This is a genomic window from Myceligenerans cantabricum, from assembly GCF_054777735.1.
In genome coordinates this window covers 1-114,297 of sequence record NZ_BAAHAJ010000001.1, presented here as the reverse complement: position 1 = coordinate 114,297, position 114,297 = coordinate 1, and the positions used below count along the sequence as shown (strand labels likewise).

The 114,297-nt window shown below is 71.3% G+C and carries 103 protein-coding genes, 3 tRNA genes and 1 pseudogene (1 of these 107 only partly in view); 43 read left to right on the top strand and 64 right to left on the bottom strand.

All coding sequences use genetic code 11. The features are described 5' to 3' along the window. The 4 genes from ACYU96_RS00535 to ACYU96_RS00520 all read left to right on the top strand — a co-directional run. A protein-coding gene (locus tag ACYU96_RS00535; protein ID WP_460748053.1) for a carbohydrate ABC transporter permease crosses the window boundary here: on the top strand, positions 1-86 show its 3' end. 838 nt of this gene lie to the left of the window's left edge; only the last 86 of its 924 coding nucleotides appear in the window; the start codon falls outside the window, past its left edge; it ends in the stop codon at positions 84-86. Positions 87-129: 43 nt separating this feature from the next. Beyond that, entirely contained in the window at positions 130-1,317 is a 1,188-nt protein-coding gene (locus ACYU96_RS00530; protein WP_460748051.1) for a glycoside hydrolase family 1 protein, read from the top strand. A gap of 82 nt (positions 1,318-1,399) precedes the next feature. Further along, positions 1,400-2,950 carry a glucoamylase family protein gene (locus ACYU96_RS00525; RefSeq protein ID WP_460748050.1) on the top strand — a complete coding sequence of 517 codons (1,551 nt, stop codon included), beginning with the start codon at positions 1,400-1,402 and terminating at the stop codon, positions 2,948-2,950. After that, the gene (locus ACYU96_RS00520) at positions 2,947-4,578 is read left to right on the top strand and encodes an alpha-amylase family glycosyl hydrolase (protein WP_460748048.1); all 1,632 of its coding nucleotides are present in this window, start codon (positions 2,947-2,949) and stop codon (positions 4,576-4,578) included. The genes ACYU96_RS00525 and ACYU96_RS00520 overlap by 4 nt, the downstream gene beginning before the upstream one ends. A 79-nt stretch (positions 4,579-4,657) precedes the next feature. Here the strand turns inward: ACYU96_RS00520 and ACYU96_RS00515 are convergent, their stop codons facing one another. The 4 genes from ACYU96_RS00515 to ACYU96_RS00500 all read right to left on the bottom strand — a co-directional run bounded on the left by ACYU96_RS00515 (position 4,658) and on the right by ACYU96_RS00500 (position 8,621). Continuing rightward, positions 4,658-5,365, bottom strand: a complete 708-nt coding sequence (locus ACYU96_RS00515) for a hypothetical protein (protein ID WP_460748045.1) — start codon at positions 5,363-5,365, stop codon at positions 4,658-4,660. A gap of 95 nt (positions 5,366-5,460) precedes the next feature. Continuing rightward, the gene (locus ACYU96_RS00510; RefSeq protein ID WP_460748043.1) at positions 5,461-6,939 is read right to left on the bottom strand and encodes a serine/threonine-protein kinase; all 1,479 of its coding nucleotides are present in this window, start codon (positions 6,937-6,939) and stop codon (positions 5,461-5,463) included. A 71-nt stretch (positions 6,940-7,010) separates the two neighbouring features. Further along, positions 7,011-7,850 carry a TrmH family RNA methyltransferase gene (locus ACYU96_RS00505; protein WP_460748041.1) on the bottom strand — a complete coding sequence of 280 codons (840 nt, stop codon included), beginning with the start codon at positions 7,848-7,850 and terminating at the stop codon, positions 7,011-7,013. Between the two features lie 102 nt (positions 7,851-7,952). Next, the gene (locus tag ACYU96_RS00500) at positions 7,953-8,621 is read right to left on the bottom strand and encodes a biliverdin-producing heme oxygenase (protein ID WP_460748040.1); all 669 of its coding nucleotides are present in this window, start codon (positions 8,619-8,621) and stop codon (positions 7,953-7,955) included. Positions 8,622-8,805: 184 nt separating this feature from the next. Between ACYU96_RS00500 and ACYU96_RS00495 the strand changes: the two genes are divergently transcribed. Continuing rightward, positions 8,806-9,756 (top strand): zinc-binding dehydrogenase, encoded by a 951-nt coding sequence (locus ACYU96_RS00495; protein ID WP_460748038.1) that lies wholly within the window; start codon positions 8,806-8,808, stop codon positions 9,754-9,756. Positions 9,757-9,975: 219 nt separating this feature from the next. Then, the gene (locus ACYU96_RS00490) at positions 9,976-10,554 is read left to right on the top strand and encodes a hypothetical protein (protein WP_460748036.1); all 579 of its coding nucleotides are present in this window, start codon (positions 9,976-9,978) and stop codon (positions 10,552-10,554) included. Positions 10,555-10,635: 81 nt separating this feature from the next. On the opposite strand, the gene ACYU96_RS00485 is transcribed toward ACYU96_RS00490, so the two are convergent. From ACYU96_RS00485 to ACYU96_RS00465, 5 genes are all read right to left on the bottom strand, one after another. Continuing rightward, entirely contained in the window at positions 10,636-11,301 is a 666-nt protein-coding gene (locus ACYU96_RS00485; RefSeq protein ID WP_460748034.1) for a lysophospholipid acyltransferase family protein, read from the bottom strand. Then, positions 11,298-12,260, bottom strand: coding sequence for a phosphatidate cytidylyltransferase (locus ACYU96_RS00480; RefSeq protein ID WP_460748033.1), 963 nt, complete (start codon positions 12,258-12,260; stop codon positions 11,298-11,300). Before ACYU96_RS00480 ends, ACYU96_RS00485 begins: the two co-directional genes overlap by 4 nt. Then, positions 12,257-12,907: a CDP-alcohol phosphatidyltransferase family protein gene (locus ACYU96_RS00475; protein ID WP_460748031.1), complete on the bottom strand. Its 651-nt coding sequence runs from the start codon at positions 12,905-12,907 to the stop codon at positions 12,257-12,259. Before ACYU96_RS00475 ends, ACYU96_RS00480 begins: the two co-directional genes overlap by 4 nt. A gap of 176 nt (positions 12,908-13,083) precedes the next feature. Further along, a complete protein-coding gene (locus ACYU96_RS00470; protein WP_460748029.1) occupies positions 13,084-13,782 on the bottom strand; it encodes a dienelactone hydrolase family protein in 699 nt (232 codons plus the stop codon). Between the two features lie 138 nt (positions 13,783-13,920). Continuing rightward, the gene (locus ACYU96_RS00465; protein ID WP_460748027.1) at positions 13,921-16,245 is read right to left on the bottom strand and encodes an arylsulfatase; all 2,325 of its coding nucleotides are present in this window, start codon (positions 16,243-16,245) and stop codon (positions 13,921-13,923) included. 537 nt (positions 16,246-16,782) lie between these two features. Between ACYU96_RS00465 and ACYU96_RS00460 the strand changes: the two are divergent. Further along, positions 16,783-17,124 (top strand): annotated as a pseudogene (locus tag ACYU96_RS00460) (DUF429 domain-containing protein); the annotation flags it as partial. A gap of 74 nt (positions 17,125-17,198) precedes the next feature. Beyond that, positions 17,199-17,315 carry a hypothetical protein gene (locus tag ACYU96_RS00455; protein ID WP_460748026.1) on the top strand — a complete coding sequence of 39 codons (117 nt, stop codon included), beginning with the start codon at positions 17,199-17,201 and terminating at the stop codon, positions 17,313-17,315. Between the two features lie 74 nt (positions 17,316-17,389). On the opposite strand, the gene ACYU96_RS00450 is transcribed toward ACYU96_RS00455, so the two are convergent. Continuing rightward, on the bottom strand, positions 17,390-18,148 hold the full coding sequence (locus tag ACYU96_RS00450; RefSeq protein WP_460748024.1) for a DinB family protein: 759 nt from the start codon (positions 18,146-18,148) through the stop codon (positions 17,390-17,392). Between the two features lie 287 nt (positions 18,149-18,435). Here ACYU96_RS00450 and ACYU96_RS00445 point away from each other — a divergent pair, with 287 nt between their 5' ends. From ACYU96_RS00445 to ACYU96_RS00415, 7 genes are all read left to right on the top strand, one after another. Next, positions 18,436-19,332 carry an HNH endonuclease gene (locus ACYU96_RS00445; RefSeq protein ID WP_460748022.1) on the top strand — a complete coding sequence of 299 codons (897 nt, stop codon included), beginning with the start codon at positions 18,436-18,438 and terminating at the stop codon, positions 19,330-19,332. A gap of 286 nt (positions 19,333-19,618) precedes the next feature. Continuing rightward, on the top strand, positions 19,619-21,232 hold the full coding sequence (dcm, locus tag ACYU96_RS00440; RefSeq protein WP_460748020.1) for a DNA (cytosine-5-)-methyltransferase: 1,614 nt from the start codon (positions 19,619-19,621) through the stop codon (positions 21,230-21,232). A gap of 130 nt (positions 21,233-21,362) precedes the next feature. Beyond that, positions 21,363-23,609: a DUF262 domain-containing protein gene (locus tag ACYU96_RS00435; protein WP_460748018.1), complete on the top strand. Its 2,247-nt coding sequence runs from the start codon at positions 21,363-21,365 to the stop codon at positions 23,607-23,609. Beyond that, the gene (locus tag ACYU96_RS00430; RefSeq protein ID WP_460748016.1) at positions 23,606-26,359 is read left to right on the top strand and encodes a Z1 domain-containing protein; all 2,754 of its coding nucleotides are present in this window, start codon (positions 23,606-23,608) and stop codon (positions 26,357-26,359) included. The genes ACYU96_RS00435 and ACYU96_RS00430 overlap by 4 nt, the downstream gene beginning before the upstream one ends. Next, positions 26,350-27,429 (top strand): PD-(D/E)XK motif protein, encoded by a 1,080-nt coding sequence (locus tag ACYU96_RS00425; protein WP_460748014.1) that lies wholly within the window; start codon positions 26,350-26,352, stop codon positions 27,427-27,429. Before ACYU96_RS00430 ends, ACYU96_RS00425 begins: the two co-directional genes overlap by 10 nt. 40 nt (positions 27,430-27,469) lie before the next feature. Beyond that, complete coding sequence (locus ACYU96_RS00420) at positions 27,470-27,946, top strand: very short patch repair endonuclease (RefSeq protein ID WP_460748427.1); 477 nt, start codon at positions 27,470-27,472, stop codon at positions 27,944-27,946. A 192-nt stretch (positions 27,947-28,138) separates the two neighbouring features. Next, positions 28,139-28,939, top strand: a complete 801-nt coding sequence (locus ACYU96_RS00415; protein ID WP_460748424.1) for a Wadjet anti-phage system protein JetD domain-containing protein — start codon at positions 28,139-28,141, stop codon at positions 28,937-28,939. Between the two features lie 118 nt (positions 28,940-29,057). Here the strand turns inward: ACYU96_RS00415 and ACYU96_RS00410 are convergent, their stop codons facing one another. The 9 genes from ACYU96_RS00410 to ACYU96_RS00370 all read right to left on the bottom strand — a co-directional run bounded on the left by ACYU96_RS00410 (position 29,058) and on the right by ACYU96_RS00370 (position 37,004). Further along, positions 29,058-29,627 carry a PIN domain-containing protein gene (locus ACYU96_RS00410; RefSeq protein ID WP_460748012.1) on the bottom strand — a complete coding sequence of 190 codons (570 nt, stop codon included), beginning with the start codon at positions 29,625-29,627 and terminating at the stop codon, positions 29,058-29,060. Positions 29,628-29,631: 4 nt separating this feature from the next. Then, complete coding sequence (locus ACYU96_RS00405) at positions 29,632-30,153, bottom strand: helix-turn-helix domain-containing protein (protein WP_460748010.1); 522 nt, start codon at positions 30,151-30,153, stop codon at positions 29,632-29,634. Positions 30,154-30,256: 103 nt separating this feature from the next. Then, positions 30,257-30,601: a luciferase domain-containing protein gene (locus tag ACYU96_RS00400; RefSeq protein ID WP_460748008.1), complete on the bottom strand. Its 345-nt coding sequence runs from the start codon at positions 30,599-30,601 to the stop codon at positions 30,257-30,259. Positions 30,602-31,131: 530 nt separating this feature from the next. After that, entirely contained in the window at positions 31,132-31,755 is a 624-nt protein-coding gene (locus tag ACYU96_RS00395) for a GNAT family N-acetyltransferase (protein WP_460748006.1), read from the bottom strand. A 41-nt stretch (positions 31,756-31,796) separates the two neighbouring features. Continuing rightward, positions 31,797-31,997, bottom strand: a complete 201-nt coding sequence (locus ACYU96_RS00390) for a lasso peptide biosynthesis B2 protein (protein WP_460748004.1) — start codon at positions 31,995-31,997, stop codon at positions 31,797-31,799. A 3-nt stretch (positions 31,998-32,000) separates the two neighbouring features. Next, positions 32,001-33,296: a serine--tRNA ligase gene (gene serS / locus ACYU96_RS00385; protein ID WP_460748003.1), complete on the bottom strand. Its 1,296-nt coding sequence runs from the start codon at positions 33,294-33,296 to the stop codon at positions 32,001-32,003. Between the two features lie 172 nt (positions 33,297-33,468). Beyond that, entirely contained in the window at positions 33,469-35,205 is a 1,737-nt protein-coding gene (gene argS, locus ACYU96_RS00380) for an arginine--tRNA ligase (RefSeq protein WP_460748001.1), read from the bottom strand. 780 nt (positions 35,206-35,985) lie between these two features. Then, positions 35,986-36,369, bottom strand: a complete 384-nt coding sequence (locus ACYU96_RS00375; protein WP_460748000.1) for a hypothetical protein — start codon at positions 36,367-36,369, stop codon at positions 35,986-35,988. After that, positions 36,366-37,004 carry a DUF4291 domain-containing protein gene (locus tag ACYU96_RS00370; protein WP_460747997.1) on the bottom strand — a complete coding sequence of 213 codons (639 nt, stop codon included), beginning with the start codon at positions 37,002-37,004 and terminating at the stop codon, positions 36,366-36,368. Before ACYU96_RS00370 ends, ACYU96_RS00375 begins: the two co-directional genes overlap by 4 nt. 86 nt (positions 37,005-37,090) lie before the next feature. Between ACYU96_RS00370 and ACYU96_RS00365 the strand changes: the two genes are divergently transcribed. After that, positions 37,091-37,342 (top strand): hypothetical protein, encoded by a 252-nt coding sequence (locus tag ACYU96_RS00365; RefSeq protein WP_460747996.1) that lies wholly within the window; start codon positions 37,091-37,093, stop codon positions 37,340-37,342. 63 nt (positions 37,343-37,405) lie between these two features. Here the strand turns inward: ACYU96_RS00365 and aspS are convergent, their stop codons facing one another. After that, positions 37,406-38,710: an aspartate--tRNA(Asn) ligase gene (aspS, locus tag ACYU96_RS00360; protein ID WP_460747994.1), complete on the bottom strand. Its 1,305-nt coding sequence runs from the start codon at positions 38,708-38,710 to the stop codon at positions 37,406-37,408. Between the two features lie 942 nt (positions 38,711-39,652). Here aspS and ACYU96_RS00355 point away from each other — a divergent pair. After that, positions 39,653-39,880: a helix-turn-helix domain-containing protein gene (locus tag ACYU96_RS00355; protein WP_460747992.1), complete on the top strand. Its 228-nt coding sequence runs from the start codon at positions 39,653-39,655 to the stop codon at positions 39,878-39,880. A gap of 137 nt (positions 39,881-40,017) precedes the next feature. On the opposite strand, the gene ACYU96_RS00350 is transcribed toward ACYU96_RS00355, so the two are convergent. From ACYU96_RS00350 to lpdA, 3 genes are all read right to left on the bottom strand, one after another. After that, positions 40,018-41,016 (bottom strand): hypothetical protein, encoded by a 999-nt coding sequence (locus ACYU96_RS00350; RefSeq protein ID WP_460747991.1) that lies wholly within the window; start codon positions 41,014-41,016, stop codon positions 40,018-40,020. Positions 41,017-41,237: 221 nt separating this feature from the next. Continuing rightward, positions 41,238-42,545, bottom strand: coding sequence for a tyrosine-type recombinase/integrase (locus tag ACYU96_RS00345; RefSeq protein ID WP_460747990.1), 1,308 nt, complete (start codon positions 42,543-42,545; stop codon positions 41,238-41,240). Between the two features lie 191 nt (positions 42,546-42,736). Further along, entirely contained in the window at positions 42,737-44,140 is a 1,404-nt protein-coding gene (lpdA, locus tag ACYU96_RS00340) for a dihydrolipoyl dehydrogenase (protein WP_460747988.1), read from the bottom strand. 212 nt (positions 44,141-44,352) lie between these two features. Between lpdA and ACYU96_RS00335 the strand changes: the two genes are divergently transcribed. Beyond that, positions 44,353-44,787, top strand: a complete 435-nt coding sequence (locus ACYU96_RS00335; RefSeq protein WP_460747987.1) for a VOC family protein — start codon at positions 44,353-44,355, stop codon at positions 44,785-44,787. Between the two features lie 39 nt (positions 44,788-44,826). Here ACYU96_RS00335 and ACYU96_RS00330 read toward each other — a convergent pair whose 3' ends face one another. Continuing rightward, entirely contained in the window at positions 44,827-45,759 is a 933-nt protein-coding gene (locus tag ACYU96_RS00330; RefSeq protein WP_460747986.1) for an AEC family transporter, read from the bottom strand. 58 nt (positions 45,760-45,817) lie between these two features. After that, positions 45,818-46,672, bottom strand: coding sequence for an LLM class flavin-dependent oxidoreductase (locus ACYU96_RS00325; protein ID WP_460747984.1), 855 nt, complete (start codon positions 46,670-46,672; stop codon positions 45,818-45,820). A 203-nt stretch (positions 46,673-46,875) separates the two neighbouring features. Here ACYU96_RS00325 and rnhA point away from each other — a divergent pair, with 203 nt between their 5' ends. Continuing rightward, the gene (gene rnhA, locus ACYU96_RS00320; RefSeq protein WP_460748421.1) at positions 46,876-47,295 is read left to right on the top strand and encodes a ribonuclease HI; all 420 of its coding nucleotides are present in this window, start codon (positions 46,876-46,878) and stop codon (positions 47,293-47,295) included. 160 nt (positions 47,296-47,455) lie between these two features. Here rnhA and leuD read toward each other — a convergent pair whose 3' ends face one another. Both leuD and leuC read right to left on the bottom strand, forming a co-directional pair. After that, positions 47,456-48,094 (bottom strand): 3-isopropylmalate dehydratase small subunit, encoded by a 639-nt coding sequence (gene leuD, locus ACYU96_RS00315; RefSeq protein ID WP_460747983.1) that lies wholly within the window; start codon positions 48,092-48,094, stop codon positions 47,456-47,458. Between the two features lie 31 nt (positions 48,095-48,125). Continuing rightward, positions 48,126-49,646, bottom strand: a complete 1,521-nt coding sequence (gene leuC, locus ACYU96_RS00310) for a 3-isopropylmalate dehydratase large subunit (RefSeq protein WP_460747982.1) — start codon at positions 49,644-49,646, stop codon at positions 48,126-48,128. 100 nt (positions 49,647-49,746) lie between these two features. Between leuC and ACYU96_RS00305 the strand changes: the two genes are divergently transcribed. The 3 genes from ACYU96_RS00305 (at position 49,747) to ACYU96_RS00295 (ending at position 51,422) form a co-directional block, all read left to right on the top strand. Then, the gene (locus ACYU96_RS00305; protein WP_460747980.1) at positions 49,747-50,466 is read left to right on the top strand and encodes an IclR family transcriptional regulator; all 720 of its coding nucleotides are present in this window, start codon (positions 49,747-49,749) and stop codon (positions 50,464-50,466) included. 122 nt (positions 50,467-50,588) lie between these two features. Next, complete coding sequence (locus ACYU96_RS00300) at positions 50,589-50,771, top strand: hypothetical protein (protein ID WP_460747979.1); 183 nt, start codon at positions 50,589-50,591, stop codon at positions 50,769-50,771. 9 nt (positions 50,772-50,780) lie between these two features. Continuing rightward, the gene (locus ACYU96_RS00295; RefSeq protein WP_460747977.1) at positions 50,781-51,422 is read left to right on the top strand and encodes a PH domain-containing protein; all 642 of its coding nucleotides are present in this window, start codon (positions 50,781-50,783) and stop codon (positions 51,420-51,422) included. An 89-nt stretch (positions 51,423-51,511) separates the two neighbouring features. On the opposite strand, the gene ACYU96_RS00290 is transcribed toward ACYU96_RS00295, so the two are convergent. The 9 genes from ACYU96_RS00290 to ACYU96_RS00250 form a co-directional block, all read right to left on the bottom strand. Next, positions 51,512-51,584 (bottom strand) — tRNA-Glu (locus ACYU96_RS00290). 38 nt (positions 51,585-51,622) lie between these two features. After that, positions 51,623-51,695 (bottom strand) — tRNA-Glu (locus ACYU96_RS00285). A 22-nt stretch (positions 51,696-51,717) separates the two neighbouring features. After that, positions 51,718-51,789 (bottom strand) — tRNA-Gln (locus ACYU96_RS00280). Positions 51,790-51,884: 95 nt separating this feature from the next. Then, entirely contained in the window at positions 51,885-52,697 is an 813-nt protein-coding gene (locus ACYU96_RS00275) for an HAD family hydrolase (RefSeq protein WP_460747976.1), read from the bottom strand. 31 nt (positions 52,698-52,728) lie between these two features. After that, the gene (locus tag ACYU96_RS00270) at positions 52,729-53,673 is read right to left on the bottom strand and encodes a lysostaphin resistance A-like protein (RefSeq protein ID WP_460747974.1); all 945 of its coding nucleotides are present in this window, start codon (positions 53,671-53,673) and stop codon (positions 52,729-52,731) included. Beyond that, positions 53,670-55,085, bottom strand: a complete 1,416-nt coding sequence (gltX, locus tag ACYU96_RS00265) for a glutamate--tRNA ligase (RefSeq protein WP_460747972.1) — start codon at positions 55,083-55,085, stop codon at positions 53,670-53,672. Before gltX ends, ACYU96_RS00270 begins: the two co-directional genes overlap by 4 nt. A 90-nt stretch (positions 55,086-55,175) precedes the next feature. Beyond that, positions 55,176-55,958 (bottom strand): fumarylacetoacetate hydrolase family protein, encoded by a 783-nt coding sequence (locus ACYU96_RS00260; protein ID WP_460747969.1) that lies wholly within the window; start codon positions 55,956-55,958, stop codon positions 55,176-55,178. Positions 55,959-55,967: 9 nt separating this feature from the next. Then, a complete protein-coding gene (locus ACYU96_RS00255) occupies positions 55,968-56,903 on the bottom strand; it encodes a 3-methyladenine DNA glycosylase (RefSeq protein ID WP_460747967.1) in 936 nt (311 codons plus the stop codon). A gap of 123 nt (positions 56,904-57,026) precedes the next feature. Next, entirely contained in the window at positions 57,027-57,779 is a 753-nt protein-coding gene (locus tag ACYU96_RS00250; protein WP_460747965.1) for a lytic polysaccharide monooxygenase, read from the bottom strand. 173 nt (positions 57,780-57,952) lie between these two features. Here ACYU96_RS00250 and ACYU96_RS00245 point away from each other — a divergent pair, with 173 nt between their 5' ends. Beyond that, a complete protein-coding gene (locus tag ACYU96_RS00245; RefSeq protein ID WP_460747964.1) occupies positions 57,953-58,813 on the top strand; it encodes a PhzF family phenazine biosynthesis protein in 861 nt (286 codons plus the stop codon). 9 nt (positions 58,814-58,822) lie between these two features. Here the strand turns inward: ACYU96_RS00245 and ACYU96_RS00240 are convergent, their stop codons facing one another. Then, positions 58,823-60,130 (bottom strand): heparan-alpha-glucosaminide N-acetyltransferase domain-containing protein, encoded by a 1,308-nt coding sequence (locus ACYU96_RS00240; RefSeq protein WP_460747961.1) that lies wholly within the window; start codon positions 60,128-60,130, stop codon positions 58,823-58,825. Between the two features lie 88 nt (positions 60,131-60,218). Between ACYU96_RS00240 and ACYU96_RS00235 the strand changes: the two genes are divergently transcribed. The 5 genes from ACYU96_RS00235 (at position 60,219) to ACYU96_RS00215 (ending at position 67,250) form a co-directional block, all read left to right on the top strand. Further along, positions 60,219-61,133, top strand: coding sequence for a methyltransferase domain-containing protein (locus tag ACYU96_RS00235; protein WP_460747959.1), 915 nt, complete (start codon positions 60,219-60,221; stop codon positions 61,131-61,133). 148 nt (positions 61,134-61,281) lie between these two features. Then, on the top strand, positions 61,282-62,046 hold the full coding sequence (locus ACYU96_RS00230; protein ID WP_460747957.1) for a lytic polysaccharide monooxygenase: 765 nt from the start codon (positions 61,282-61,284) through the stop codon (positions 62,044-62,046). Positions 62,047-62,253: 207 nt separating this feature from the next. Beyond that, entirely contained in the window at positions 62,254-63,057 is an 804-nt protein-coding gene (locus tag ACYU96_RS00225) for a phosphotransferase (protein ID WP_460748418.1), read from the top strand. Between the two features lie 98 nt (positions 63,058-63,155). Next, positions 63,156-65,819 carry a DEAD/DEAH box helicase gene (locus ACYU96_RS00220; protein WP_460747955.1) on the top strand — a complete coding sequence of 888 codons (2,664 nt, stop codon included), beginning with the start codon at positions 63,156-63,158 and terminating at the stop codon, positions 65,817-65,819. 144 nt (positions 65,820-65,963) lie between these two features. Next, complete coding sequence (locus ACYU96_RS00215; protein WP_460747953.1) at positions 65,964-67,250, top strand: SGNH/GDSL hydrolase family protein; 1,287 nt, start codon at positions 65,964-65,966, stop codon at positions 67,248-67,250. A 64-nt stretch (positions 67,251-67,314) separates the two neighbouring features. Here ACYU96_RS00215 and ACYU96_RS00210 read toward each other — a convergent pair whose 3' ends face one another. Continuing rightward, a complete protein-coding gene (locus ACYU96_RS00210; protein ID WP_460747951.1) occupies positions 67,315-67,731 on the bottom strand; it encodes a YccF domain-containing protein in 417 nt (138 codons plus the stop codon). A gap of 103 nt (positions 67,732-67,834) precedes the next feature. Here ACYU96_RS00210 and ACYU96_RS00205 point away from each other — a divergent pair, with 103 nt between their 5' ends. Continuing rightward, positions 67,835-68,572 carry a YggS family pyridoxal phosphate-dependent enzyme gene (locus ACYU96_RS00205; protein ID WP_460747949.1) on the top strand — a complete coding sequence of 246 codons (738 nt, stop codon included), beginning with the start codon at positions 67,835-67,837 and terminating at the stop codon, positions 68,570-68,572. Here ACYU96_RS00205 and ybaK read toward each other — a convergent pair. Then, positions 68,569-69,066 carry a Cys-tRNA(Pro) deacylase gene (gene ybaK, locus ACYU96_RS00200; RefSeq protein ID WP_460747948.1) on the bottom strand — a complete coding sequence of 166 codons (498 nt, stop codon included), beginning with the start codon at positions 69,064-69,066 and terminating at the stop codon, positions 68,569-68,571. The genes ACYU96_RS00205 and ybaK overlap by 4 nt on opposite strands. Before the next feature lie 116 nt (positions 69,067-69,182). On the opposite strand from ybaK, the gene ACYU96_RS00195 reads away from it, so the two are divergent. Further along, positions 69,183-69,935, top strand: a complete 753-nt coding sequence (locus ACYU96_RS00195; RefSeq protein ID WP_460747946.1) for a TSUP family transporter — start codon at positions 69,183-69,185, stop codon at positions 69,933-69,935. A gap of 110 nt (positions 69,936-70,045) precedes the next feature. Further along, on the top strand, positions 70,046-70,576 hold the full coding sequence (locus ACYU96_RS00190) for a GNAT family N-acetyltransferase (protein ID WP_460747945.1): 531 nt from the start codon (positions 70,046-70,048) through the stop codon (positions 70,574-70,576). 7 nt (positions 70,577-70,583) lie between these two features. Here the strand turns inward: ACYU96_RS00190 and murQ are convergent, their stop codons facing one another. Continuing rightward, the gene (murQ, locus tag ACYU96_RS00185) at positions 70,584-71,522 is read right to left on the bottom strand and encodes an N-acetylmuramic acid 6-phosphate etherase (RefSeq protein WP_460747943.1); all 939 of its coding nucleotides are present in this window, start codon (positions 71,520-71,522) and stop codon (positions 70,584-70,586) included. Between the two features lie 369 nt (positions 71,523-71,891). On the opposite strand from murQ, the gene ACYU96_RS00180 reads away from it, so the two are divergent. Both ACYU96_RS00180 and ACYU96_RS00175 read left to right on the top strand, forming a co-directional pair. Then, positions 71,892-73,052, top strand: coding sequence for an N-acetylglucosamine kinase (locus ACYU96_RS00180; RefSeq protein ID WP_460747941.1), 1,161 nt, complete (start codon positions 71,892-71,894; stop codon positions 73,050-73,052). A 37-nt stretch (positions 73,053-73,089) separates the two neighbouring features. Further along, positions 73,090-73,980 carry a MurR/RpiR family transcriptional regulator gene (locus ACYU96_RS00175; protein WP_460747940.1) on the top strand — a complete coding sequence of 297 codons (891 nt, stop codon included), beginning with the start codon at positions 73,090-73,092 and terminating at the stop codon, positions 73,978-73,980. Between the two features lie 23 nt (positions 73,981-74,003). Here ACYU96_RS00175 and cimA read toward each other — a convergent pair whose 3' ends face one another. Together cimA and ACYU96_RS00165 are read right to left on the bottom strand one after the other, a co-directional pair. After that, positions 74,004-75,665 carry a citramalate synthase gene (gene cimA, locus ACYU96_RS00170; protein WP_460747937.1) on the bottom strand — a complete coding sequence of 554 codons (1,662 nt, stop codon included), beginning with the start codon at positions 75,663-75,665 and terminating at the stop codon, positions 74,004-74,006. Positions 75,666-75,822: 157 nt separating this feature from the next. Beyond that, on the bottom strand, positions 75,823-76,107 hold the full coding sequence (locus tag ACYU96_RS00165; protein ID WP_460747936.1) for a hypothetical protein: 285 nt from the start codon (positions 76,105-76,107) through the stop codon (positions 75,823-75,825). Here ACYU96_RS00165 and ACYU96_RS00160 point away from each other — a divergent pair. From ACYU96_RS00160 to ACYU96_RS00130, 7 genes are read left to right on the top strand one after another with little or no spacing between them, the layout of a single operon-like run. After that, the gene (locus tag ACYU96_RS00160; RefSeq protein ID WP_460747934.1) at positions 76,100-77,257 is read left to right on the top strand and encodes an inositol-3-phosphate synthase; all 1,158 of its coding nucleotides are present in this window, start codon (positions 76,100-76,102) and stop codon (positions 77,255-77,257) included. The two genes, ACYU96_RS00165 and ACYU96_RS00160, sit on opposite strands and share 8 nt — an antisense overlap. Then, positions 77,254-78,141, top strand: coding sequence for an SCO3242 family prenyltransferase (locus tag ACYU96_RS00155; RefSeq protein ID WP_460747933.1), 888 nt, complete (start codon positions 77,254-77,256; stop codon positions 78,139-78,141). The genes ACYU96_RS00160 and ACYU96_RS00155 overlap by 4 nt, the downstream gene beginning before the upstream one ends. Then, the gene (locus tag ACYU96_RS00150; protein WP_460747931.1) at positions 78,138-78,992 is read left to right on the top strand and encodes a sugar phosphate isomerase/epimerase family protein; all 855 of its coding nucleotides are present in this window, start codon (positions 78,138-78,140) and stop codon (positions 78,990-78,992) included. Before ACYU96_RS00155 ends, ACYU96_RS00150 begins: the two co-directional genes overlap by 4 nt. Then, the gene (locus ACYU96_RS00145) at positions 78,989-79,678 is read left to right on the top strand and encodes an EboA domain-containing protein (protein WP_460747929.1); all 690 of its coding nucleotides are present in this window, start codon (positions 78,989-78,991) and stop codon (positions 79,676-79,678) included. Before ACYU96_RS00150 ends, ACYU96_RS00145 begins: the two co-directional genes overlap by 4 nt. A gap of 3 nt (positions 79,679-79,681) precedes the next feature. Next, positions 79,682-80,557 (top strand): TatD family hydrolase, encoded by an 876-nt coding sequence (locus tag ACYU96_RS00140; protein ID WP_460747928.1) that lies wholly within the window; start codon positions 79,682-79,684, stop codon positions 80,555-80,557. Further along, positions 80,557-81,756: a metabolite traffic protein EboE gene (gene eboE, locus ACYU96_RS00135; protein WP_460747926.1), complete on the top strand. Its 1,200-nt coding sequence runs from the start codon at positions 80,557-80,559 to the stop codon at positions 81,754-81,756. The genes ACYU96_RS00140 and eboE overlap by 1 nt, the downstream gene beginning before the upstream one ends. Beyond that, on the top strand, positions 81,753-83,141 hold the full coding sequence (locus ACYU96_RS00130) for an alkaline phosphatase family protein (protein ID WP_460747924.1): 1,389 nt from the start codon (positions 81,753-81,755) through the stop codon (positions 83,139-83,141). Before eboE ends, ACYU96_RS00130 begins: the two co-directional genes overlap by 4 nt. A gap of 38 nt (positions 83,142-83,179) precedes the next feature. On the opposite strand, the gene ACYU96_RS00125 is transcribed toward ACYU96_RS00130, so the two are convergent. The 4 genes from ACYU96_RS00125 to ACYU96_RS00110 form a co-directional block, all read right to left on the bottom strand. Then, on the bottom strand, positions 83,180-84,880 hold the full coding sequence (locus ACYU96_RS00125) for a cellulase family glycosylhydrolase (RefSeq protein WP_460747923.1): 1,701 nt from the start codon (positions 84,878-84,880) through the stop codon (positions 83,180-83,182). A 232-nt stretch (positions 84,881-85,112) separates the two neighbouring features. Continuing rightward, positions 85,113-86,243, bottom strand: coding sequence for a branched-chain amino acid aminotransferase (locus tag ACYU96_RS00120; protein ID WP_460747921.1), 1,131 nt, complete (start codon positions 86,241-86,243; stop codon positions 85,113-85,115). A 114-nt stretch (positions 86,244-86,357) separates the two neighbouring features. Next, positions 86,358-87,422, bottom strand: a complete 1,065-nt coding sequence (locus ACYU96_RS00115; protein WP_460747919.1) for a 3-isopropylmalate dehydrogenase — start codon at positions 87,420-87,422, stop codon at positions 86,358-86,360. A gap of 62 nt (positions 87,423-87,484) precedes the next feature. Continuing rightward, positions 87,485-88,183, bottom strand: coding sequence for an ASCH domain-containing protein (locus ACYU96_RS00110; protein ID WP_460747917.1), 699 nt, complete (start codon positions 88,181-88,183; stop codon positions 87,485-87,487). Positions 88,184-88,276: 93 nt separating this feature from the next. Between ACYU96_RS00110 and ACYU96_RS00105 the strand changes: the two genes are divergently transcribed. Beyond that, entirely contained in the window at positions 88,277-89,239 is a 963-nt protein-coding gene (locus tag ACYU96_RS00105; protein WP_460747916.1) for a DMT family transporter, read from the top strand. Positions 89,240-89,294: 55 nt separating this feature from the next. Here ACYU96_RS00105 and ilvC read toward each other — a convergent pair whose 3' ends face one another. The 7 genes from ilvC to ACYU96_RS00070 form a co-directional block, all read right to left on the bottom strand. Continuing rightward, positions 89,295-90,323 (bottom strand): ketol-acid reductoisomerase, encoded by a 1,029-nt coding sequence (gene ilvC, locus ACYU96_RS00100; RefSeq protein ID WP_460747914.1) that lies wholly within the window; start codon positions 90,321-90,323, stop codon positions 89,295-89,297. Positions 90,324-90,392: 69 nt separating this feature from the next. After that, positions 90,393-90,917: an acetolactate synthase small subunit gene (gene ilvN, locus ACYU96_RS00095; protein WP_460747913.1), complete on the bottom strand. Its 525-nt coding sequence runs from the start codon at positions 90,915-90,917 to the stop codon at positions 90,393-90,395. A gap of 19 nt (positions 90,918-90,936) precedes the next feature. Then, positions 90,937-92,778: an acetolactate synthase large subunit gene (locus tag ACYU96_RS00090; RefSeq protein ID WP_460747911.1), complete on the bottom strand. Its 1,842-nt coding sequence runs from the start codon at positions 92,776-92,778 to the stop codon at positions 90,937-90,939. A gap of 268 nt (positions 92,779-93,046) precedes the next feature. Beyond that, a complete protein-coding gene (locus ACYU96_RS00085) occupies positions 93,047-93,835 on the bottom strand; it encodes a hypothetical protein (protein ID WP_460747910.1) in 789 nt (262 codons plus the stop codon). After that, complete coding sequence (locus ACYU96_RS00080) at positions 93,836-96,070, bottom strand: ABC transporter ATP-binding protein (protein ID WP_460747908.1); 2,235 nt, start codon at positions 96,068-96,070, stop codon at positions 93,836-93,838. It lies immediately after the preceding gene. A 115-nt stretch (positions 96,071-96,185) separates the two neighbouring features. Then, positions 96,186-97,211, bottom strand: coding sequence for an NAD-dependent epimerase/dehydratase family protein (locus tag ACYU96_RS00075; protein WP_460747906.1), 1,026 nt, complete (start codon positions 97,209-97,211; stop codon positions 96,186-96,188). Positions 97,212-97,371: 160 nt separating this feature from the next. Then, a complete protein-coding gene (locus ACYU96_RS00070; RefSeq protein ID WP_460747905.1) occupies positions 97,372-99,300 on the bottom strand; it encodes a class I adenylate-forming enzyme family protein in 1,929 nt (642 codons plus the stop codon). A 289-nt stretch (positions 99,301-99,589) separates the two neighbouring features. Between ACYU96_RS00070 and ACYU96_RS00065 the strand changes: the two genes are divergently transcribed. Continuing rightward, a complete protein-coding gene (locus tag ACYU96_RS00065; RefSeq protein WP_460747903.1) occupies positions 99,590-101,536 on the top strand; it encodes an HNH endonuclease signature motif containing protein in 1,947 nt (648 codons plus the stop codon). A 103-nt stretch (positions 101,537-101,639) separates the two neighbouring features. On the opposite strand, the gene ACYU96_RS00060 is transcribed toward ACYU96_RS00065, so the two are convergent. The 7 genes from ACYU96_RS00060 to ilvD all read right to left on the bottom strand — a co-directional run bounded on the left by ACYU96_RS00060 (position 101,640) and on the right by ilvD (position 109,512). Further along, positions 101,640-102,941 (bottom strand): cytochrome P450, encoded by a 1,302-nt coding sequence (locus tag ACYU96_RS00060; protein ID WP_460747902.1) that lies wholly within the window; start codon positions 102,939-102,941, stop codon positions 101,640-101,642. Continuing rightward, entirely contained in the window at positions 102,938-103,744 is an 807-nt protein-coding gene (locus tag ACYU96_RS00055; RefSeq protein WP_460747900.1) for a glycosyltransferase, read from the bottom strand. The genes ACYU96_RS00060 and ACYU96_RS00055 overlap by 4 nt, the downstream gene beginning before the upstream one ends. Further along, the gene (locus ACYU96_RS00050; protein ID WP_460747899.1) at positions 103,741-104,886 is read right to left on the bottom strand and encodes a 3-oxoacyl-ACP synthase III family protein; all 1,146 of its coding nucleotides are present in this window, start codon (positions 104,884-104,886) and stop codon (positions 103,741-103,743) included. Before ACYU96_RS00050 ends, ACYU96_RS00055 begins: the two co-directional genes overlap by 4 nt. Positions 104,887-104,963: 77 nt before the next feature. Continuing rightward, a complete protein-coding gene (locus ACYU96_RS00045; protein ID WP_460747896.1) occupies positions 104,964-105,944 on the bottom strand; it encodes an ABC transporter ATP-binding protein in 981 nt (326 codons plus the stop codon). Next, a complete protein-coding gene (locus ACYU96_RS00040; RefSeq protein WP_460747895.1) occupies positions 105,941-106,771 on the bottom strand; it encodes an ABC transporter permease in 831 nt (276 codons plus the stop codon). Before ACYU96_RS00040 ends, ACYU96_RS00045 begins: the two co-directional genes overlap by 4 nt. Beyond that, positions 106,764-107,558, bottom strand: coding sequence for an ABC transporter permease (locus ACYU96_RS00035; RefSeq protein WP_460747893.1), 795 nt, complete (start codon positions 107,556-107,558; stop codon positions 106,764-106,766). Before ACYU96_RS00035 ends, ACYU96_RS00040 begins: the two co-directional genes overlap by 8 nt. Before the next feature lie 91 nt (positions 107,559-107,649). Continuing rightward, a complete protein-coding gene (ilvD, locus tag ACYU96_RS00030) occupies positions 107,650-109,512 on the bottom strand; it encodes a dihydroxy-acid dehydratase (protein WP_460747892.1) in 1,863 nt (620 codons plus the stop codon). Between the two features lie 145 nt (positions 109,513-109,657). Here ilvD and ACYU96_RS00025 point away from each other — a divergent pair, with 145 nt between their 5' ends. After that, positions 109,658-110,194: a DoxX family protein gene (locus tag ACYU96_RS00025; RefSeq protein ID WP_460747889.1), complete on the top strand. Its 537-nt coding sequence runs from the start codon at positions 109,658-109,660 to the stop codon at positions 110,192-110,194. 10 nt (positions 110,195-110,204) lie between these two features. Here ACYU96_RS00025 and ACYU96_RS00020 read toward each other — a convergent pair whose 3' ends face one another. From ACYU96_RS00020 to gatC, 4 genes are read right to left on the bottom strand one after another with little or no spacing between them, the layout of a single operon-like run. Then, entirely contained in the window at positions 110,205-110,789 is a 585-nt protein-coding gene (locus tag ACYU96_RS00020; protein WP_460747888.1) for a GNAT family N-acetyltransferase, read from the bottom strand. Next, on the bottom strand, positions 110,786-112,297 hold the full coding sequence (gatB, locus tag ACYU96_RS00015) for an Asp-tRNA(Asn)/Glu-tRNA(Gln) amidotransferase subunit GatB (protein WP_460747886.1): 1,512 nt from the start codon (positions 112,295-112,297) through the stop codon (positions 110,786-110,788). The genes ACYU96_RS00020 and gatB overlap by 4 nt, the downstream gene beginning before the upstream one ends. Further along, entirely contained in the window at positions 112,294-113,817 is a 1,524-nt protein-coding gene (gatA, locus tag ACYU96_RS00010) for an Asp-tRNA(Asn)/Glu-tRNA(Gln) amidotransferase subunit GatA (RefSeq protein ID WP_460747885.1), read from the bottom strand. Before gatA ends, gatB begins: the two co-directional genes overlap by 4 nt. A 3-nt stretch (positions 113,818-113,820) precedes the next feature. Continuing rightward, positions 113,821-114,117 carry an Asp-tRNA(Asn)/Glu-tRNA(Gln) amidotransferase subunit GatC gene (gene gatC, locus ACYU96_RS00005; RefSeq protein WP_460747882.1) on the bottom strand — a complete coding sequence of 99 codons (297 nt, stop codon included), beginning with the start codon at positions 114,115-114,117 and terminating at the stop codon, positions 113,821-113,823. Positions 114,118-114,297: the final 180 nt, after the last annotated feature.

Genomic DNA, 114,297 nt, shown 5'->3' with positions numbered 1-114,297 from the left:
CCGTCATCGTGCTGCCCGTCCTCGTCGTCTTCCTCGTCCTGCAGCGGCACATCGTGCAGGGCATCTCCACCACCGGGCTCAAGTAGCCCGCCCCGCACCCCGAACCGCACCACCCGAGGAGTCTCTCCCGTGACCGAACAGCTCACGCTGCCCACCGCACCCGGCTTCCTGTGGGGTGCCTCGACCGCCGCGCACCAGATCGAGGGCGGCAACGTCAACAGCGACTGGTGGGCCAAGGAGCACGTCGCCGGGTCGTTGTGCGCCGAGAGCTCCGGCGACGGCGTCGACAGCTACCACCGCTACCCGCAGGACGTCGGCCTGCTCGCCGACGCCGGCCTGAACGCGTACCGCTTCTCGATCGAGTGGGCGCGCATCGAGCCGGCCGAGGGCGAGGTCTCCCGGGCCCAGCTGGCGCACTACCGGCGCATGATCGACACCTGCCTGGACGCGGGCGTGACGCCGGTGGTCACGCTGCTGCACTTCACCCTGCCCCGGTGGTTCGCCGAGCGCGGCGGCTGGTTCGCGCCCGGCGCCGTCGACGCATACGCACGCTACGTCGAGACCGCGACGTCGATCCTGGCCGACGTGCGGCACGTGGTCACGATCAACGAGCCCAACATCACCTCGATGATGCTCGGCGCGAGCCGACGCACCGACCTGGACGCCGCCGGGCTCGCCGCCCCGGACGAGGCGGCCTCCGAGACCCAGGCCACCGCGCACCGCCGCGCCGTCGAGATCCTGCACGGCCTGGGGCACGTGCGGGCCGGCTGGACCGTCGCCAACCAGGTGTTCCAGGCGGCGCCCGGCGCCGAGGCCGCCCGCGACGCCTACGCGTACCCGCGCGAGGACTTCTTCCTGGAGGTGGCTCGCGACGACGACTTCGTGGGCGTGCAGAGCTACCTGCGCACGATCATCGGTGCGGACGGCGAGCCCGTCCCGTTCGGCGACGACGTCGAACGCACCCTGACCGGCTGGGAGTACTACCCGCAGGCGCTCGGCGAAGCCCTGGAGCACACCCACGGCATCACCGGCGGCGTGCCGATGATCGTCACCGAGAACGGTATGGCCACCGCCGACGACGACCGGCGCATCGACTACACCACCGGCGCCCTGGAGGGCATGGCCCGGGCGATGGCCGGCGGCTGCCGCGTGGAGGGGTACCTGCACTGGTCGCTGCTCGACAACTACGAGTGGATGAGCGGCTTCGCCCCGACGTTCGGGCTGGTCGCCGTCGACCGCACCACGTTCGAGCGCACGCCCAAGCCCAGCCTCACGTGGCTCGGCGAGGTCGCGCGCACGGGGCGCTTGTCCGTCTGACCTCGGGCACGGCCCGACGGCGGCCGCCCGGCGCCCCCCCCCCGCACCACCCGTCACGACGACGACGTCGAGGAGACATCTCATGAGAAGGCACAGGACAGTGGTCGCGGCGGCTGCCGTCGCGGCCCTGACGCTCACGGCCGCGCCCGCGAGCGCCGGCGACCCGGCCTCCGGGCAGGGCCAGAGCACCAACCAGAGCCACGACCGCCGGCAGCTGCACACCTGGGCGGCCGACACGTGGCGCTCGTTCGACGCGCTGGTGGTCGAGGAGACCGGGCTGCCCGACGACAACATCGGCGGCGACCTCAGCCCCGGCAGCCGCGGCGGGTACACGTCGCCGACGAACGTCGGCGCCTACCTGTGGAGCACGGTGGTGGCTCGCGACCTCGGGCTGATCGGGCGCGGCGAGGCACGCGAGCGCATGACGACCACGCTGGACACGGTCACCGGGCTGGAGCGGCACGAGCCCAGCGGCATGTTCTACAACTGGTACGACCCGGCCACGGGCGCCAGGCTCCTGGAGCTGCCGGGCAGTGGTGACGCGGTCAAGCCGTTCCTGTCCAGCGTGGACAACGGGTGGCTGGCCACGGGCCTGCTCCTGGCGAGCCGCGCCGAGCCGTCCCTGGCCGACGAGGCGGACGCCGTCCGCGAGGCCATGGACTTCGGCTGCTTCTACGACCCGGAGCAGAACCAGATCCGGGGAGGGTTCTGGGACGACGACCCGCAGGAGACGGCGCCGGTGACCGGCGACTACTGCGGCATGGGCGCCGAGGTCTGGTACACGGGCCACCACTACGGCGCGTTCAACACGGAGCCGCGGATCGCCTCGTACCTCGGCATCGCCGCGGGTCAGATCCCGCCGGAGCACTACTTCGGCACCTACCGCACCTTCCCCGACACCTGCGACTGGGCCTGGACCGAGACCCGGCCGACCGGTACGTGGACCGAGCACCTGGGGGTGCCGGTCTTCGAGGGCGCCCTGCCGTACCGCGGCATGCGAGTGGTCCCGACGTGGGGCGGCAGCATGTTCGAGGCGCTCATGGTGCCGCTCTTCGTGCCGGAGGAGAGGTGGGGCCCTCGGTCGTGGGGCCGTAACCACCCGCTGTACGTGCGCGGGCAGATCGAGCACGGGATGCGGGAGGCGGGCTACGGGTACTGGGGGTTCTCGCCGTCGAACGACCCGGCCGGCGGGTACCGGGAGTACGGCGTCGACCAGCTCGGGCTGGACGGCCCGGGCTACACCTCGGACCAGGAGCGCACCGGCGTCGACCAAGCGTACGAGGGCTGCCGGGAGGGTTCGCCCGCGCCGGCCGGGTACGGCGACGGCGTCGTGACCCCGCACGCGTCGTTCCTCGCGCTGCGCTACGCGCGCGGCGAGGCGATGGCGAACCTGCGGAACATCGCGCGGGACTTCGATGCCTACGGCCCGGGCGGGTTCTACGACGCCGTCGCCGTGCGCAGCGGACAGGTCTCCCAGCGCTACCTGGCGCTCGACCAGGGCATGATCATGGCCGCGCTCGGCAACGAGCTGGCCGACGACGCGCTGCGGCGCTACGTCGCTCCGGGTGCGCTGGAACGGGAGGTGCGCCCGCTGATGGCGCGGGAGAGGTTCGCCGTAGGGTGGGACCGGTGACCGCGCCCACGGAGCTCTCGTCCCGCCTCGGCAGGACCGTCCTGTACCAGATCTACCCGCAGTCGTTCGCCGACGCGGACGGCGACGGGATCGGCGACCTCGCCGGGATCACCGAGCGCCTGGACTATCTCGCGTGGCTGGGCGTCGACGCGATCTGGCTCAGCCCGTGCTTCGTCTCGCCGTTCGCGGACGCCGGGTACGACGTCGCCGACTTCCTGACCGTGGCCCCGCGCTACGGCACGAACGCGGACATGGCCCGGCTGACGCGGGAGGCCGGCCGTCGTGGCATCTCGGTGCTCCTCGACCTGGTGGCCGGGCACACCTCCGACCAGCACCCGTGGTTCCGCGCGTCGGCCGACGACCCGGACGACCACCGGTTCGTCTGGAGCACGGTGCCCGCCGAGGGGTTCGAGCCCGGGCCGGGGGCGCGCGGCGGCTACTACCGGCCCAACTTCTTCCCCGTCCAGCCGGCGCTCAACTACGGGTACGCCCGGCCGGACGCCTCGGAGCCGTGGCGGCAGCCGGTCGACGCTCCCGGGCCCCGGGCGAACCGGGCGGCGCTGCGCGAGATCATGGCGCACTGGTTCGGCCTGGGCGTGGCGGGATTCCGGGTGGACATGGCGTCCTCGCTGGTCAAGGACGATCCAGGGCACGTGGAGACGAGCAGGTTGTGGCACGAGATGCGTACCTGGCTGGACCGGGACTTCCCCGGCCGGGTGCTCATCAGCGAGTGGGGAGACCCGCGGGTGTCCGTCCCGGCGGGCTTTCACGCCGACTTCTTCCTCCAGTTCGGCGGCGACGACGACGGCCTCCCGCTGCGGTCGCTGTGGAACAACGGCGCCGGGACGGTGAACCCGTCCTGGGGCGACGTCCCGGCGTGGGCCGACGCCGCGGCCCGGGGCGACGCCGCGACCTTCGTGACGGCCTGGCGCGGGGCCGCGGACGCCATCGCGGCCGACGGGCGCGGCGGGGTGGTGGGCCTGCCGACGTCGAACCACGACTTCACCCGGCTCGTGGCTGGTCCGCGCGACGCCGAGCAGGCTCGCGTGGCGCACGTGCTGACGATGACCTGGCCCGCGATGCCGTCGGTCTACTACGGGGACGAGATCGGCATGCGCTACGTGCCGGGCACGCCGACCCGGGAGGGGTCCCGGCTGAGCCCGACGTACGACCGGGCGGGCTCGCGCACCCCGATGCAGTGGGGCGAGGTCCCCGCCGGTGCGTTCGGACCTGGCACGGCCGGCCCGGACGGCCCGGCGACCTCGACGTACCTGCCGCAGGACCCCGACCCGGACCGCCCCACGGCCCAGCTCGGGGACGAGGGCTCGCTGCTGCGTCTCGTGCGCGAGCTCATCGCCCTGCGGCACGGCGACCAGCGGCTCGACGTCACCTCTCCCGTCGAGGTGCTGGTCACGGGGTATCCCCTGGCCTACGTGCGGGGCGGCACGCTCGCCGTCGTCCTCAACCCGGGCAGCGGTGCCGTGCGCCTTCCCCTCGACGGTGCCGCGCGCGCCCGGGCGGTCCTCGTGCGGGGCTGCCGCGTGGAGGCGGACGGCGACGGGTCCGACGTCGTGCACCTCGACGGCCAGGGGTACGCGGTGCTCGACCTGGCCGCGGGCACCGGGTGACCGGTCTCTGGCCCCCGGCGCCGCCCGGGGGCCCTCGGGACGCCGGCCGCGCGGTCCGGACCCGCCGCGCGCCGGACCCTCAGTGGCGCTTCGCCGACGGCTCCCGCAGCACGGGCCGGTGCCGCACGGTCGTGCCGTGCTGCCGCCGGAGCCGCTGGTCGATGGCCTCCCGCAGCGTGGTGACGGTCCGCTGCCGACGTTCGGCCGACATGCGCAGCCTCGCGATCTCCGCGGCCAGCACGTTCCGGTCGTGCTCGGGGGCCGTGTCCGGCAGCCGCGCGCGCAGGGCCTCGGCGCGGTCGATCCGCTGCGCGGACCGGTGCTCCGCGGCGACCTCGCGCAACCAGTCGGTGCACAGCGAGCGGTCCACGTCCAGCCACGCGCCGGGGACGCGCACGAGCGGATGGCCCCAGTGCGGGTCGTCCACCATCTCGTACAGGGGCGCCCCGGCCACCCGGGCGAGCTTCTCGTCCAGCGACCGTCCGACCCGGCTCGCGACGACGGCCCAGGCCAGGATCAGCCCGACCACCCCCAGCTGGTACGGCAGCGCCGTCACCGCGCCCGCCACGTCCCAGCCGACGGGCAGCAGGCCGACGACGAAGACCGCGGCGCACCCCGCCAGGGCTCCGACGACGAGCCGCACCGACGTCGCCCAGGTGTCGGTCCAGAGCGGCGACCGCCGCCGGAGGGCGGTCTGGTACTCGGCGTCGGACGACGGGACCACGAGCGCGATCGAGTCGTCGTCAAGCTCCACCGTCAGATGCTCGTGCGCTGCGAACTCCCGCATGATGCTCCCCCTGGATCGTCAATGACGTTAAGGCAGGATATGCACGTCTCGCGAGAATTGGCGCGGTTAACGAGCCCGAGGGCGGGACCGTCGCGTCACGACGCGGCCTCCCACTGCCAGCCGTAACCGTCCACGTGCTGCACGACCACGGTGGACAACGGCCCGACGTCAGGCATCGTGATCGTCGTCGTCACGCTCGACGGGTCCGGGAGGTTGCCCTGCGCCCAGAACGTGTCCTGGGCCGCGGCCTGCTCCGGGACGCTGCGCCGCATGGTGCCGTCCGTGGCGACGGCGAAGACCTGGAGCCACTGGTGCGGGATCGGGTGCCCGAACTCCTCGGTCCCCGTCTTGTCGCACGCGAGCGTCAGCGTGGCCACCCGTCCCTGGACGCCGTCGACGGAGGCGGTCCAGCACGAGCCCGTGCCCAGCCGCTTGGTGACCCCCTGCTGCCACGGCCTGTCGCGGCTCCCGTCCCGTGCCGCGGACCCGGCCGCCGTCGGCGCGCCGGGCCGGGTCGGGTCCGCTCCGGCCGCTTCCCCGCCGTCGTCGCCGAGCGAGCTCAGGACCCCGAGCGCCGCCCCGGACACGATGACGGCGCCCGCGGCCACGGCGCCGGCCACGACCAGCCCTCGCCGCCTGCGGCGGCCGGGTGCACGGCGACGCTCCGTCCGCCCGCCGTCCGCCTGCCCGCCGTCCGAGGCGTGCCCGACGGCGCCCGAGGCCGCCGCCTCGCGCATGCCGGGGACACGCAGGACCGCCCCGACGGACGGCCGGCTCTCCGGATCCCTGACCAGGCACGCCTCGAGGAGCGGGCGCAGGTAGCCGGGGCAGTCGTCGTAGAACGGCTCCTCCGACGCGACCTGGTACAGCAGGACGGCCGGGTTGTCCCCGGCGAAGAGCTGGTTGCCGGTCGCGGCGTAGTAGGCCAGCGCGCCGAGCGCCCAGACGTCGGCGGCCGACGTCGCCCGCTTCCCCGTCGCCTGCTCCGGCGCCATGTAGACCGGGGTACCGACCGGCTGGCCGGTCAGGGTCACCCGCGTCGCGTCGGTGACCGCCACGACGCCCAGGTCGATCAGGCAGGGGCCGTCGGGCCCGAGGATCACGTTGGACGGCTTCACGTCGCGGTGCACCAGGCCGGCGCCGTGGACCGCGGCGAGCGCCTCCGCCACGCCCGCGAAGGTGTTCATCACCGCGGCCTGCGGCAGCGGACCGTGCGCGGCCACCGCCTGCGTGAGGGTCGGTCCGGCGACATACTCGGTCGCGAGCCACGGCTGGTCCGCGTCGGGGTCGGCGTCGACGAGGTTCGCGAAGAACCGGCTCCGCACCCTGGCCGCGGCACGCACCTCGCGCCGGAAGCGCGCGCGGAACTCGCCGTCGTGCGGCTGGTCGCCGCGGATCAGCTTGACGGCGACCTCCTGCCCGCGGCGCCCGGTCCCGAGGTAGACCGTGCCCATCCCGCCGCTGCCCAGCCGGCCGCGGACCCGGTACGGGCCGATCGTGCGCGGGTCGCCGGTTCCCAGCGGCGCCGGCTCCGGCGGCGGCACCGTCCACTGCGTGGGCACGTCCTGCGGCACCGGACGGTCCTTCCTGTTGGTCTCGACGCGGCAGGCTTCTGCGCGTCGGCACGCGAAATGCTATCGCGGTGTCACGACGAGACCGGAAGAACCCGCTCGCCCCGCTGGCGGCGGGCCTCGTACAGCAGGATCGAGGCGGCGCTGGCCGCGTTCAGCGAGCTGGCCGCGCCCGTCATGGGGATGCTGACGGTCACGTCCGCGGCCTCCCGCCAGGTGCGCGACAGCCCGGTCGTCTCGTTGCCGACGAGGAGCAGCACGGGCTGCGTGAGGTCGAACTCGGACGCGGCGGCGTCCCCGTGCTCGTCCGTCGCGACCGTCACCAGCGGCACCCCGGCAGCCTTCCGGGCCTCGGCCCAGGCGACGACGTCGCGCGGGGACGCCGCCCGGACCACCGGCAGCGCGAAGAACGACCCCGTGGAGGACCGGACCGACTTCGGGTCGTACGCGTCCGCGGCGTGGCCCGTCGTGATGAGGCCGTGCGCGCCGAGGGCGTCCGCCGACCGGACGATCGACCCGATGTTCCCGGGCTGCGTCGGCCGGTCGAACACCAGCCCGAGGAAGTCGTCCCCCACCGGGATCCGGTCGAGGTCGTCCGGCCGCATGCCGACGACGGCGAGCACCTCGGCGGCACCCTCGTCCTTCTCGCTCAGCTCCGCGAGCAGGCCCGGGGCCATCGCGACCTGCTCGGCACCGCCGACGCTCCCGAGCAGGTCGCGGGCCCACGAGGAGAGCGACCGGTCGGCGTCGTAGAGCAGGGCACGGATCTCCCAGCCGCACTCGACCGCCAGCGAGATCGGGCGGACGCCCTGCACGAGGAACTCGCCGGCCCGGTGGCGCTTGGTCCGGTTGCCGAGCAGGGTCCGCAGCACCTGGAAACGGGCGTTGCGCGTGGTGATCCGGGTGACGGTCATGGAACCTCCGGTGAGGAACAGGGGCTGACGGAGGCCATCGGTCCACCCTAGTCGCGCGCCGTCCGCCACGTCGCCCGCCGTCGGCCCGGAATCCGGTGTCCGCTACGGGCAGTGGACGGCGGCCAGCCCGGCGAACACCACGCGGTTCAGGCGGAACGCGAGCCGGGCCTCGCCGAGCGCCGCCTCGGTCTCCGCGGCGTCGAGCGCCAGCCCGTCGAGCCGCTCGCGGTACAGGTCCTTGAAGATCTTCGCCCTGGGGATGCCGTCGAAGGTGTAGAACGCCAGCCCGCCGCCGAGATCACCGTCGCCCAGACCGTAGTGGCGTTCCATCATCCGCCGGACGACCTGGCCGCCCGAGAGGTCGCCGAGGTAGCGGGTGTACGCGTGCGCGGCATAGTGCGGCAGGCTCGCGCCCACCTCGCGCACCCGCTCGGCGTACTGCCGCGCGGCGGGCAGGATGCGGATCTCGTCGCGCCAGGCGGGCCCGTGCAGGAACGCGAGGTCCCGCTCGATCGCCGGGACTCGGGCGAGCTCGGCGAACACGAGCCGGCCGCCGCGCCCGTCCGCGCGCAGCACGCCGCTCGCCTCCTCCAGCGCCTGGTAGACGACGAGCTGCTGGGCCGCCAGGTCGGCGTACGCGGCACGGTCCAGGCTCCCGGCCATCAGCCGCTCGATGAACGGCTCGGACTCCGCCGCGGCGTGGTCCGCGCGCGTGGCGTCCCGCAGCAGGGCGGACAGGGGCGACTCGCCCTCGGCAGGCACAGCGCTCATGGGAACCTCCGAAAGGTGCTGGGCAACGCCGGGGGGGCGGCGCCGGACGATCGACATGACGACATGTCAGAACGTAGCCATCCTAGCCGAGGAAATTAGGTAAACCTACCCTTATGCAAAGCCGAACCGGCCTCGCAGAGGAGCCCTGCCCGTATCTCCCGTCCGCGCGGCACGGTGGCGTCTGATGGGATGTGACAGGAGCACGACCGCCGCGGCCTGCATCTGCGGGTCGGACCTCTGGCCGTACCGAGGGGTGGAGGCGCTGGACGGTCCGACCCCGATGAGCCACGAGTACGTCGGGATCGTCGAGCAGGTGGGCGACGAGGTCCGGAAGGTCGAGGTCGGCGACTTCGTCGTCGGCTCCTTCGTGGCCTCCGACAACACCTGCGAGATCTGCCAGGCCGGTTACCAGTCACGCTGCGTCCGCCACGTGATGATGGGATCCGTGGGCACCCAGGCGCAGCTCGCCCGCATCCCGCTGGCCGACGGCACCCTCGTCCCGACGCCCGGCGTGCCCGACCCGGACCTGATCCCGTCCCTGCTGGCTGCCTCGGACGTGCTGGGCACCGGCTGGTTCGCCGCGGTCGCCGCGGAGGCCGGGCCCGGCAGGACCGTCGCCGTCGTGGGCGACGGCGCGGTCGGGCTGTCGGCGGTCCTGGCCGCCAAGCAGCTCGGCGCGGAGCGCATCATCGTGTTCAGCCGCCACGCGGACCGCCAGCGGCTCGCGCTCGAGTTCGGCGCGACCGACGTCGTCACCGAGCGCGGCAGGGATGGCGCCGCGAAGGTCAGGGAGCTGACCGGCGGGTACGGCGCCCACGGCGTCGTCGAGGCCGTGGGCACGCAGGAAGCGATGTGGCAGGCCATCCGCTCCACGCGGCCCGGCGGGTACGTCGGCTACGTCGGCGTGGCGCACGGCGTCCAGCTCGACGGCCTCAAGCTGTTCTTCACCGGCGTCCACCTGCACGGCGGCCCCGCCCCGGTCCGCCGGTTCCTGCCCGAGCTGATCCGGCTCGTCTGGGACCGCGAGATCGACCCCGGCAAGGTCTTCGACCTCATTCTCCCCCTCGAGGACGCGGCCGAGGGCTACCGAGCCATGGACGAGCGGCGCGCCACCAAGGTGCTGCTCACGCTCTGACGGCTGGAGCCGGGAGCGCCGGTCGCGCCGGTGCGGGGCCGTGACCGTCGCCCAGCGGGTCGGTGGGGGCGGCCGGGCCGGGCGGCGGGGAGGGCCCGCGACGTGCGGACCGTGCTCACCGCAGCCCAGTACGCGTGACGCGACGTCAGGAGCCGGCGGTGGTGGTACGGTCACGGCGCCGCGCCGGCGACCTGACGGGTGGCGGTGCGAGGAGGATCGATGACGGACCGCCCGGTGCTCGGGGCGGGGCGACGCGAGGGCGTGGTGCTGCCGTGGGTCGCCGGGGTCTGGGCGGTGCTGGAGGCCACGGTGTTCTTCGTGCTGCCGGACTTCTTCGTCGCCCCCGCGGTGATCGCGCGCCCCCGGCTGATCTGGCGCCTGGTGGGCGCGACCCTGATCGGAACCGTCGCCGGGACGCTCGTGCTGGCGGCTGCCGTCGTCGTCGACCCGGTCGGCACGCGCGCGATGATCACCGCGCTGCCGTTCACCACCGACGCCATGTTCGCCACGGTCGGTGACGGCCGCGCCGACGACCTGGCTGCCGTGTTCGCGCAGCCGTACTCGGGGATCCCGGCGAAGGTCTGGACCTGGACGGCCGTCGCGGACGGCGGGTTCGCGGCCGCTGGGGCGTTCTTCGTGGTCCTCGCGCTGGGCAGGGCGATCCGCTTCGCTGTCGTGGCCGGCGTCGCGTGGCTGGCCGAGCGACTGCTCGGCACGTGGCTCCGCCGGTTCGCGCGGTTCCTCGTGCCGGTGTACGTGGTGGTGTTCTTCGCCGGGCTGTGGTTCGTCTCGGCCTGAGCCTCCCGGCCGGCCCGGGCGTCGTGAGTCCGGCGTCGTCGGCCCGCGCGCTCGGTGCCCGCGCGCTCGGTGCCCGCGCGGTCAGTCCCAGGGAGCGAACACGCCTTCCTGGCGCAGCGCCTCCATCCGCTGGCGCAGCACCCCGAGAAAGTCCTCGCCGACGACGTCGCGCTGCCGCAGCGGCTCGCCGACGAAGACGTCGGCGAAGAACGGCACCAGCAGCGCCTGGCCCTTGGGCAGCGCCTTGCCGAGCCCGTGGGTGTAGACCGGCGTGACCGGCACGTCCGGGTGCTTCTCGGCGAGGCGCGCGATTCCGCTGCGGAACCGGGTGAGCTGCTCGGGCTCGCCGCGCGACCCCTCCGGGAAGAAGATCAGGATCTGGCCCTGGGCGAGCGCGTCGCTGCAGGCCGCGAGGGGGTCAGCGCCGTCGTCGGACCGCGTGCGCCGGATCGGCAGGATCCCGATGATCCGGGTGGAGAACCACGTCATCAGCCGCCCGCGCAGGAAGTAGTCCGCGGCGGCCACGGGCCGGACCCGGTTCAGGTACCGCAGCGGGACGAGGCTCATCAGCACCATCGTGTCCAGGTGGCTGTTGTGGTTGGCCGCGAGCACGGCGGGACCCTGGACCGGGATGCGTTCCCGGTGGCGCACGTTCAGCCCGATGACGAACAGGATGATCGTGCGCACGACGACGCCGAAGAAGATCCAGCGCAGGGCTTGGTTGGCCCAGCCCGCCGCGGTGCTCACAGCAGCCCCTGGGCGGTCGGCGAGTAGTGCAGGAAGTACATGTAGTGGAAGAACAGCGGCGCCGTGTAGATGAGGCTGTCGACCCGGTCGAGCACGCCGCCGTGGCCGGGCAGGAGGCTGCCGGTGTCCTTGACGCCGAGGTCACGCTTGAGGGCGGAGATCGTCACGTCGCCGGCGAAGCCCGCCAGGGAGATGATCAGGCCCGCGCCGAGCGACTCCAGCAGGCTCATCGGGGTCAGCCACGGGCCCAGCAGGGCCGCCAGGGCGAGGGAGGTCCCGATCCCGCCGAGCAGCCCGGCCACCGTCTTGCCCGGGCTGACGGTCGGGACGATCTTCCGGCGGCCCAGGAGCTTGCCCCACACGTACTGCGCGACGTCGTTGAACTGGGTGCAGAACACGAGGAACAGCACGAGGCCCGCGCTCCCGGCGCCCGGGTTGAGCTCTGCGGGCAGCACCAGCAGGTAGGCGAGGTGGCTGATGGAGAACACCATCGCCATGAGGCCCCACTGGATGGTGCCGACCGACCGGAGGAAGTTGCTCGTCTCGCCGATCGCGACCATGCGCACCGGCAGCAGCAGGAACACGTAGACGGGGATGAAAATGATGAAGACCCCGTACCACTCCAGGCCCGCGAGGACGTACTGCACCGGGATCGTCAGGTAGGCGATCAGGATGACGGTGCGGTCCGCGCGGCGGGTGGGAACGAGGGAGAAGTACTCCTTGAGCGCCAGGAACGACAGCAGCGCGAAGAACACCAGCGACACGTACTCGTCGACCGCGATCGCTACGGCGAAGACCGCGAGCATGACCCACCACGACCGGATCCGCTGGCGCAGCTCGACGGCCGTCGCGTCCGGGAACCGTGAGCCGAGCACGGCGACCAGGATCGTGGCGAACGTGAGGATGCCGACGATGCCGCCCAGGGCGACGACGATCGTCGTGGGGACGCCGAGGATCATGCGGTGGCCGCCTGCTCGGTGCGCGCCGCCTGTTCGGCCAGCGCCTTGCGGGCACGGTTCACGATGGTCCACACCAGCAGCAGCACGACGACGCCGAGCACGACGTCGACCCAGGTCCCGGCAGGTCCGCCGCACCCGAGCCACAGGCCCAGCACACCGAGGACGAGCGCACGGTCGGACTTGCCCATCGGGCCGTCGTACCGGCGCGACGCGCCGACCTGGATCCCGACCACGCCGACCATCTCGCCGATCACCGCCAGCACGACGATCGCCACCACGAGCACCGGGTCGAACGCCGCGACGAGCGCGAGCGGCAGGTACAGGGCCGCGTCGGAGACGACGTCGCCCAGCTCGTTCAGGATCGCGCCCAGCCGCGAGGCCTGGCCGTGCTCGCGCGCCAGCATGCCGTCGACCGCGTTCAGCGCCATCCGCACCAGCAAGAGGACCGGCAGCAGCAGGAGCAGCCACGTCGTTCCCGGGCTGAGCGCGATCGCCGCGCCGAGCGCCAGCGACAGGACCGCCGCGGCGACGGTCACCGCGTTCGCCGTCACCCCGGCGTCGGCCAGCCTCCCGACGGCAGGGCGCAGAACCCCTTGGAAGGCCGGCTTGAGCCGGTACACGCTCGGTGTGCGGAGTCGTAGAGCCATGCGCACAAGGTAGTGGGATCGTGGGGAGTCCGAGAGATGATTCCGGCTTCTCGCCCCGAGGCCGGGCGCCCGAGCAGGTGTCCGGGCCGGCTGGAGACGCCGAGGCGACGCGCCATCCTTCTTCGGGTGCGACTCCCCCGTCACTCGTGTCGGTGTCCGGCCGGGCCGAGCGGCGCTCAGCGAGACGTCGCGCCCGGCTCCGCCAGGTGCTCGGCGAAGAACGCGCGGACGCGTTCCCAGGCGTCCGCGGACGCCTGGGGGTCGGACGTCATTCCCTGGATGCGCATGAGCGTGCCGAGAGGTCCGGCCATGGCCGACAGGAACGAATGGGTCGCGTCCGGATAGACCTTGAGGTCCAGGGCCGCCTCCGTCCGGCCGATCCCCGTGCGGAGCTTGTCGACCTCGTCCGTGTCGACCACCTTGTCGTTCCCACCGAACGAGGCGACGATCGGGCACGGATCGGACAGCATCCGGTCGAGCGCCTCGGGCTCCTGCTTCCCGGCGGGCAGCAGGGCATAGTTCACCGATGCGGCGTCGAACATCCCCTGCCCGGCGGCGACCAGGGCGAACCGGCCGCCCATGCAGAAGCCCATCACCCCGACCCTGCCGGTGCAGTCGGGCCGCGCCGCGAGCGCCTCGCGCGCTGTCTGCAACCGCTCGTAGGTGGGCCCCTCGTCGTCGAGCAGGCTGCGGAACACCTGCCGCAGGCATCGGCCGCGCTGGTAGAGCGACGGCGCGTGCGCGACGTAGCCTGCGGCCGCGAGGAGGTCGCAGACGCGGCGGGTCTCCCCGCTGACACCGTAGGCGTCGTGGATGACGACGACGCCGGGGAACGGTCCGTCCCCGGCGGGGACGGAGAGGTGGCCAGGATGCATGTGCGAGCCTCCGGAGGGTGGAACGGGTGCGGCGACGTCACGGACGCCACGAGCGTGCACGCCGCTGCTGCCGTCAGCTCCCCCAGACCCAGGGAGAGGTAGGTGCGGCGCAGCGGCGCGAACCGGTCGGTCACGGGCTCAGTCGTCCGCCAGCTTCAGTGCCTGGCGCCGCCGGATCTCGGCCTGCTCGCTCTCGGACCCGAGAGTGAAGTGCACCCGCGAGATCGTCCCGCCGAACCGGTTGTCGATCGCCTCGTAGGCATCCGTGACGGGGGTGCCGCGGTCGATCCCGACGTTGAACGTCTCGTCGAACGCGAAGTAGTAGGCGGTCGTGCGGTCGATCTGCCCCTTGCCCACGGGCACGTCGTCGACCACGATGCGGACCTCGGCGGGGCCGCCGGGCTCCGCATCGGTGCCCTGGTAGTCGACCTCGACGACCACCCGGTGCTCGCCGGCCGTCAGCGGGACGGCACCTTCGACAGTGGTGAGGTCGGCCCCGTAGCAGTTGTAGGCGTAGGCGGGGCGCCCGCCGTCGCAGTACAGCGACCAGCCGCCGAACCGGCCGCCCTGCGCGACGATCACGCCGTCGTCGGCGTCGGTGACGCACGTGATGTCGGCGGTGATGGTGTGGCTGCGGTTCTTCACGTTCGGCGCGGCCTCCTCGCTCAGCCGTGCCGTGGCCGGGCCGAACGTCATCTCCGTCCGGTCGCCGTGCAGGTCCGGACGGCCGGCGATCTGCGGGTTCTCGCGCTCGGTCACCCGGTCGTCGAGCGGCAGCACGTGGTAGCGCTCGGCCTCGGACCGGAACAGCCGCTGCAGCTCGGCGAGCCGCTCCGGCTCGGCGTCGGCGACGTCGTGGGCCTGGCTCGGGTCGACCCTCGTGTCGTACAGCTCCCACCTGTCGTCCTCGAACGGCCCGTGCCCCCCGACCATCTGCCACGGGATGCCGTGCTGGGCGACGGCCGTCCAGCCCTCGTGATAGATGCCCCGGTTGCCGACCATCTCGAAGTACTGGGTCCGACGGCGGTCGGCCGCCTCGGCGTCGTCGAAGCTGTAGCGCATGCTCACGCCCTCGACGGGCTGCTGCGGGACGCCGTTCACGGTCTCCGGCGCCGGCACGCGGGCCACGTCGAACAGCGTGGGCAGGACGTCGATCAGGTGGTGCCACTGCGAGCGGATCTCGCCCCGGGCACCGATCCCGTTCGGCCACGACACGATCATCCCGTCCCGAGTCCCGCCGTAGTGCGAGGCGACCTGCTTGGTCCACTGGTACGGCGTGTTCATCGCGAGCGCCCAGCCGACGGGGTAGATCCCGTAGCTGCGTGGCCCGCCCAGCTCGTCGAGGTGCTCGTCCATCCACGCGACGTCGTCGGCGAAACCGTGGCCCACCAGGTGCTCCCGCATGGTGCCCTCGATGCCTCCCTCGCCCGTGGCACCGTTGTCACCGAGGATGAGGACCACGACGGTGTCGTCGAGCACGCCCACGTCGTCGAGCTCGTCGAGCAGCCGCCCGATCTGCGCGTCCGTGTGCTCCGCGAACCCGGCGTACGTCTCCATGAACCGCGCGCTGACACGGCGCTCCCGCTCGTCGAGCTCGTCCCAGTGCGGCACTCCGTCGACCCACGGAGCCAGCTCGGTCTCGGGCGGGACGATGCCGAGACGCCTCTGCTCGGCGAGGGTCTTGTCGCGCTGGGCGTCCCAGCCGTCGTCGAACTGCCCCACGTAGCGCTCCCGGTACTCCTCGGAGACGTGGAACGGGCCGTGCGTGGCGCCGAAGGCGAGGTAGGTGAACGTCGGCTTGTCCGGGGTGACCTCGTGCTGCCGACGGATCCACTCGGCCGCGCGGTCGACGAGGTCCTCGGAGAGGTGGTACCCGTCCTCCGGCCGCTGCTCGGGCTCGATCGGGGTGGTGTCGGTGTAGAGCTGCGGGTACCAGTGGTTCATCTCGGCGCCCATGAACCCGTAGAAGTGGTCGAAGCCCTCGCCGGTGGGCCAGCGGTCGAACGGTCCGGAGGGGCTCACCTCGACCGGCGGCGTCTGGTGCCACTTGCCGAAGGCGGCGGTGCTGTACCCGTTGCCGGACAGCGTCTGCGCGATGGTCGCCGCGCTGGCCGGGCGGAAACCGCTGTACCCGGGCTGGCTGGTCGCCATCTCGGTGGTCACACCCATGCCGACGGAGTGATGGTTGCGTCCGGTCATCAGCGCCTGCCGGCTCGGCGAGCACAGCGCGGTGACGTGGAACTGGTTGTACCGCAGCCCACGCTCGGCGAGCCGCTCCGCGGTGGGCATGCGGCAGGGCCCGCCGAACGGACTGGACGCGCCGAACCCCATGTCGTCCACCAGGATCAGCAGCACGTGCGGGGCGCCCTCGGGAGGGCGGACGGGCTGCACGGGCGTTCCGGGGGGCAGAGCCCCGCTGGTAGGTGTCGGGATGTCGATGGGAAGGCGCGTACGGTCGATCATGTGCTCATGTGATCATGATTTGGGCGACGTGATCTCCACCGCAGCCGGCCCGTGCGTCGGCAGCGCGCTCCGGCTCGCTCACCGAGCGCCTGGCGCTTCTGGATGCGCCGTTCACCACAAGCCGCGCTTGCGACGCTTGCTGCTCCCCCACACTCCCTTGCCCAGGTTCTTGCTACGCCCCTTCGTCGTACTCCCCCACAGGCCCCGCTTCCAGCTCTTCGCGCGGGACTTCCTACCCCACAGACCAGCCATGACAGACCTCCTCGCGGACGGACGGGCCTCAAGGCTACGCACGCCTCCGGGCCACGTACATCACAGCCCGCTCGGCGAAGGTGCCGGACAATATGCGCCGTGCGCTGCGCCCCCGAGGAAGGAGACCGGCCGGCCGACGGGGCCACCTCGTCGTCGTGGAAGGCCACGGTCCGAAGATCCAGGTGACCCTCGGGGTGATCCAGCCGGCGGCAGCGAAGCGCCAGGGTACGAACGTCCTCGTCGGACGTGCCTGGCAGTGCCGCGAGCGCCGTCAGGTCCAAGCTCATGCCGATCGCGTCGTTCCTGTCCGGGCTTGGTCGCCCACCCGCAGCGGTACATCACCCACGTCTGGGTGCCGTGGCCGGCCGGCGCCCACCGGGCGACGATGGGCTCATGGCAAGAGCGATGGGGGTCGACGCCGCCGGGCCGTACTGGGTCGGTGTGACCAGTGATCTGCGGGTCTATGCCGAGCACGCCCTGGCGGACCTGCTCGCGGCCGCGGACGCCGACGGCACGATCGGTGTCACCGGCATCGACATCCCGATCGGCCTGCCGACCGGGAGCAAGCCGAGGCGCGCGGACACGCTGGCGCGAACAGCCGCCGGGCCACGGCGGGCGTCGGTGTTCATGACCCCACCGCGCTCCGTGCTGGAAGCGTCGACCTACGACGAGGCGTCGGAGAGGTCGCCGGCCCCGACGACGTGCTCGACGCCGCGGTCTCGTGCTGGAGCGCGCAACGAGTCGCCGCAGGCGACGCGGTGCGGTTCCCCGACCCGCCGGAGCCGCTCGACGGGATCGACGTCGCGATCCACGCCTGATCCTCCGCGACGTCGTCATGCGAGCATCGTCCGATGCCTGGACCTCACGCCGGACGTCAGCACCGATCCGTGGGTCACCCCGGAAGTGAGCCAGATCGGTCGAGGTCGCGTACGGCGTATCTGTGGTGCTCCCACTCCTCCTCGAGAATGGTGTGCAGACAGGAGAGGACGGTTTCCTGGTACTGGGGGTCGTGCGGGTTCGGCCGCGTCGCGGCCAGTGTGTCGGGCGTGACCGTCGCGAGGAAGTCACGAACCATCGCGACGCGCCCCGCACGGACCTCGAGCACCTCGGCGTACGACGGCGCACTCTCCGTGAAGGCCACCCCGTCCATGCTGTCCTCCGGGGAGCTGGCGTCGTCGATCTGGCCGATGGGGTGGAATGGCTGTTCCTCCTCCAGGATCGCCCGTCCCAGCCACATGTCGGTCGCCAGGACCAGGTGTCGCAGCGTCTGCGCGAACGACCACTCGCCGTCCACCGACACGTCGACGGTGCCGGCCGGCATCGCCGCGACACGCTCGAGGGTGGCCGACCAGGTGCGCGCGAGTGCGGCCCAGGCAGCACGCAGGCCGTCCGGATCGTCGGCGTGCCGGGTGGCGCGACCGGGAAAGCGGCGGTTGAGTTCGGCGTCGACGTAGGAGACCACGTCAACGCCGTTGACAAGCAGGGTGCCGCCGCCGTCGATGAGCCATGGCGCGTCGATGTCCGCCCCCTGCACATCGACACCCCGCATGACGATGCCGGACAGATCGGACTCGCGGAATCGGGCACCCTGAAGGTTGACGTTGACGAACTCCGCTCCCTGAAGCTCGTCGGACCCGGTGAAGGTGGCCATGGCTGCTCCTCGTCGAGTGGCGTCGGCGGCCGGTGCGGCGCGGTTCCGAGGCTATCCATTCTGGTCGGGTTCGGTGCCTGACATCGCGTTGGCTCCACCGCCCTCTTCGGGCGGGTCAGCGAGAGAACGATGGTGACAGACTGCCAGGGCGGACGGAACCGGTCGGAAGGGTGAACCGACGGGTCCTGGTTCCTCGTCCAAGGCTCAGTTGCCGCCGCCACACCGCGCGGCGCGCAGCAGCTGACACCTGCCGGTCACGATGAGTCCGCCCGTGCAAAGCTGTGCGCATGGACGCTCCCGGCCCCCGCCGTGCCTGGTTGCTGATGACCACCGCGGGCGGTGCGCTCTATGACGACCAGCTCGGCATCGAGTACCTGTACGACAGCAAGGTCCAGAACCACAAGCGACTCCACGTGGGCGACCCGATCGCACTGTGGGACGGTGAAAGACTCCTCGGGATCTCGGTGATCGAGCAGATCGAGGAAGCTCCCGGCACCAAGACGATGCAGCGGTGCCCCAGGTGCCGAAAGACCCGCCCGAACCCGCCGTCGAAGGCGAAGCCACGGTTCCGGTGCTCGAACACCGCATGCAGGTCGGAGTTCGACACGCCGCACCTCGAGAAGGTCGACGTGACGATGTACACGGCTCGCTACGACGCCGCGTGGACGGCGCTGGACGGGCTCCTCGACGAGAGCGAGATCCGAGCGGTCATCCTCAAGAGCGGCAGCTTCAACTCCATCCGGGAGATCGAGTGGCCCGCCTTTCAGCAGGCCCTCGCGAACAAGAACGGCCACCGGGCCCTCGACCGGATGAGGGCGCGCGTGCCAGACCTGTCGTGGCCGACGACGACCGGACCGCGCATCGAGCTCGTCCACGGCTTCGAGCACTCGATCGTCCGTGTCCGCCGGGGACAACGGAAGTTCCGGGAACACCTCCTCGCCGGCCAGGGGAGCAACTGCGCCTTCACCGGTGCCGCTCCCCCGCGCGTTCTCGAAGCAGGACACCTGTACAGCTACGCCCAGCTCGGGGAGCACTTCGAGCACGGCGGGTTGATGCTACGCAGGGATATCCATCGACTCTTCGACGACGGTCTGCTCTCGGTAGATCCCACGCGACTCCGGATCGACGTCGCTTCCGACCTCGCCGAATATCCCCAGTACGCCGGGGGTCTGCTGCACGGATAGGTGTGAGGGTTTCTCGGGCGGCGAGTGTGACAAGAGTGGTCATGGTGGCTATGTTGAGCACGGCTTGGACCCTCACACGTAGGCTGGCCCTACGTAAGGGACCGGAGCGGCTGTACCAGTTCGGGGCAGTGCCTAGCCAATCCGGGGTGAGCTTGGGCGGGGCGGGGTGTCGGAGGTTGTGTTGCAGGCGCGGAGCTGCTTACCTACTCCGCAGGACAAGTTCGGACTGGTGTACGACGCCGTTGGGTCTTCCGTGCGCCGTGACCGTGACCGTGACAGGAGTCGAGTGACCAGCGACGCGTTTACGTTCGTCGATCTCTTTGCCGGAGTCGGAGGGTTTCACGCAGCCCTTTCTGAACTCGGCGGGCGTTGCGTCTACGTGGCGGAGAAGGACAAGCACGCCGCTCGCGTGTACAAGAGGGCATGGCTTTCCGGAAATGAAGACGTCCCGTTCGCAGAAGATATCAACGACGATGTTCAGATCGATGCGAGCCACACCATAGAAGAACTCTTGGTGCGTGCGCGTAGTGGTCAGATTGACCTGGGCAAGATCCCCGCGGAATTTGACGCGCTGACCGCCGGTTTTCCTTGTCAAGCGTTCAGCAAATCGGGAAAGCAATTAGGTGTGCTCGACCAGGTTCGGGGTACATTATTCTACAACATTCTGATTGTTGTCGCGATCCGGCGTCCGAAGATCGTGTTCCTTGAAAATGTGAAGAACCTGGTAGGTCCGGAGCATCGAGAGACCACTTTCCGCACAATCATCTCGGCTCTTCGAGAACTGGGATATGTGGTCAGTGACGAGCCGACGGTATTTTCGCCGCACTACCTCTCGCCCGAGCATGGCGGTGGCCCCCAGAGCAGAGAACGAGTCTTCATCCTTGCGCTGCGTAGCGACTTGGCCGACGGCGAGGCAGAGCCTTTCGCGGGCCCGACGCGCACGCCCGGATGGCCTGTAGAGAAGTGGTTGCTGACAGAGACCCCGTTGGCCGACGGTGTACCTGCCGCGATCACGAAGGGGTGGCTGCGCATGGCCGAGGACTCCGCCCTCGCCCAGCGTGCGAAAGAAGTTACGGAACTACGCGGGGACACCAAGCCCTACACCGTCACGGATGCCGCGTGGTTCAAGGTCTACGAGACTCTCGTGCAGAAGGTGAGCAGCAGCACCAACCACCGGCCTAACGCACGCGGCTCTCGGTTCCCTGGCCATCCCATCTGGTTCGATGTTACTGATCCGGTGTGGGCACAGAAGGAGCGCGACGATGCTCGGGCGCACGACGGCCTCGGTCGCAAGGCGCGTCCGTGGAAGGATGAGTTCCTCGACAAGTCGGGACGTTTCGTCGCCGAATTCGCCGACATCCTTGAGCGGCCAGCAAGACGGCCGCTACTCGCGGAGATCCGCGCCTTGGAGAACAATGCCTGGAGGAAGTTCGAGTGGCAGGCTCAGGACGCCACATCTCTTCGAGACTGCCTGATACAGGTTCGCCCCTCGGGCGTGCGGGTCAAGAAGGCGACCTATACCCCGGCCCTCGTCGCCATCAACCAGGCCCCGATATTGGGGCAAGACCTCCGAAGGCTGACGCCGTATGAGGCAGGCAGAGTCCAAGGATTCCCCGACCAGGTCTATGCAGCGATGCGGGAGCTTCAGCCCGACGCCCAGTCGTACAAGCAGTTTGGAAACGCGGTTCACGTCGGCACCGTGCAGTTTGCGTTTGTTCGTTTCGTGAAGCATCACTTCGACTCCGTGGGGCCGAACTTTTCCGGAGGTCTCGACGCATTGCTCGAAAACTGCCGCAATCACTCCTCATGGGACTTCGATCCGGTCACGACGGCCGACAACTCGAGGAGACGTCCGTCGCGCACCAGCCCTGCTGCCCCCCATGAGCGGACGCTGTTCTGACGTGAGGCAGGCGGTCGCAATCGAGTTCACCCGCACCTGGCCGGAGCATTCGCCCTACACTCGGTCGACGCTCCCACCTCGATGTGTACTGTGATGAGCATCCAGGTCAGAGTCGAAGGAGCAGCAATCGGTGCAGTACACGAGCGCTACCTCGAAGGCCTCCGGCGTCGCACGGATGTACGTGCTCGGTGGGCAAGACCCTGAGCCGCTCGGCCCTGGTGCCAAAGAGAAGAGATCGGCCTTCGAAGCGCTGGGCACCGCGATCGGTATGGATCTGGTTGACGTGCGATCGAAACACCGTTGCGCTGTGGCCATCGCAGACGCCGTGGGCGTCGAGTGGGATACCGCCTGCTGGTCTGCCGGCGACACCATCACGTCCATAGGCATCAACAAACTTGTGGACGCTGTGACCATGGCAAAGATCGCGCAGCTCGAGCCGGAGGAGGCAAGCGAGCTGATCGAGCGGCTCCTCGCCGCGGGAAACTCGAACGACGACAGGAGAGAACTCATGCCTGAGGTGCTCACCGAGGTACAGCAGAACGTGGCGGACTACCTCGCCCGCCTCAGCGAGCCGGGTCCTCTGCCCGAAGACTTCGGTCGGGAGCCGGTCGCTTTTCGGGCGGCTGATGTGCGGTTCGACGACGGGACGTGGCGTCAGAAGCTGCTGGAGGTCGAAGGCTGGATCCGACTGCGGATCATCTTGGACGGCTCGTCGCCGCAGGCGTTCGACGCGAGCTTGGCGAAGGCGCTCAATCTTGAGCCTACGTCTGCCGGAGACGAGCTCTTCTCGGCTCTCGCCTTGGTGCTCGAGGAGGCGTCTGTGCGGCGTGATGAGTTCCTGCAGGCGATGGAGCAGACCGCGGAAGGGACAGAGACAAAGACCAGCGCGTCTCTTGCGTGGGCTGCGTCGTGGGACGAAGCCACCGACGACGACGGCACCGAACCGAGCGGCATGATCGATGCCAGGGCGGAGACCTGGCCGATCCAGACCTTCATCCAATACGCCCGCGACGACGAACTGGACCTCAGCCCTTCGTACCAGCGGGCTGACGTCTGGCCGACCAACTACGCTCAGCGCCTTATCGAGTCGATCCTCCGCGGCATCCCGCTGCCGTCGGTGATCATCCTGGAGAAGAGCGAAGACCGCGGGACCGTCTACGAGGTGGTCGATGGCAAGCAGCGGCTCACGTCCGTGCTGCGTTTCACCGGCGCGCACCCGCACGCCCTCGATGTTGTCGCTCAGAAGAGCCGGGAGTGGAACGAGCCATCTCTTCCGCACGTGTTCGAGACCGACTATCCGCGTTTCAAGGAGATCTGGAACAAGAACGAGCGGGACCGCCTCACCACGGAGATGGAACGGAAATACCACTTTCCGTTCCCGCTCCGGTCGAGCGAGACGCCTGATAGTCCGAACCCTCTTGTCGGCGATCTTGCGCCTCTCCGTGGCAAGTACTACGGCGAGATCCGGGACCTCACCATCCCGGTCCAGGGGACACCACGGCGTGTGCGATATGTCTTCGAGCAGACAGCCACGTACAAAATCCCCGTCATCATCTACAAGACGGCTACGATGGCGCAGATTCATGAGGTCTTTTCCCTGTACAACACGCAGGGCAAGTCTCTTAACGCCGAGGAAATTCGCAACGCCCTGTATCACCGGCTCGACCTGATGCGTGGCCTTCTCGTAATGGGGGGAGACTCCAAGGATCTGAACGTGGCCTCCTTCCTGTCGGATGACTGGGGTGACCTGAAGTCGACCAGCGAGGTCCTTACGCGGTACCAGTTCGGCGACGTCGGTTACAAGCGCACGAAGGTGTTGTCGTGGGTCGCTGCAGCGCTGCTACTCAATGACGCAGGGAAAGACGGGATCACGCGTTCCACGTCTGCCCACATCAACGCATTGTTGCAGCGAGTGCAGGCAAGCTCGGGCGACCCTCTGCAGAGTTCCACGACCGTCCGGGATCTCATGCTCCTGATGGATCACGCCCTGGATGCCCACGCCACAGTGGCGGACGCGTGGCCCAAGCGCTTCCGTAGCGGGAACGAGCGCGGCACCGGAAAGTGGCAAGAACTTCGCTTGGTGGCGACGCTGGTCGCCCTGTCCGCGGCAGCCGTCGTCCTCGACGACGAGCTCGTCGACAGGTTGGAGGACGCGGTACCGGCCATCAGTGGCTCTGCGGCCAGGTGGGGCAAGCCTGTTCGCAACCAGTCGAAGGAACAGTGGCGCTGGATCGGCTTCGTGGTCAGTGAGATCCTCGCGATCCTGAACGTCGAGTCTGAGGACGCGCACGCTGCCCTCGTCGAGCGGTTTGGTTCCTCTGGTCTCAAGACCATCGTCGACCATGCTCAGGCGCCCGAGGACTACGTCCGCGCATGAGGAGCGAGGTTGGCGCCCGCTACGGCGTCGAGCACGTCGCGCTGGCCGAGAGCCCCTCGACGTGGTGGTCGGCGTACGAGACCAGGCTCGCAGCGTCAGGCATAGGCGTGACCAGCCGCGAGGTGATCGCTGCTGACGCAAGGTACATCGTGGATCATGGAATCTTCGGTGCGGGAGAGCCAGGCGGTCCTGCCTGGCCGTTGACGCGAGAGCGCCGGGGACTGGTCATGGGGGCTGTCCAATCGGGCAAGACAGCATCGATGATGGCGGTCGCTGCGATGGCGCTCGATCGGGGCGTAGACGCGCTCGTCATCCTGGCCGGCACGAGGACAGCCCTTTGGCTCCAGACGTTCGAGCGGTTCGTGGACCAGATCGACACCGACGCGAGCGCTCACACTCGTCGAGTGCGGATACCAGGCGGCCTGGCATCCGACCTGCCGGGCACCGACCTCAGCAATCTCTACGAGATGCCAGGGCCCCGTATGAACCGCGCCCTGACGCGGCGGCGCCCGATCATCGCCGTCGTGATGAAGAACGCCGCGCACCTGGAACGGGTGAGTCGCAATCTGCAGGATGTCGTCTACCCCCTCGCATCGGAGCGGGGCGAGCCGTTCCACCTACTCGTGATCGATGACGAGGCTGATGACGCCTCTGTCGTCGATACGTCGGCGGTCGCAGGCAGCAGGCCTGTACCACGACGCATCGTCGACCTGTGGGAGTCACGACAACGGCCGGGCGAGACGGTACGACCGGAGATCTTCGCGACCTATCTCGCGTACACGGCGACACCCCAGGCGAACTTCCTACAGGACGGCACCAACCCGCTCGCTCCTACCGATTTCGTGGCCAGCTTGCGCACCCCGGGAGCGAGAGGCAACGCCGCCGTTCGCGAGTCGACCTTTCGCACAGAGGACGGGCTCAGAGGTTGGTACACCGGCGGCGAGACCTTCTACAAGGACCTGGCAGGCGCACCACTCTGCGTTGCAACCGACGACATCCCTGAGGGAGAGCGTGTGCCCGATGCCGTCAGGGCGTACCTCGTAGCAGCAGCCGTGCGCCTACTGCGTTCGCCTGACCGGCTCGGTCCGTTCTGTGCACGGGGCAAGCGGTACTCGACTTCCGCGGAGGCACGGTCCGCGGTCATCGATCCCATGTCGATGCTGATCAACCCGTCCGCGGAGAAGGACGAGCACTTCGATACCGCCGACGCAGTGATGGCTTGGGCGGGCGGCGCGTCGTCCGGTCGGCCTAACGAGGATGCGTCCGAAGGCCGTGACCTCGGCGTCGATGGCATCGCGGCCGACATGGTCCAGCACCGCGATCGGTGGACGGCATGGCTCGACTCGTACCGCGAGAGCGTGAACCTTGTGGTGGGCAGGTTGGCCCCGGCTGAAGAGCGCCCTGTCCCGGCTGCGGACGAGTGGGACAGCGTGGCTCGCCTGATCCTTGAGGAAGTCGTGCCGGGCACACGCGTCGCTGTCATCAACAGTGACGAGAGAGCAGACGACCGTCCCGAGTTCTCGCCTGGGCAGTGCGACGACGGCTCCTGGCGCCCGGCGACCAACCTCTCGACGATCTTTATCTCCGGGAACGTCATGTCCCGAGGACTGACCCTCGAGGGCCTGACCACGACTTTGTTCACACGCAACGCGTCCACCCCGCTTGCCGACACCCAGATGCAGATGCAGCGCTGGTTCGGGTATCGGGGCGGGATCATCGACCTGTGCCGTGTGCTGACGACACGTGACCAGATCGACCTGTTCACCCACTATCACGAGAACGATGAGGCGCTCCGGCGCGATGTACTCAGGGCTATGGGATCGGGCTCAGCACCGACCCCGGTCATCCTGCAGGGCCGCGAGTTCAAGGCGACAGGGAAGATCACAAACCTTCAGGCCGAGCCGCTGTTTCCGGGGCCAAAACCATTCGTCCGTCATATGAACCCGGCCGGCTCTGACGGGAACAACCTTGAGCTCGTAGCGAGTCTCTTCTCCGGCGACGGGATGATCGCCGTGCCCTCTGGATCCGGACAACGCGGCTTGCTGCTCCCCGAAGCGCTCAGTCTTACGGAGGCGGCAAAGCTGCTCGAGTCATTGGGTTATGTGAACCATGGGCCGGGGCCGGACAGCGGGGAGGCAGCCAGGTGGCGGTCGGTAGCCCATCATGCACAGATACCGGACGGTGACCCGTGCCTCCCGCTCTATCGGTCTCCCATGGTCGCAGGCTCGCTAGATCTCTCCAAGGACTCGCCGTACACCATCGCGGCATATCTGCGCCTGTGGTCTGCCGTCATTCCTCGCAACGTCCCCGGTCTCCTGGCGACCGACGACTCGCCGCTGATGTGGAATCTCGTCGAGTTTGCGGCAAGAGCCCGAAGGCAGCCGAACTTCTGGGTCGGCATTCGATTCGGGCGCGGCGAACAGCTGACCGCGGGACCGTTTGCCCGGCTCCGCTGGCCCGTGCGGCCCATGATGCGAATGCTCGCAGACGGTACGACGTCGCTCGACGCAAACTGGGGATCGAGGAATTACTCTGGCGACGTCATCCAAGGCGACGACCTGTTTGACTACGTCGCGAGAGGCGTGAACCCGCCACAGGTTCTTGACGGCCGACGCCCACCTGGCGAGGACGGCCTGATCCTCTTCCACCTCGTCGGGCACCAGCGGGCGGACCCGACGATCGCCGTCGGTGTTTCGATTCCGCTCGGAGGGCCCGACCACGTCCGAGCACGACCGGAGGCATGGCGTTGACCGACGACCGCGCGGAGCCGTTCGAGTGGCTGAGGGCTGAGATCGATCAGCACCCACGTGCGAGCACCCCGGAGGACCGTGACCTCATCTGGGCGGATACCGCCCACACGGTCGCCGTCTCGCGAGACGACAAGGGGACTATCGAGATCTTCCTTGTTGGGGATCCGATCGTGCCGGCGACGCGTGCTCTCCAGGATGTCCTCGAGCACCAGACGTGGACGATAAAGGGAGGCGGCGCACTCGCGGCTAACCGCATGGCCCTCCCCGAGAGCTCAAACCTGCCAGGCGTGGCCGCATTCATCTGCGCCGAACTATTGGCCAATGGGTTTGGGCGCGAGCGACAGCCGGCATTCACCCGCACGGAGCCCGTCATTGTCGCACTGTTCGCGCAGCAGCAGCTTGGCAACGAGGTGCTCACTGGCCTGGTGGGTGAGCTGATCCTGCTGGACGAGCTGACACGCCAGGCGGCCGCTCCGGACGAAGTCGTGGCGTGCTGGTTCGGCAGCGTCCCGTCGTCACGTGACGTTCAGTTGGGCGAGGTTGGCATCGAGGTAAAGGCAACGACCGGAGCGACGGCCAGCCACCTCATCCAGGGATTTCACCAGATCGAGCTGGGGCATCCCGTGACGGGAGTGCCAGAGACGGCTCTCTACCTGCTCAGCATCGGCGTCCGGTGGCTGCCGTTTCCCGCGAAGGGCGGTACCTCGCTCCCGGCGCTGGTCGACGCGATCGCAGGGCGGTTGAACGCCTCTGTCCGCGAGCAGTTCATCGCGCGGCTACGCCAGTACGGTGGCGACGTCGGGATTGGGTACGACCACACGAACGACCGGGAACGGCCGAGGTACGCGAGGCGGCTGATGGGGGTTTTTGAACGGCTCTACGACATGAGAGATGAGCGGATCCGCGTTCTGCACTCCTCGGACGTTGGAGGATTGCCTCATATCGAGCCTGAGTCGGTCACTTTTAGGATCGCACTGCCCGCGCAGGTCAATGGCGATCTCAATCCGACTGTGGACCTAACGCAGGCCGCGCGCAAGATGCTTGGAGAAGCGGGCTTTGCGCGAAGTTGAAGGGCCGGCGGAGCGCGCCCGGCCCAAGGTGACGACGGAGATGGTGCCGCAACATGTCGGTGCACACCCAGGTGCATCGTCATCGTCGATCAGCCGCCGGATGTCGACGGCGCGACGGAGAGACACGGCCCCCGAGGTAGCGCTGCGCCGTGAGCTCCACGCCCGTGGGCTGCGTTACCGGGTTGCGTACCCGATTCCAGGGCAGCGACGTCGGACGATCGACATCGCGTTTACTCGCGCCAAGGTCGCTGTCATGGTCGATGGCTGTTTCTGGCACGGATGCCCGGATCATGGGACGAAACCTCGGTCCAACTCTGCGTGGTGGGATACGAAACTTGCTGCCAACGCCGCCCGTGACGCTGACACGAACCGTGTACTGACGGAGGTGGGATGGCGAGTCGTCCGGATCTGGGAGCACGAGGCGCCTGCTGCTGCTGCGGACGTCGTAGTTGCGGTCCTCCGTGACCAGCTGGAGAAGGTGAAAGACCACTCTCGCGTCTTGCCGGATCCAGTTTAAGTCCCTAGTACTACAGCCGTAGATCGGGCTTGTGGGCTGTGGTGATGCTGTCTTCGCGTCGTTGGTAGTGGGCTCGGCGGGCGCGGTGTTGGTGTCGTCGTGGCCATCGGGACCATGCCAGGACCTGTTGGATCGTCGTTGGGGTCGGGGCGGCCAGGGTGGTGTAGAGGCGTCCGGCTTCGCCCGCGGTGACTGCGACCAGGCCGGCGCGGTCGTGGTCGGGCGCTGGCGCTGGAGCCCGAGTGGCCGGCGATCACCGCCGCCTATTGCTGGCTGCGCGACAACCGCGGCTCCAGCAGGTACGTGCGCCAGATTGACGCACCGGGCGTGGACACCAAACTGGTCGAGCGACACCGGGCCGTGCTCGCGGAGATGCTCGACGTCACCTCCCGCGCCGGTGATTTCACCGCCGACCTCGGCCTGTCCGGCAAGCCCGCGATGGTCCGGCTACGCTGCGCGCCGGGCCTCTTCGGCCTGCCCGACGTCGTGTCGGACGTGGCCCTGCGCCTCGACGAGGCCCGGCAGTTGACTCCTGATGCGATCGCGCGAACGCTGATCGTGGAGAACGAGGTCACCTACCTGAGCGCGCCGATCCCCGCCGGCGGGCTCGTCCTCTGGGGTAAGGGGTTCGACGTCGACCAGCCGGCCTCCCTCCCCTGGCTCGCGGGAACCGACGTGGCCTACTGGGGCGACCTCGACACCCACGGATTCGCGATTCTCGACCGCCTCCGCGCGTGGCTCCCGCAGGCACGGTCGGTGCTGATGGACCGGGACACCCTGCTGGCTCACGAGGAGCGCTGGGGACGGGAGGAACGTCCGACATCCGCCGCGCTCACGCGCCTGACCAGGGCCGAGGCGGCCCTTTACGCCGAGCTCGTCAGCGACCGGCATGGAACGCGGGTGCGCCTGGAGCAGGAGCGGATCGACTGGCGTGGGCTTCCCGCCGGCTGGGTGCCAGGCTCGGCCCGTAGCAAGCCCGGTATCGGGGCGTGAACCCTGGCCCGCTACGGGATAGCCCGCCGGGGTGGCGGGCATGCGGCTGGACTCGAAGCCGCGGCCCTGCTCAAGGCATGAAACTCCCGGAACGGTCGTCCTGTCCGGAGATCAAGCCTCACACGTCGCGGATCATCGCTGCGGCCTGCGCCATCCCGTATCGGGCCGACAACAGGTCGAGCAGGTCGTCGATGGTGCGCGGCGGGTTGACGTACCGGGCGCTGATCCTTCCCAGTGCGCGTCGCGCTATCTCAGGTGCGACGGAGACCGAGTCCGCCGCAAATCGCGCGGCGGTGACCACGGAGATCCCATGGGGCAGGCGCTTGGCTGGCAGGTCTTTGACGTTGTCGCTGACGATCACTCCGGCACCACCCACGACCGCAGCAGCGACCAGGTGCTCGTCGTCGGGATCCGGCAGGCCGTACGAACCCTCCAACGGTTCCCAACCCTCGACGCACGAGTCGTCGAACGCCCAGCCCATCTGATCGACCAACCGCCAGGCCGCCGCCTCGGCCTGCTCCGGCTCTGCACCCCGGTGAACTCGCTTGTCTGCCTCGACCCGAACCAGCTCGTCCAGGATCGCTTGCGACCAGATCGGCCGGTACAGACCCTCAGCGGCCATGCTCAGCAGAAAATCCCGCTGCAAGCTCGGCCACAACACCGAGGTGTCCAACAATGCTGTGAACACCCTGTCACCCCCGCCGCTCTCGCGCCGCTACCCTGCGCGCTTCGCGCAGGCGCTCGATCATCTCGGCGGGATCGTCCTCGTCCTCGAGGTCTACCGCCGTGGCGTCGAGCATCGCGTACTGCCGGGCCCGCCGCCGCTCCCGGTACGCGAGCACATCGCTCAGCAGGAGACGCCGCCGGTTCCCGTTGCGCTCAGCGGCCAGTTCACCCGACTCGATCATCCGTACCACCGTGGGCCGCGACACCCCGAGCAGATCAGCCGTCTGTTGTGTCGTCAGCTGCGGCTCCTGCGGCGACACCGTGACCGCCTTACCTGCAGCGAGCGCCTCGACCACCTGCACCAAGGCGCGGTACACCGTCCCCGGCAACTCGATCTGTTCACCTTCGTCACTACCGACGAGCAAGAACCGTCGAGCAGGCTCGGTCCCCCGCCGCTCGCTGTGCGCGGCGAGGAAACTGAGCACCTCGGCCGCGCCCGGGGCCGACTCCTCTGGGACATAGGTCTGTGATGCCAGCTCTGCGCTCATGACACTCCCTCGATCACTTCTACGAACGTATCGTAGTTCCTTTCGGAACGTTCGCATTGCGTCGACCAGCTGCTCCATGCTTCCCGGCTGCAGAGTGCAGAGCTCAGGCCCAGCGAGCGAACGCGATGCTCTCCTCGACCACCGACACCACGGCATCAACCTCGGCCGCGTTCCGGGGGCCGTAGATCATGTACTCGGTGCCGAAGTCCTCGTACTGGTGGGCCTCGGCCCAGCCAAGAGCAACCAAATCCTCGCCGCGTTCGTGCGGCAGCACCAGGTGCACGCTCGTATCGGTGACCCCGTGCAGGTGGACGGGCTCCAGGCGCTGACCGGGGGCAAGGTTTGTCTCCGGAACGCGCTCCTCGTCCATACCCTCGAGGAACACGGCCCGGGACGACGCCGGCGAGACCTGGCTGTGCCCCTCCCGGACGCCATCGAGGGCGAACACCCGCGCCACCAACTCGCCCCACACGGCCGGGACGACTTCTGGGTGAGCTGTCGATGCGGGCCTTGGTCAGAAGTCTGCGGGCGCTCGCCCGCTCGTCGCGTCTTGAGCACCCGCAGGCCGTAGGGCCGTGAGACGGCGGCTCGCATCGGTATTTCGGCCTGCCGGTTGGCGTTGCCCGTTCGGCACCCGCGGCGGATCCCTGCGCCAAACATGCGGAGTGACCGCTTCACGCATGCGCTACAGAGTTCTCGCTGCGCTGGGTTCGATGGAAGGCGTACGAGAGCCCGCCCTGATCGTTGCCCGTGGGCTCACGCCGAACCCTGGAGCGTGAACCATGCCGAACATCAAGACGCACTCACCAACGCCCTCGCTGCACGCGATGTTCGTCGCGCTGACCGAGATCCTGGAGATGCTCGGAGAGGACTGCGTCGCCCGCCTGACCCTGCTGCGCGGCGGAACCGTCACGATCGAACCCGTCCACCTGTCCGAGGGCGCCGACATCGCCCGCGACCTCGGCCTGTCCGAGAGCTTCATCCAGCGCCTCGCGGTACCAACTGTCGCGGACTGGTGCGGCACGGTCTCCCGAGGACCGCTGCTTCGACGAGTCGCGGTCCGGTGTAGTCCTCGGGGATGGCGTCCATGATGACTTCGTCGGCGGGTTGGCCGAGCCAGGAGCCGGTGCGCCGACGGGTGCCTACGATGCGGAAGCCAGCTTTTTCGTAGGCACGGATGGCACCGGTGTTCTGCGCGATGACGGACAGGTGGACACAGCGCAGAGCGGCCAGGTGGAAGGCCCAGTCCAGCACCATGATGGTCGCGGCGGTTCCGGTTCCCCGGCCGCGTTCGGCAGGTTCGCCGATGTAGATGAAGAACTCGGCGGTGCGGTAGCGGTCGTCGATGAGCACGGAGGCCATGCCGACCGGCCGCCACACCTCGCCGTCACTGCTGTCGGTGTGGTCGCGGTAGATGGTGAAGCAGGTCTGGTCTCGGTGTCCGAGAGCTGGTGGTCGAGCCCGGCGGTGCGTTCGGTGAGGGACTCGGGGGTCTGGCGGGCGTAGCCGGCCATGACGGGCAGGGAGTTCTCCCAGCGCCAGTACGACTCCAGCAGGTCGGCGCGCAGCGGGCCGAGCCCGATGCCGTCGGGGGTGAGCCATAGGTCAGGTGCGGTGTCCTCGTTGACGGTGAGCTCCAAGGGTCAGGTGGTGAGCAGGGCGGTGAAGCGGCTCGTGGAGAGCGGTTCGTCGACGGGCGCGTCGTCGACCTCGATCCAAGCGTGGAACTGGACGGGGTCGGGCGCAACGCCGTGACACCAGGTCGCGCGACGGCGGCGCGCGGTCAGGACGAGCATGGCGGCGAACGGGTCGGTGCTGGGGCAGTCGCAGACGCCGACGAGCATGAGCTACGCGTTGGAGGTCGTGCCGTCCGGGTCGATCCGGGCGAAGCCGAGGTACTTGGTCAGAGCGTGCGGAAGCACGACGGACCCGTCGGCCTGCTGGTGCTGCTCCAGGACGGCGGCCAGAGTCCGCCCCACGGGCAGGCCGGAGCCGTTGACGGTGGCTGCCGGGGTGGTCTTGCCGTTCTCGTCACGGGTGCGGATACCAGCGCGGCGTCCCTGGAACGTGCCGAAGTCGGAGACCGAGGAGATCTCGCGGTACGTGTTCTGGCTGGGGAGCCACACCTCGATGTCATAGGTGAGCTGGGCGGAGAAGCCGGTGTCGCCTGCGGCGAGAGTCACGACGCGGTAGGCGAGGTCGAGCTCCTTGAGACACACCTCGGCGTGCTCGACCATGGCCTCCATCTCGGCACGGGCGTTCTCGGCGGAGGTGATCCGGACCATTTCGACTTTGGCGAACTGGTGCTGGCGGATCAGCCCTCGGGTGTCCCGACCGTACGAACCTGCCTCGGACCGGAAACATGGGGTGAGCGCGGTCAGCGCGATGGGCAGTTGGTCAGGAGGGATGATCTCGTCGGCGTACAAGTTGGTCAGCGGAACCTCGGCAGTGGGGATGAGGAAGAGGTCACGGTCTGCCACGGCGGTTCTGAAGAGGTCCGCTTCGAACTTCGGGAGCTGACCGGTGCCGGTCATGGTCTTGCGTGTCACGAGAAACGGCACGGAGTGCTCCACGTACCCGTGACGTTGAGTGTGCAGGTTCAGGAACAACGTGGACAGGGCGCGCTCCAGCGCAGCTCCGGCACCGCGCAGCACGCTGAACCGCGGGCCGGACAGCTTCGTCGCCCGTCCGAAATCTAGGATCCCCATGCCCTCTCCGAGATCGACATGGTCCTTCGGCTCGAAAGCGAAGACCGGTGGGTTGCCGACCTTGCGCTGTTCGACGGCGAACTCCTCCGAGTCGCCGTCAGGTGCGTCGTCCGAGGGAAGGTTGGGGATCTCCAGGAGCGCGATGGTGAGTTTCTCCTCGGCATCCTCGACGTCCTGCTCAGCCTCGCGGATCTGGTCCTTGAGCTTGCGAGCAGTCTCCTTGAGTCCCTCGACGTCGCCACCGTTCCTCGCGGCCTGGCCCACCTCGGAAGCGATCCTCTTGGACTCCGCGCGCAAGGAGTCAGCTGCCTGAATGCTGGAGGTCCGCCGGCTCTGGAGCTGAGACAGCTCGTCGAGGTCGAGCGTGTAGCCGCGTCGGGCCAGGCGTCGGACGGCCTCGTCACCAAGGCTGATCAGGTCGCGCACGTCGTGCATGGGAACTCGATTCTTCGTGCAGTGTGGACAGGGCATTTGACGCTAGCAAGGACCAGGTCGCGGCACGCGCCCAGCAGCCTCGGGGGCGGGGAGCGGCTCAGCTACACGACTGAGGTCGCCACGCGTCGCTGCTCCGGTGCTGCCACGCTGTGTGCGGCGCGGCAGCATCCGGTCACATCCGCTCGGGCGCAGCAATCCCGAGCAGTTCCAGCCCCGTGGCCAACGTTCGCCTGGTGAGGTCGCACAGCGCCAGCCGGTTGCCCCGGACCGCATCGTCATCCGCCTTGAGGACAGGGCAGGCGTCGTAGAAGCGGGTGAAGGCGGTCGCGACGTCGTACAGGTAGCCGCACAGGCGGTGCGGCTCCAGGGCCGTGGCGACATCGCGGAGCGTGGCGTCGAATGCGTCGAGTGTCAGGGCCAGGTGCTTCTCGGCCGGGTGCATCGGGGCGGTGATGTCGACCTGCGCGGCGGTTTCGCCGGCCTTGCGCAGGATGGATCGCACCCGGGCGTGCGCGTACTGGAGGTAGACGCCGGTGTTTCCGGTGGTGGCGACCATCTGGTCGACGTCGAACACGTAGTCCTTGGTGCGGGTGTTGGACAGGTCGGCGTACTTGATCGCCGCGGTCCCGGCCGCGCGCACGACGTCGTCCAGTTCGTCGTCGGTGAAGTCGTGCTGCTTGTCCTGGAGCGCGGCGCGGACGGCGGACTCGGCGTCGTCGAGCAGGTCTGCGAGGCGGACGGTCTTGCCCGAGCGGGTCTTGAACGGGCGGCCGTCGGTGCCTAGCACGGTGCCGAACCGGACGTGTTCGGCGTGGACGGACTCCGGGAGCCAGCCGGCCCTGCGGGCGGTGTCGAACACCATGGTGAAGTGCAGCGCCTGGCGGGCGTCGACGACGTAGAGGATCCGGTCGGCCTTGTACTCCTCGACCCGCAGACGCATCGTGGCCAGGTCGGTGGCGGCGTAGCCGAACCCGCCGTCCTTCTTGCGCACGATCAGCGGGACCGGGTCGCCCTCGGGGTTGTACACGCCATCGGTGAAGGTGACCATGGCGCCGTCGGACTCGGTCGCGATGCCGTTCGCCACCAGAGCGTCGACCACCGCGAGGAGGGCGTCGTTGTAGCGGGACTCACCGTCGAAGTCGCCGTCGTCCAGCAGGATCCCGAGGCGACCGTAGATGACCTGGAACGCCTTCTCCGACTCCGCGACCAGGTCACGCCACACTGCGACCGTCGCCTCGTCGCCCGACTGGAGCGCGACCACGCGAGCACGGGACCGGTCGGCGAACGCCGTGTCGGCCTCGAACTCGGCGCGAGCGGCCTTGTACAGGGCATCCAGGGCGGACATGGTCTCGGCGCCCTGGCCCTTCCAGGAGGCTTCGGGGTGCTCGTCGAGGTACTGGATGAGCATGCCGAACTGGGTGCCCCAGTCCCCGATGTGGTTCTGCCGAGTCACGTCGGCGCCCAGGTGCCCCAGGACGCGGACGAGCGCGTCGCCGATCACGGACGAGCGCAGGTGGCCGACGTGCATCTCCTTGGCGACGTTCGGCGCCGAGTAGTCGACGACCACGCGTTCCCCCGTGCGCGGACTGCCCACGCCCAGGCGCGCGTCTGCAAGCCGCGCTGCGACGGTGGACCAGGCGACGTCGTCGGGCACCGTCAGGTTGAGGAAGCCAGGGCCGGAGACTCCGGCGGGGAACCCGTCCAGGTGTGTGACGACGTCCGTGGCGATCTCTCGCGGCGGCCGGCCGACCCTCTTGGCCACGGCGAGGGTGCCGTTGGCCTGGAAGTCAGCACGGTCGGATCGTCGGACCACCGGGTCGGTGCCAGCCAGCTCGGCCGGGAGCACCTGGGTCAGGGCAGCCTGAACGGCTGCCTCCACCTGGGCGGAGATCGCGACGATATCGGTCACGCGGGAACCTCTCGTTCGAAGGGGGAATGCTCGCTGGCGAGCGCGGCCAGTCTACGGAGGCATGTGCCGTCGGCTCGTCCCGCCGGTGGTCCATGACGCCCGGATGCCCTGGTCATGTCGCGCTCGTACCGTCATAGGTTCACAAGCAGTAGGCGCGTGAGCGGGACGCCGACGACGAGGACCGTGGCCCGCTGTCGGCTCGGCTTTCAGTCGTAGATCCATGGGAAATCCGCATGCCACCAATGCTGCTGGTGGTCGAACTTCACAGGGGACTTCGCCATGATCCGCTCATCGATCGACCGAACGAGGACACGCAGTTCCCGGGCCGAGCGGCGCGGCAATCGGTGGATGGTGAGTTCGAGAAGATCACGGTCGTCGATCGGGAGGCCGCAGCATTCGCGGATCCCGCAGCCGTAGGAGTTCCGGCTCCACGGGTTGCGCCTACGCGCCTCACGCTCCCAGTTCAGAAGTGCCCCGTGGATCTGGCCGGGCCAGGACTCAAGGAGTGCGATGGCTGCGTGGGCCGAACCTGACAGCCGGCCATCCTTGGCATGGGCTGGGCCGTAAATACGTCGTCGCGCGGCCGACTGGCGCCGCTGCCGCGCAAGATGCCTACGCGGCATTCCCCTTCGTTGTGCTCATGGTGTACATCCTGGCACAAACTGCCGCCCGGAAGCTGTCGCCGAGAACCCGTACAGCGGTGAGAAGGCGCGTAAGGGGTGCCTTTCGAAGGCACCTCGGCTCGTCAGTGGATCTGGGCTCCATCCGTCAGCCCCTCCCTCAGGCAGTTGACTCCTCCAGGTGCAGGAAGCTACGCACTTCGCCATAGCCGTCAACGGCCCGGAAATCCACGTCGGCCGAGTCCGCCTCTGCGCGCGCCGCCAGGGACGCAGCCAGCGCCTGGGCCTCGTGCCCGAGCCGGCCAAAGCGTCGAGCAGCATGGCCCAAGCACAGGCCGGTCAGCCCCAGCAGCTGGCTCCCCGGCACAGCCCGTGTGCCGACCCGCACGCAGCAATGCTCGGTGAAGTCCCCATCGTCGTCGTCAAGCGCTGTCCCGACCAAGACTCCAGCCGCCTCGCCTTCAGCCGAGCGGTCACGAAGAGCCCGCTCCAACGTCTCAACCACCACCGAGCGAGGCAGCGCAACAGGACTCTCGAACCTCACATCCCGCTCCCCGAAGCAGCGACAACACTCGCGCCGATCACCGATGCAACGTCGTCGGGCAGCGGGTACGGTCGCTCCGGTGGCAGCAGCCCGGCGACGTCTTGGCCGCCGATCCGGGACCCACGCAACTCGTGCACGCCCTCGGTGATGTCCCGCAGGTCGATGATCCACTCGTCCAGGTACCGGTCGACGGCGTACCCGCTCAGCCCCACCTGGAGCGAGCGATACGCCAGCGCCGTGCCCGACGCCGTCCGTTCCGGGTCCCACTGCACGCGCACCGCGGTGGTCTTCTTGCGCAGTTCCCAGGCTGCGGCGTCGTTGTACACGGCCCGATCGAAATGGCTCAGGCAGGCGCCGGCGAGCGCCTCGTGCCATCCGTCCCGCGTGATACGGATCGCCAGGACGCGTTCCTGCCCAGGCTTGGTCGCCCACCCGCAGCGGTACATCATCCACGTGAACGACGGCTTGATCCACGTCATCCGCTCCCGCTTGAACGGCGCCACGAAGGTCCCGGCCTTCAGCGCGGCGTCAGCGATCTGCGGCGGGTACGCCTGGTAGACCGTGATCGACTCGTCGTCGAACACCGCACGCACCTCACGGGCCGGACGAGGCGCCGGGGACTCCTGAACGGACATGACCACGGAACGTAGCAGCGGCACGTGAACGGCCACGAGGCAATTCCGCACGCCCTCCTGGTTGCGTCTCCGCGTTGCCTCTCACCGTGGACGCCATCCCCACCCCGTCGCCCGACCACGGCATCCCAGAGCGGGAGTTCCTTGGCAATGACGTCGCTGGCCCCGGAGCGATCCTCAACCGGATGTCACCGCTTCAGCACCTGATCAGCAGAAGCAGCATCAACCTGCTCGGCACGCCCATCTGCATCGGGCTCAGCAACGTGACCGGGGTGCTCGACGCCTTGACCGAGTACTACCAGCGGTGGACCGAGAGCAACCGCCGAGTCACCTCAGATTGACGGCCCGACGCCGGATCGGCTGGGCCACTGGCGGCTGCCACTGGCCCAGCCGTTGTCGTCCGGTCAGGGTGTCAGCCGGTGCAGGTCGCGGGGGAACAGGGACACCTCGCGGATGTTCGCCGCCCCGGTCAGGCGGGCGGTCCATCGTTCCAGCCCGATCGCGAAGCCGCCGTGAGGTGGCATGCCGTGCTCGAACGCCTGCAGGTAGGAGGCGTACACGGCCGGGTCCTCGCCCCGTGCGGTGATCGCCGCGACGTAGTCCGACGGGCGGTGCAGTCGCTGCCCGCCCGTGACGAGCTCCAGTCCGCGGCACAGCAGGTCGAAGCTGTTGGACCAGCGCGGGTCGTCCGGCTGCGGGTGGGTGTAGAACGGCCGCTTGGCCATCGGGTAGCCCTCCACGGCCAGGAAGTCGCTGCCGAACTCCTCTGCCGCCCACTCCCCCAGCGACCGCTCGTGCTCCGGTGCCAGGTCAGGCTCGTCCTCAGGTGCACCCACGATTCGAAGGGCCTTGGCGAAGTGCACGACGGGGATCTGGTCGGGCACCTTGGGCACCTCGATCCCCAGCCGCTCGACCGCGCCGGCGGCGTGCGCGGTGATTCCGTCGGCCATGCCGGCGATCACGTCACGCAGCACGGCCAGCACCTCGCGGTGGTCGCGGATGAAGCCGAACTCCACGTCCAGGGACACGTACTCGGCCAGGTGACGCACCGTGTCGTGCGGCTCGGCGCGGAACACCGGCCCCACCTCGTAGACCCGCTCGAAGACGCCCACCAGTTGCTGCTTGTAGAACTGCGGGGACTGCGCCAGGTAGGCGGGACGGCCGAAGTAGCCGACCTGGAACACGTTCGCCCCGGACTCGGTGGCCGAGGCCACGAACTTCGGCGACTGCACCTCGGTGAAGCCGGACGCGTCCAGGGCAGTGCGGAACCCGCGCAGCGACGCGGCCGCGATCTCCCACGCGGCCCGCTGGGCCGGGTGGCGCCACATGACCGGCGCGTGGTCCAGCAGCGTAGGCAGGGCCGCGTTCAGTTTGGGACGCCACAGTTCCGCCGGAGGCGTGACAGCCGGCTCGGTCAGCGGCGTGATGATCGGCGACGTGAGTTCCACGCCGCCGGCCGCCTGCTCGTTCGGCGTCGCGGTACCGACCACCTCGATGGTGGTCTCCTCCGGCGGGATCTCCTGGCCGTCCTCGGGCCGGACCACGACCTGGGCCAGGCCCGACCTGTCTCGCACGATCAGGAACGACACCGCCGACAACACACGCCGCCGGTGCACCCAGCCCTGCAACCGCACCCGGCTACCTGGTTCGGCCGCAGAAAGGTCGCCGCACAACGTTCGTGCGGGCGACACGGAAGACAACACACTCATGAAGATTCACCTCCAGTTCGCAATGACTGCCCTGGAGGTGTGGGCGAGGGGCAAATTCGCGGTGCCACCACACCTTCGCCGGTCAGACAAAGGGACCGGCCTCTCGTCGGTCCGCCGCACGCGCGAGCCAACGCTCATCGGGGGTCGTCACACCCCACGCCAGCCACAAAGAAGCCTATGAGGCCACCGCCATGAGGTCCAGACGTTTCACCGCCGCCAAAGCACCAGGACGCGAGGGCACGCATGGGTCCAACCACGTGAGTGCCGTGCGAAGGCCGAGTTCAGCAATCGCTATCAAGCATTTCTAACAGCCAGTGATGCCAGAGGTGTATCAGGTCGTGGCCCGGCAGCCGCTGCGGTGGGAGACAGGGGGTGGCACCGGGCGGCCGAGTAGTTGCTGAGGATCACGTGACATCGGCCCCGAGCTCCGCGCCTGGCAGGATGTCGGCTCGTGACGAGCTATGCCGCCAGGTACGAACGAGGCGAACACGATGAGGTCTGGAGCGAGCTGCGAGAGCTGGGGTCCGCCGCTCTGCACGCGCCCATTCGTGAGGACGCTGAAGCGGTCGCTCGCGCGATGGCCCGCCGAGCCCGGCACAACGTCGAACTCCTGGTGGAGCGCCTGGCCGACGCCGGCTTCGACGTCCACTCCAACGACGACGATCGGACTTTGAAACCAAAGAACGATCGCCGGAACGACGCGAGGGGCTCGATGACGGACGGACGGCCCGACGTTCGCCCTGCACCACGCCATGTCCCCCACCCGAGCAAGCCAGCTGACGCAGAAGTGGGGGACATGAAGGGGTACATCCACACCTCAGAATAGTGAGTGAGCAAGGGCGCGGCAGTGCAGGACGAGTCGGACACTCACGGTGGCGCCAAATTGGCCGGACCGTGCGACCTGCGCAAATGTCAGCCACACAGCGTCGAAAGGTAGAGCCCATGCCTCACCACAACTCACCCGGCACGCCGCCTATCCATCTGGTGACCCTCGCCGATGCCGCCGCGCACCTCCACGTGTCCGTGAAGACGCTACGCCGCCGCATCGCCGACGGCACCATCACCGGCTACCGCATCGGCCGACTGATCCGGGTGGACCTCGACGAACTGACTCGGCGACTTGTGGTCGCGATCCCTGCAGCACATTCGACGCGGCCCAACACGACCTAACGAGCAGGTTGGTACGACCTCACACCGCACGTCCCTGCCTCCGTCCCACGCCCGTCGTCCAACACAGCGCCCTCATTGACCACCGAGCGGACTCAGCACCTCGTAGCCCTTTGGAGACGCGGAAGAGACTGTGCCGGTCATGTCGCCCTCCGAGGCCGGCCGAAATCGGCTCTCGACCATCTGGTACCTGCGATGGCGGGCGGGTCGGTCACCGCTGTCAGGGTCGCGTGGAACTCCGCCTCCCAGGCAGACGGAGGTTCGTCGAGCAGCTGCAGAACGTCACCGACGATCTCGGTCGGCGCCTTGCCGTCAAGCGGAAGATGAAGGAACACCTGGTAGATGTTGTCGGTCGTCTGGAGCGCGACACGGAACGTCGACGGCGAACCATAGGCTGGCTGCGCCCAGCGCAGGGTCAGCCCCTCGGCCTGGAGTCGTTCGTGGTCCGCGCCGGTCAGGATCAACCGATGAGCGGTATCCTCTGGACGCTCCCAGGAGTGGTCGGCACCGATGCGGGCGACCTCGGCGTCGTACTGGTCTGCGTCGAAGCTCGCGCCGTGATCGGTCGGAGTCTCGTGCAGCCAGTCCCAGTGCACGACGGCGCCCTGTCGCAGGATGCGGACGTCGGTCACTCCGCAGCCGTACTCCCCGCATTCACAACGTGCGATCGGCACGATGCGCGGCTTGCCAGTGGCGACCAGCAGGTTCTCCGGTACGAACAAGCTGGAAGGCGCCATGCCCAAGCCTGCAGCGCGGGACGTCATCTCGATGCCGTCGACGAAAACCAGCACCTGGAACCGGTCATAGACGTCAGCCGAGGCGATCTCAAATCGAACGGCCTCCGCCGGAGTCCGCGGGACGACGCCACCGTCGTCAGCCAGGACATCGGAAGGCTCCAGTCCGCCCGGATGGGGCAGCATCAGCTCCGCAAGCGCGTCACCGAGCAGCGCTCTCAGGCCTTCGGAGTCGTCGTGGGACGACATCCCAGCGAGTTCACGCAGCGTCGGCGAGTCCACGCCGGACGCGAGAGCGTGCGTCGCGGCGTCGATCAGGAACTGGTTGTCGACTCCCTGGCCCGCCGACCAGCGGGTGGCGGCAACGTAGAAACGCTGCCGCGCCGACATGTTTCGTGGTGCCATCGCGCCAATTCTGCTGCACGAGGAGCGGGTCACGGACGGATGCTCACTCGACGTGGTCGGAGCGGCCACGACACTCCTTCCGCAAGGCTCTGCAAGAGGCTCGCCCACGAACAGCTCAGACCATGACACGGAGAGACGGAGCCATGCTCCTCAAGCACACGGAGGACGACGCGGAGGCCGGGCACGTGGGGCTGCGACGACACGGGCCTCACCGCCAGACCTCATGCCGCCCTGCCCTCCTCAGCCTCCGCCCGCTCCCTCTCCACCCGCATCTCCTCCCCCACCGTCGCACTCATCCGCGCCGCCAGATCGATGTCCCGCGCCATCGTCGCCTTCTGATACCGCAGCACCACCGCGACGTCGGCGTGGCCCCCGCGCCGCATGAGCTCGGCAAGCGTGGCCCCCTCCTGGGCGAACCGCGTGAGCCCGGTGTGCCGCAGGTCGTGGAACCGGTACCCGTCCGGCAGCCCGGCCACCTCCGCCCGAGCCTCCGTCCACACCCCGTTCCACCGGGACGCCGAAAGATGCTCCCCACCCCGCTCCTGAACCGGCACCACCGGCGCCATCCGCCCCGACCCCACGCGCTCGTCCAGGTGCTCCCGCAGCCGCTCGATCATGAGCGGCGGAACCGACATAGACCGCACCGCGTTGTCCGACTTCGGGTCCGCGAGCTTCCCCGTGGTCCCGTTCTTCTGCCGCCGCACGTACAGCGTCGCCGCCGTCCGGCCGCCGTTCCAGACGATGTCCCTCCGCTGCAGCCCCAGCACCTCCCCGCGCCGCAGCTGGCACCACGCCGCGAACAGCACCGCGATCCGCCACGGCTGCGGCACCGCCCGATACAGCGCATCGACCTGAGCGGGCGTCGCGACGTCGTCCTCGGGAGTGTGCGCGTCGTCGTGCCGCACCGACTTCCGAGCGGGCGTCATCACGTCCGGCATCGCGCCCAACAGGCCGTCCTTGACCGCCGCGCGCAGGATCATCTTGAGCGTGTCCACGACGTCGCCGGCAACCCCGTTGTGCCCCGCCCCGGGCTTCAGCACCGACGGCCGCGCGGTGAGCTCGGCCGCGAGCGCCCGCACCCTAGCGGTGTCGATGTCGCGGACCTTGACATCGCCGAGCGGTTCGAGGAGGTAGTTGTTGATACGCCCCCGGTAGGAGGTCACGGTTCCGGACCGACGCCGTCGCCCTCCCTTGCCCGGCTCGTGCGCGATCCGCTGGAGCCACTGCTCCGCGTAGTTGCGGAACGTGACGTCCCGCAGCGCCGCCGCTTCGGCCTCGGCCCGACGCCGCCGAACGGCCTCGGCCGGAGGCTCCCACCGCCCGGAGGCGATCGTCTCGTGCATCCGGTTCAGCCACGCCCGGGCGTCGGTCTTCGTGAGGAAGGTCAGCGGCTTGTCGTCCTCGGTCCGCGCGGAGTACGTCTCCCCGTCGGGCCCCGGGTACCGTGCCTGCCACCGCTTCGAGGGCAGCTTCCGCAGGCTCCCCCATGCCTCGCGGCCCCGCCGCTTCGGCGTCGTCACCTGGCTCATCGTCGTGTCTCCCTGGTTCGCGTCGTGTCCGTCGTCGTGCCATCCCCGTGCCATAGGGGGCGGCAATCCGGGACTCCTCACGACCTCAGGTGTCCACGCGACACCACACGCAAAAGAGGCCCGGATCCGCGGAATTCCGCGGATCCGGGCCTCTCACCAGCCCGACCGCCCAAGGGCGGCCGAGCGACCAACTACAGGTTGATCATGTGCCCCGCCAGCCCATGGATGGACTCCTGCACCGACTCCGACAGCGTCGGGTGGGTGTGCACGTTCCGCGCCACCTCGTCCGCGGTGAGGTCCCACTTCTGCGCGAGCGTCAGCTCGGGCAGCAGTTCGGACACGTCCGGGCCGATGAGGTGCCCGCCGAGCAGCTCGTTGTACTTGGCGTCGGCCACGAGCTTGACGAAGCCGGCGGTGTCGCCGAGGCCGTGCGCCTTGCCGTTGGCCATGGTCGGGAAGGACGCGACCTTCACGTCGTAGCCCTCGTCCTTGGCCTGCTGCTCGGTGAGGCCGAACGAGGCCACCTGCGGCGAGCAGAACGTGGCGCGCGGCATCATCCGGTAGTCCCCGAGGGTCTGCGTCTCGGCGCCGCCGATGGTCTCGGAGGCGACGACGCCCTGCGCCTCGGCCACGTGCGCGAGCATGAGCTTCGCGGTCACGTCGCCGATGGCGTAGATGTGCGGCACGTTGGTGCGCATGTGGTCGTCGATGCCGATCGCGCCGCGGTCGGTGAGCGCGACGCCGGTGTTCTCCAGCCCGAAACCCTCGACGTTCGGTGCGAAGCCGACGGCCATGAGCACCTTGTCGACGGTGAGCTCGCCCGGCTTGTCGTCCTTCACGCCCTTGTAGCTGACCTGGACGGAGGAGCCGTTGTCCTTGACGGTCTGCACGGCGGTGGAGGTCAGGACCTTCACGCCGAGCTTCTTGTACTGCTTGGCGATCTCCTTGGAGACGTCCGCGTCCTCGTTCGGCAGCGCACGGTCGAGGAACTCGATGATCGTGACGTCCACGCCGTAGTTCTTCAGGACGTACCCGAACTCCATGCCGATGGCGCCGGCGCCGACGATGGCGATCGACTTCGGCAGCTCGCGCGTGAGGATCTGCTTCTCGTAGGTGACGACATTGTCACTGAGCTCGACCCCCGGCAGCAGCTTGACCTGCGAGCCCGTCGCGATGATCACGTTGTCGAAGGTGACGCGCTCCGAGCCGCCCTTGTTGAGCGTGACGTCGATGGTGTTCGCGTCCACGAACGAGCCGCGGCCGTCGTACTCGGTGATCTTGTTCTTCTTCATGAGGAAGTGGACGCCCTTGACGCGGCCATCCGCGACCGTGCGCGAGCGGTCCCAGGCCTTGCCGAAGTCGAACGACACGTCGCCCGAGATCCCGAACAGGTCCTTGTCATGCGTGAAGAGGTGGGCCAGCTCCGCGTTCCGCAGGAGGGCCTTGGAGGGGATGCAGCCCACGTTGAGGCAGACACCACCCCAGTACTTCTCCTCGATGATCGCAACGGACTTGCCGAGCTGCGCCGCACGGATCGCGGCGACGTAGCCGCCAGGGCCAGCTCCGAGGAGAACGACGTCGTAGTGGGAAGCCATGGCCCCCAGCCTATGGGCAGAGCGGCGATGCCGTGGCGTGACGTCCGTCATGGAAGAGCCGCCGGCCGACGACGACGACGGCTGCCGCGGCCGGGCGCCGTGCACGCCCCGTTCGGTGCTGTCGTCTGCTGCTCCGCGCCCGCCGCCACGTCCTCGCGAGCCCGTGGAAAAAGCCTGGCGCGGTCGGCCGTTGCTCGCCCTAGGGTGGGCTGATGACGTCGGTCCAGCACTTCCAGGTCACCTTCGACTGCGCGCAGCCCGAGCGCCTCGCCCGTTTCTGGTGCGAGGTCCTGGGGTACGTCGTCCCGCCGGCACCGGAGGGGTTCGACTCGTGGGACGACTTCACTCGCTCGCTGCCGCCCGAGGACCGGGACGCGGCGTTCGCGTGCGTCGATCCGACGGGCGCGGGCCCGCGGCTGTTCTTCCAGCGGGTCCCCGAGGGCAAGGTCGTCAAGAACCGGGTGCACCTGGACGTGCGGCGCGGCGCCGGGCTCGTGGGGGCGGAGCGGCTCGCGACGCTCCAGGCCGAGGCCGACCGGCTCCTCGCCCTCGGCGCGACCCACGTGCTGACGCAGGAGGCCGACGAGGACAACGAGTCCTGCATCACGCTGCAGGACATCGAGGGCAACGAGTTCTGCCTCGACTAGCCGGGCCGGCCGGGCCTATCTGCCCGCCCGGCCCGGCCGTCACGCCACCAGCAGCGTGATCACGGTGATCGCCGGCACCGAGCCGATGGTGGTCACGAAGATCGCGTCGCGGGCGAGCAGCTCGGCCCGGCCGAAGCGGGTCGCGTGCACGAAGATGTTCTGCGCGCTCGGGAGCGCCGCGGTCACGGTGAGGGCGAGCAGGGCGACGTCGTCGACCCCGAGCAGGCGACCGGCGGCGTACGCGCCGAGCGGCTGCACGACGAGCTTGAGGAGCGTGACGAACCCGAGCTCGACGGCCGGCACGCCCCGGCCCGGCAGCGGGCCGAGCCGCAGCGAGATGCCGTAGGCGATGAGCACGCCCGGCACGGCGAGGCCACCGACGAGCCCTACCGGCTCCATGACGAGGTCGGGCACGCGCAGGCCGGTCAGGGAGATCGCCAGGCCGAGCAGGGTGGCGACGGTCAGGGGGTTGGTGAACGGCAGCCGCGCCGCCCGCCAGAACGCCTCGGAGCGGGTGCGACGCAGGCCCTCGCGGCCGGCGTCGAGCACCATGAGCGCGATCGGCTGCAGCACGCCGAGCTGGAGCAGCAGCATCGGGGCGATGAGCGCGGCGTCGCCGAGCACGTAGGCGGCGACCGGCAGGCCGAGGTTCCCCGCGTTGCAGTAGGCGGAGCACATCGCGCCGATCGCCGTCTCGTCGGCACGGCGCCGCTGCACCAGCCTCGCGACGAGGACGTACGGGATCGCCGCGGCGGCGACGCCCGCGGCCGTCGCCACGAGGTTGCGCGAGAGGAAGCCCGCGACGTCGGTCTCGGACATCACCACGAACAGCAGGCACGGGCTCGCCACGAAGAACGACAGCCGCGTCAGGACCGTCTGCGCGTGCTCGTCCAGCAGCTTGACGGCCGCGATCCCGTAGCCGACGGCGATGACGGCGGCGATGGTCGTGAACCCGAGGAGGACGTCGTGCACCTGGCGAGCGTATTCCGCCGTCCCGGACGACTCGCGGGCGTCTCAGGACGTACGCCGGTCAGACTGCCGGCGGCCCCTGCCGGACCTTCTCCAGGAGGAGCTCCGGTGTGACGGTCTCCGGGTCCCACCAGGAATCGATCCACCAGGTGGCGCCCGCCTCCTGCATGGCGCGTGCCTGGTCGGCCGCCTCCCCGCGGTCCGCCGACAGCTTGCCCTGCGCCACGACGTCGAACGAGCGGTCCGGGCTCCGCTCCCCCCAGGCCTCCTGCGACCGCAGCCAGGTGGTGACACCGCGGACGGAGTCCGGCCCCGGCTCCTCGGCCGTGCCGCGGTTCTGGGTCACGATGCCGTCCCAGCGCAGGGTGCGGGCGAGGTTCTTCACGGGCGGCCGCACAGGGTCCCAGACCCCGACGGGCCACACCGGGATCCGTCCGTGCACCGGCTGCTCCGGGAAGGACATCTCGCCGGTCTCGATACGCTCGCCCGCGAACGAGAACGGCTCGCCCCGCCACGAGGCGTCGAGGTACGCGAGCACGTCGTCGAGCAGCTCGGCACGTTCCTTGAGGTCCGTCGCCTGGCCGGGGACGGACCCGAAGCCGCCGTCGTCCAGGACGCCGACGCCGACCGGCAGCACCAGCCGGCCCCCGGACAGGTGGTCCACGGTGAGCGCACGCTGCGCGAGCTCCCACGGGCGGTGCCGCGGCAGGGCGAAGACCATCGCGCCGAGCGTGATGCGTTCGGTGACGGCTGCCACCGCCGAGAGCAGCGAGAACGGGTCCCACGTGGCGCCGAACGGACCCATGCTGATCGCATCCCACGTGAAGAAGCCGTCCCAGCCGTGCTCCTCGCACTCGCGCGCGAGCACGACGTGCTGCTCCGGTGTCCCGAAGCTCCCGATGAACCCGTACTTCATGCCCCAGCCTCCGTGCGGTCGGACGTGCCTGCCGTGTCGTGCGCCACGCTACGCCGGGACACCGACACCGACACGAGGGGCGCCGTACCCGCTCACCCCGGCCGGAACACCGGCAGATGCGGCGAGAAGCAGCGACACGGCTAAGGTTGGACCCCGTGACCAGCCCCGGAGACCTCACTGACAGCCCGCGTCCCGTCGTCGAGATGTGGACCGACGGCGCCTGCAAGGGAAACCCCGGCATCGGCGGCTGGGGCGCGCTGCTGCGCTCGGGCACGCACGAGAAGGAGATCTTCGGCGGCGACCCGGCCACCACGAACAACCGCATGGAGCTGACGGCCGTGGTCGAGGCGCTGCGTACGCTCAAGAGCCCGAGCGAGGTGACGATCCACGTCGACTCGTCCTACGTGATGAACGGGATGAAGTCATGGATCGCCGGCTGGAAGCGCAACGGCTGGCGGACGGCGTCCAAGCAGCCGGTGAAGAACGTGGACCTGTGGCAGGCGCTCGACGCCGAGGTCGGCCGCCACGGGGTCCGCTGGGTCTGGGTCAGGGGCCACGCCGGCGACCCAGGCAACGAGGCCGCCGACGCCCTGGCGAACAAGGGAGTCGACAGCGTCCGCTGACGGCCGCGATCGATCACTCGCCGAGGCTTTGATCGGTCCGTTCTTGAGTGATCGGCAGTTCAAACTGCCGATCACTCAAGAACGGACCGATCACGCGCCCGGCTGTGCGCGGCTGCGCCCGGCTGTGCGCGGCCGGCCACGCCCGCGCGGCGGCGGGGCGTCAGCTCACCGGCCGTGCCGGTTCCACCGTCTCCGTCGGCCAGTGCTTGGCCGGGAGCGTCCTGGGGCGCCAGCTCGCGCGGGTCTCCTCGAACGTCGTGATCTCGTCGGCGTGCTGGAGGGTGAGGCCGATGTCGTCCAGACCCTCCATGAGCCGCCAGCGCGTGTAGTCGTCGATCTGGAAGGGCACGGTGACGTCGTCGGCCGTCACGGTCCGTGCGTCCAGGTCCACCGTCACCTCGGTGCCCGGCCTCGTCTCCAGCACCTTCCACAGGATCTCGATGTCCTCCTGCGCGACGATGCCCGCGAGCAGCCCCTGCTTGCCCGAGTTGCCGCGGAAGATGTCCGCGAACCGGCTCGACAGCACCACGCGGAACCCGTAGTCCTTCAGCGCCCAGACGGCGTGCTCGCGCGAGGAGCCGGTGCCGAAGTCAGGCCCGGCCACGAGTACGGACCCCGCCGAGTACGCCTCCTGGTTGAGCACGAACGACGGGTCGTTCCGCCAGGCGGAGAACAGCGCGTCCTCGAAGCCCGTGCGGGTGACCCGCTTGAGGTAGACGGCCGGGATGATCTGGTCGGTGTCGACGTTGCCGCGGCGCAGCGGCACTCCGACACCGGTGTGGGTGGTGAACTTCTCCATGATGGTCTCCGTGAGGTAGCGGCCGGGCAGGTCAGCGCGCGCCGGCCGGCACGGGCATCGGCAGGTCGACGACGGTCTCGGTGATCGGCGGCGCGCCGACGCCGTCCAGCGGCGTGCCGTCGAAGGTGGTGAGGTCGACGTCATGGCCCAGCTCCAGGTCCGCCACCGACGACAGCGTGCCGCGGATCGCGGTCGCCGCCGCGACGAGCGGCGACACCAGGTGGGTCCGGCCGCCCTTGCCCTGCCGGCCCTCGAAGTTGCGGTTCGACGTCGACGCCGACCGCTCCCCCGGCGCGAGCTGGTCCGGGTTCATGCCCAGGCACATCGAGCAACCGGCGTTGCGCCACTCCGCCCCGAAGTCCTGGAAGATCTGGTCGAGGCCCTCGGCCTCGGCCTGCAGCCGCACGCGGGCCGACGCCGGCACGACGAGCACCCGCAGGTCGTCCGACTTCTTGCGGCCCTTGACGACCTTGGCGACGGACCGCAGGTCCTCGATGCGGCCGTTGGTGCAGGAGCCGATGAACACCGTGTCGACCTTGACGTCCCGCAGCGCCGTGCCCGGCTCCAGACCCATGTACTCCAGGCTGCGCTCGGCCGCGACGCGCTCGGACTCGTCGGCGATCTCCGCCGGCACCGGCACGGAGGCCGAGATCGGCAGGCCCTGGCCGGGGTTGGTGCCCCACGTGACGAAGGGTTCGAGGTCGGCGGCCTCGAGGACCACCTCGGCGTCGAACTCGGCGTCGTCGTCGGACCTCAGCGTCTTCCAGTACTCGACGGCCTCGTCCCAGTCGGCGCCCTCGGGCGCGTGCGGACGGCCCGCGAGGTACTCGAACGTGGTCTCGTCCGGCGCGATCATGCCGGCGCGGGCGCCCGCCTCGATGGACATGTTGCAGATGGTCATCCGCGCTTCCATCGACAGCTTGCGGATCGCCTCGCCGCGGTACTCCAGGACGTAGCCCTGGCCGCCGCCGGTGCCGATCTTGGCGATGACCGCCAGGATGATGTCCTTGCTCGTGGTGCCGGGCGGCAGCGCGCCGTTCACGGTGATCGCCATCGTCTTGAACGGCGTCAGCGGCAGCGTCTGCGTGGCGAGCACGTGCTCCACCTCGGACGTGCCGATACCGAACGCCAGGCCGCCGAACGCGCCGTGCGTGGAGGTGTGCGAGTCGCCGCAGACGACAGTCAGGCCCGGCATCGTCAGGCCCAGCTGGGGTCCCACCTGGTGGACGATCCCCTGGTCGGCGTCGCCGAGGCTGTGCAGCCGGACGCCGAACTCGCGTGCGTTGGCGCGCAGCGTGTCGATCTGGGTGCGGCTCGTCTGGTCCGCGATCGGCTGGTCGATGTCCAGCGTGGGGGTGTTGTGGTCCTCGGTCGCGATCGTGAGGTCCGGACGACGGACCGGGCGCCCGGCCAGGCGCAGGCCTTCGAACGCCTGCGGACTTGTCACCTCATGGACGAGGTGCAGATCGATGTACAGCAGGTCGGGCTCGCCCCCGGTGCCACGTCGCACCAGGTGTGCCTCCCAGACCTTCTCCGCCAGCGTGCCGGCCATTGCGGGTCGCCTCCTCGTCGCTTCCAGTTTCGCCCCGTGTCGTGTTAGCTCCACGGATGTCGACTTGCTATCTCACGCCCTGAGACGGCAATATCGAGGTATGGACGATACTAGCGGAGTCGGCGTACTGGACAAGGCCGCGTCCGTCCTCGGGGCACTCGAGGCCGGTCCGGCCACTCTGGCACAGCTCGTGAACTCGACGGGGCTGGCCCGGCCGACGGCGCACCGCCTGGCGGTCGCGCTGGAGCACCACCGCATGGTCGCACGCGACATGCAGGGGCGCTTCGTGCTGGGTCCACGCCTCAACGAGCTCGCCACGGCAGCCGGGGAGGACCGGCTGCTCGCCGCAGCGAACCCGGTGCTCATCGCCTTGCGGGACCACACCGGGGAGAGCGCGCAGCTCTACCGCCGCCAGGCCGACCAGCGGGTCTGCGTCGCGGCCGCCGAGCGCCCCGTGGGCCTGCGGGACTCGATCCCGGTCGGCGCCACGCTCACGATGCACGCCGGCTCGGCCGCGCAGATCCTGCTCGCCTGGGAGGAGCCGGACCGCCTGCACCGCGGCCTCCGCGAGGCGGTCTTCACCGCGACGATCCTGTCCGGTGTCCGACGGCGCGGCTGGGCGCAGTCGGTCTCGGAGCGCGAGCTCGGCGTCGCGTCCGTCTCCGCTCCCGTGCGCGGACCGTCGGGCCGTGTGGTGGCCGCGGTGAGCGTGTCCGGGCCCGTGGAGCGCCTGTCCCGGCAGCCCGGCCGGCTGCACTCGGCCGCCGTGGCCGCCGCCGCGAACAAGCTCACCGAGGTGCTCCATCGCTCGGGCGAGTGACTTTCTTTACCAAACCTTCGCGCCACGCCGACGATGACGACTGCACACGCTCGGCCCGGAAAGTACCCTTTCATCGACGTGTGCGCCGTCCGGCCGCACGCTCGTCGTCGTGAGGAAGAGAGATGTCACCCAAACTGAGGCTCATCCTCATCTGGCTGGCGGTGATCGCCATCGTGTCCATGATCATCAGCGACCCCAACGGGTCGGCGGACTTCGTCCTCACGATCTGGAACATGATCTGGGACTCCATCCTGGCGATCGCCGCGTTCTTCGAGCAGCTGTTCTCGGGGATCCTGGCCGGGTGACCTGAGTCCGTGACCGATACCGACGGCTTCCTCCGGCGGCACAGGGGACTGCGCAAGTACATCCTGGGCGGCGAGGAGATCGTCTTCGCCACCCACCGGCACTGGATCCGGCTCTGGGAGCCGGCGTTCACCACGGTGGGCTCGTTCGTGGTGCTCGCGTTCGTCTTCCTGGCCGCGAGCAGCGACATGCGCAGCATCCTGATCTGGCTGTTCTGGGCGTGGGCGGTGCTCGCGGCACGCTTCGTGTGGAAGTACCTGGAGTGGCAGCACGAGTGGCTGCTCATGACGAACCTGCGGCTCATGACGGTGACGGGGCTCGTCGTGCAGTCGGTGGCGACGATGCCGCGCGACAAGGTGACCGACCTCGGCTACCGCCAGCACCTCATGGGGCAGCTGCTCGGCTACGGGACGTTCCACTTCGAGTCGGCCGGCCAGGAGCAGGAGCTCAGCACGGTGGACTACATCCCGGGCTCGGACTCGCTCTACCGCACCCTCATGACGGACCTGTTCCACCCGGCCCCGGAGGGGGAGAGGAAGCCGACCGCGATGCCTCCGTCGATCGTCCCGCCCCGCCGCGAAGACCCGGACGACGGCACCCCGTCCACTCCCCGCACCCAGCAGATCAGGATCCCCCGCCGCGACGAGGCCTGACCCGGGGGCGAGAGGGCTCCGCCCCACCAAGCACAAAGAGGCGGAGCCGGTTCGGAAGACCCGAACCCGTTCCACCTCTTCGTCTCTCGTACCCCCAGCGGGATTTGAACCCGCGTTACCGCCGTGAGAGGGCGGCGTCCTAGGCCGCTAGACGATGGGGGCCTGGAACCACGACACCGGCCGGAGCCGGTGGACCTGCGTACCCCCAGCGGGATTTGAACCCGCGTTACCGCCGTGAGAGGGCGGCGTCCTAGGCCGCTAGACGATGGGGGCCAGAGACTGCTGCTGTACTGCGCTGGGGTACCAGGACTCGAACCTAGACTAAGTGGACCAGAACCACTCGTGCTGCCAATTACACCATACCCCAAGGGGGTGTCCGCTCCCCCCAGATGGAGGGCGTCACCGAGGGAAAACACTACCCGACAGTCGCCGACCTGCCAAAGCGGATTCAGGTGCGGTGCATCACGCCGACGTCGACGAACGCTCCCCGCGGCCGCTCAGCGCCGCCGGAAGCTCGGCCAGCCCCGCGATGACGGCGATCCCGGAGCTGCGCATCGCGCCCTGGTCCTCGGTCTCGTGGGTCCGCTTCCGCACGCCCGGTCGGGCGAGCCACACCCCGAGCAGCCCCGCGTCCCGGGCCGCCGCGGCGTCGACCGCCGGCTCGTCGCCGACGTAGGCGGTCCGTGCCGGGTCCGTCCCCAGCCGTCGCGCGCCCTCGGTGAAGACCCGCGCGTCCGGCTTGCCGAACCCGAGCGTGTCCACGCCCACGAGCACCGGCAGGCCGGACAGGCCGACGGCGGCCAGCTTGCGCTCCTGCAGCTCCACCGCCGCGTTCGTCACCACGCCCACACGCAGCCCGGCCTCACGTGCGGCGGCGAGCGTGGACGCGGCGTCGTCGAACGGGGTCCAGGACTTCTCGAAGGTGCCCCAGAACAGCTCGTCCCACTCGTCGAAGGACGCATCCGTCACGGGCGCCCCGCCGAACGTCTCGTGCAGCAGCGCCGCCCGGTGCCGCCGCTGCGTCCGGTGGTCCGTCTCGCCGCGCGTGTACCGCCGGTACCAGCCGCCCGGGTCCGACCGCCAGTGGTGCAGCATCTCCTCCAGACGCTCCGCCCCCGCGGCCGGGAGGTGCCGCTCCCGGACCGCGTCCAGCGCCCGGGCGAAGGCCTTGCGGGTGTCGACGAGGGTGTCGTCGACGTCGAACAGCACACCGTCCACCAGATGCTCCTTCTCCGTCCCGCCGGCGCCCTGCCGCGCGGCACTGCTCGCCCGCACCGTCCCCTCGGTGCGGCCGCGACGCCGCGCTCTACGCGACGCCGTCGATCACCGGCGTGGTCAGCCGCTGCGCCTTGCGCCAGCGGGCGAAGCCCAGCAGCGCGGCACCGGACACCAGTGTGCCCGTCATGCTGAGCGCCCCGGACAGGGCGTCCACCTCCGAGATCAGCATGGCGTCGGCCATGCTCCCCGTGGCGATGGCGGCCCCGAACGCGAACAGGTTGTTCACCACGTGCAGCGCGATGGCGCACTCCAGGCCGCCGGTGCGCCAGACCAGCACGCTCGCCACGACCCCGAAGAAGAACCGGTCCGCGAACAGCCACGGGCTCTGCACGCCGTGCGCGAACGCGAACAGCGTGGCCGAGATCAGCATCGGCAGCGCGACGGCGAGCCACGGCGAGCGGCACCACGCCCCGACGACCTGCTGCACCCAGCCACGGAAGAAGTACTCCTCGCCCGCCGCCTGCAAGGGCGTGGTCAGCAGGATCACCAGCAGGACCAGCTGCCAGCCCACCTCCGGAGCGACCGCGAGCTCCTCGCCCGACGTCGGCGCCACCCACTCCAGCACGAAGCCGAGCGGCACCAGCACGAGCAACGACACGCCCGCCGCACCGAGCAGCAGGCCCCAGCGCAGCCGGCCGAGGACCGACGAGACCAGACCCGGCCGTCCCGTGACGACCAGGGCCGCCAGCAGCGCGACCGGGATCGGGATGGCGAGCGAGAGGTTCATCGCCAGGAGGCCCAGCGGCGTGACCATCCATTCCGGGGCCAGCGCCGCCTCCTCGAGGTCGGTCGCGAACTTCACCGGGTCGTCGGCGAAGATCGCCCCGGCCTGCGTGAGGGCGGACCAGACGAAGAACACCCCGGCTCCGCCCAGCGCGACGGCGATCGCGAGCAGGGGCCGCCACCACCGGTGCCACGGTCCCCGCCACGCCTGCGGGTAGTTGCGGGGCACCGCCACGTCGGTGCCCGTCACTCGGCGAGCCGCCCGGTCGCGGCGTCCACGCGGGCCAGGGTGCGCTCCCGCCCGAGCACCTCGAGCGACTCGAACAGCGGGAGCCCGATCCTGCGGCCGGTCACCGCCACCCGCAGCGGCGCCTGCGCCTTGCCCAGCTTCAGCCCGTGCTTCTCCCCGACGGCGGTCACCGTCTCCTTGAGCGGCTCCGCCTCCCACGTCGTGTCCGCGAGCGCCGCTCGCATGTCGGCGAGCAGGGTGGCGGGGTCGCCCTTCATGGCCTTCTTCCAGGAGTCCTCGTCGACGGCGGGCTCGTCGAGGAAGAGGAAGTCGACGTTGTCCGTGATCTCGGCGAGGAGGGCGACGCGGGTCTGGGCGAGCGGCGCGACGGCGTCGAACGCCTGCCGGTCGAACTGCTCCGGGGGCCAGGGCGCGTGCGGGGCGACGAGGTAGGGGGCGCAGGCGTCCTTGAACTCGTCGAGGGGCAGCGCGCGGATGTACTCGCCGTTGAAGGCGGTGAGCTTCTTCAGGTCGAAGAACGCGGAGGAGGAGTTGACGTCCTCGATGCGGAAGCGGCTCACGAGCTCGTCGAACGGGAGGATCTCCTCGTCGTTGCCGGGCGCCCAGCCGAGCAGCATGAGGTAGTTGACCATCGCTGCGGGCAGCACGCCGTCGGCGAGGTAGTCCTCGAGGGCCACCTTGTCACGGCGCTTGGAGAGCTTCTGCCGCTTCTCGTTGACGATGACGGGCAGGTGCGCCCAGACGGGTGGGGTGGCGCCGAGCGCCTCCCACAGCAGTTGCTGCTTGGGGGTGTTGGGCAGGTGCTCCTCGCCGCGGATCACGTGGGTGATGCCCTCGTCGACGTCGTCGACGACGTTCGCGAGCAGGAACACGGGCGACCCGTCGCCGCGGGCGACGACGAAGTCCTCGAGCGTGTCGTTCGGGAAGGCGGGGTTGCCGCGGATCAGGTCGACGACGTGCGTCTCGCCGTCGTCGGGCGTGCGAAAGCGCAGGGCGCGGCCCTCGGCGTGCTCGAGGCCGCGGTCGCGGCAGTGGCCGTCGTAGCCGGTCTGCTTGTTGCCGGTGCGGGCGGCGACGTCGTCCCGGGTGCAGTCGCAGTAGTAGGCCGCGCCCGCGGCGTACAGGCGCTCGGCGGCCTCCCGCTGGATGCCGGCGTTCTTCGACTGGTAGTAGGGCCCCTCGAAGGCCGGGTCGTCCTGGGTGATGCCCAGCGACTCCATCGCGGACAGGATCCCGTCCACCCACTCGGGCTTGTTGCGCGAGGCGTCGGTGTCCTCGACGCGCAGCACGAAGACGCCGCCCTGCTGCTTGGCCACGGCCCAGTTGAACAGCGCGGAGCGGGCGCCGCCGACATGGAACATGCCGGTGGGCGACGGGGCGAATCGGACGCGTACGGAGGTCGAGGAGTTCACGCGGTCCAGGGTAGTCGGCGCGTCCGACACCGCGACGACGCCGCCGCGCGCGGGTCGCCGTCGTCGTCCGCGGGGGTCCGGGCCGCGGCCTCAGCTCCGCCGCAGGACCGGGTTCGCGAGCACGCCCAGCCCCTCGACCTCGCACTCGACGCGATCACCGTGGTCCACGAGCCCCACGCCGGCGGGCGTGCCGGTGAGGATGACGTCGCCCGGCAGCAGGGTCATCGCCTGCGAGATGTAGGAGAGGAGGAACGGCACGTCGAACACGAGGTCGCGCGTGCGGCCGTCCTGCTTGGTCTCGCCGTTGACACGGGACCTGACGCCGACGTCGGCCGGGTCGAGGTCCGTGTCGATCCACGGTCCGAGCGGGCACGACCCGTCGAAGCCCTTGGCGCGCGCCCACTGGCCGTCGGTGCGCTGCGCGTCGCGGGCGGTGACGTCGTTCGCGACGGTGTAGCCGAGGATGTACGACGCCGCGTCCTCCTCCGGCACCTCCTTGCACACCTTCCCGACCACGACGGCGAGCTCGGCCTCGTAGCTGATCTCGTCGGAGAAGTCCGGCAGCACGATCGGGTCGTCGGGCCCGATGACGGAGGTGTTCGGCTTGAAGAACAGCAGCGGGCTGGCGGGCACCTCTCCGCCCATCTCGGCGGCGTGCGCCGCGTAGTTCTTGCCGACGGCGACGATCTTCGACCGTGGGATGACCGGCGCCAGGAGCCGGACGCCGTCGCCCAGCTCGACCCGCTCGCCCGTCGGCATGGCCGGCATGTACAGCGGGTCGCCGCCGAGCACGGCGAGGTAGGTCCTGTCTCCCTCCTCCTGCACGAGGCCGAACTTGGGGTCGTCTCCGGTGGTGAATCTCGCGATGCGCACCCACCCAATCTACGTGCCCGCGGGCGGTCCTGACGCACCGGCGGGCACGCCGCCGAGCAGGTCCTGGCAGACGGCCAGGACCCGGCGGCGCAGGGCGGACGCGCGGTCGGCGAAGGCGCGCTGCCGCCGCACGTACTGCGTCCTGCCCTCCGGCGTCTCGATCGCCACCGCCTCGACGCCGTACGCGGACACGTCGTACGGGGAGGCCGCCATGTCGGTGTACCGGATGTCGCGGGCCAGCTCGAACGCGTCCAGCAGCAGGTCGCCGGGGACGGCGGGGCCGAGCTTGAGGCACCACTTGTACAGGTCCATGTTGGCGTGCAGGCAGCCCGGCTGCTCCAGCGCGGGCTGCGTGGCGCGCGTCGGCCGCAGGCCGTTGCGGCCGGCCGCCTCGGGCGTGAAGAAGCGGAACGCGTCGAAGTGCGAGCACCGCACCGGGTGGGACTCCACGACGGCGTCCGTCCCGGCATGGCCCAGGCGCAGGGGCAGCGGGTGGCGGTGGTCCCGCCCCGCCGCCTCGTCCCGGTACACCATGGCCCACTCGTGCAGCCCGAGGCAGCCGAACGCGCCGGGGCGCGACGCCGTCGCGGTGAGCAGCTCGCGCACGTACCGCACGGTGTCGCCACGGTCCGCCAGGAACGCGCCGACGTCGAGCGTCACGCCCGCCGCCGTCCGCGTGTACCACCGCCACGCGGCGTGCGGCGGGCCGTCCCCCGGCGGACCGTCGGCCAGCACCACCCCCGGGCCGGGATGCCAGCGACGCAGGTGCGCGATCCGGGTCGGGTAGTAGGTGAACAGGAAGTCCTCGATCGCGTGCTTGCGCCCGGCGGCCTGCGCCGCGCGCCGCACGGCCGTGAGCACGTCGGCGCGCGCGACGTGGGCGTCCACCGCGGCGCGCCAGGCCGCGGGCGCGACGACACCGACGGGCTCACTCGTGACAGTCACCCCGTCAGGGTAATGGGGTGGCGGGCGCTGCTCGGTCGTGCTCCGGGTCCGGTGGCACGCGGCGTCGGGACAGCAGCGCGACGAGTCGCGCACCGCCTCGACGCCGCGTGGACGGTCAGGCGGTCAGCAGGTACGCACCTGCTGCCAGACCTCGTACTGGTCCGACCAGTCGGCCGGGCTCTGGTTCGACGTGTACCACTGGGCCTCGTACACGGCCCCGTCGAAGGATGCCTGGTCGCCGCCCAGGTACACGGTGGTCGGGCTCCACGTCGCCACGTCGCACTCACCGGGCTCGGGCTCGGGGTCGGGGTCGGGCTCCGTCCCGCCCGGGGTGATGTACGCGTCGATGCAGGCGTAGAACGCGTTCACCGTGTCGGCGATGTTCCACCGGACGAAGATCTTGTGGTTGCCCTCCGGCAGGTTGGAGATCTGGTGGGTGACGACGTCGGGCGGCAGCGCCCCGCCGTCGTCGATCGTCGTGTGCAGCTGGCCGTCCACGAAGTACTCCCAGGTCGACGTGGAGTGGTTCGCCACGATGTCCCACGTGAACGTCTGGTTGGTGCTGACCGCCTGGCGCGGCCAGGCGATCGACTCGTTGTCGAGCTCACTGAAGCGGCCGCCTCCGGAGCACTGCATCGAGCCCTTGGGAGCCTCCACGCTCCACGGCTCGTACTGGACCGGCCCGCAGTTGGCGACAGTGCCGGTGTAGCACAGGTCCTGGCGGCTCGGCGGGTCCGAGATCCACCCGTGGGCCTGGGCGGACGGTGTCGGTGCCGCGACGAGCACCGTGAGGGTCAGGGCGAGGACGGCCACGACGGACAGGAACAGCCGCCCGACCGCGGAGCGCGGCGTCGGGAAGTGCGCGAGAGATCTCATGCGTTGTCACCTCGGTGCGGATCGAAATCCGATAGGTCGGTCAAGTGCGTGCCTGGTGACCGTACGAAGTCGGGCACCGGGGCGTGAGGGGTCGAAGCGTTTAGCGATCGCGCGGGTAGGGGACGCCGGCGAGGTCGTGCCTGCCCGCGTGACCTGCCTCCTACCCTGTCCCCATGAGTCTCCCGTTTCGCCAGGTCAACGTCTTCTCCGCGAACCCGACCGGCGGCAACCCGGTCGCCGTCGTGCACGACGCCGCAGGGCTCTCCGACGAACAGCTGGCCGCCTTCGCCCACTGGACGAACCTCTCCGAGACCACGTTCCTGCTCCCGCCCACGGATCCGGGCGCCGACTATCGCGTGCGCATCTTCACGCCGTCGAGCGAGCTGCCGTTCGCCGGGCACCCCACGCTCGGCACCGCGCACGCCTGGCTCGAGGCCGGCGGCGAGCCCGCCGGCGACGGGGTGGTGGTCCAGGAGTGCGGCGTCGGCCTGGTCACGCTCCGCAGGGAGACGCTGCCCGACGGCGGCTCCCGGCTCGCCTTCGCCGCCCCGCCGCTCCTGCGCTCCGGGCCCGTCGACGAGGACGACGTCGCGCAGATCGCCCGCGCGCTGCGGATCGACGTGTCCGACATCGTCCGTGCCTCCTGGCTGGACAACGGCCCGGGCTGGGTCGGCGTGCAGCTCCGCGACGCCACGGCGGTCCTGGCGCTGCGCGTGGACCCGACCCAGTTCGCCGGTCTGGACATCGGTGTGATCGGCGAGCACACGCCTGCCGACCGCGAGCGCCTCGGCGCCCACGTCGAGGTGCGCGCGTTCGTCCCGACGATCGGGGTGGACGAGGACCCGGTCACCGGGAGCCTGAACGCGGGCTTCGGCCAGTGGCTGGCGGGTAACGTGCTGCCGGCGGCGTACGTCGCGGCACAGGGCACGGCCCTCGGCCGCGAGGGCCGTGCCCACGTCACCAGGCTCCCCGACGGAGAGGTCTGGGTGGCGGGTGCCACGACCACTACCGTCGCGGGCGAGCTCCGCCTCTGACGGCGCGCCTCAGCCGCGCGTCGTCCTGCCCGTCACCCAGCGGACCCAGGCCGCCGTCGCCCGTTCGAGCGGGCCTTGGCCGAACAGCGCCCGCCACAGGGTCGCCGCGGCCAGCGTGACGAGGACCATCCGGCCGAGCGGAGTGTTCGTCGGCGGGTCGAGCAGGTCGAAGCCGTTCGCGGTGACGGCCCAGACGACGACGATCTGTGCCGAGTAGACGGTCAGCGCCAGCGCGCCCACGGCGGCCAGCGGGGCGAGGACGCGCGCGCCGACCCGCCCCGCAAAGAGGCACAGCCCGATCACCCCGAGGGCGAACCCGCCCGAGCCGAACACCTCGAACATGGTGTCGTCGTGCGGGCCGTCGAGCCAGAGGTAGTGCGGCGTCGGCCAGGGGTCGCCGAGGCCGAGGACGCCCGGGCCCGCCTGCCCGGTGGTGGTGGACCGCAGATTCTCCTCGATCGCGTCGCGGCCGCCGGCCTGCTCGGTCATCCCCGCCGCGACGATCGCGGACAGGAGCGCGGTCCCGAACCCGCCGGCCACGAGCCAGGCCCGCAGCCGCAGGCTGCGCAGGTCGCTGCGGCCGACGGCGAGCCCCGCCAGCACGAACGCCATCCACACGATCGCCGGGTAGTGCCCCGAGAGCAGGAAGTCGGTGAACGCGCCCGAGCCGTCGCGTGGCAGGCGGAGCCCGAGCCGGGCGAGGAGCTCGGGCCCGTAGTAGGCGAGCGGGGGCCCGAGCACCGCGATCATCACCGCGAGCGGCGCCAGCTCGGACGGCCGCAGCCGCAGGAACGGCAGCGCCAGCACGAAGAACGTCGCGTAGAAACCGAGGATCAGCGCGACGCGGGTGTCGAGCAGGTCGAGGCCCGCGACGAGGACGAGGAGCGCGGCCGCCCGTGCCAGGACCGCCCCGCGCGCGGTCGCGAGGCCGGCCCCCGTCCCCGCGGATCCCCGCGACGACGCCTCCCGGGACGACGCTGGCGTCCGCCCTCCGGTCACGAGACCCAGCGACACCCCGGCCACCGTGGCGAACAGGATCGAGGAGCGGCCGTGCGAGAGCCCGAGCCAGCCCTCGAGCGTGCCGAGGTCGGCCGACGTCACGCCGACGTGCGCCGTGAACATGCCCAGCACGGCCAGGCCGCGGGCGATGTCGAGGCCCGGCACGCGGCCCGGACCTCCGAGGAGGCGCTCTCCCGCGCGGGCGAGGACGCCCGGCCGCCCGCGGACCGCCGCCGTCCCCGCCGGCGACGACGCGTCCGGCGGAGACGGCTCCGATGCTGCTCCCACGGGGGCCGGTTCTGCTGACGGCTCGGGCATGCCAGCATCCTCGCAGGTCTCACCGAACGTCGTCCCGACCAGTGAGAACCCCTGTGTGACCTGGGTCCCACCTCGGTAGCGTGAAAACATGAGACCCAGTACCGAGCCTGCGGCGCCTCCACACGACGTCCCCGCAGGTACCGATCCCGTCGACGCGATCGACGCGCCCGGTCACCACCGCAGCGACCTGACGAAGGAGTCGGAGTCGTACACGCACGGCCACCACGAGTCGGTGCTGCGTTCCCACCGCGCCCGCAACGTCGCGAACTCGGCGGCGTTCCTCCTGCCCCACCTCCGCGAGGGCATGCGCGTGCTCGACGTCGGCTGCGGTCCCGGCACGGTCACCGTCGACCTGGCAGAGAAGCTCGGCGACGGGGAGGCCGTCGGCGTCGACGCCGCGGCCGACGTGCTGGACTCCGCCCGCGAGCTCGCCGCGCAGCACCCTGGCGCGACCGTGCGGTTCGAGCAGGCGAACGCCTACGAGCTGCCGTTCGAGGACGGCACGTTCGACGTGGTCTTCGCACACCAGCTGCTGCAGCACCTGTCGGAGCCGGTCGTCGCGCTGCGCGAGATGAAGCGCGTGGCCAGGCCGGGCGGGCTCGTCGCCGTGCGCGACGCCGACTACGCCGCGATGGCGTGGCACCCGGCGTCGGCCGAGCTGACCGAGTGGAACACGCTCTACCACGAGGTCACGCACGCCTACGGCTTCGAGCCGGACGCCGGCCGCCACCTGCTCTCGTGGGTGCGGGAGGCCGGCTTCGACCCCTCGGGCATCGTGCCCACCGCGAGCTCCTGGTGCTACGCCACCCCCGGTGACCGCCGCTGGTGGGGCGACCTCTGGGCGCAGCGCTGCACCGAGTCGAACTTCGCGGTGCAGGCCAAGGAGTCGGCGCTGGCGGACGACGTCGGCCTGGAGCAGCTCGCGCAGGGCTGGCAGGACTGGGCGGCGGCCGACGACGGCTGGTTCGCCGTCCTGCACGGCGAGGTGCTGGCGCGCGTCTGACCCCCGCGCCGCACGCCGCTGCCCGCTACGGGCTTCCCCCACTACGTGGTTGCCCCAATTGCCAGGACTGCACGCTTATTCCTACGGTCAAGTGGTCCGCGACGCGGAAGCAGTCCTCGCCGCACCCCAATGACCGAGGTGATCCGACATGAGAGGCACAGCACTCCAGCGGACCCGGCTCACGCCGGGCCGCCTCGCTCTGGCCGTCCTGGCCACGCTCGCTCTGGCCGTCACGGCGCTCGTCGCCGCACCGACCTTCATGACCCCGTCCGCCCAGGCTCATGGCTGGGTCTCCGACCCCCCGAGCCGCCAGGCGCACTGCGCCAACGGCACGGTGAGCCACGACTGCCAGGGCATCCAGTACGAGCCGCAGAGCGTCGAGGCCCCCAAGGGCTCGATGCAGTGCTCCGGCGGCTCCCGATTCACCAACCTGGACGACGACTCGCTCGCGTGGCCGCGCACCTCGATCGGCAGCACGCACACGTTCACGTGGAACATCACGGCGAACCACCGCACCTCGACGTGGGAGTACTTCGTCGACGGGCAGCCCTTCAGGACGTTCGACGACGGCGGCGCCCAGCCACCCTCGACGGTCAACCACACGCTGTCCGGTCTCCCGTCGGGCAACCACACGATCCTCGCGCGGTGGAACGTCTACGACACGGCGATGGCGTTCTACGCGTGCATCGACGTGAACGTCGGCGGCGGCGGGGGCAACCCTGGGCCGACCGACCCGCCCGACGAGGAGCCGGGCGAATGCTCCGCCGGCGTGTGGGACAGCGCCGCCGCCTACCTGGGCGGAGCCCAGGTCTCCTACCAGGGCAACCTCTACCAGGCCAAGTGGTGGACGCAGGGCGAGGTCCCGAGCGAGTCCGGCGAATGGGGGCCGTGGAGGGACCTCGGCGCCTGCTGACCGAGCCGTCCCCCGTCCGTCGCCCGCGGCCCGGCCGCACCCGTGCTCGTCACGGGTGCGGCCGGCCCTGCTTCACCCCGTCTTCTGCATGTCGGTGCACGTCACCCGCACACGCCGCCACCTGCGCATGTCCCGCCGTGCCCGGAATCAGTTGAAATCGGGTGCACTTTTTCACCCGTTCCGTGCCAGCATGAACGCGTGCCGACCATGCTCGTGCGGGGCGTCCACCCCGCACCTGTCGAGATACCGGACGCGGTTCACGCGCTCGCCGGCTGGTACGTGGGCTGGGGAAGCGTCGCACCCGTCTGGCGCAACGACCTGGGCGGACTCACCTTCCGGCTCGAGGAGGCCCCGCTGCTCGCCGGCCCGGCGGCACCCCCCGCCCGGTATCTCAAGTGGGTCCCGGAGGGCGCCCCGTGCCCCGACCCGTTCGCCGAGGCCGGCCGGCTCTCCTGGGCGCGGCAGTTCGCCGTCGTCCCCCGGGTGCTCGACGTCGGTCGCGGGGACGACGGCGCCTGGCTCCTGACCGAGGAGCTGGCCGGCACCTCCGCCATCGACCCGCGGTGGCAGGACCACCCGCACACCGCCGCGCGCTCCATCGCCGAGGGCCTGCGCCTCCTGCACGACACCGCCCCCTTCGCCGCCTGCCCCTTCACCTGGACGCCCGCCGCCCGCACCGCCGGCCTCCCGGCGAAGGTCCGGGACCTGACCGGCCCGGCGCCGCCCGTGGACCGCCTCGTGGTCTGCCACGGCGACGCCTGCGTCCCCAACACGCTGCTGCACGACGACGGCACGTTCGCCGCGCACGTCGACCTCGGCGAGCTCGGCATCGCCGACCGGTGGAGCGACCTCGCGGTGGCGTCCCGCTCGATCGCCCGCCGGTTCCGGGACCCGCGCCTCGAGGCGGAGTTCTTCGCCGCGTACGGCGTCCGGCCGGACCCCGAGCGCACCGCCTACTACCGCCTGCTGTGGGACACGATCGAGCAGTACCGCAAGGCGTCGCGGAAGTAGGCACGGCGAGGACGGCCCGCGGGTCGTCAGCGGCCCGGCCGCGCACCCTCGCCCCGCCCCGGCACACCCGTCGACAGTGCTGCGAGAATGTGCGCACCATGACGACCACGACGCCGCGCCCCGCCGGAACCCTCCTCCCCCACGTCCCCGCCCCGACCGGCAAGGCGCCGGACCCGGACGTGCTCTTCGAGAACTTCGGGACGTGGGCGGCCGACGGCGGGCGTCCGCTCTACCCGCACCAGGAGGAGGCGCTCCTGGGCCTCATGACGGGCTCGCACGTCATCCTCGCGACACCGACCGGGTCGGGGAAGTCGATGGTCGCGATGGGCGCGCAGTTCGCCGCGCTCTGCGCGAACCGCGCGGGGCGCAGCGGCCGCACCTACTACACCGCACCGCTGAAGGCGCTGGTCAGCGAGAAGTTCTTCGACCTGGTGGCCGCGTTCGGGTCGAAGAACGTCGGCATGATGACGGGCGACTCCGCAGTGAACCCGGACGCCCCGATCATCTGCTGCACGGCGGAGATCCTGGCGAACCTCGCGCTGCGCCGCACGCGGGGCGACGGCGGTGTCCTCACCGGCGAGGACGCCATCTCCCAGGTCGTCATGGACGAGTTCCACTACTACGGCGACCCGCAGCGCGGGTGGGCGTGGCAGGTGCCGCTGCTGGAGCTCCCGGACACGCAGTTCCTGCTCATGTCGGCCACGCTGGGCGACACCACGCGGCTGCGCGAGGACCTGGAGGAGCGGACCGGCCGCGAGACCGCCGAGGTGACGGACGCCGAGCGCCCGGTGCCGCTCGAGTTCTCGTACGTCGTCGAGCCGCTGACCGACACCATCGAGGAGCTCGTCACCACGCACCGCGCACCGGTGTACGTCGTCCACTTCACGCAGAAGGACGCCGTCGACCGTGCCCAGGCGCTGCTGTCCATGAAGCTCGCGGACAAGGCCGAGAAGGAGCGGATCGCCGAGGAGATCGGCGCGTTCCGGTTCGCCACGGGCTTCGGCAAGATCCTCAGCAGGTTCCTGCGCGCCGGGATCGGCGTGCATCACGCGGGGATGCTGCCCAAGTACCGCCGCCTGGTGGAGCGCCTCACCCAGAAGGGCCTGCTCAAGGTGGTGTGCGGCACGGACACGCTCGGCGTCGGGATCAACGTGCCGATCCGCACCGTGCTGATGACGAGCCTCGTGAAGTTCGACGGCGAGCGCATGCGGCACCTCTCGGCACGTGAGTTCCACCAGATCGCGGGCCGCGCGGGCCGCGCCGGGTTCGACACGCTCGGCGAGGTGCTCGTCATGGCCCCCGAGCACGTGATCGAGAACCGCAAGGCGCTGCTCAAGGCGGGCGACGACCCGAAGAAGCGCAAGAAGATCGTGCGCAAGAAGGCGCCGAGCGGCGCGGTGAACTGGACGGACTCCACGTTCGAACGCCTGCGCGACGCCGATCCCGAGCAGCTCTCCAGCAACTTCACCGTCTCGCACGCGATGGTGCTGAACGTGCTCGCGCGGCCCGAGGGCGACCCCGTGGCGGCGATGCGGCACCTCCTGACCGCCAACCACGACACCGAGGCCCAGCAGGCCAAGCACGTGCGGCAGGCGTTCCGCATCTACCGCAGCCTGCGCCAGGCGGGCGTGGTGGAACGGGTCCGCGTCCCGGACGGGTCCCGCCCGGAGGGCTACCGGCCGAGCGCCCGGCTCACGGTGGACCTTCCCCGGGACTTCGCCCTGAACCAGACGCTGTCGCCGTTCGCGCTGGCCGCGATGGACCTGCTGGAGGTCGACAGCCCCACCCACGCGCTCGACGTCGTCTCGGTCATCGAGGCCACGCTCGACGACCCGCGCCAGGTCCTGTTCGGCCAGCAGAAGACGGCGCGCGGCGAGGCGATCGGCGCGATGAAGGCCGAGGGCATCGAGTACGACGAGCGCATGGAGCTGCTGGAGGAGATCACCTGGCCGAAGCCGCTCCAGGACCTGCTGGAGCCGGCGTTCGCCACGTACAAGCAGACGAACCCGTGGGTCGCGGACGCGGAGCTGTCGTGCAAGTCGGTGGTGCGTGACATGCTCGAGAAGGCGATGACGTTCGCCGAGCTGGTCAGCGCGTACGGGCTGGAGCGCACGGAGGGCGTGGTGCTGCGCTACCTCGCGGACGCGTTCCGCGCGGTGCGGCAGGTGGTGCCGGAGGAGCACCGCACCGAGGACGTCCACGAGGTCATCGAGTGGCTGGGCGAGCTGGTGCGGAACGTCGACTCGTCGCTGCTCGACGAGTGGGAGCGGCTGCAGAACCCCGTGGACGACGACGCGGACCTGGTGGTCGAGGGCGAGCTCGCCGAAGCCGGGGCCGAGGCGCCCGCCCGGCCGGTCACGGGGAACCCGCGCGCGTTCCGCCGCCTGGTGCGCAACGCCATGTTCCGGCGCGTCGAGCTGGCCGCCCGTGAGGCGTACGAGGCGCTGGGCTCGCTCGACGCCGCGATCGGCATGGACGCCGACGCCTGGGGCGACGCCCTGGACCCGCTGTTCGAGGAGCAGGGCGACGACGCGATCGGCATCGGCCCCGAGGCGCGCGCCTCGGCGCTGATCACCGTCCGGGAGCCGGGGGCCGGGCTGCCGGACGGCAGCACGGTGCCCGAGGGCACGTGGTGGGTCCGCCAGGTGCTCGACGACCCGGCGGGCAACCACGACTGGGCGATCACCGCCGGCGTCGACCTCGCCGGCAGCGACGAGGCGGGTCAGGTCGTGCTGCGCGCGATCCGGGTCGGCATGATCTGACGCCCGAGCGGGCGGCTCCTACCTGCCCCAGCCACGCCCGTCATATTTTGCCGCTCATTTGCTCTTTTATGAGTGCTTCATAGACTCTACTGTTGAGACCGAGTCAGTAACGGTGCTGTCTCACCCGACAACAGGAGTCTGGTCATGCACACCTTCCGTGTCAGATCGCCCCGCGCCCGAGCCGCCCTGACCGGGTCGGCCGTCGCGCTGGCCACCGCCGCCCTGGTCGCCACCACCACTACCGCCGCACCGCCCGCGGCCGCCGACGGACCCGGTGTCGGCGACCCGTGGGTCGTCACGCTCGGCGACTCGTACATCTCCGGAGAGGCCGGCCGCTGGGCGGGCAGCTCCAACGCCGACCACCGCCGCGCCGACGCGCTCGGCCGCCACGCGTACCACGACGACGCCGACGGCACCGGCGAGACGATCGAGGGCTGCCACCGGGCGTCCTCCGCCCAGGCCTACATCGGCGCGGGCACCCAGGGCCTCAACCTCGCCTGCAGCGGCGCGCAGACCGCGACGTCCACCGGGTCCCTGTTCAAGCCCGGCGTCGACCTCTACGACGGCGCCGCCGGCCAGGGGCAGGCCCTTGCCCTGCAAGAGGCCGCCGCGACCCGGAACGTCAGCATGGTCGTGGTCTCGATCGGGGGCAACGACTTCGGCTTCGCGGACATCGTGCAGCAGTGCGTCGTCAACTTCCTCACCTCGCCGAGCTGGTGGAAGAACTACTGCCACGACGACGGCTCCGTGACCGCGCACTTCACGCCCGCGAACGTCGCCGCCGTGCGCGCCGAGGTCGCGGACTCGCTCGGCGACGTCGCCACCGCGATGCAGGAGGCCGGCTACACCGAGGACCAGTGGACGCTCGTCGTCCAGACCTACCCGTCCCCGGTGCCGGACGGGTCCGGGATCCGGTACTCCCAGTCCGGGTACGGCCGCCAGTTCACCGGCGGCTGCGGGCTCTGGAACGCCGACGCCGACTGGGCGAACGCGACGGCGCTGCCCGTGATCAACGGTGCTCTGCTCGGCGCGGCGGCCGACGTCGGGCTGCCGAACGTCCGCACCCTCGACATGACCCACGCCTTCGACGGGCAGCGCCTGTGCGAGGAGGGCGTGGGCCTGTACGAGGAGGTCGGGCTGGCGAACTGGCAGTCCCCGGGCGCCGTGGACCAGACCGAGTGGGTCAACCAGATCCGCACGATCTCCACGATCGGCGACTCGCCCTACCAGGTCCAGGAGTCGCTGCACCCCAACTACTGGGGCCAGCTCGCCCAGCGCAACTGCCTGCGGCAGGTGTGGAACGGCGGGAACCCGGTCAGCGGGAGCTGCGTGATCGGCGGGATCGGTGCGACGACGCTCACGGCGACGGGTGAGCCGCGGATGCGCCTGGGCCCGCTCGACCAGGAGGTCGCCTCGCTCGCCAAGGGCTGACGGGACCTCACCAGCACCCGCGGCGGTGTGGTCGTGACGACCGCACCGCCGCGGGTGCGACGAGTCAGGCGGTGCGCTGGTACGTCGGCAGGATCGCGTCGCTGGGGACGATCTCCTTGCCGAGCGGCATCAGCGACACCGGGATGAGCTTGAGGTTCGCCCAGCCCATCGGGATGCCGATGATCGAGATGAACAGCGGGACGGCGGTGACGATGTGGCCGATCGCGAGCCACCAGCCGGCCACGATCACCCAGATGACGTTGCCCACGAGCGACATCACCTCGCCGACCCCGGACTGCTTCCGGTCCACCACGGCCCGGCCGAACGGCCAGAGCGAGTAGACGGCGATCCGGAAGGACGCGAGGCCGAAGGGGATGGTGACGATCAGCAGGCAGCAGATGATGCCCGCCAGCATGTAGCCGAGAAAGAGGCCGAGGCCCGCGAAGATGAGCCAGATGATGTTCAGCAGCGTCCGAAGCATGGTCCGATTCTGTCGCACACCGGTGCGGAGGCATAACCGGGTATCGCCCTGATCCGCCCCTGACCGTCCGGGTGGACCACCGGGGCTTCCCTAGACTCGGTGCGTGCCGACCTCCACCATCGCCGACCGCCTCACCGCCGTCCGTTCGCGCATCGACGACGCCGCCCGCGCCGCCGGGCGCGATCCCGGCGAGGTCCGCCTGCTGGTCGCGACGAAGACCCAGGACGCCGAGGCGGTGTCCGCGGCGGTCGAGGCCGGCGTCGACCTGATCGGCGAGAACCGCGTGCAGGAGCTCGTCGCGAAGGCCCCGGCCCTCGCGGACCGGGTCGCGGCGGGCACGCTCGACGTGCACATGATCGGACACCTGCAGCGCAACAAGATCAACCAGGTGCTGGCGACCGCCACCGGCGTGGAGACGGTCGACGGCCTCGCGCTCGCGCGGGCCCTGTCGGCGCGGTCCGTCCGCGACGGCCTGACCCTGGACGTCATGGTCCAGGTGAACGTGTCGGGCGAGGAGACGAAGTCCGGCGCCGCGCCCGGCGACGCCGTCGCGCTCGCCCGCGACGTCGCCGCCCTGCCCGGCCTGCGCCTGACGGGCTGCATGACGATCGGCGCACGCCTCACCACCGGCGGCGAGCCCGCCGACGACACGACGGTGCGCACCGGCTTCGCCCGCCTGCGCGCGATCCGTGACGAGGTGCTGGCCTCCGGCGCGCCCGGCACCTCCACCGCCCGCGAGCTCTCGATGGGCATGACGAGCGACCTGGACCTGGCGATCGCGGAAGGCGCCACGATCGTGCGCGTCGGCACGGCCGTCTTCGGGCGGCGCCCGGCGCTCTAGCGTGCGATGGGGCCCGTCGTGCCGTCCGTGAGCGCCAGCAGGTCCTGCGGTGCCAGGCCGACGTCGAGGCCGCGGCGTCCGCCGGAGACGTAGACGGCGTCGAACGCCTCGGCGGACTCGTCCAGGACCGTGGTGTGCCGCTGCTTCTGGCCGAGCGGCGAGATGCCGCCCGCCACGTAGCCGGTCGCCCGCTCGGCGCGCGCGACGTCGGCCATCGCCGCCTTCTTGCCGCCGACGGCCCGGGCCAGCGCCTTGAGGTCCAGCTTCCGGTACACCGGCACGATGCCGACCACGAGCGCGCCGTCGACGTCGGCGAGCAGCGTCTTGAACACCCGGTCGGCCGGGAACCCGAGCGCGTCGACCGCCTCCGCCCCGTAGTCGCCGCGCGTCGCGTCGTGCTCGTAGGCGTGCAGCGTGTGCGCCACACCACCCTTCTCCAGGGCGACGACGGCCGGCGTGCCGCCGGCGGCCCCGCCTCTCTTCTTCTTCCCCACCTCCCTATTCTCACCGGACCCGCGGCTCGCTCGCGCCCATGGGCCCGTCGCACGCGGAGCGCCGGACGGGCGGACGGGCGGGACCGTGGCGAGTTGCCCGGGCTTACAGTTGCCGGGTGCTCGCCCTCCTCGTCCTGGCCATCCTCGTGGGCGGGTCGCTCCAGCGCGTGACCGGGATGGGGTTCGGGCTGGCGGCGGGGCCGTTCATCGTGCTGCTGGTCGGGCCGCTGGAGGGGGTCCTGCTCGTCAACGTGGTGGGCGCCGCGATGGCGATGGTGATCGTGGGCCGGCTGCTGCGCGGCGTCGACTGGCGCCGGTTCGCCTGGCTCGCGAGCGCCTCGGTGAGCGTCACCGTCCCGGCCGCGCTGCTGCTGCGGGATGCGAGCTCGGCGATCCTGGAGATCGCGGTGGGGGCGATCGTCGTCGCGGCGATGACCCTCGCCCTGGTCGCGTCCCGGCTCCGCGGGGAGCGGCGGCGGTTCGACGCCCGCGACCCCCGTCCGCTTCTCGTCGCGGGTGCGGCAGCCGGGTTCGGCAGCGTCGCCGCCGGGATCGGCGGGCCGCCGCTCGCGGTGTACGCCGTCCTGGACCGGTGGGACCCGCGAGCCTTCGCGGCGACGGCGCAGCCGTTCTTCATGACCAACGCGCTGGCGGCGATGGCGGCCAAGCTCACCTTCGCCGACGCGAGGTTCCCGGCGTTCGCCGTCTGGGAGTGGGTGGTGATCGGGCTCGCGCTGCTCGCGAGCATCGGGCTGGGCGAGCTCCTGGCCCCGCACGTCTCACGCGAGGCGACCCGCCGCGTCCTGATCGTCCTGGCCTACGTGGGCGGCGCGGCCACCCTCACCCAGGGCATCGCCCACCTGGCCTGAGACGCCCGGCCCGGGCCCGTGAGCGTGGTCACGATGTGGGGCCGGCCACTGCTCCGGACAACCTGCCCCGGTAGGATCTGCGCGTCCCGCTCTCGATGAAAGGACACCCCATGCCCGTCGCCGCTCCTGCGACCCCCACGCTGAGGCCCGCGACCGACGCCGACGTCCCGGCGCTGGTCGAGCTGAACAACGCCGCGATCCCGGCGGTCCCCGTCACCCCGGCCGAGGAGATGGCGGGTCTCCTCGACGTCTCCTCCCTCGCCCTGGTCGCCACGGACCCCGAGGGCTCCGCCGACCCCCTCGGGTTCCTGCTCGCGCTGGATCCGGGCGCCGAGTACTCGTCCGAGAACTACGACTGGTTCGAGGACCGCGGTCTGGACCACCTGTACGTGGACCGCATCGTGCTCGGCGAGCGCGCGCGGAACCGGGGCATCGGCCGTCAGCTGTACGACGCGGTGTTCGACGCCGCCCGGGATGCCGAGCGCGACGTCGTCACCTGCGAGATCAACCTCAACCCGCCGAACCCCGGCTCGATGCGGTTCCACGACCGTCTCGGGTTCGAGCAGACCGGCCAGCAGCTCACCAAGGGCGGCGAGATCCTGGTGGCCAAGATGGCGGCGCAGGTCCCGGAACTGCGCTGAGCGGAGCTCAGCGCAGCCGGTCCAGCGCTCCGCGGACCCCGAGCACACCCGGCGCGGCAAGGGCGGCGCGCGCGGCCGCCTGGTCGACGTCGACCAGGAGGGTCACCAGTGCTACGCGCAGGTCTCCCCCGACGTCGCGCAGCGCCTTCTCACAGTCCTCCGTGTCCCGTCCGGTCGCCTGCTCCAGCAGCCGCACCAGCCGGCCCCGCAGCTTCTCGTTGGTGGCGACCACCTCGACCATGAAGTTCGAGTAGGTCTTGCCCAGCCGGATCATCACCGCGGTCGAGATCGTGTTCAGCACGAGCTTCTGGGCCGTCCCGGCCTTCATCCGGGTCGATCCCGTGACCGCCTCGGGCCCGGTGTCGACGAGGATGGCGACGTCGGCCAGCGTGGCCAGCGGCGCGACCGGGTTGGACGCGATCAGCACCGTCGCCGCGCCCAGCTCTCGTGCTGCCTCCAGCGCACCGCGCACGTAGGGCGTGCGCCCGCTGGCGGCGATCCCGATGACGACGTCGTGCGGCGACCCGTCGTCGAGCACGGCGCGCCCGGCACCGGCGTCGTCCTCGGCACCCTCGACGGCGCGGGCGAACGCCCCGGCACCGCCCGCGATGTGCGCGACGAACATCTCCTCGCCGACCCCGAACGTCGGCAGCAGCTCGGCGGCGTCCATGAACGCCATCCGGCCCGACGTCCCGGACCCCACGTAGTGCACCCGGCCGCCGGCGAGGATCGCCTGGACGGCGATGTCGACCGCCGCGACGATCCGGGGGTGCTGGGCGCGCACCGCGTCCACGACGCGCGCGTCCTCGTCCGAGATCATCGCCACCAGCTCGGCGGTGGGGACGACGTCGATGTCCCGCGTGCGCGGGTTCCGCTCCTCGGTGGGTGACGAGACGCGCACCGGCGGAACGGACTCCGTCTTCTCGTACCTCGTATCGGCGATCATCCGTGGTTCTCCTTTCCGCCCGGCAGCTCGACCGTACCGGGTGGATCTGGCCACATCACGCACCAGCTCGCTCACGCTAGGCCCTCTCCTGTCGCACCCGGCACCGGACCGCGTGAAATACAGTTACCCGACTTGCCACCACTCGCGGAGATTACCTACATAGCAACCCGGGCCAAAACCGTCAGCCCCGACCGTTATCGAATCGTAATGATCGAACAGTCACACCATCACAGGATCTCACCCTCCAGGAGGCCCTGACCCCACTGCGATTAGCACGCTTCGGCATGCCGGATATTTCAGTCTGTAATATGCAAGAATTTCTGCCACTCTTTACACAATCTTGGGGTAAAATCGTGTCAGAATGGATCGGTGCAGACTGACACTGAGGGGGACGGGTCCACCGTCGGCGATACCGCCGGGTGGGTCGTCGCGATGGACGTGGGTGGCAGCGGTTCGCGCCTCACTGCCGAGCTCATGGACGCGAAGCTGTCCGGCGGCGAGGGCATCTCGATCGCCCTGGAGGGCGAGCCGGTCAAGATCCTGCCCGAGGGCAGCAACGCCGCGCAGGTGATCCGTGGTCTGTGCGAGACGTTCCTGTACTGGGTCAAGAATGCCGAGTACCACTTCCAGCAGCCGCCGGTCGTGCGATCCGCCGCAGTCGGCGTCACGGGACTCACGTCGGTGGTGCCCAGCACGCACGAGATCCACGACGTCATGGGGGCGATGCTCCGGACCAACCGCACCGCTGTCGCCGGCGATGCGCTGACCGCCCACATGGGCGCCCTGCGCGGACGTCCCGGAGCGGTGCTGTCGGTCGGTACCGGCGCTGTCGCGTTCTCGTTCGACCAGAGCGGCCGCTGGCGCCGCGCCGACGGCTGGGGCCACCTGCTCGGTGATCTCGGCGCGGGCGTCTGGGTGGGCAGCGAGGCCCTGCGCGCCGCCACGGCCGCGCACGACGGCCGTCCGCGCGGGGGATCCCGCCGCCTGCTCGAGTTCGCCACCAAGAAGCTCGGCCCGGTCGCGAGCTGGCCCGCCCAGCTGTACATGAGCAACGACCGCGCGGCGAAGCTCGCCTCGTTCGCTCCCGCGGTGATGGCGGCCGCGGCCGACGGCGACACGATCTCGCACAACATCCTCACCGAGGCGGGCCGCCACCTCGCAGCCACGCTGGCCACGGCGCTCAGCCCGGAGATCCCGCAGCTCGCGTCGATCACCGGCCGGCTCGCGCACCGCCCGTCGCCGCTGACGGAGTCCCTGCACGAGAACCTCATGCTGGAGCGTCCCGGCGTCCGCCTGGTGCCGTGCGACGGTTCGCCGCTCGACGGCGCCAAGGTCCTCGCGCGCCGCCTTGCGGCGGAACCGTCGAGTGTGGTCGGGTACCGGCCATGGCTCACGGTGCGGGTCGACGGCCGCCACACCACGTCCGAGCACGCCGACGCGGGCGCGGACATGTTCAGCTCGATGGCGACGTCGCAGTTCTCCGCGACCGAGCTGCCGAACGTCCTGCCCGAGACCCCGGGGATGGCATGAACGTCCCCGGGCCCGACCACAACTGGAGATGCCGCTGATGACAGGTGACGTGCTCGTCAAGCTCCGACGCTCGCTCCCGACGCTTCGCCCCGCCGAGGCTCGTGTCGCCGAGACGGTGCTCGAGAACCCGAGCCTGGTCGTCGCCTCCACCATCACCGAGCTCGCGGGCGAGGCGGACACCTCGCAGGCCACCGTGGTGCGCTTCTGCCGCGCCATCGGCTACGCCGGCTACCCGGAGTTCCGGATCGACCTCGCGCAGGCCACCAGCCGGCGAGACCTGGAGCTCGAGCGCTCCGGCATCGCCCAGGGCGAGCTCACCCAGACCGACGGCGTCGACGACGTGGTCACCAAGATCGCGTTCCACGAGGCCCGCACCATCGAGGACACCGCCCGCGACGTGGACCGCGAGGTGCTCGACAAGCTCGCGGAGGCCATCTCCACGGCCCCACAGCTGGCCGTGTACGGCGTCGGCGCCTCCCACATCGCGGCGCAGGACCTGGCGATCAAGCTGCAGCGCATCGGGCGGATCGCCTTCTGCTCGCCCGACGCCGACCTTCAGCAGTCCTCGGCCGCGGTCCTCGACCCCGGCTCGGTGGCCATCGGCATCTCGCACAGCGGCCAGACGACGGCCACCAACACGGCCCTGGAGCTCGCCCGCCAGCGGGGCGCCATCACCGCCGCCATCACGAACTACCCGGACGCGCCGATCGGCAAGGTCGCCGACCTCGTGCTCGCCACCACCGCGCGCGAGACCAAGTTCCGGGCAGGCGCCATGGCGAGCCGCATCGCGCAGCTCACCATCGTCGACTTCCTGTTCGTCCGGGTCGCGCAGCGCTCCTACGACAAGTCGCAGGAGGCCATCCGCCTCACGGCCGCCGCGGTGGCGGGCCAGCGCATGGAGTTCGGCCGCCCGTCCCGCCACGACTGAGGCGGGGCGGACGCCGTCCCACGCTATGCCGGCTCGACGCCGGCCTTGATCAGGCCGTACACGTAGGCGCCAGTCACCGCTTCCCAGGCCGCCTCGATGACGTTCGGGCCCACGCCCACCGTGGACCAGGAGCACTCGTCCCCCGCCGTCTCGATGAGCACCCGCGTGGTCGCGTCGGTCCCCTGGTCCGTATCGAGGATGCGCACCTTGAAGTCGATCAGCTCGAACCGCTCCAGCTCCGGGTAGACCGGCGTCAGCGCTTGCCGCACCGCGTGGTCCAGCGCGTCGACCGGGCCGTTTCCCTCCCCCGTCGCCACGACCCGCTCGCCGCCCGCGCTCATCTTCACGGTGGCCTCGGCGAACGTCTCGGCCTCGGGGCCGTACACGTCGGCGGGCGTGTGCCCGTGCGGGACGGTCTCCACGATGGTCCGCCACGACTGCGTCTCGAAGTAGCGCGGCAGCTCGCCGAGCTCGGCGCGCAGCAACAGCTCGAACGACGCGTCGGCGGCCTCGTAGGTGTAGCCGCGCGCCTCGTCGTGCTTGACGCGGTCGGTCACCCGGGCCAGGACGTCCTTGCGGTCCGACAGGTCGAACCCGAGCTCGCGCCCCTTCAGCTCGACCGACGCACGCCCGGCCATGTCGCTGACCAGCATCCGCATGTCGTTCCCGACGTCCTTCGGGTCCATGTGCTGGTAGAGGTCCGGGTCGACGCGGATGGCGCTGGCGTGCAGCCCCGCCTTGTGCGTGAACGCGCTCTGCCCCACGTACGGCTGCCGGGCGAACGGCGAGATGTTCGTCACCTCGCTGATCGCGTGGGCGATGCGGGTGGCCTCGCGGAGCCCCGCCGGTGGCACGAGCTCCATGCCGAGCTTGAGCTGGAGGTTCGCCGTCACCGCGACGAGGTCGGCGTTTCCGGTGCGCTCGCCGTACCCGTTCACGGTGCCCTGCACGTGCGTCACCCCGGCCTCGACGGCCGCGAGCGTGTTCGCCACGGCGCAGCCCGAGTCGTTGTGCGCGTGCATGCCGAGCATCGGCCCGCTCGCGCGCCCGTCGTCGTCGACCCGCCCGACGGGGCCGCCGACGGCGGACAGCACCTCCCCGACGATCTCCGAGACACGGGTGGGGATCATGCCGCCGTTCGTGTCGCAGAGGCAGACCACCTCGGCGCCGGCCTCGAAGGCGGTCCGCGCGGCGCTGAGCGCGTAGTCGGCGTCGTAGCGGTAGCCGTCGAAGAAGTGCTCGGCGTCGAGCACGACGCGGCGGCCCTCGCCCGTGAGGAACTCGACGGTGTCGCGGATCATCGCGAGGTTCTCGTCGCGCGTGGTCCGCAGCGCACGCTCCACGTGCCGCGAGTCGGACTTGGCCACGAGGGTGACGACGGGCGTCTCGGCGTCGAGCAGCGCGCGGACCTGCGGGTCGTCGCCGGCGCGCATGCCCGCCTTGCGGGTCGCGCCGAACGCTGCCATGACGGCGTTGCGCAGGGTGAGCTCCTTGGCCGCGCGCGCGAAGAAGTCGGTGTCCTTGGGGACGGCACCCGGCCAGCCGCCCTCGATGAACCCGACGCCCAGCTCGTCCAGCTGCGCCGCGATCGCGAGCTTGTCCGTGACCGAGAGGTTCATCCCCTCCTGCTGGGCCCCGTCGCGCAGAGTGGTGTCGTAGACGTGGAACGGTGTGGCGGTGCGCATGCGTCAGGTCTCTTCCGTAAGAGGCGCCGCGGCCCGACGGCGGGTCGTGGCTGGCGGGCAGGTACGTGTCGCGGATGACCTCGTGGGTGTGCGGGCAAGAAAAAAGACCCTCCGGGTACGGAAGGTCTGCGCGTCCAGCATGGTGCTGCCGGACGCGCTAGCGAATGATGATCGCCAGACGCTGGGTGCTGCGCGGGTTCATGCGGGCCATGGTGCCACACGACACAGGGATGTGGTAGCCCCGGGCCATGATCCGGTACTTCGCGGCCCACGGACGGTCGATGTCCTGCCATCCCGGACGGTTCGCATCACCTTTTGATTGTTTACGAGCAAAAGTCTGGTTATGGTAGCTCCTGTCAACGATGACGAGGGGAGCGGCGATGCACCAGGGGACTGCACGAACAGGATTGTGGCTCGTGGGGGCACGAGGATCGGTGGCCACCACCGCTGTCCTCGGGCTCTCGGCGATCACGGACGGGCACTCCCCGCCGACGGGCTGCGTCACCGCGACCGCTCCGTTCGACACCCTCCCCCTCGCCGCGTTCGAGGACATCGTGGTGGGTGGGCACGACGTCACGGACGCCGCGATGAGCAAGCGTGCCGAGGCGCTCGTCGAGTCCGGCGCCCTCCCCCACGCTCTCCTGGAGGCTGCCCGCCCCGCGCTGACGAGGGCCGACGCCGAGGTGCGCCCCGGCTACGACCCGCGCCACGACACCGCGCCGCAGCAGGAGGTCGCCGAGCGGCTCGCCCACGACATCACGGACTTCCGCGTGCGCCACGACCTGGACCGGGTGGTCGTCGTCGACCTGGCGTCGACGGAACCGCCGGTCGAGCTGCGGCCCGAGCACCGCGACCCGCACGCACTCCTGGCGGCCCTGCGGTCCAACGGGTCGCACGCTCCGGCGCCCGGGGCGGGCGCCCACCCGCTGCCGCCGTCGTCGGTCACGGCCTACGCCGCGATCCTGGCGGGTGCCGCGTACGCGGCCTTCACACCGAGTCCGGGGATGAGCCTGCCGGCGCTCACCCGTCTCGCCACGGAGGCCGGTCTCCCCGTCGCGGGCCAGGACGGCAAGACCGGGCAGACGTGGCTCCGCACGGCCCTCGCCCCCGCGTTCGCGGCGCGGAACCTGCGGGTGCTCTCCTGGGCGGGCACCAACCTGCTCGGCGGAGGCGACGGCGCGACCCTGGCCGACCCGCACAACGCGGCGTCGAAGCTCACGTCGAAGTCGCGCGGTCTGCGGGACCTCACCGGCACGGACACCGCCCCGCTGCACATCGACAACGTTCCCGATCTCGGCGACGTCAAGGTGGCGTGGGACCACGTGCACGTGGAGGGGTTCCTCGGCTCGCGGCTGACCTTGCAGACGACGTGGTCGGCGTACGACTCGCTGCTCGCGGCGCCGCTGGTGCTGGACCTCGCGCGGCTCCTCTCGCTCGCCCACGCGGCCGGGGTGGCCGGCCCGGTCCCCGAGCTGGGCTTCTTCTTCAAGGACCCGTGGGCCTCGGACGAGCACGACGCGGCCGCCCAGTACGCGACGCTGACCTCCTGGGCCCAGCGGGTCGCCGCCTCCGGGAACGAGCGCTCGGCGTGACTCCCCGGGATCTCGCCGAGCTCACCCGCGCCCCCGGAATCCTGACCACCCTCGGCGACCCGCTCACGGGGATGGCCGCCGCGCGCGTCCCGGTGACACCGCGCCGGCTCGCGCTGCCGGTCGCGTCCGCCTGCCTGTACGCGGGGGGCATGGTGCTGAACGACTGGTCGGACCGGGACGTCGACGCGATCGAGCGGCCCGAGCGGCCCATCCCCTCCGGCCGGGTCTCCCCGCGCGCCGCCCTCGGGCTCGGCGCGGCGCTCACGGCGGCGGGGGTCGCCGCGGCGGCCGTGGGCGGCGGACGACGCGCGTTCGGCGTCGCGTCCGCGCTCGCGGCCTGCGTGTGGACCTACGACACGCTCGTGAAGGACAGCGTCGCCGGCCCGGTGGCGATGGCCGCGTGCCGCGGCCTCGACGTCCTGCTCGGCGCCTCGTCCGGCCGCATCGCGGCGGGCCTCCCGGCCGCGTCCACGATCGCCGCGCACACGCTGGGCGTCACCGTCCTCTCCCGCGGCGAGGTCCACGGGACGACGACGAGGACGGCAGCCCTCACCGCCGCGGGCACGCTCACGGTCACCGCGGCCACGATCGCCGTGACGCTGGCCGCGCACCCTCGCCCGGCGACGAGCGTGGCGACCGGGCTCGGTCTCGCCGGCAGCGCCGCGTACGCGGCCGCGTGCCTGCCCGCGCAGGTACGGGCCGCGCAGGTGCCGACCGGGCCCGCCGCCCGCGAGGCCACGAAGTCGGGCATCGGTGCGATGGTGCCGTTGCAGGCGGCGTGGTCCGCCGGAGCCGGGGCCGCGGGCACCGCGCTGTTCCTGGCGGGCGTCACGGCCGTGGGCCGGCTCCTGGCCCGGCGCCGGTCGGGGGTGAGCGTCACATGAGGCTTGGCTACGGCACCAACGGATTCGGGGACCATCCCCTCGACGCCGCGCTCGACGTCATCGACGGCTGCGGGTACGACGCCGTCGCGCTCACCCTCGGGTTCCCGCACCTGGACCCGTTCGACCCCACGGCGGACGCGACGGTCGCCCGCCTGCGGGACCGGTTCGCCCGGGCCGGCACCGCCGTCGTCGTCGAGACGGGGACGCGGTACCTGCTCGACCCGCTGCGCAAGCACCACCCCACGCTCCTGCACCCGGAGGCGGAGGCCGCGCCGCGGCTCGACTACCTGCGCCGGGCCGTCGACGTCGCCGCCGGGCTCGACGCCACCTGCGTGTCGTTCTTCTCGGGTGTGCTGCCCGGCGGCGTCCCTGCCCGGACCGGCTGGTCGCGTCTGCTGGAGCGGGTCGCGGTGCTGCTGCGGTACGCCGCCGGGCGCGGGGTCCCGCTCGCGATCGAGCCGGAGCCGGGCATGCTCGTCGAGACGGTGGACGACGCGCTGCGGCTGCGGGCGGAGCTGGGTGCGGGGGCCACCGGGCTGGGGCTGACCGTCGACGTCGGGCACTGCCTCGTCGTCGAGCCCGACGGGCCCGCCGGCGCGCTGCGCCGTGCCGCGCCGTACCTGCGCAACGTGCAGCTCGACGACATGCCGCGCACGCACCACGAGCACCGCCCGTTCGGCGCGGGCGAGCTCGACCTGGCCGGGGTGATGGGCGTCCTGGACGAGATCGGGTACGACGGGGTCGCCGCCGTCGAGCTGCCCCGCCACTCCCACGCGGCACCTGCCCTGGCACGAGACTCATTGCGCGCACTCCGCGCGGCGCTGCCCGACCGACAAGGGGGCCACGCATGACCACTCCCTCGCACCCGTGGCTGTCGGGTGCGCTCGACGACGTCCGGCGCGACCCGACCACGCTCCCCCGCGCGTTCGCGTTCGCCGCGCGCAAGGTCGGGCGCGGGCCGCTGCGGCCCGGCACCGACCCGTCCGGGGTCGTGCACGGCACCGTCGACGACGCAGCGCGCGCCGCCCTCGTCCTCGCACTGGCCGACGCCGCCCGCACCACCGGGACCGTCGACGTCGCCGACGAGCTGCGCACCCTGTACCACCAGGGCGACACCGCCGAGCGCCGCGGGGTCCTGCGCGGCCTGGACGCGCTGACGGTCCGGCTCGTCGAGCCCGGCCCGGAACCGGACGTCGAGCCCGGGCTGGGGCCGCCGCCCCCGTCCGCCCTGACCGCCCCGCTCGCGACGACCGGCGCCGAGCTCGCCGCCGACGCCCTGCGCTCGAACGACGCCGGCCTGGTGGCGGCCGCCGTCGGCCCGTTCGGCGCCCGCCACCTGGACCAGCACACCTGGCGGCACGCCGTGATCAAGCTCGTGTTCCTGGGCGTGAGCCTCGAGGCCGTCGCCGGCCTCGACGCGCGCCGCGACGCGGAGCTGGCCCGCATGGCGCGCGACCTCGCGGCCGAGCGCCGTGCCGCCGGGCGGGCGGTGCCCGGCGACCTGGACCATCTCCTGACCGACGAGACCGTGGAGTGACCCATGCGCATCCTCGACCCGCACATCCACATGACCAGCCGCACCACGGACGACTACGAGCGCATGGCCGCGCACGGCGTGCAAGCCGTGGTCGAGCCGGCGTTCTGGCTGGGGCAGCCGCGCACGGGCGTCGGCTCGTTCCTCGACTACTTCGACTCGCTCATCGGGTGGGAACGGTTCCGGGCGGCACAGTTCGGCGTGCGGCACCACGCGACGATCGCCCTCAACCCGAAGGAGGCGAACGACCCGCGCTGCCGCGAGGTGCTCGACGAGATCCCGCGCTACCTGCTCAAGGACGGCGTCGTGGCCGTCGGTGAGGTGGGCTACGACTCGATGACCCCGGAGGAGGACGAGGCCTTCGCCCGCCAGCTCGAGCTCGCGCGGGACGCCGAGCTGCCCGTCCTGGTCCACACCCCGCACCGCGACAAGCTCGCCGGGACGCGGCGCACGCTCGACGTCGTGCGCGAGTCGGGCCTGCCGCCGGAGCGGGTCGTCGTCGACCACCTCAACGAGACCACCGTGGCCATGGTGCGCGACGCCGGCGCCTGGGCCGGCTTCTCCATCTACCCGGACACGAAGATGGACGAGCACCGCATGGTCGCGCTCCTCCAGGAGCACGGCCTCGACGGCATGATCGTGAACTCCGCCGCCGACTGGGGCCGCTCCGACCCTCTCAAGACGTACCGCACCGGCCGCGCGATGCTGGACGCGGGCTTCACCGACGACGACGTCGACCGGGTGCTGTGGCGCAATCCGGTGGAGTTCTACGGGCAGTCCGGCAACCTCGTGCTCGACCCCGTGCCCGGGTTCGTGCCCGGCGCGCTCCCGGCGCCCGCGGAGTACGAGGGGTCGGGCGTGCTGCGGGGGGTGCGTGCCTGATGCTGCTCTCCTACTGCACCAACGTCCACCCGGCCGAGGACCTCGACGGCGTCCTGGACCAGCTCGCGAGATACGCCGGGCCGGTCCGGGCCGCGGCGGGTCTCGACACGCTCGGGGTCGGGCTGTGGCTGCCCGCGCAGCTCGCGGACCGGCTCGCCACCGAGCCGGCCGCGCTGGCGCGGCTGCGCGACACGCTCGACGAGCACCGCCTCACCGTGCACACCCTGAACGCCTTCCCGTACGCCGCGTTCCACGCGAAGGTCGTCAAGCACACCGTGTACTCGCCGACCTGGGCGGAGCGAGCCCGGCTGAGCTACGTCCTGGACTGCGCCCGCGTCCTGGCGGAGCTGCTCCCGCCCGGCGCCGACGGGTCGATCTCGACCCTCCCCCTGGCCTGGCGCGCGCCGTGGTCGCGGGCCGACGACGACGTCGCCACCCGCGCCCTGGCCACGGCGTCCGCCGAGCTGCGCGAGCTGGCCGCGCGCACGGGCCGCGTCGTGCGGCTCGCCATCGAGCCGGAGCCGGGCTGCGTGCTGGACACGGTGGACGACGTCGTCGGCTGGCTGGCCGAGCGTACGGGGCCCGCGGTCCCGGCGGAGCGCCGCATCGATCCGGAACACGTCGGGGTCTGCCTCGACACCTGCCACCTCGCGGTCTCGTTCGCCGACCCGGCGGGCGCCGTCCGGCGCATCACCGGAGCCGGGCTGCGCGTGGTCAAGGTCCAGGCGTCCGCGGCGCTGCACCTCGCGGCGCCGTCCGACCCGGAGGCGCGGGCCGCCGTCGGGAGGTACGCGGAGGACCGGTACCTGCACCAGGTGCGGGAGCGGACGCCCGAGGGCACGGTGCTCGCCGCCGACGACCTGCCCGACGCGCTGGGCAGCACCGGGCAGGCGCCCCTGCCCGGCGACGGGCCGTGGCGCGTCCACTTCCACGTGCCGCTGCACCACGACCCCGAGCCACCGCTGGCGTCGACCACGGGCGTCCTGGCCGACGCGGTGGACGCCGTACGCGCCGCCCCGCACGGCGCCGACGCCCACCTCGACGTGGAGACGTACACCTGGTCGGTGCTGCCCGGCGGCGCGGGAGACCTCGTGGAGGGGATCGCGGCCGAGCTGCGCTGGGCCGAGGAGCACCTGCTGCCGCCGCGGGTCGCGGGCGGCTCGGGGACCGGCCGCGGGATCACGGGGGTGGCGCGATGAGGCCGGTGCTGCTGCTCGACGTCGTCGGGCTGACCCCGGACATGCTCGACCGCATGCCGCGCCTGCGCCGGCTCGCCGCCGGGGGCTGGCAGTCCCCGCTGGCCACGGTGCTGCCCGCGGTGACCTGCTCGGTGCAGTCGACGATGCTGACCGGGACCGCGCCCGCGCAGCACGGCGCCGTCGCGAACGGCTGGTGGTTCCGCGGGCTCGGCGACCCTCTGCTGTGGCGGCAGCACAACCGCCTGGTCGCCGGGGAGAAGGTGTGGGAGGCGGCTCGGAAGGCCGCGCCCGGCTTCCGGACCGCGAACGTGTGCTGGTGGTACGCGATGGGCGCCACCACCGACGCCACCGTGACCCCCCGGCCGATCTACCACCAGGACGGGCGCAAGTCGCCGGACGCCTACGTGCGCCCGCCCGCCCTGCACGACGAGCTCGAGGAGCGGCTCGGCACGTTCCCCCTCTTCCACTACTGGGGGCCGACGGCGTCGATCGCCTCGACGAACTGGATCGCCGGTGCGACGCGGCACCTCCTGCCCGAGCACGACCTCACCATGGCGTACGTACCGCACCTGGACTACGACCTGCAACGGTTCGGCCCCGGCTCGCCGCAGGCGCACCGCGCCGCGACCGACCTCGACACGGCGCTGCGGCCGCTGCTCGACGACGCCGAGGCGCGCGGCGTCACCGTGCTGGCCGTGTCGGAGTACGGGATCGGTCCGGCGTCCCGGCCTGTCGACGTGAACCGGGCGCTGCGCCGCGAGGGCCTGCTCGAGGTGTACACGCAGCTCGGGCGGGAACAGCTCGACCCGTGGACGTCCCGCGCGTTCGCCGTCGCCGACCACCAGGTGGCACACGTGTACGTGGCGGACCCGGCCGACGTCCCGGGCGTCGCCGCGATCCTCCGCGAGCTGCCCGGAGTGGACGAGGTGCTGGACCGGGAGGCGCAGGCCCGGTACGGGCTGGACCACGAGCGGTCCGGGGAGCTCGTGGCGGTCGCCGAGCCGGAGGCCTGGTTCACGTACTACTTCTGGCTCGACGACGACCGCGCCCCGGAGTACGCGCGCGCCATCGACATCCACCGCAAGCCCGGCTACGACCCGGCCGAGCTGTTCTTCGACCCGGCCGACCCGCTCTCCCAGGCACGCGCCGGGCTCGGGCTGGTGAAGAAGGCCCTGGGCCTGCGCTACACGATGCGCACGACGCCGCTCGACCCGTCGTACGTGCGGGGGACCCACGGCCGGCTGCCGTCGTCACCGGAGACGGGGCCGATGATCCTCTGCTCGGACCCCGACCTGCCGCCCGCGGTGCGGGAGTACGTGGACACGGACCGTGCGGTCCCGGCGGCGACGGTCAAGCAGACGGTCCTGGACCTGGCGCTCCCCTGACGGCGCACCGTCCGGTCTGACGTCGCGCCGTCCGGGCGTCAGCCCGCGCTGCCGGTCACGGTGCTGCCGCTCTTCGTGAGGGTGTACGGGACCGTCGCGCCGCTCCAGAAGTGGAACGTGAGGTTCACGGTGCCGTCCGGCACCTCGGCGAAGAACTCCGGGGTGAGGGTGATGGTGCCGGCGCCGTAGTCCGGGGCGAACGTCACGTCGAACTCCTTGTACGACGTCCAGTTCTGCGGGCCGGTCGGGCTGCCGTCCGCCGTCGTCGCCTCCATCGTGGCGAGCAGGTCGCCCGTGAACGACGTCGGGACCGCGAACGACCCCGAGGTGCCGGAGGCGTCCTGGAGCACCGGCGTGGCCTGGTTGATGACCCGCACCGTCCACGGCACCCCGTCCGAGAACCGGACCGTCAGCTCGGCGGCCGGGCCCGGCGTGCGGCCGCAGGCGAGCTGCTCCAGGAGGGCCGCCGACAGCGTCAGCTCGTCGCCCGACAGGGTGTAGTCGCTCCCCTCGGCCAGCTCCGCGCCGCCGTGCAGCAGCGCCTCGAAGGTGGTCCCGTGCGGTTCGAGGGTCAGGCTCTGCGCCGCGACGTCGCCCGTCGTCGGCACGAACACCAGGTCCGACGACGCCGTCCCCGAGCGCTCCGTCCAGCTCGACGAGATCTGCTCGAACAGCGCGGGGTCCTGCCAGGTGAGGCCCGTGCGGTCCAGGTGCTGGCCGTTGTCCCAGAGCATCGTCGCGATCCCGCGCTCACGCATGGCGTTGCCGAGGTACTCGAAGAACTTCAGCTTCTCGCCCTGCTCGATGGTGCCGGTGTGCCGGTCGAAGCCGAGCAGGCCGTACTCGCCGAGGATCACCGGGACGCCCTGGGCGACGAACGCCGAGTGCACCCGGTCGAAGACGGTGTCGATGTCCGCCCGGACCTCGGCGTCGAACCGCGTGTAGCCCGCGATGTTGACGCTGAACGGCCAGAAGCCGTAGTAGTGCACCGTCGCGATGAGGTTCGGGTCGTCGAGCGCCGCGATCTCGGCCGCGAGCGCGTCGAGGTACGCCTGGTCCTGACCGGTGTGCAGGGTGGGCAGCACGAGCGGCCGGGTCTCGTTGACCCCGCCCGAGCTCCGCACGATCTCGTGGAAGGTGGAGTTGAGCTCGGCCAGCAGCCGCAGGTGCTGTGCCTCGTCGCCGCCGTCGAACTGCGGCTCGTTGACGCTCTCGAGCATCAGCCGGGCGTCGGCGTCCTGGAACCTGTCGGCGATCTGGGCCCAGGTGTCCGAGTAGCGGTCGAGGACCGCGTCGTGGTTCCCGGGCATGGTGTTCACCCACTGCCAGGAGTCGTGGTGGACGTTGAGCATGACGTAGAAGCCGTCGTCGAGCGCCCAGCCCACCACCTCCTCGACGCGGTCGAGGTACTCCTCCTCGATGACGTGGTCCGGCGCGCCGCCCTGGTGCTGGCCCCACGTGACGGGGATGCGGATGCTGTTGAAGCCCTCGGCCCGGACCTGGTCCAGGAGCTCCGGGGTGATGCGGGGGTTGCCCCACGACGTCTCGTCGTCGCCGGTGGCGTCGAGGCTGTTGCCCAGGTTCCAGCCAGGCTGCATCTCCTCGGCGATCGCCGTGATCCGCGGGGGTGCGCCGGCGGCCGCCGCGGCCGTCCCGGCGGCGCCGGCCGTGACGGCCGACGCGAGTGCGAGTGCGGTGCCGGCGACGATGCCGGCCGTGGTGCGCGCACGTCTGTGCATGACGAGGCCCTTCTCGTTTTTCACCTGTGTGAACGCTCCCATGGTTGTGAGGGCGCTCCCGCCACGTCAAGGGTTGCCGGGAACCGGTTTCCAGCTCGCCGGCGCACGGCGCGTGCGATCCCCGCCACCGCGCGGGTGACGGGGACCGGCGAGAGAGCGGCGGCCCGGGCCGAGGGCGCCGTCCGAAACGATTAGGACGGCGACGGTGCCGGCAGCTTCGGGCCAGGCGGGCTCAGGCCAGGCGACGCATCCAGCCGTGGCGGTCCTCCGCCCGGCCGTACTGGATGTCGGTGAGCTCCTTGCGCAGCGCCATCGTCAGCTCGCCGGGGCCGCCGTCGGCCACCTGCACGTCGAAGTCCGACGACGCGAGCCGGCCGATCGGCGTGACGACCGCCGCCGTGCCGCACGCGAAGAACTCCTTGACCCGGCCCGACTCGATGCCCTCCATGAGCTCTCGCGCGGGGATCCGCCGCTCGACCACCTCGTAGCCACGGTCGGTGGCGAGCTGGAGGACCGACCTGCGGGTGATGCCCTCGAGGATGGAGCCGAGCCGCGGCGTGTGGAGCGTGCCGTCGTCCATCACCAGGAAGATGTTCATGCCGCCGAGCTCTTCGAGGTAGGTGCTCTCGGCGCCGTCGAGGAAGCAGACCTGGTCGAAGCCGCGCTCCTGCGCCTCCCTCTGCGGCAGGAGGCTGGCGGCGTAGTTGCCGCCGAACTTCGCGTCGCCCGTGCCTCCGGGCGGCCCGGCGCGGTGGTACTTCTCCGACAGGTAGATCGACACGGGCCGCACCCCGCCCGCGAAGTACGGGCCGACGGGCGAGGCGATGACGAGGTGCTCCACCTCGAGCGCCGGCCGCACGCCGAGGAACGACTCGCTCGCGAACATGAAGGGGCGCAGGTAGAGCGAGGAGTCCTCGCCACCCGGGACCCAGTCGACGTCCGCCCGCACCAGGGCCGCGATCGAGGCGAGGAAGTCCTCCTCGCCGAGCTGCGGCAGCGCGAGACGGTGGGCGCTGCGGGCGTAGCGCTGCGCGTTCTGCTCGGGGCGGAAGGTCCAGACCGAGCCGTCGGCGTGCTTGTACGCCTTCATGCCCTCGAAGATCTCCTGGGCGTAGTGCAGCACCGCGGTGGCCGGGTCGAGGTGCAGGGGGCCGTACGGCTCGACGCGGCGGTCGGTCCAGCCCTCGCTGGAACGCCAGGAGACGCGGGCCATGTGGTCGGTGAAGACCGTACCGAACTTGGGCTCGGCGAGCAGGGATGTGCGCTCGTCCTCCGACCTGGGCGCGTCGGTGCGCCGCACGTCGAACCGGGCCACGAGGTCTTCGAGGTCGGCCGGGAGGATGTTGTGGGACGTAGTGGTCATGATCTCAAAGCCTTTCACCGGATGAAGTCAGTGTTCCATGCCCGGCCGGTGAAGGGGACCTGTCCTGTGAGGATGCCCCGACGGCCGGGCAGCGTACCCGGCCGTGGGGATGTGCTACCCCGCGATCCGAGCCGCGATGTCGGCGCCGATCTGCGCCGTGGTGCGTACGGACGACGCCGTCGCCCGCTCCGCGATGTCCGCGGCGACCGCCGCCTCTACTCGAGCCGCCTCGGCGCCGCGGCCCAGGTGGTCCAGCAGCAGCCCGACCGACAGGATCGTCGCGGTCGGGTCGGCCTTGCCGGTGCCCGCGATGTCGGGCGCCGAGCCGTGTACCGGCTCGAACATCGACGGCGCCGTGCGGTCGGGGTTGATGTTGGCCGACGCCGCCAGCCCGATCCCGCCCGTGATGGCTGCCGCCTGGTCGGTGAGGATGTCCCCGAACAGGTTGTCGGTGACGATCACGTCGAACCGGCTCGGGTTCGTGGTGAGGAAGATCGTGGCCGCGTCCACGTGCAGGTAGTCCGTGGTGACGTCGGGGAAGTCGGCGTTCACGGCCTCGACCGTGCGGCGCCACAGGTGCCCGGCGTGCACCAGCACGTTGTGCTTGTGGACGAGGGTGAGGTGCTTGCGCTCGCGCTTCGCGGCCCGCGCGAAGGCGTCGCGGACCACGCGCTCGACGCCGTACGCGGTGTTCACGCTGACCTCGGTGGCGATCTCGGCCGGGGTGCCGACGCGCAGCGCGCCGCCGTTGCCGGTGTACGGGCCCTCGGTGCCCTCGCGGACCACGACGAAGTCGATCTCGCCCGGCTCGGCGAGCGGGCTGGTGACGCCCTCGAAGAGGCGGGACGGACGCAGGTTGACGTAGTGGTCGAGCGTGAACCGCAGCTTGAGCAGCAGCCCGCGCTCCAGCACGCCGGACGGGACGGTCGGGTCGCCGATCGCGCCGAGCAGGATCGCGTCGTGCTCCCTGATCCGCTCGAGGTCCGCGTCGGTGAGCGTCTCGCCCGTGGCGTGCCAACGGCGCGCGCCCAGGTCGAACTCCGTGGGGACCACCTTCGTGCCGCTCGGCGCGAGCGCCGTGTCCAGGGCCTTCAGGCCCTGCTCCACCACCTCGGTGCCGATGCCGTCACCTGCCACCACTGCCAGGTCGATCCGCTGGTCCGTCCCGTTCTCCACCATGCACGGAGCCTAGCGTGTCCGACCGCGAAAATGAGACAGGGGTCTCAGTTCCTGGGACGGCATCACGGCTTGGGGTACAAGACCTCGAAGCGCTCGACCACCACCGGCATGTCCGTCGCGAACCGGCGCTCCTCCGGCAGGGAGCGGCGGAAGAACTCCTCGTGCTCGGTGCGCCAGGACTCCAGCGACCTGTCGCCCTCCCCCTCGGCGGCGGCCACGTCGTCGTCCACCTCGTCGAAGGGGACGGTCTCGACGCTCGTCGTGCGGATCAGCGCCCGCGGCTGCCCCACGCCGTCGAGCAGGATCGACAGCTCGCCCGCCTCCGGCAGCGGCTCGCCGGCGTCCTCGTAGTCCCACGCGGCCGACGACGTCGCCGTCTTCTCCCCGGACACGACCAGCTCCAGCAGGCGGTCCGCGAGCTCCGCCTCGTCGCCGAACGACCACGCCGGCGGCGGCACCGTCTCCGAGGCCAGGACGCCCGTCACCACGCCCGTCTTCGCCATCCCGGCATACGGGCGCACCATCTCCCAGAAGGACTGGACGGCGACGGCGGTCTCCTCCTCGACGTCGTCCGCCCCGTCGCCGGCGAAGTCCTCCGGGTCGAAGGTCGCGGGATCGAAGTCGTCCGCGGCGGCGTCCTCCGGATCGGCGTCCTCCACCTCGGGCCGCGCCGGGTCGAAGTCGTCGTCCGCGGCGAACTCCTCCTCCGCGGAGCCGGTGGTCTCGTCGTGCTGCTCGGGTTCACGCGTGTCGTCGGTCACCCCGCCCATCCTGCCGTATCGGCCGGGCGACTGTGACCCACCCGACGCCGTTCGGCACGCCCGGCGGCCCTGGCGGAACATACGCTCGAAGCCGTGCAATCCTCCTCCGCCCGCCGACGTGATCCCGCACTCGTCGTCCCGGTCGCCCTCGCCGTCGTCGGCGGGGCCGCGATCGCCGTACAGAGCCGCGTCAACGGCACGCTCGCCGGGCACGTCGGCAGCGGGTATCTCGCGGCCGTCATCTCGTTCGGCTCCGGCCTGGTGCTGCTGTGCGCCGCCCTGCTCGTCTCGCGCCGTGGCCGGGCAGGCCTGCGCCGGATCGCGGCGGCGCTGCGCGACGGCGGCCTGCGGCCCTGGCAGTGCCTCGGCGGCGCGGCGGGCGGCTTCTTCGTGGCGTCGCAGGGGCTCGCCGTGGGGTCGCTCGGGGTCGCCGTCTTCATCGTGGCGTTCGTGACCGGTCAGTCGATCGGGTCGATCGTCGTGGACCGGATCGGCCTCGGGCCCGGCGGGGTGCGGTTCGTGACGCTGCCGCGCGCGGCCGGCCCGGCGCTGACCGTCGTCGCCGTCGCGATCGCGATGTCCGGCGGGATCGGCTCGCCGTCGGCCCTCGCGCTCGCCGTGCTGCCGCTCCTGGCGGGCGTCGGGTCCGCCTGGCAGCAGGCCGTGAACGGCCGCGTCCGGGCGGCCGCCGAGGACGTCCTCGCCGCCACCTTCGTCAACTTCGTGGTCGGCACGGTCGCGCTGCTCCTGGCACTCGGCCTCTCGATCCTGTTCGACGGCGCGCCGGACGGCGCGCTCCCGGCCGACCCCCTGCTCTACACGGGCGGGGTGATCGGCATCGTGTTCATCGCCCTCGGGGCGGCCGTGGTGCACCGCGTGGGCGTGCTGGTGCTGAGCCTGAGCCTGATCGCGGGCCAGATCGTGGGTGCCCTGGTGCTGGACGTCGCGGCCCCGGACGCGGCCCCGCCGGGACCGCTCACCTACGTCGGCGCGGCCCTCACCCTGGTCGCGGTGGCGATCCCGCTCCTGTTCGAGCGTCGCCCCGAACGACGCTGAGCGCACGGCGGACCCCGGCCATCTCCCCAGCGGGTGATGACCGGGGTCCGCGGGGTCAGCGGGCGACCGAGCCCTCCGTGTAGTCCGTGTCCGTCGGCTTGATCCAGGCGAACATCTTGCGCAGCTCGCGGCCGGTCTCCTCGATCGGGTGCTGCTCGCCCTTGGCACGGAGCTCCTTGAACTCCGGGGCGCCGGCGTCCTGGTCGGCGATGAAACGCTCGGCGAACGCGCCGGACTGGATGTCGCCCAGCACGGCCTTCATGTTCTCCTTCACCTCGGGCGAGATGACGCGCGGGCCCGAGACGTAGTCGCCGTACTCGGCCGTGTCGGAGACGCTCCAGCGCTGCTTGGCGATGCCGCCCTCGACCATGAGGTCGACGATCAGCTTGAGCTCGTGCAGCACCTCGAAGTAGGCGATCTCCGGCTGGTAGCCGGCCTCGGTCAGCGTCTCGAAGCCGTACTGGACGAGCTGCGACGCGCCACCGCAGAGGACCGACTGCTCACCGAACAGGTCGGTCTCGGTCTCCTCGGTGAAGGTGGTCTTGATGCCCGCCGCCCGCAGGCCACCGACCGCCTTCGCGTACGAGAGCGCGGTCTGCCACGCCGAGCCCGACGCGTCCTGCTCGACGGCGACCAGCACCGGGACGCCACGGCCGTCGGCGTACTCGCGGCGCACGAGGTGACCCGGGCCCTTCGGGGCGACCATGAACACGTCGTGGGCGGCCTCGGGCTTGATGTAGCCGAACCGGATGTTGAAGCCGTGGCCGAACACGAGGGCCGCGCCTTCCTTGAGGTTCGGGGCGATCTCGTCCGCGTACACGAGGCGCTGGACCTGGTCCGGGGCCAGGATGACCACCACGTCGGCGCCACGCACGGCGTCGGCGACGCTCGCCACCTCGAGGCCCTGGTCCTCGGCCTTGGCCCGCGACGGGGAGCCGTCGCGCAGGCCGACGGTGACGTCCACCCCGGAGTCGCGCAGGTTCAGCGAGTGCGCGTGACCCTGACTGCCGTAGCCGATCACCGCCACCTTCTTCTGCTGGATGATCGACAGGTCGGCGTCGTCGTCGTAGAACAGCTCAGCCACGGTTCTTGCTCCTTGATTGATGGGGATTCTGCAGAAGTCTCTGCGGCCGGTCTCGGGACGGGGCCGGACTCACGCTGACCGCACCACGCGCTCCAGCGCGCGGTCGGTGATGGACCGGGGCCCACGGCCGATGGCCAGGGTCCCGGACTTGACGATCTCGCGGACCCCGTACGGTTCCAGCGCCGCGAGCAAGGCGTTCAGCTTCGCGTCGGTACCGGTCGCCTCGACGACGACGGCGTCCGGCGTCACGTCGACGACGTGCGCCCGGAACAGCTCGACCACCTCGAGCACGCCGGACCGCGAGGCGGCGTCGGCCCGCACCTTGACGAGCAGCAACTCGCGCTGCACGGACGACTCGGGGTCGAGCTCGACGATCTTGACGACCTGCACCAGCTTGTTGAGCTGCTTCGTCACCTGTTCGAGGGGGTGCTCGTCCACGTCGACCACGACGGTGATGCGGGAGATCTCCTCGTGCTCCGTGGGTCCCACGGCGAGGGAGTGGATGTTGAACGCGCGGCGGGCGAACAGGCCGGCGACGCGCGTCAGCACGCCGGGCTCGTTCTCCACCAGGACGGAAAGGGTGTGACGGCTCATTGTTCTCAGGTCCTCGCCCTCAGTCTTCACGGTCCCACGCCGGCGAGATGCCGCGCGCGTACTGGATGTCGTCGTTGCTGACGCCGGCGGCGACCATGGGCCACACCATCGCGTCGCGCGAGACGTTGAAGTCCACGACCACGGGGCGGTCGTCGATCTCCCGCGCCCGCTTGATCGCGGCGTCCACCTCGGAGGGCTTCTCCACGCGGATGCCCACGCAGCCGTAGGCCTCGGCGAGGGTCACGAAGTCCGGGATGCGCACCGTGTCGTGGCCCGTGTGCAGGTCGGTGTTGGAGTAACGCTCGTTGTAGAAGAGCGTCTGCCACTGCCGCACCATGCCGAGCGACGAGTTGTTGATCACCGCCACCTTGATCGGGATGTCGTTGATCGTGCAGGTCGCGAGCTCCTGGTTGGTCATCTGGAAGCAGCCGTCGCCGTCGATGGCCCAGACCTCGGCGTCCGGCCGGCCCACCTTGGCGCCCATCGCCGCGGGCACCGAGTAGCCCATCGTGCCGAGGCCGCCGGAGTTGATCCAGGTGCGCGGGTGCTCGTACTTGATGAACTGCGCGGCCCACATCTGGTGCTGGCCGACGCCGCCGACGTAGACCGCCTCGGGCCCGGCCATCTCGCCGAGCCGCTGGATCACGTGGTGCGGGGCGAGGTGACCGTCGGCGGTCTCGGTGTAGCCGAGCGGGTAGGTCTCGCGCCAGCCGTCGACCTGACGCCACCAGCCCTCCAGGTCCGGCCGGCCGCTCGACTCGTGCTCCTTGGCGAGCTCGGGCAGGAGGTCGCCGATCACCTCGCGCAGGTCGCCGACGATCGGCACGTCCACGGCACGGTTCTTGCCGATCTCCGCGGGGTCGATGTCGGCGTGGATGACGGCGGCACGCGGCGCGAACGACGCGAGCTTGCCCGTGACACGGTCGTCGAACCGGGCACCGAGCGCGAAGATCACGTCCGCCTTCTGCAGCGCGGCCACCGCCGGGACGGTGCCGTGCATGCCCGGCATCCCGAGGTTCTGCGGGTGCGAGTCGGGGACGGCCCCGCGAGCCATGAGCGTGGTCACCACGGGGGCGCCGGACAGGTCCACCAGCTTGCGCAGCAGCTCGGAGGCACCGGCCCGGACCACGCCGCCGCCCACGTACAGCACCGGGCGCCGGGCCGTGGCCAGCAGCTTCGCCGCCTCGCGGATCTGCTTGGCATGCGGCTTCGTCACCGGGTGGTAGCCCGGCAGGGCGAGGTCCTGCGGCCAGCTGAACGTGGTCCTCTCCTGCTGGGCCGACTTGGCGATGTCGATCAGCACCGGCCCGGGACGCCCTGTCGAGGCGATGTGGAACGCCTCCGCGACCGTGCGCGGGATCTCGGCCGGGTCGGTGATGAGGAAGGAGTGCTTGGTGATGGGCATCGTGATCCCCACGATGTCCGCCTCCTGGAAGGAGTCCGTCCCGATGGCGGCCGCGGCCACCTGCCCGGTGATCGCCACCAGGGGGATGGAGTCCATGTGCGCGTCGGCCAGCGGGGTGACCAGGTTCGTCGCTCCCGGGCCCGACGTCGCCATGGTGACGCCCACCTTCCCGGTGGCGTGCGCGTAGCCCGACGCCGCGTGGCCACCGCCCTGCTCGTGCCGCACGAGGACGTGCCGGAGCCGCTTGCTGTCCATGAGCGGGTCGTACGCAGGAAGGATCGTGCCACCCGGGATCCCGAAGATGACCTCGGCACCGACCTCCTCGAGGGACCGGACGATCGACTCCGCCCCGGTCACCTCCTCGGTGGTGACAGCCTTGGCGCGAAGGTCCGCGCGTACCTGCTCACGCGCCTCGGCGCGCGCCGCGAGCTGGGCCGGTGTCGGTGTGGCGGTCATTTCTGTCTCCTGCCGTCGCGCCCCGTGAAGGGTGCCTGCGGATGTTTCGGACAACAAGAAACCCCTCGGTCGTCCGTGGACGACAGGCGAGGGGCGAGCGCGCTGACGAAGCCTGCGAGTGGCGTCAGTCCGCGCGCTCGGGAAGAAGTACTACAAGAATCGTCTGCACGTGACGCACGTTACGCCGAAATGACGGCCGTGTCACCTGCCGAGCCGAACATCCCACGATCCGAGATGTGGCCCGCGTCGGGCCTGGTACGGGCCCCCGTCACCGGAGCTCGCGGCGGCGGAAGAGCAGCAGTCCGAGGGCGACGACGGCCGCGGCGGCGGCCAGCAGGAGCAGACCGCCCAGCCACCACGGACCGACCGCTGCGCCCCACGCCTCGCCGACGGGCAGGCCACCGCCGGCCGGTCCCGCGGCCCACGCGCGGGCGTTGGTCAGCACCGACCAGCGCTCGGCGCCCAGCCAGGCAAGGCCCGCCTCGATCCCGGCCAGTGCCCCGAGCAGCACCGGGATCGCCGTCCACCAGCGCCCCAGCACCGCCCCGGTCGCCGCCCCGGTCGCCGCCGCGCAGACCGCGAGCGCCAGCAGCCGCACCCCGGACCAGGCGAGCTGTGCCGCGAGCGCGGCCACGTCCGTCGTCGTCCCCGGATCGCCCTGGTCTCCGGCCGTGACGGCGACGCCCCACAGGCCCGCGGCGAGCAGCGCGTACGCGACCGCGACGCCCGGGAGCACCGCGAGCCCGGCCGCGACGGTCTTGGTCCGGAACACGTGGTCGCGGCGGGGCTCGACGGTGAGGAGCGCGCGCAGCTCGCCGGCCGGCCCGGCCACCAGGAGGGCTCCGGAGACGGCCGCGAGCAGCACCGGGACGAGGGCGTAGGGCGCGACCTCCGCGGCCGCGGTACCGGCGGCGGCGGACTCGGCGAGCTCCGGGCCCAGCCGGGTGAAGGCGGACAGGACGACCACGGTGACGACGTACACGAGCATCCCCGCAGCCACCCACCAGCTGACGGGACGGGCGACGAACCGCAGCAGCTCCTTGGACAGCAGACGCATCTACGCCCTCTCCTTGCGCTTCTTCTTGCCCGAGGTTCCGGGCCGGTGCGGCGCGGCGTCCCCTGGGGGGTCGTCCGGCGCGGTGTCGGGCCGGTCCGGATCGTCGGCGGCGGTGGCCGACTTGTCGTGCTCCGCGGTGGATCCGCCGAGGGTCTCGGCCGCACGAGCTCCGAGCAGGGCCTTGGCCCTGCCGGTACGGGAGCCGTGATCGGAACCCTGCGTCGCGGCCTGCTCGGCCTTCGCGGGCTTCTCGTCGAGCCGTGCCTGCTTCTGATCGCCTTTCGCCTGGCGGGCAGCCTCTTTCTCCTCCAGCCGCGCCAGGCGCTCCTCCTCCTTGGCCAGCCGCGCCTCTTCCTTCTCGGCGGCGGCCTGCGCACGGGCGAGGACACGAGCGTCGTAGGCCGACTGCTTCTCGGCGACCTTGGCGTCGAACTCGGCCTTGCGCTGCTGTCGCTTCGACATCGGCGTGTCGGCGGCGGTCTCGTCCCCGGCCGTTCGGGCCGGTTCGGGCGTCTTCCCCGCGGGACGCTCGGGCTTCTTCGAGGAAGGTCCCTGACCCGGAGTCCTCCTGGGTGGCGGCCCGGGCTTCGGAGTCCGAGCGGGCGTCGCCCCCACCGCGGGCGACTGCTCGTCGTCGGCCTTCGCCGCGGCTCTGGCCTTCTCCTTCTCCTCGGCCCGGAGCAGCGTCGCGAGCTCTCGCTCGTCCTTCCTGGCCTGCTTCTCGTCACGCTTGGACTGCTTGGCGTTCTCACGTTCCTCGGCCGCCAGGAGCTTGGCGAGCTCCTTCTCGTCCCGCTGCTCCCGCTTTCTCGCGGCTCGCTCCTGCCGACGGGCCGCACGGTCGGGCTTCTCGTCCGCCTCGGGCGTCGCCGACGGTGCTGCGTCAGCCGCTGTCCCCTCGGGCCTCGCCTTGGTTCCCGGCGCAGTCCGGGCGGCGTCTGCCCCGGCTACCGCTGCGACTCCCGCCGCGGCCACGGTGCTCCCCGTCTTCGGCCGTTTCGCCTTCGCGGCCGCCTTCCGCGCGGTCTTCTCCTCCACCTTGCGCTCCGCGGCGGCAGAGCGGTCGGCGTCCGTCAGTTCCTTCGCCGCCCTGCGTCCTGCCTCGGCCTGCTCCTGCGCAGCCCGTCGCTCCGCCTCCGCCTTCTCCTCGGCGGCCTTCCGCTCCGCCACCGCCTTCTCCTCGGCCGCCTTCTTCGCGGCCGTCTCCTTGTCGGCTCTGCGCTGCGCGGCGGCCTTCTTCTTCTCGGCGGCCTTCCGCTCGGCCTCCCTGCGCGCGGCCCGCTCCTCGGCACGGCTCGGCCGGGCGGGCTCGGGCTCCGGCGCGGGCGTGAGGCGGTGCACCAGGGATTCCAGCGACTCCCGGCGCGTGCTCATCTCCGTGACGTACAGCTTCTTCCGCGCCAGGGCGCGGGTCACGGCGGCGGGCTCGTCGACACCGTCCGCCACGACGAGATCGCCGTACCGGTGCGCCTGGAATCCAGCCGCCCGCAGCTCGACGACGGCGCGATCGCCGTCGTCCACCCGCAGCCGCACGGCCGTGGCGACCTCCCCGATGACGTCGGCGGCCTGCCCGTGCGCGAGCGCCCGCCCACCGGACAGGACGGTGACGGTGTCAGCGAGCTGCTGCGCCTCGGCGAGGACGTCGGTGGTCATGAGGACGGCAGGACCGCGGTCGGCGATCTTGCGCAGGAGGGTGCGTACTTCGCTGGTCCCGGCGCTGTCGAGCCCGCGGGTCGGGTCGTCGGCGATGAGCAGGTCGGGGCCGGGCAGCAGTCCCGCGGCGAGCGCGAGCCGACGGCGCGCACCCGGTGAGTACGAGCCGACGGCGTCCCGGGCGACGTTCGCGAGACCGGCCTGCTTGAGCACGAAGTCAACCTGGGCCTTGTTCGTGGTGGCCGGGTGCATCAGGAGGTTGCGACGTCCGCTCAGCCGGTCGAGGAACCCTGGTTCGCCGACCACCGCACCGACCCGTCCGGACAGCTCGCGTCCGACGTCGGGCACCGCGACGCCCAGCAGCTTCGCCGCGCCCCCGTCGGCGTGGGCCAGGCCGAGCAGGAGCCGCAGGACGGTGGACTTCCCGGCCTTGGCCGGTCCGAGCAGGACGTGCAGGCCCCGCGCGGGCACCTTCAGATCGAGACCGTCGACGGCGGCCGACCGGCCACGGACACCGGTGTACGTCTTCCGCAGACCGAGCGTCTCGACGGCGGCAGCCCGTGGCTTGTCGGCGGCGTTCACCCGGACAGGGTAGGGCATACCCGATACGCCCGAGTTGCGGGGGCGCCAGTGCGACCGCGCGGCGAGCGACGTGACAGCGGGCGACCTGACGGCGACAGCGGCGCGAGCATCGTCCCTACCAGAACCCCGCCCCGAGGATCGATGTCTCCGGCGGATCCACACCGAGCCGGTCGCGGAGCACGGTGAGGTCGTAGGTGCGCTCCATGGCGAGATGGCTCAGCGCGTAGCGGGACAGGCGCGGCTCCGTGCCCGTCAGCGCTGCGAGCCGCTCGGCGGCCCGCGCGGCGCGGAGCGACGCCCGCTCCGGCACGGGCACCACCCGCACTTGCCTGCCCCGCGCGAGCATCAGCAGCTCGAGGACCTGACGCAGCACCACCGGCGCGGCGTCCGCGACGTTGGCGACGAGCGGCTGCCCGGCGGCGACCTCGGGCGCGAGGTCTGCCGTCAGCGCCGCGTGCACGGATGCCGCGAGCGTGTCGACGTGCGTGAGGTGGTGCAGTGTCGTGCCCCCGCCGGGCAGGGGCAGCCAGCGCTGTCCGACCAGCGAGGCCTCGAGCCGCGGCAGCAGGGTCGTGTCCCCCGGCCCGTACACGGCGTGCGGGCGCAGCACGACGACGGGCCCCCGGTCCGGTGCGGCGGCGTCGAGGGCGAGCAGGCGCTCGGCCGCGGCCTTCGTGGCCCCGTAGGCGTTCAGGTAGCGGAACGGCAGGACGCCCGGCTCCGCCGTCGGCCCCTCGTCCTCGCGGGCGCGCAGGCTCGGCGTCGTCGGGTCGTACACGCTGCCCGAGGAGATCTGCACGAACCGTGCCTTGCCGAACGTCGCGCGGACCGCGCGCGTCCCCTCGACGTTCACCACCCAGGCCGCGGCCTGGGACCCGCCGTCCCCGACCGCCGCCGCACAGTGCACGACGGCGTCCGCGTCGCCCGGGTGGGCCCGCCCTTCGAGAGGCCCGTGGCGCAGGTCCCAGTGCAGGTGCCGGACGCCGTCGGGCAGGTCTGCGGGCACGCGGCGCGAGCACGCGAGCACCTCGTGCCCCCGCGCGGCCAGGTCACGCACGACGGCACCCCCGACGAACCCCGACGCTCCGGTCACCACCACCCGCATGCGCTGCTCCCCGTTCTCCGGCCGCGGACCTGCCAAGGCGCACCGTACCGTTCCAAGATGTCCGGCTTCGTCACAGGGCCCGCCTCTGTGCCAGCACCAGCGCGTTACGGTCGCAGGGCGTCCTCGTACCGAACGGCGTCCTACGACGGGGCCCGCTTCGCCCCGGGAATCTGTCGGTCACGAGCCCGCCGCCTCCTCAGGAGCCGGCTCCTGCACCGGCTCGCCCCCCACGTGTCGTCTTCCGCAGGAGCGGCGCCGCCGCGGCGGCGAGGGCACCCCGATCCGGCTTCCGCGACCGCCCCGCGAGCGGCACGTGCGACGCCTCGACGACCAGGTCGGGCAGCGCGCCGTGATCGACCACCCCGGCGAGGCGCGGCTCCGTCGCGCGGACGAGCGTGGTGCTCTCCGCGAGCTCGACGGTGCCCGACGACGGTGACCGGTGACCCTCCCCCGTCCGCGCGGCGTCTCCGGAGTCCCGATCCGCGACGAGGACGAGGGCGAGCCGTTCGTCGCCGTCGTCTCTCGGGATGCCGACCATCAGTGCCTCACCCACGCCGGGCAAGGCCCGGATGAGTGGTTCGAACAGGCCGGGGTAGATGTTCACCGTGCCCCGGATGATCATGTCGCGGGTGCGCCCGACCAGGACGAGGCGCCCGTCGGCGTCAGCCCTGGCCAGGTCGCCGGTGCGGTGCTCGGTGGCGGATGGGCGGCCCGCGTCGAGGTCGCTGAGGTAGCCGGCCATGAGTGACGGGCCCGAGAGCACCAGCTCGCCGACACCGTCGTCGTCCGGGGCGTCGATGCGCGCCGTGACGCCGTCGAGCGGGAAGCCGACGAGGTCACCGGCCGGCCGAGCGTCGGCGTCGGCGTCGGCGTCCACCGCGGGCACGACACGTCCCGCGGCGACCTTGACGTCCCCGTCGACCATGGCCGCGGGCAGCATCTCGGTCGCCCCGTACACGCAGATCCACCGAGTTCCGGGCAGTACTCGGGTGGCACGCTCCATCAGGGCGGGAGTGACGGGCGCGGCGCCGACCGCCATCACTCGCGGGCCCGCCCCAGGGTCGGTCCCGGACCCGCGACGCGCCGATCCCTCCGATCCCTCCGAACCGTCCGGTCCGCCGGAGCTTCCTGGGCGCCGCTGGTCCTTCTCGATCTCGTCCAGGAGGGCGGTGACGTCGGCAGGCACCGCGAACGACGAGTCCGCACCCGCGATCCCTCGCCTGAACGCGGCCGGGTCGGCGGCGGGCGTGCGGGCAGGGATCTCCCACACAGCACCCGCCAGGAGCGCGGGCAGCCCGAGGAAAAGCTGGTCGGTGTGGGCGAGCTGCCGCGCCTGCAGGTCTCCTACCTGGGAGAACAGGCGGAGCATGCCGGCGAGCGAGGCAGTGGTGTGTACGACGGCCTTCGGGTCCGCGGTCGTGCCCGACGTGAAGACGACCAGAGCCTCAGCGCCATCGCGACCACCTCGCCGCCCGCCCGCCGGTCCCTCCTTCACGGAAGCCGCTCCCGTCGAGGCGCTGTCCCCACCGAGCCCGCCGCCCGGACTCCCGGCACGCTCGACCACGCCTGCCTCCCGGCCACCGGCGAGAGCGCTGATCCGGCGGGCGGCGGGTGGAACGCCCGGGAGCCACCGTCCCGCGTACAGGTGCCGCACCGGAAGGCGACCGTAGTTCGGCAGGAGCAGTCCACGGCTTCGAGCCACACGAGCCAGCGGCCCCGACGACGCCGCGTACAGCAACGCCTCGGTCGCCGCCCAGCGAGGAGCCGCGGCGGCCAGGCGCGCCCCGAAGAGCTCCGGGGTCGAGCCCGGGTCGACGAACACGATCGAGCCACCCGCGTGGATCACCGCGAGGCAGAGGACGACGCCTTCCGGGCGCGGCCGGATGCTGAACAGCACGCGGTCGCCGGGCCGCAGCCCGGCGGCTCGTAGCCCGGCGGCAGTGTGCTCGACACGCTTCGCCAACGCCGCGAACGTGACCTCCTCGCGCACACGGGACCCGCGCCCTGCACCACGAGCACCCGGGAACCGGTCGCCGAACCAGCGCAGCGCGACGCCACGCGGGTCGATCGTCCCGTCAGCGACCGACGTCAGAAGGCCGTCGACGAACGTGTGCCCTGGGTCCATGGGAGCCGAACGTAGCCGAGCCCGGTGGATGTGCGACAGCCGGCCGCTCACGTCCATGCACCCCCTTGTCCTGTGCTGTGCCTCCGGCCGGCTCGGTGAGCCTGGCTACGAGTCCAGCGTCTGCTCGGTGATCGGTCCTGCGGCACGATCATCTCGCATTCTTGCGCTCCAGGCGGGTTATCCACAGATTCGATACAGCCATGGCGATAGGCATTCTGCATGCATAGGATCGAACACGTCAGCGATCGAGGTCGGCTCGGTCGGACCAGCTCAGGAGAGGTGTTGTCTGATGGGTGGTGCGATGTTCGACGACGGCGCCGGGCATGCCCGGCCCTGCGGCGTCGTGCCCGCCGGGTGGGACGGCGGTGGCTTCGACGACGTGGAGGTGGTGGACGAGCTCGGTCTGCCGGTACTGCCTCCGGAGCACACCGAGGAGGAGCTGGCTGCGATCCTGGCGACGAACCCGTACGGCGTCGGGACCGTGGGCGCCGCTGAGGCCGTGGGTGTCGCGCGTCGGCCGGGTGGTGCGGTGGGTGCGGTCGTCGACCTGCCGCGGCTGCTGCTGGAGGACGCGGCGCGGTTGGCCGGGGGCGCGTCGCTGGCGGGTGCCTTGAGGGACCTGACCGGGTTCGGTCGCCCGGACGAGGTGGGTGTGGTGGACGCTCACGCGGTGGATGGACCGCAGGCCCTTGACCTGCTGGGCGAGGACGAGCTGCGGCGGGTGGTCGCGGGGTGGGAGCGGTTGGTGTCCTGGGCGCGGGCAGGCCAGGCGCGGGCGGGGGCCGAGCTGATGGCGCGTACCGATGGTCCGCTGTGCCGGGACTCGGTAGCGGGTGAGATCGCCGGGGAGCTGGGGGTGACGACGTCCGAGGGGTGGCAGGTCGCGGTGCGAGGTGAGGGTTTGAGCCTGTACCCGGACCTGGCCGGTGCGTTGGCTGCGGGGCGGGTCGATGTACGTAAGGCGGACACGTTCCTGCGCGCCGGTGCACGGCTGAGCGTGGCCGAACGAGGTGCGGCGATCAGCGACCTGCTCCCCCACGCCCCCGCCCGTACGTGGCGGTGGGTCAGTGAGCAGATGAACGCGCGTGCTGCCACGCTGCACGGCAGGAAGGCGCGGCAGCGGGACGTGGTGGAGCGGTGCAACGTGTGGGCCGAGCAGGCAGGGCCCGCGCAGGGCAGGATCGTGGCGGACCTACCGGTCCTGGACACGGCCAAGACGTTCAACGCCGTCCAGGCCGCCGCCAAGGCCCTGAAGAACGTCCCCGGCGAGAGCCGCCCCCTGGGTGCCCTCCGAGCCGCGGCCTTCACCGCGCTGGTCACCGGCGACCTCGTCCTACCCGGCACCGATGACGACAACGAGGACGACGGCGACGGTGTCGGTGTCGGTGTCGGTGTCGGCGCTGGAAGCTCGGTCGAGCCGCCGCGCCTGGTCGAGCCCGTCCTGGACACCGACCTGATCCCGATCCCCGACGCCCCGTCGGGGACGGCACTGACCGGCCCCGCACCCGTCCTTTCACCCGGGAACAACACCTGCAGTGCCAGCGACGACGGCAGCAGCAGCGGGCGCGATGTGCCGGATGCTGTCGCAGCGGCCGCGGGTGTGCGGGTGCGGGTCATCGAGGTGCCCGCGACCGTGCACGTGACCGTGCCCGCCTCGGTGCTCCTGGACCCGGACGACATGACTCCGGGCGTCCTGGAAGGCATCGGCCCCATCCCGGCCGACCACGCCGCACACATCGCCGCCGACGCCACCTGGCGGCGCCTGCTGACCGACCCGGCCACCGGCATCCTCACCGACTACTCCACCCGCACCTACACCCCCGCAGCCACCCTGCGCGCCGCCGTGGCCACCCGGGACCAGACCTGCCGATTCCCCGGCTGCCACCGCCCCACCCACACCGGAAACCGAGCCACGGTCGACCTGGACCACATCGACCCCTACGACAAGGACCACCACTACCGCCCCGACGAACCCGGCCAGACCCGCGCAGACAACCTGCACGCCCTGTGCCGCAGACATCACAACCTCAAGACCCACGCCCACTGGAAAGTCACCCGAGACCCCCGCACCGGAGCCACCCGCTGGACCGCGCCCACCGGCAGCACCACCACCGTCGCACCCACCATCGTCGACCCCACCGTCCGCTACGGCCTCACCCACGGCCTGACACTCGCCCGGCCATCGAGCCCTGCCGACCACCACTCCCGCTCTGCAACCGGACCGCCACCCTTCTGACCGGCCGAGGCTCATCGGCCGGAGGACAGCGCAACCCGCCGTACAGAGCAGAAGCGAGCACGTGCACGTCACTACGGCGTCGAGGCGTGCGCGACCTCGCCTGCTACAGCGTCCGCGCAAACGTGAGCTCAAGCCGCCGATAGGCCGGCACGAGCACACCACGCGCGGGCCACCGCCTCCCTACCGTCAGCCCGCCGCCCACCACCGGCCCGTCACCCGTCGCCGCCTCACGACCCACCTCGACGAGCGGCGTCAGCGCATCCAGTACCGCCTCCACCTGCGCCATCGCCAGCGGCATCCCGAGGCAGAAGTGCGGGCCCGCGCCGAACCACAGGTGCCGTACGGCCGGCTCGACGGCGCGGTCCGGGTCGAAGCCGCCCGCCGCGCGGCAGCAGTTCACGGTGGCGATCACGACACGGTCTCCGGCCCGGACCCGCTCTCCGCCGACGACGGCGTCCGCCCGCACCGAGCGCAGCATCGCCGGGGTCGGCACGGTCACGCGCAACGCCTCCTCGACGACACGGCGGCGCAGTTCGCCGTCGCCCCGGAGCAGCCTCCCCAGCCACCCCGTGTCGTGTGCGATCGCCAGCAGGCGTGGCACGAGCGACTGGATCGTCTCCGTCCCGGTCAGCACGAACGCCCCGACCGCGCCCATCGCCTCACGCTCCGACAGCCCGAGCCCGCGCATCCGCCCGGGCACCGTCGACTCGTCGCCCGCGCGGTACGCGTCACGCGCGGGCGCGGTCAGCTCCTCCAGCACGCGTCGCGCGTGCGCCGCCTGCGAGGTCGTGAGCCCACGACGGTGGAGCCGCACCATGCCCGTCACCGCCCGGGCCGCCGCCATCGATCTCCCCACCGCGGCGTCCGTGGGCGGCAGCCCCACGAGACCGCAGATCACGACGCCGGCCTGCGCGGTGACGGCTTCGGCCAGGTCCACGGTCTCCCCGCGCGCCAGCCGTGCCGCCAGCTCCCGCAGCACTCCGCCTTGCTCGTCCCCGACCACGCCAGGCTCGCTCCCCGCCTCGCCCGCACCGCCATCACCCCCCACCCCGACAAGCTCCCGCACCGCCCGCGGCGCGAAGATCGGCCCGAGCGCCCGCCGCAGCGCCGCGTGCTCCGCGCCCTCCATGTTCAGCAGCACGGATGGCCCGAGGACCGGCGTCCACAGGTCCGACGGCGAGCCCGGCCCCACCTTCGAGAACCGCTCCACGTCGAGCAGCACCCCGCGCGCGACCGCGGCGTCGTTCACCACCACCCCGACCCGCGGAACCCGCACCACCGCCCGGCGCCGCAACGCCCGCAGCACCGGGTACGCGACCGGGTGCGCGGCCCGCTGGACGCGCTCCTCCCAGGCGGCCTCGCCAGGAACGGCTCCCGGGCGTACGGACGTCCGCCGTGACGTCACCGGATGTCCACCACGTCGGGCCGGTACCGGTGGTCCGCGTACCAGGCGAGCGTCCGCACCACGCCCCAGGCGTGCACGCGCCGCGTCGAGGCCCGTACCCACACGTCCCGATGCTCCCCGTAGGCGCCGGTCAGCCGCCGCACCGCGTTGACCAGTGCGCGGTCCTCGTGCAGGTCCTCGATCCTGGTCCGCGGGAAGCCGCCCGCCCGCTCGTACAGGTCGGCGGTGATCGCCATGTTGCAGCCGGGCGCCATGACGTACGGCCCGAGGTACCCGTCGTCCCGGTTCCCGGGCCGCAACTTGCCGAACGTGCTCGCCAGCCACACCACGCCGGCCAGCGCCGACTGCTGGAGCCGCGACACCTTCCGGTCGTCCGTGCGCGGCACGAGCCGCCCCGCGATCAGCTCGTCGCCCTGCCCGAACGCCGCCCGTACCGCACGCGTCCACCCGGGCGGGGGCAGGCAGTCCGCGTCCGTCCGCGCCAGCAGCGTGGCACCCGCCGCGGCGGCCGTGCGCATCCCGGTGTCCGCGGCCGCGCCGGTCCCCTTCTCCGCCTCGTCCACGACTCGCCACCGCTCCCCGCGCCCGAGCTCCGTGATCGTCCTGCGCACCAGGTCGGCGGTCCCGTCCGTGGACCCGTTGTCCACCACGACCAGGTCGAAGTCGTCGTCCTCCTGCGCGTGCAGCGCCTCGAGCGTCGCGGCGATCCCGTGCTCGTGCGCCTCGTTCAACGCCGGGACGACGACGGCGAGCCGCCCCGCGGCCCGGCCGGACGGCGCAGTCCCCGCCTGCCCCGCGCTCACCACCGCACCACCATCGCGCCCATGCTGATCCCGCCGGCCAGCCCGACCAGCAGCACCACGTCCCCACGTCGCAGCCGCCCGTCCTGCTCGGCGAGGCTCAGCTGGAGCGGCAGTGTCGCCGACGCCACGTTGCCGTGCTCGCTGACGGTCACGAGCGTGCGGTCCCGCGGCACGCCGAGGCTCCCGAACACGTCGTCCAGGGAGGCCACCGCCACCTGGTGCACCGCCACGAAGCCGACGTCGTCCCACGTCACGCGCGCCTTGGACATCGCCTCGACGACCACGTCCGGCCCGAGCTCCAGGAACGCCTCGCGCAGCCGCGAGCCGTCGATCTCGAAGTAGCTGCGCTCCGGGTCGCGCGGGTTGAACGTCCCGCCACCCGGCAGCATCCCCACGTCCCAGTGGTGCGACGCCGCCGTGAACGCCGAGGCCAGGATGCCCGACGGCGCCGCGCGGGCCAGGTCCGCGAGCTCGGCGTCCAGGTCACCGGCCCCGCCCCGGCCGGCTCCGGCAGCCCTGCGCCCGGCTCCCACCGCCTCGACCAGCACCGCCGCACCGGCGTCGGACATCGTGTACCCGGGCGCGGAGAGCGCGTACGTCGCGCGGTCCGGCACGTCCCACCGCACCCCGCGGCTCGGCATCTCGCCGCACGCGACCAGGACCCGCCGGTACCGTCCGGTACCGATCAGCGCCTCGGCCACCTCCATCCCGTTGAGCACGGAGTTGCAGGCGTTCTTCACATCCATCACCGGGCACGACGCCCCCAGCCTGGCGGCTGTGATGTGCGCGGTCGCGGGCTCGACCATGTCCTGCGAAGCCGATGCGAAGATCAGCAGGTCGATGTCCGACGCCGTCCGTCCCGCGCCGTCGAGCACCTCCCGCGCGGCCGCCACCGCCAGGTCCGAGGCCTGCTCGTCCGGGGCTGCCACGTGCACGGTCCGCACGCCGGTGAGCCGGGAGACCAGCGGGACCTGCGGCGCGATCTCCGGGTTCCGCCGGTGCAGGTCCCGCTCCGCCTCGGCGACGTCGCGCGTCGTCCCGGGCAGATGGACGGCCACGCCGGCAACCCTGGCGACAGGCTGCGACGGCTCGGGGACGACGGCGGCCGAGGTCTCGGCAGCGGCCGTGATGTCAGTCGGCACCCGCACACGGTAGCGACCCGCACCGGCACGGCTCACGAACGTCCGGGGCGGCGTCCGGATGCGCGCCGGCGACCGGATCACGCTCCTCGTGTGGTCCGCGCGGCCCGCTCGTAGATCCGCCGGACCACGTCCTCGATCTCCGGCTCCGCGATCGTCAGGTCCAGCACCCCGGCACGCTCCGAGACGGCCGCGAGCACGCGGGCCGCCGTCGTCGTCCCCGGGTCGAACGCCAGGTGCTGGCGCAGACCGTCGCCCTCGCTGCTCAGGTGCCGCGCGCCCGGTACCGACAGGTCCGCGCAGGGCTCGGCGAGGTCCACGACGAGCACCCGCTCCGCTCCCACGGTCCGGGCGAGCCCGTCGATCGTCCCGTCGTAGGCGAGCCGTCCGTGGTCCACCACGAGGACCCGCCCGCACAGCCGCTCGACGTCGCCCATGTCGTGCGTGGTCAGCAGCAGCGTCGTCCCGTGCTCCCGGCGCTCTCGCACGAGGAACTCGCGCAGCCGCTGCTTGGACAGCACGTCGAGGCCGATGGTCGGCTCGTCGAGGATCAGCAGCTCGGGCCGGTGCAGCAGGGCGGCCGCCACCTCGGCCCGCATCCGCTGCCCGAGCGACAGCTGCCGCACGGGCGTGGCCAGGTACTCGCCCATGTCGAGCGTCTCGACGAGCTCGGCGGTCCTGGCCCGCTCCTCGACCCGCGGCAGCGAGTGGATCGCGGCGAGGATCCCGAACGACTCCCGCACCGGCAGGTCCCACCACAGCTGTGACCGCTGCCCGAACACGACGCCGATCCGCCGCGCGAGCCGCCGCCGGTCCTTGACGGGCCGGAGCCCGCACGTGGCGACCTCTCCACGGGTCGGCACGAGGATCCCGGCCAGCATCTTGATCGTGGTGGACTTCCCGGCTCCGTTGGCGCCGATGTACCCGACCGCCTCGCCCGGCGCGATGTTCCAGGTCATGTCGTCGACGGCGGTCAGGCGCCGCATCTTCAGCCCGTCGCGCACCCGGAAGTCGCGGGTCAGGCCCCGCACGTCCACGATCGCGTCCGTCGTCCCGCTCATCCTCCGCCTCCTTGGTAGTGCCGTACGCCCGCGCGCCACGCGAGCAGTGCCACGGTCCACGCCCACGCGGCGGCCACGGGCGAGAACCAGCCGAGCCACGCGGGCAGCCACTCCGCGCCCGGCCGGTCGAGCAGCAGCATCGTGGGCAGGTACGCGCAGAACGCCATCGGGAACACGAACCCGAAGATCACCGTGATGCTCCGCAGCCACACCGTGGCCGGCTGCGTGGACGCGTGCCGCCCGCCGTACACGAACGCGTTCGTCACCTCCTGGGCGTTGAGCAGGAAGAACTGCATCCCGCCCGCGGCGACGAAGTTCGCGCAGAAGATCGCGAAGCCGCACACCAGCGACATCGGCAGCAGGACGACGGCGTCCAGGCCCCAGGCGATGTCGTTCGCCGCGAGCGCCCCGGCGAGGACGACGACGGCGAGCGCCGACCGTCCCGCCCGCCGCAGGCTGATGTCGCTGGTGACGAGCTGCGCGAGCAGCGGCTGCGGCCGGAGGTACAGGATGTCGACGGTCCCGGCGCGGACCTGCTCGGCGAGGTTGTCCACGTGCCCGAACACCATGTCCGCGTTCGAGAACGCGAGCTCGGCCAGCGCGAACACGAGGAGCGCCTGCTTCAGGTCGAGGCCGCCCAGCGTGCCGTTCGCCGCGGTGAAGAGCACGACCACCTCGGCCATCTCGGTCAGCCCGACCACCGCGGTGCCGACCAGGTCGGCCCGGAAGCTCGTGCGGTAGGCGCGCTGGGCGCGGATCCGCGAGGCCAGCACGGCCCGGTACGGCCGCAGTGCCTCGCCCACGCGGTCGCGCACCGCCTCACCCACCCTGCACCTCCAGCCTGCTCCGCCCGAGCCGCGTCGTGACCCGGCCCGCCGCGAGCGCGAGCGCGAGCCAGCCCGCCTGCGCGGCGATCAGCCACACCGCGTCGCCGCCCGTGGTCCGCCCGCTGAGCACGTCGATCGGGTACATCATCACCGCCGGGAAGGGGGTGGCGACCGCGATCGCCTGGAGCCAGTCGGGGAACAGCCAGACCGGCGTGATGAGACCCGTCAGCAGCCCGGCCAGGCCCATGTACAGCACCTGCAGCCCGCGGACCTCGACGAGCCAGAAGCCGGCCGTGCCGAGCAGGTAGACCAGCGAGTGCGACAAGATGATCCCGAGCAGCAGGCTCACGGCACCGAGCACATAGGGCAGCCCTTCGTCCGGCATCGTCATCCCGACCAGGAGCACGCCCACGGCCATGCTCGGGAGACCGCGCGGGAGCAGCGCGAACAGGCCGCGGCCGACGTCGTCGGCGATGCTCGCGAGCTGCACGTCCACGGGCCGCAGGAAGTCGACGGCGATGTCGCCGGACTTGATGCGGTGCGCGGTCCGGGGCAGGGACCAGATGTTCACGGACCCGAGCAGCCCTTGGCTGAGCCAGACGTAGGCGGCCATCGTCCCGGCGGTGTAGCCGTCGACCCGGCCGCCACCGTCGCCCACGAGCGTCAGCAGGATCCCGGACTTGAGCAGCCCGAACGTCGCGTTCGCGAGCAGCCCGGCAACAGCGGCGGGCAGATAGCGCGACTGGGTGCGGAAGCCCGCGGCGAGGATCCTGGTGTAGACGCGCACAAGCGCGAGACAGTACCGGAGTCCTTGCCGCGGGTCTCGTGATTTATCGGGCCGGCGGTCCGCCGGTCCGCACCGGGAGCCTCCGGGGCCGTCAGCGCGCCGGGAGCCGGGTGAGGTCCCGCACCGCGCCCTTGTCCGCACTGGTGGCGAGCGCCGCGTAGGCGCGGAGCGCCGCCGACACGTACCGGTCGCGCGCCTTCGGCTGCCACGGACGCTCGGACGACTCCATCTTGGAGCGCCGCTCCGCGAGCACGTCGTCCGGCACGTCGAGCACGAGGGACCGCGCCTCGACGTCGATGGAGATCGTGTCGCCGTCCTCGACCAGGCCGATCGTGCCGCCCGCGGCCGCCTCCGGCGAGACGTGCCCCACGGAGATGCCCGACGACCCGCCGGAGAACCGCCCGTCGGTGATCAGTGCGACCTGCTTGCCGAGGCCCCGTCCCTTGATGAACGACGTCGGGTACAGCATCTCCTGCATGCCGGGACCGCCGGCCGGGCCCTCGTACCGCACCACCACGACGTGGCCGGGCTCGACCTGCTTGGACAGGATCTTGTCCACGGCCTCCTCCTGCGACTCGCACACCAGCGCGCGGCCGCTGAACCGGAACACGTCCGGGTCCACGCCGGCCGTCTTGAACACGGCGCCGTCCTCGGCGATGTTCCCGCGCAGCACCGCGAGACCGCCTTCGACGGTGTACGCGTGCTCGATGTCGCGGATGCAGCCGTCGGCGGCGTCGGTGTCGAGCGACTCCCAGCGGTTCGCCGTCGAGAACGCCTTCGTGGTCCGCACGCCGCCCGGCGCCGCGTGGAACAGCTCGAGCGCGGCGTCGGTGGTCTTGCCGCTGCGGATGTCCCAGTCGTCGAGCCACTCGCGCAGGGTCGGGGTGTGCACGGTGGTGACCTCGCGGGCCAGGAGCCCGGCCCGGTCCAGCTCGCCGAGCAGCGCGGGGATGCCGCCCGCCCGGTGCACGTCCTCCATGTGGTAGTCCGGGTGGTTGGGCGCGACCTTGCTCAGGCACGGTACGTGGCGGCTGAGCTCCTCGATGTCGGCGAGGGTGAAGTCGACCTCGGCCTCCTGGGCGGCGGCGAGGACGTGCAGCACCGTGTTCGTGGAGCCGCCCATCGCGACGTCGAGCGCCATCGCGTTCATGAACGCGTCCTTCGTCGCGATCCCGCGTGGCGCGGCGGTGTCGTCCTCGTCCTCGTAGAAGCGACGTGCCAGGTCGACGACGGTGCGGCCCGCGTTGAGGAACAGGTCCTTGCGCGCGGCGTGCGTGGCGAGCGTCGACCCGTTGCCCGGCAGCGACAGCCCGAGCGCCTCGGTGAGGCAGTTCATCGAGTTCGCCGTGAACATGCCGGAGCACGACCCGCACGTGGGGCAGGCGTTCTCCTCGACCAGACCGAGCGCGGCGTCGTCCACGTCGTCGTCGGCCGCGTAGTTGATCGCGTTGATGAGGTTGAGGGGCGTCTTGGCGACGCCGTCGGCCACGACCGCCTTGCCCGCCTCCATCGGCCCGCCAGAGACGAAGACCGCCGGGATGTTCAGCCGCAGCGCCGCGTTGAGCATGCCGGGCGTGATCTTGTCGCAGTTCGAGATGCACACCAGCGCGTCGGCGGTGTGCGCGTTGACCATGTACTCCACCGAGTCGGCGATGAGGTCGCGGCTCGGGAGCGAGTAGAGCATGCCGCCGTGGCCCATCGCGATGCCGTCGTCGACGGCGATCGTGTTGAACTCCTTGGCCACGCCGCCGGCCTCGCGCACGGCTCCCGCCACGAGGTCGCCCATGTCCTTGAGGTGCACGTGGCCCGGCACGAACTGCGTGTACGAGTTCGCGATCGCGATGATCGGCTTGCCGAAGTCCTCCGAACCCATACCGGTGGCGCGCCACAGGGCGCGGGCACCGGCCATGTTCCGGCCGTGCGTGGAGGTACGTGATCGCAGCGGACGACTCATGCGCTCACGATAGTCCCGGGTCCGGGGACCGGACGTGCCAGGTCACAGTGCGGACAGCGGTCGGTGAGAGTACCGCCGACGACAGGATACGTAATCGTTTCATGACCCACCTTTAACACCTTGTGATAAATCTATGATGCGGGCCATGACCACCACTGACACCGCACCAGTGACCGCACGGGCCCGCACCGCCACGCCCGTGGCCCGACTCCTCGCCACGTGTCGCCTGCTCCTGGCGGCCGTCTTCCTCTGGCCGCCGCTCGACAAGGCGTTCGGCCTCGGCTATGCCACGCCCGGCGACGCCGGGTGGCTCACCACCGGGAAGTCCCCCACCTCGGGCTACCTGGGGCACATCGACGGGCCGCTGGGCGGCTTCTTCGCGGGGCTCGCGAACCCCGTCTCCGACGTCCTCTTCATGGCCGGGATGGCCGGCACCGGCATCGCCCTGCTGCTCGGCATCGGGCTGCGGCTGGCCGCGGCGGCCGGTGGGCTCATCATGCTGATGCTCTGGCTGTCGGCCTGGAACTTCGCGCCCGGGTCGAACAACCCGCTCGTCGACACCCACCTCGTCTACGCGGCCCTGCTCGCGACGCTCGCCGCCACCCGCGCCGGCGACACGTGGGGCTTCGGGAGCGCCTGGGCGGCGTCAGGGATCCCGGGCGCCCGGACGTGGCTCCGCTGACGGCGGGCCGTCAGTCGGCGGAGTCCGCGAACTCGTCCTCCAGGACGCTCATCACGTACGCGTCCGACCACGTGTCGCCGTCCGGGTACACGTCGCGCAGACGCCCCTCCTCACGGAAGCCCAGGGACTCGTAGAGCGCCTTGGCCCGCGGATTGATGCTCAGCACGTCGAGACCGACCCGGTGGAGCCGGGGCCCGGGGTGCTCCGGCGCGCCGACGAAGGCGAAACGGAGCACCTCCTCGATCGCCTCGCGGCCGTACCCGCGGCCGCGGTAGTTCGTCAGCATCTGCAGCCGCAGGTTCGCGGACCGTGCCTCCGGGTCGATGCCGTTCAGCACGATCTCGCCGATCAGCTCGTCGCTGACGGGGACGCCGTCGCGCATCGCCGCGGGGACGACCGCCCAGTCGAACCGGCCGGGGCGGTCCGAGACGACGGCCGCCCACTTGTCGATCTGCTCGCGCGTGAAGGTCGTCGTCGTCCCGGTCAGGCGCATGCCCTCCGGGTCCTGGACCGCCTCCCAGAGACGGTCCGCGTCACGCGGTTCGATCGGCCGCAGGCGCACCAGCTCGCCGTGCAGCACCGGCCCCCTGGTCACTGTCCGATCCGCTCCAGCACGAGCTCGCGCACGCGCTTCGCGTCCGCCTGTCCCTTCGTCGCCTTCATCACCGCGCCGATGATCGCGCCCACGGGGCCCTGGTTGCCGCCCCGGACCTTCTCCACGACGTCGGGCTGCGCGGCGAGCGCCTCGTCGACGGCGGCGAGCAGCGCGCCGTCGTCGGACACCACGGCCAGCCCCCGCGCCTGCACGACGGCGCCCGGGTCGCCCTCGCCCGCGAGCACGCCGTCGAGCACCTGGCGAGCCAGCTTGTCGTTGATCTTCCCGGCCGCGATGAGCTGCTCCAGCTCGGCGATCTGGGCGGGCGTGACGGCCATGGTCGCGAGGGCGACGTCGTCCTGCTTGGCACGGCGGGCGAGCTCGCCCATCCACCACTTGCGGGCGCCGGCGGGGGTCGTGCCCCCGGCGACCGTCGCTTCGATGAGCTCGATGGCGCCGGCGTTGACGACGTCGCGCATCTCGGCGTCGGCGTACCCCCACTCGCCCTGCAGCCGACGACGGCGCTCCACCGGCATCTCGGGCAGCGTGGTGCGGATCTCCTCGACCCACTCGCGGCTCGGCGTGACGGGGACGAGGTCCGGCTCGGGGAAGTAGCGGTAGTCCTCCGCGTCCGACTTCACGCGGCCCGACGTGGTGATACCGGTGTCCTCGTGCCAGTGCCGCGTCTCCTGGACGATCGTGCCGGCGGCGTCGAGCACCGCGGCCTGACGGGAGATCTCGTGCCGCACCGTCCGCTCGATCGACCGGAACGAGTTGACGTTCTTCGTCTCGGTGCGGGTGCCGAGCGGCGACTCGGCGGTGGGGCGCAGGGAGACGTTCACGTCCGCGCGGACGTTGCCGCGCTCCATCCGGGCCTCGGAGACGTCGAGCGCGCGGAAGATGTCGCGCAGGGTCTGCACGTAGGCACGTGCCACCTCGGGGGCGCGCTCGCCGGCGCCCTCGATCGGCTTGGTGACGATCTCCACCAGCGGGATGCCGGCGCGGTTGTAGTCGACCAGGCTGTACTCCGCGCCGTGGATACGACCGGTCGCGCCGCCCACGTGGGTGTTCTTGCCCGCGTCCTCCTCCATGTGCGCGCGCTCGATCTCGACGCGGAAGACCGCTCCGTCCTCGAGCTCGACGTCGATCCAGCCCTCGTACGCGATCGGCTCGTCGTACTGCGAGGTCTGGAAGTTCTTCGGGACGTCCGGGTAGAAGTAGTTCTTTCGGGCGAACCGGCAGGACTCCGCGATGCTGCAGTTCAGCGCGAGGCCGATGCGGATCGCATACTCGACGGCGGTGCCGTTGACCACGGGCAGCGCGCCGGGCAGGCCCAGGGACACGGGAGTGGTCTGCGTGTTCGGCTCGCCACCGAACTCGACCTCGGCCGCGCAGAACATCTTCGTCGTCGTGCCGAGCTCGACGTGCACCTCGATGCCGAGCACCGGGTCGTACCGGCGCACGGCGTCGTCGTAGGCCACGAGGGCGGTGGTCGGTGCGGCGGTCATCGGGTCAGCTCCGTGGTCTTCAGCTCGGGGGCCTTGGCCAGCAGCGGGCCGCCCCAGGTCGTCTCGAGGGCCGCCTCGAGGGCGGCACCCACGCGGTACATGCGGTCGTCGGCCTTCGCAGGGGCGAGGACCTGGAAACCGACGGGCAGCCCGTCGGACAGACCGTTCGGCACGGACAGGCCCGGCACGCCGGCGAGGTTGGCCGGGATGGTCGCGACGTCGTTGAGGTACATGGCCAGCGGGTCGTCGAGCTTCTCGCCGAACTTGAAGGCCGTGGTGGGCGCCGTCGGCGACACGAGGACGTCCGCCTGCTCGAACGCGGCGGTGAAGTCGCGCTGCACGAGCGTGCGCACCTTCTGCGCGCTGCCGTAGTAGGCGTCGTAGTACCCGGCGCTGAGCGCGTAGGTGCCGAGGATGACGCGACGCTTGACCTCGTCGCCGAACCCGGCGCCGCGGGTCGCCGCCATGACACGCTCGGCGGTGGGGGCGCCCTCCGCGGGCTCGACCCGGAGGCCGAAGCGCATCCCGTCGAACTTGGCGAGGTTGCTCGACGCCTCCGACGGCATGATCAGGTAGTACGCGTCCAGCGCGTAGACGAAGTGCGGGCAGGAGACCTCGACCACCTCGGCGCCGAGGCCACGCAGGGCCTGCAACGACTCCTCGAAGCGGGCGCTGACGCCCTCCTGGTAGCCCTCGCCCGAGAGCTCCTTCACCACTCCGACCCGCAGCCCGGACAGGTCGCCGGCCCGGCCCTGGCGGGCCGCCTCGACGAGCCCGGGCACCGGCTCCGCGATCGACGTCGAGTCGCGCGGGTCGTGGCCGCCGATCAGCTCGTGCAGCAGTGCGGCGTCCAGGACGGTGCGCGTGACCGGGCCTGCCTGGTCAAGCGACGACGCCATGGCGATGAGCCCGTACCGTGAGACCCCGCCGTAGGTGGGCTTCACGCCGACCGTCCCCGTGACGGCGCCGGGCTGGCGGATCGAGCCGCCGGTGTCCGTCCCGATCGCGAGGGGCGCCTCGAACGCGGCGACGGCGGCCGCCGAGCCGCCCCCGGAGCCGCCGGGGATGCGCTCGAGGTCCCACGGGTTCTTCGTGTTGCCGTAGGCCGAGTGCTCGGTGGAGGAACCCATCGCGAACTCGTCCATGTTGGTCTTGCCGAGGATCGGCAGGCCGGCGGCCTTGATCCGCTCGACGAGCGTCGCGTCGTAGGGCGGGACCCAGCCCTCGAGGATCTTCGAGCCCGCCGTGGTGGGCAGCCCCTTGGTGACGACGACGTCCTTGACGGCGATCGGCACGCCCTCCAGCGGCCCGAGCTCCTCGCCGACCGCGCGCCGCGAGTCGACGGCGGCCGCGGTGGCGAGCGCCTCGTCCGCGCTGACGTGCAGGAACGAGTGCAGGTCGCCGTCGACGCCGGCGATGCGGTCCAGGTGGGCCTGCGTAGCCTCGACGCTGGAGACGGTGCCGTCCACGATGGCGGCGGCGAGCTCGGACGCGCTCAGGCGTGTGATGTCACTGGTCATCTCTTACTCCTCGCCGAGAATCTGCGGGACGAGGAACCGGCCGTCCTCCTGCTCCGGGGCCCCAGCCAGGACGTCCTGCTGCGGCAACGGCTGCTGCGGGACGTCGTCGCGGAACACGTTCGTGAGCGGGATCGGGTGGCTCGTCGCGGGGACGTCGGCAGTGGCGACCTGGCTCACGCGGGCGATGGACTCGACGATCACGTCGAGCTCGCCGGCGAGACGGTCGACCTCGTCGGAACGCAGGTCGATCCGGGCCAGGCCGGCGACGCGCGCGACCTCGTCTCGGGAGATGGTGGACATGGCCGCCAGTCTAGTAGCGAAGCTCGCCGGGGATACCCGGCGAGCGGCGTGACATCAGCACGAGGGGCCGGGGCCGTCCCGCGCCGTGGGGTGTGGGGCTCTTCGGCCCGTGTGTGTAAATGGAGGAAGCCCTCAAACTGGTGTTTGAGGGCTTCCTGTGAAGTGGGGTCCGGCGGCGTC

Bases quoted from the DNA above. Each gene is read 5' to 3' on its own strand.
- ACYU96_RS00325 (WP_460747984.1), bottom strand. From the start codon at position 46,672: ATGAAGTACGGGTTCATCGGGAGCTTCGGGACACCGGAGCAGCACGTC.
- ACYU96_RS00140 (WP_460747928.1), top strand. From the start codon at position 79,682: ATGCGCATCCTCGACCCGCACATCCACATGACCAGCCGCACCACGGAC.
- leuD (WP_460747983.1), bottom strand. From the start codon at position 48,094: ATGGAGAAGTTCACCACCCACACCGGTGTCGGAGTGCCGCTGCGCCGC.
- ACYU96_RS00210 (WP_460747951.1), bottom strand. From the start codon at position 67,731: ATGCTTCGGACGCTGCTGAACATCATCTGGCTCATCTTCGCGGGCCTC.
- ACYU96_RS00445 (WP_460748022.1), top strand. From the start codon at position 18,436: ATGGACGCTCCCGGCCCCCGCCGTGCCTGGTTGCTGATGACCACCGCG.
- gatB (WP_460747886.1), bottom strand. From the start codon at position 112,297: ATGACCGCCGCACCGACCACCGCCCTCGTGGCCTACGACGACGCCGTG.
- ACYU96_RS00125 (WP_460747923.1), bottom strand. From the start codon at position 84,880: ATGCACAGACGTGCGCGCACCACGGCCGGCATCGTCGCCGGCACCGCA.
- ACYU96_RS00230 (WP_460747957.1), top strand. From the start codon at position 61,282: ATGAGAGGCACAGCACTCCAGCGGACCCGGCTCACGCCGGGCCGCCTC.
- ACYU96_RS00420 (WP_460748427.1), top strand. From the start codon at position 27,470: ATGGTGCCGCAACATGTCGGTGCACACCCAGGTGCATCGTCATCGTCG.
- ACYU96_RS00085 (WP_460747910.1), bottom strand. From the start codon at position 93,835: ATGCGTCTGCTGTCCAAGGAGCTGCTGCGGTTCGTCGCCCGTCCCGTC.
- ACYU96_RS00495 (WP_460748038.1), top strand. From the start codon at position 8,806: ATGGGATGTGACAGGAGCACGACCGCCGCGGCCTGCATCTGCGGGTCG.
- ACYU96_RS00150 (WP_460747931.1), top strand. From the start codon at position 78,138: ATGAGGCTTGGCTACGGCACCAACGGATTCGGGGACCATCCCCTCGAC.
- ACYU96_RS00120 (WP_460747921.1), bottom strand. From the start codon at position 86,243: ATGACCACTACGTCCCACAACATCCTCCCGGCCGACCTCGAAGACCTC.
- ilvN (WP_460747913.1), bottom strand. From the start codon at position 90,917: ATGAGCCGTCACACCCTTTCCGTCCTGGTGGAGAACGAGCCCGGCGTG.
- ACYU96_RS00190 (WP_460747945.1), top strand. From the start codon at position 70,046: ATGCCCGTCGCCGCTCCTGCGACCCCCACGCTGAGGCCCGCGACCGAC.
- ACYU96_RS00335 (WP_460747987.1), top strand. From the start codon at position 44,353: ATGACGTCGGTCCAGCACTTCCAGGTCACCTTCGACTGCGCGCAGCCC.
- ACYU96_RS00305 (WP_460747980.1), top strand. From the start codon at position 49,747: ATGGACGATACTAGCGGAGTCGGCGTACTGGACAAGGCCGCGTCCGTC.
- ACYU96_RS00225 (WP_460748418.1), top strand. From the start codon at position 62,254: ATGCTCGTGCGGGGCGTCCACCCCGCACCTGTCGAGATACCGGACGCG.
- ACYU96_RS00475 (WP_460748031.1), bottom strand. From the start codon at position 12,907: ATGGCTCTACGACTCCGCACACCGAGCGTGTACCGGCTCAAGCCGGCC.
- aspS (WP_460747994.1), bottom strand. From the start codon at position 38,710: ATGAGTGTGTTGTCTTCCGTGTCGCCCGCACGAACGTTGTGCGGCGAC.
- ACYU96_RS00425 (WP_460748014.1), top strand. From the start codon at position 26,350: ATGGCGTTGACCGACGACCGCGCGGAGCCGTTCGAGTGGCTGAGGGCT.
- ACYU96_RS00350 (WP_460747991.1), bottom strand. From the start codon at position 41,016: ATGGCACCACGAAACATGTCGGCGCGGCAGCGTTTCTACGTTGCCGCC.
- serS (WP_460748003.1), bottom strand. From the start codon at position 33,296: ATGCACGACGTGCGCGACCTGATCAGCCTTGGTGACGAGGCCGTCCGA.
- ACYU96_RS00045 (WP_460747896.1), bottom strand. From the start codon at position 105,944: ATGAGCGGGACGACGGACGCGATCGTGGACGTGCGGGGCCTGACCCGC.
- rnhA (WP_460748421.1), top strand. From the start codon at position 46,876: ATGTGGACCGACGGCGCCTGCAAGGGAAACCCCGGCATCGGCGGCTGG.
- ACYU96_RS00405 (WP_460748010.1), bottom strand. From the start codon at position 30,153: ATGAGCGCAGAGCTGGCATCACAGACCTATGTCCCAGAGGAGTCGGCC.
- ACYU96_RS00505 (WP_460748041.1), bottom strand. From the start codon at position 7,850: ATGACCGTCACCCGGATCACCACGCGCAACGCCCGTTTCCAGGTGCTG.
- ACYU96_RS00465 (WP_460748027.1), bottom strand. From the start codon at position 16,245: ATGATCGACCGTACGCGCCTTCCCATCGACATCCCGACACCTACCAGC.
- ilvD (WP_460747892.1), bottom strand. From the start codon at position 109,512: ATGAGTCGTCCGCTGCGATCACGTACCTCCACGCACGGCCGGAACATG.
- gatC (WP_460747882.1), bottom strand. From the start codon at position 114,117: ATGTCCACCATCTCCCGAGACGAGGTCGCGCGCGTCGCCGGCCTGGCC.
- ACYU96_RS00450 (WP_460748024.1), bottom strand. From the start codon at position 18,148: ATGGCCACCTTCACCGGGTCCGACGAGCTTCAGGGAGCGGAGTTCGTC.
- ACYU96_RS00355 (WP_460747992.1), top strand. From the start codon at position 39,653: ATGCCTCACCACAACTCACCCGGCACGCCGCCTATCCATCTGGTGACC.
- ACYU96_RS00025 (WP_460747889.1), top strand. From the start codon at position 109,658: ATGACCACCACTGACACCGCACCAGTGACCGCACGGGCCCGCACCGCC.
- ACYU96_RS00470 (WP_460748029.1), bottom strand. From the start codon at position 13,782: ATGCATCCTGGCCACCTCTCCGTCCCCGCCGGGGACGGACCGTTCCCC.
- ACYU96_RS00300 (WP_460747979.1), top strand. From the start codon at position 50,589: ATGTCACCCAAACTGAGGCTCATCCTCATCTGGCTGGCGGTGATCGCC.
- ACYU96_RS00345 (WP_460747990.1), bottom strand. From the start codon at position 42,545: ATGAGCCAGGTGACGACGCCGAAGCGGCGGGGCCGCGAGGCATGGGGG.
- ACYU96_RS00430 (WP_460748016.1), top strand. From the start codon at position 23,606: ATGAGGAGCGAGGTTGGCGCCCGCTACGGCGTCGAGCACGTCGCGCTG.
- ACYU96_RS00480 (WP_460748033.1), bottom strand. From the start codon at position 12,260: ATGATCCTCGGCGTCCCCACGACGATCGTCGTCGCCCTGGGCGGCATC.
- ACYU96_RS00065 (WP_460747903.1), top strand. From the start codon at position 99,590: ATGGGTGGTGCGATGTTCGACGACGGCGCCGGGCATGCCCGGCCCTGC.
- leuC (WP_460747982.1), bottom strand. From the start codon at position 49,646: ATGGCCGGCACGCTGGCGGAGAAGGTCTGGGAGGCACACCTGGTGCGA.
- ACYU96_RS00215 (WP_460747953.1), top strand. From the start codon at position 65,964: ATGCACACCTTCCGTGTCAGATCGCCCCGCGCCCGAGCCGCCCTGACC.
- ACYU96_RS00090 (WP_460747911.1), bottom strand. From the start codon at position 92,778: ATGACCGCCACACCGACACCGGCCCAGCTCGCGGCGCGCGCCGAGGCG.
- ACYU96_RS00500 (WP_460748040.1), bottom strand. From the start codon at position 8,621: ATGAGCGCTGTGCCTGCCGAGGGCGAGTCGCCCCTGTCCGCCCTGCTG.
- lpdA (WP_460747988.1), bottom strand. From the start codon at position 44,140: ATGGCTTCCCACTACGACGTCGTTCTCCTCGGAGCTGGCCCTGGCGGC.
- ACYU96_RS00235 (WP_460747959.1), top strand. From the start codon at position 60,219: ATGAGACCCAGTACCGAGCCTGCGGCGCCTCCACACGACGTCCCCGCA.
- eboE (WP_460747926.1), top strand. From the start codon at position 80,557: ATGCTGCTCTCCTACTGCACCAACGTCCACCCGGCCGAGGACCTCGAC.
- ACYU96_RS00515 (WP_460748045.1), bottom strand. From the start codon at position 5,365: ATGCGGGAGTTCGCAGCGCACGAGCATCTGACGGTGGAGCTTGACGAC.
- ACYU96_RS00250 (WP_460747965.1), bottom strand. From the start codon at position 57,779: ATGAGATCTCTCGCGCACTTCCCGACGCCGCGCTCCGCGGTCGGGCGG.
- ACYU96_RS00145 (WP_460747929.1), top strand. From the start codon at position 78,989: ATGACCACTCCCTCGCACCCGTGGCTGTCGGGTGCGCTCGACGACGTC.
- ACYU96_RS00240 (WP_460747961.1), bottom strand. From the start codon at position 60,130: ATGCCCGAGCCGTCAGCAGAACCGGCCCCCGTGGGAGCAGCATCGGAG.
- ACYU96_RS00490 (WP_460748036.1), top strand. From the start codon at position 9,976: ATGACGGACCGCCCGGTGCTCGGGGCGGGGCGACGCGAGGGCGTGGTG.
- cimA (WP_460747937.1), bottom strand. From the start codon at position 75,665: ATGCGCACCGCCACACCGTTCCACGTCTACGACACCACTCTGCGCGAC.
- ACYU96_RS00130 (WP_460747924.1), top strand. From the start codon at position 81,753: ATGAGGCCGGTGCTGCTGCTCGACGTCGTCGGGCTGACCCCGGACATG.
- ACYU96_RS00525 (WP_460748050.1), top strand. From the start codon at position 1,400: ATGAGAAGGCACAGGACAGTGGTCGCGGCGGCTGCCGTCGCGGCCCTG.
- ACYU96_RS00370 (WP_460747997.1), bottom strand. From the start codon at position 37,004: ATGTCCGTTCAGGAGTCCCCGGCGCCTCGTCCGGCCCGTGAGGTGCGT.
- ACYU96_RS00245 (WP_460747964.1), top strand. From the start codon at position 57,953: ATGAGTCTCCCGTTTCGCCAGGTCAACGTCTTCTCCGCGAACCCGACC.
- ACYU96_RS00070 (WP_460747905.1), bottom strand. From the start codon at position 99,300: ATGGACCCAGGGCACACGTTCGTCGACGGCCTTCTGACGTCGGTCGCT.
- ACYU96_RS00220 (WP_460747955.1), top strand. From the start codon at position 63,156: ATGACGACCACGACGCCGCGCCCCGCCGGAACCCTCCTCCCCCACGTC.
- ACYU96_RS00395 (WP_460748006.1), bottom strand. From the start codon at position 31,755: ATGGCTCACCCCCGACGGCATCGGGCTCGGCCCGCTGCGCGCCGACCT.
- murQ (WP_460747943.1), bottom strand. From the start codon at position 71,522: ATGATCGCCGATACGAGGTACGAGAAGACGGAGTCCGTTCCGCCGGTG.
- ACYU96_RS00175 (WP_460747940.1), top strand. From the start codon at position 73,090: ATGACAGGTGACGTGCTCGTCAAGCTCCGACGCTCGCTCCCGACGCTT.
- ACYU96_RS00390 (WP_460748004.1), bottom strand. From the start codon at position 31,997: ATGCTCGTCGGCGTCTGCGACTGCCCCAGCACCGACCCGTTCGCCGCC.
- ACYU96_RS00115 (WP_460747919.1), bottom strand. From the start codon at position 87,422: ATGGTGGAGAACGGGACGGACCAGCGGATCGACCTGGCAGTGGTGGCA.
- gatA (WP_460747885.1), bottom strand. From the start codon at position 113,817: ATGACCAGTGACATCACACGCCTGAGCGCGTCCGAGCTCGCCGCCGCC.